Here is a 110,471-nt window from a genome sequence, read left to right as displayed (position 1 = left end):
CGGGCCGCCCAGTACTTGCGATAGCTGGTGAGCGGCTTGGCGGTGCGCGCGAAAAAGGAGACGTCGACGGGGGCGTTCATGTGGGAAGAAGCGGCAGGCAGGCCGCGGTGGCCCGGATTCGGGCAACCCGTGATTTTACGGGTTCGGGCTTCTGCCGTCGCCTCCAAGGCCATGGCGCGGGGTCGGGGAAGCGATGCAATTCGTTGTTTTTGTCAATCAATCGATTGACAATGGCAACCATGCTTGCCGAATCTCCCGCCCTGTCCGAGGTCGAGGCCGTCAAGGCCGTGCGCCAGTTCAACCGCTTCTACACCCGCCGCATCGGCGCGCTCGATCCCTACCTGGGCAGCGAGATGTCACTGACCGACGTGCGCGTGCTCTACGAACTGGCGCACCGCGAGCAGGCGGTGGCGAGCGAGATCGCGAAGCACTTGGGCCTGGACGGCGGCTATCTGAGCCGCATCCTGCGCCGCTTCGAGGGCGCGGGCTGGCTCGCGCGCGAGACGCACCCGCGCGATGCGCGCCAGAGCCTGCTGCGCCTGACCGAGGCCGGCCATGCTGCCTTCGCGCCGCTGCAGCAGAAGTCGCGCGATGAGGCGAGCGCCTTGCTTGCCCCGCTTTCGGGACCGCAGCGGCGTCAGCTGATCGATGCCATGCACACCGTGCAGGCACTGATCGAACCCGAAGCCCGTCCACCGGCCAAGCCGCGCACCGCCGTGCTGCGCGATCCGCAGCCGGGCGATATCGGCTGGGTGGTGCAGCACCATGGCGAGCTCTATGCGCGCGAGTACGGCTGGAACAGCGAGTTCGAAGCCCTGGTGGCCGAGATCGCCGGCGAGTTCCTGCGCAAGTTCCAGCCCGAGTGGGAGCACTGCTGGATCGCCGAACTGGACGGCGAGCGCGTGGGTGCCGTGTTCCTGGTGCGCAAGTCCGCCACCGTGGCGCAGCTGCGCCTGCTGATCCTGACGCCGCAGGCGCGCGGCCTGGGCCTGGGCGCGCGGCTGACCGACGAATGCATCGCCTTCGCACGCCGCAAGGGCTACAGGAAGATGGTGCTGTGGACCAACAGCTGCCTGCTGGTCGCGCGCGGGATCTACGCGGCGCGCGGCTTCAAGCTGGTGAAGTCCGAGCCCTACGAGGGCTTCGGCCAGCAACTCGTCGGCGAGACCTGGGCGTTGAAGCTATAGGCCCTACTGCATGAACCAGCCATGGCTCACCACCAGCGATTGCCCGGTGAGCGCATTGGTCGGAAAGGCTGCGAACAGCAGCGCGACGCGCGCCACGTCGTCGGTGGTGGTGAACTCGCCGTCCACCGTCTCCTTGAGCATCACGTTCTTGATCACCTGCTCTTCGGTGATGCCCAGGGTCTTGGCCTGCTCCGGGATCTGCTTCTCGACCAGCGGCGTACGCACGAAGCCGGGGCAGATCACGTTGGCGCGCACCCCGTGCTTCGCGCCCTCCTTGGCCACCGTCTTGGCCAGGCCGATGAGCCCGTGCTTGGCCGTGACATAGGGCGCCTTGAGCAGCGAGGCCTCTTTCGAATGCACCGAGCCCATGTAGATCACGCTGCCGCCGCGGCCCTGTGCGTACATGTGCTTGAGGCAGGCCTTGGTCGTGAGAAAGGCGCCGTCGAGATGGATGGCCAGCATCTTCTTCCAGTCGGCGAAGCTGAACTCCTCGACGGGGTGGACGATCTGGATGCCGGCATTGCTGATCAGGATGTCGATGCCTCCGAAGGCCTTCGCAGCCTCCTCGACCGCGGCATCGACCTGTTCTTCGCTGGTGACGTCGACGCCGACGCCCAGCGCCTGCGCACCGCGCTCCTCGAGCTCGGCGGCGGTGGCGTCGGCCGCCTGCTTGTTGAGGTCGGCGATCACGACCTTGGCACCTTCCTGCGCGAACAATTGGGCGATTTCCTTGCCGATGCCGCTGGCCGAACCGGTGATGAAGGCGACCTTGTCCTTGAGTTGCATGGGGATGTCCTTTGGATGACGGGTGGGTGAACGATGGCGCGCCCAGGCGGCGCGCCGCTGAAGGAGGGTGGCTCGGGAATCTTGGGCCAGGCTGACCTTCATCGGCCCCGAGCTTCTCACTGCGGCGCCGCCTGGATGGCCGGCATCCGCATCGGATGGCGGACACGCGGCTGGTGAGGTTCGGCGAGGTCGAAGGTGGTGACGCCGTTGACCTGCGCGGCGGCGCGCAGCAGTTCCGGATGCTCGAACGTGTTGCGGATGTCGCGCAGCCCGGCGTCCCAATGCTCGTCGACCGAGGCGCGCGAGAACTCGTAGTCCTTGGTGTCGAGCTCGTAGGGCTTGTCGCGGTAGATCAGGTGCACGATCTCGATGGGCTGGTGCGTCAGCTGCGCGCACACCGCAGCCACGCTGGCATCCTTGCGCAGCGAGGCCGGCAGCTTGGCGATCAGGTCGGCCACCGCCTGCTGCAGGTTCATGTTCGAGGCCAGCGCGTCGGTGTTCATGCGGGTGCGGCTCGAGTAGGTGATGTCCTTCTGCCGCTCCAGGGTCTCGGCGAGCGTGCGCGGCATGTTGCCGCGGGCGCTGAACAAGTCCACCTGCAGCACCAGCAGCGATTCGGTGCGCGGATGGGTGTCGAGCACGTACTGCAGCGGCGTGTTCGAGACGATGCCGCCGTCCCAGTAGTCCTCGCCGTCGATATGCACCGGCGCGAAGCCGGGCGGCAAGGCGCCGCTGGCCATGATGTGCTCGGGGCCGATGCGCTGCTTGGTGTTGTCGAAGTACACGGAGTTGCCGCTGCGCACATTGACCGCGCCGACGCTCAGGCGGGTTTCGCAGCGGTTGATGAGATCGAAGTCCACGAGGCGCTCGAGCGTGGACTTGAGCGGTGAGTTGTCGTAATAGCTCAGCACCGGGGCTGCGCCGCCGAGCAGCAGCGCGGGGTTGCGCCGCGGCGTGAAGAAGCCCGGTACGCCGAACAGCGCCGCCGAGTTCGCGCTCCACTGGTTGAAAAGCGCGCGGTCGCCCCAGCCCGGCGGCAGCCGCTGCGCCGGGCCTGACGACACCAGGTCCCAGAACTCGCGCAGGCGTGCGATGCGCATGTCGGGCGGATTGCCGGCGATCAGGGCGGCATTGATCGCCCCGATCGACACGCCGGCCACCCAGTCGAGCGCCTTGTGCTGCTCGTACACACCCGCGTACACGCCGCCCTGGTAAGCGCCCAGCGCACCGCCGCCTTGAAACACCAAGGCCTTCTTGGCAGTGGTGATGTCGACGCGGCGGATGGAAGTGGAACCGTTGGGCTTTTTTCTGGGTGTGATGCTGGGCATGGGGCGATTTGACACCATGCAGCCACCTTGAAGTTCCGGCAAGCGGACACCGGACGCAGAGAACGCGAGCGCCCTTCGCGTACGGAGTTCCGTTTTCTAAAGGACTACATCTTCGGCAACAACTGTCCCCGGATCTCGCCGTCCGGATTGGCCGCGGTATGAACGTTGGCGTACCAGCGCCCGGCCATCAGGTCGGCGGCCTGCGCCGCGGTCAGCGTGGCCTGGCCCTCGATCGGGCTCGCGGGGTTCGCGAAGGGGAGCGCCACGCCTGCGTTCGCGCCGGCAGCTGCCGGGCCGTGGAAATGGGCGGCCGTGGCCGGCCCGCTCAGGCCGGTATAGACGATCTTGTACTTCAGGACATTGGTGCTCTTGTCGAGCCAGGCCTCGGCCAGGCCGCTGCCGCGCGTCATGTTGGGCGGCACCTCGCTGGCTGCGTTCATGCTGCCGCTGAAGCTCGCCGTGTTGGACCTCGACATCATCCCACAACCAGCGAGGGCAGCGGTCGCCACGCCGGTCACGAGGGCGGCGCGCAAGAGGGTGGCAGTTCGATTCATGAGCGGATCTCCGTAGTTGCGGGAAACGAACAGCATAGACAGCACGGCGCGCCGCGCGTGTCGGCCACGAGCCCGTTTTTGCGCGGCGGGCGGTGGCATCATCCGGCGCATGACGACTGCTCCCCTGCCCTCCTCCCACGAGATCGCTGCCTTCTGGCGCGACGCCGGTCCCGCCCGCTGGTTCGCGAAGGACGACGCCTTCGATGCCGAGTTCAAGTCGCGCTTCGAGGCCGCGCACCACGCCGCTGCAGCCTGCCGGCTCGACGGCTGGGCGCGCGAGGCCGAGGGCGCGCTCGCCTTGCTGGTGCTGCTGGACCAGTTCCCGCGCAACGCCTGGCGCGGCAGCGCCCACATGTTCGCGACCGACGGCAAGGCACGCGCGATCGCGCACGCAGCCATCGAGGCCGGGTTCGACAGGCAGGTCGACGATGCGCTACGGCCCTTCTTCTACCTGCCGTTCATGCATTCCGAATCGATGGCCGACCAGGAGCGCTCCGTCGCACTGAATGCCGCACTCGATGCCAACACGCAGCGCTACGCCGCGCTGCACCGGGACATCATCGCGCGCTTCGGCCGCTTCCCCCATCGCAATCCCATGCTGGGACGCGAGACCACGCCGGAGGAACAGACCTTCCTGGACCAGGGCGGCTTCGCCGGCTAGCGCGTGGGCGACGAGGGCGCGCCGGGCCGCTCGACGTGCCGCAGCGACCCGTACTTGTGCGCATACACCCATGTGAACTCCGCGCCCAGCAGGAAGATCTGCGCCGAGTAGTAGACCCACACCAGCACCACCACCAGCGAGCCCGCGGCGCCATAGCCCGAAGCCACGCTGCTCTTGCCGATGTACAACCCGATCAGGTGCTTGCCGATGGTGAACAGCAGCGCCGTGACCGCCGCGCCCACCCACACGTCGCGCCACTGCACACGCACGCGGGGCATGATCTTGTAGATCATCGCGAAGCCCACGGTGACCATGACGAAGCTGAAGAGGAAGTTGACGCCCTGCGCCAGCGCGGCCCAGCCGCCGAAGACCGGTGCCCACCACTTGCCCAGCGCCGCCAGTGCCGCGCTCACCACCAGCGACACCATCAGCAGGAAGCCGAGTGCCATGATCATGCTGAAGGACAGCAGCCGCACACGCAGCAGGTTCAGCCAGCTCCTGCCATCCTTGCGCGCCGGCGCGCGCCAGATGCGGTCCAGCGCATCCTGCAACTCGCCGAACACCGTGGTCGCACCGACCAGCAGCAGCGCGACGCCGATCACCGTCGCGACGATGCCCTCCTTCGGCTTGTTCAGTGACTCCAGCATGCCTTGCACCGCCCGCGCGCCCTGCTCGCCCATCAGCCCCGAGAGCTGGATCATGATCTCGCCACGCGCCGCCTCCTCGCCGAAGACCAGGCCCGCCACGGAGATGACGATGAGCAGCAGGGGCGCCACCGAGAACACGGTGTAGTAGGCCAGCGCAGCGCCCATGCTCTGGGCATAGTCCGCCTTCCACGACAGGACGGCCTGCCTGAAGAGTTCGAAGAGCGCGCGGAACTGCATGCCCGCCAGTGTCGCAGCATGGGCGCGGCTGCGCGTCGGCGCCCTGCCCGCGCAGCGGCCGGACCGTGCTGCGAACATAATCTCGGGCGATGCATCCGGCCTCCACCATCGCGGCGCCCTCCGAGCGTCCGCAGCCCCACTCCGTTCGCGACCTGTTCTTTTCCTTCACCTGGCTGGCGCTGCAGGGCTTCGGCGGCGTGCTCGCCATCGTGCAGCGCGAAATGGTCGAGAAGAAGCGCTGGCTGACGGCCGACGAGTTCCTCGAGGACTGGGCGGTGGCCCAGGTGCTGCCGGGGCCGAACGTGATCAATCTCGCCCTGATGATCGGCGACCGCCACTTCGGCCTGCGCGGCGCGATCGCCGCCGTCGCCGGCATGCTGACCGTGCCGCTGGGCGTGATCCTGGTGCTGGCGCTGCTGTACGCCCAGTTCGCCGCCAACCCGCAGGTCGCCGGCGCCCTGCGCGGCATGGGCGCGGTGGCCGGCGGGCTGATCGCGGCGACCGGCATCAAGTTGATCCCCGCGCTGCGCCGGCACCCGCTGGGCTTCGGCGTCTGCCTGGGCATCGTGGCTCTGGTCTTCGTCTCGATCGCCTTCGTGCGCATTCCGCTGGGCTGGGTGCTGCTGGTCGTCGGCGGCATGGCCTGCGTGTGGACCTGGAAGAGGCTCCAGGCATGACCATCGCCATGCACTGGCAGGACTGGCTGGCGCTCTTCGCCCAGTACCTGCTGCTCTCGATGCTTTCCATCAGCGGCGCCATCACCACCGTGCCCGACATGCACCGCTACCTGGTCGACCAGCACGGCTGGCTCACCGACGCGCAGTTCAGCTCCTCGGTCGCGATCGCCCAGGCGGCACCGGGCCCCAATGTGCTCTTCGTCGCGCTGATGGGATGGAACGTCGGCATCAACGCAGGCGGCGGCATCGGCGCCGGCCCGCAGGCCTGGGCCCTCGGCCTGTTGGGGCTGGCCGTCACCATGGTCGGCATCATGCTGCCGAGCACCACACTGACCTATTTCGCGACGCGCTGGGGCCATCGCAACCGCGAGCGGCGCGGGGTGCGCGCCTTCAAGCAGGGCATGGCGCCGGTGGTCGTGGGGCTGCTGGTCGCCACCGGCTGGGTGCTGGCCGCCGGTAACCATGACACCAACGCGCCTGCCTGGCACATCTGGCTGCTGACGGGTGCGACGGCGTTTATCGTGTGGCGCACCCGCCTCCACCTGCTCTGGCTGCTGGGTGCCGGCGCCCTGCTGGGCGCCTTCGGCTTCGTCTGAAATCCTGGAAAGCACCATGCAACTTCGCCCCCTCGGCCGCTCCGGCCTCAAGGTCTCGCCGCTGGCGTTCGGCGGCAACGTCTTCGGCTGGACGGTGGACGAGAAGCTCTCGTTCCGCCTGCTCGACGCCTGGCTCGACGCCGGCTTCAACTTCGTCGACACCGCCGACGTCTACTCCAGCTGGGTGCCGGGCCACAGCGGCGGCGAATCGGAAACGATCATCGGCAAATGGCTGCGCCAGAGCGGCAAGCGCCACCACGTGGTGCTGGCGACCAAGGTCGGCAAGCCGATGGGCGACGACAGGAAGGGCCTCTCGCCGGCTTACATCCGCCAGGCCGTCGACGCCTCGCTCAAGCGCCTGCAGACGGACCACATCGACCTTTACCAGTCGCACGACGACGACGCCGACACGCCGCTGGCCGACACGCTCGGTGCCTTCGCCGAGCTGATCCAGGCCGGCAAGGTGCGCGCGATCGGTGCTTCGAACTACAGCGCGCCGCGGCTCGCCGAGGCGCTGGACGTGGCCGAGCGCCAGGGTCTTCCGCGGTACGAAAGCCTGCAGCCGCTCTACAACCTCTACGACCGCGCGGTGTTCGAGGAGGCGCTGGAACCGCTGTGCCTCGAACGCGGCGTCGGCGTGATCAACTTCTATGCGCTGGCGGCCGGCTTCCTGACCGGCAAGTACCGCAGCGAGGCCGACGCCGCCAAGAGCGCGCGCGGCGCCAACACGACGAAGAAGTACCTGAACCCGCGCGGCCTGCGCATCCTGGCCGCGCTCGACGAGGTCGCGAAGACGCGGGGCGCGACGCCGGGCCAGGTGGCGATCGCATGGCAGATCGCCCGCCCCGCGATCACGGCGCCGATCGCCAGTGCCACCTCCATCGCGCAGCTCGATGAGCTGGCGGCCGCCGCGCAGCTCTCGCTCGACGCCGAGGCGATCGCATTCCTCGATGAAGCCAGCGCCGAGCGCGCACAGCAACGGTAGATGCCCGCCGACACGCGCTGACGGCCGCCGCCGCCTCGATGGCGCGCAGGCACACGGAGACTGGCTCGATCTTCACTTCGGAGAGAAAAACCATGTCTTTCGCGCTCTACATGATCGGCTTCCTGCTCTTCCTGGCCGGCCTGGCCTGGGGGGCCTCGGTCATCGGCATTCCGACGCTCTACATCGGGATCGGCGCCCTGATCCTGCTGGGCATCGGCATCTTCAGCGCCGTCGGGCGCACGCGCAGCAAAGACCCTTCCTAGTCGATCGATCTTCATGCGCCGGGCCTCTTGAAATCATCGGGGCCCGCTCCTAATTCCTCCCCGGGAAGCGCCGGAGGCGTCTCCGACGCTCCGTCTGGTTCAACCTTATGGAGGTTTTCGCCATGTATCGATCCTTGTTTCCACGCGACCTGTTCGCCGAGGTGGATCGCCTGCAACGCGAAATGCAGCAGGCCTTCGATCTGTCTCCGAGCATCCGGGGTCTCGGCCGGGGCGGTTTTCCGGCGCTGAACGTCGGCGGCACGCCGCAAACGGTCGAGATCTATGCGTTTGCACCCGGCCTCGATCCCGCCACCCTGGATGTGCAACTCGACCGCGGCCTGCTGACCTTGGCCGGCGAGCGCACATCGGCGCTGCCGTCCCAGGGCGATTCGAAGTCCACCGTGCACATCAATGAGCGCTTCGCGGGCAAGTTCCGGCGATTGCTGACCCTGCCCGAGGACGCCGATCCGGAAGCGATCAAGGCGGACTACCGCGATGGCATCCTCCACATCACGGTCCAGCGGCGTGCATCCGCGCAGCCCCGCCGCATCACGATCCAATGAAAGGAGCAGCGACATGAACGACATCGATACTGTGCGCCCGAACACTCCCTCGACCGCCGCTCGCAAGGACAAGGCGGGCTACGGCGAAGCGGCGCTGACGCCGCCCGTCGACGTGGTGGAGGACAGCACCGGCATCACCCTGTATGCCGATCTTCCCGGCGTTTCGAAGGACAAGCTCCATCTGCAAGTCGAGTCCGACACGCTCACCATCGATGCGGAGTCGGACCTGAACGTGCCGGAGGCGCTGCAGTCGAGCCACACGGAGGTCGGCCTCGCGCGCTTCCACCGCGTCTTCACCTTGAGCAAGGAGCTCGACACCGAGAAGGTCTCGGCCGAGTTGGCGGCGGGCGTGTTGACCCTGCGCATCCCCAAGGTGGCCCAGGCGCAGCCGCGGCGCATCGACGTCAAGGTGAGCTGACCGCGCACTGCTGCCCCTCCGCGCGCCGCGGCCACCCGGAGGGGCGCTCCGGCCCACGGGGCGTTAAGCTGTCGCATGGGGCGAAGCGGCTCGCGCGCGAAGTGACCGCGGCCCCTGTGGCAAGTGACCGCAACCCCTGTGGCACCTGACCCGAGAAGAACCGGAGTGAGGAAAAAATGAAAGAAGACGGCGAGGTCAAGCGCTTCGTCTACGAAGCCTGGGACATCAGCATCTGCCTGGAAGCGCTGGCTTTCGAAGGGCAGGCCTCGGGCCACGCGGACCTGTGGCGCGACGGGGAGCACAAGTGCCGCGTCGCCCTGACCGGCCGCTTCGAGGACGCCGCCAGCGCTTGCGATGCGCTGGAGCGCAAGGCGATGGCGTGGGTCGACGAGTGGAAGGCGCGCGATCACTCCGGCGAGACCGGCTTTGCCAGCCTCTGATCAGCCGGTGCTGCGCTGCCGCATCGCCTCGTAGAGGCACACTCCGCTCGCCACGGAGACGTTGAGGCTCTCCACCGCGCCGGCCATCGGGATGCGCACCAGCTCGTCGCAGGTCTTGCGCGTGAGCTGGCGCATGCCCTCCCCTTCGGCGCCCAGCACCAGTGCGAGCGGCCGCCGCAGGTCGCTCTGGTAGAGCGTCCCGGGCGCATCGTCGCTGGTGCCCACGCACCAGATGTTGCGCTCCTTGAGCTCGTTCATCGTGCGCGCCAGATTGGTCACCATGAAGTACGGCACCGTCTCGGCCGCGCCGCTCGCCACCTTGGCCACGGTCGCGTTGATGCCGGCGGCATGGTCCTTGGGCGCCACCACCGCATGTGCGCCCGCGCCATCGGCCACCCGCAGGCAGGCGCCGAGGTTGTGAGGGTCGGTCACACCGTCGAGCACCAGCAGCAGCGGCACCGTGCCGGCGGCCTCGAGGCCTTCGAGCAGCTCGTCGAGCGAACGGGTCTGCGCGATCGGCTGCACCCGCGCAGCCACGCCCTGGTGGCCGTGGCTGCCGCTGAGCTTGGCGAGGCGCAGGCCATCGGCCTCGATCAGGCGCACGCCGGCCTCCTGCGCACGGGTGACGAACTGCCGCATGCGGGCATCGCGCCGGCTGGCGTCGAACAGCACCTCGATCACCGATTGCGGCGCGGTCTTGATGCGCACGCCCACGGCATGGAAGCCGAAGATCACTTTGGGGGAAGACATGGCGGGATTATCGAGCCCGCCTCCAAGCGGTCCGGCTCAGACGCCCTGGTCGTCGAAGCCCACGCGCCCGGCCTCGATCGTGATGCGCCGCTCGCACTGCGCGGCGATGCCGCGGTCGTGCGTCACGAGGACGAGGGTGGTGCCCAGTTCGCGGTTGAGATCGAACATCAGCCGCATCACCTGCTCGCCGGTGGCGAAGTCCAGGCTGCCCGTCGGCTCATCGGCCAGCAAGAGCGCAGGCTGGACCACGAAGGCGCGGGCCAGTGCCACCCGCTGCTGCTCGCCGCCGGACAGCACCTTGGGATAGTGGTTCAGGCGCTGGCCGAGGCCGACGCGGCCGAGCATCTCGGTCGCGGCCTTGCGCGCGTCGCGGCGGTCGGCCAACTCGAGCGGCAGCATCACGTTTTCGAGGGCGCTCAGGTTGCCCAGCAGCTGGAAGCTCTGGAACACGAAGCCGACCTTGCGCGCCCTGAGCGCGGCACGCTCGTCCTCGTCGATGGCGAACAGGTCCTCGCCGGCGAGCTTGACGGTGCCGCTGGTCGGCGTGTCCAGCCCCGCGACGATCGACAGCAGCGTGCTCTTGCCCGAGCCCGAGGCGCCGACGATGGCGGCCGTTTCGCGCTCGCCCAGCGTGAAGTCGATGTCCTGCAGAATGTCCAGCGTGCCGGCGGAGTCGGTGACCGACTTGAAGACGTGTTCGACGGCGACAATGGCTGCAGGTGGGATCGAGGACATTGAAAAGGTTTGCGCGTGGTGGATCGACGTCACTTTATCTTGGCCGGCGCCCTGGCCGGTTCCGCGGGGCATTGGCGCGTTGCCCGGGCCCAGCCCGGCGGCGGCAAGCCGGTGATCCTGGTCGTCGGCGACTCGCTGTCCGCCGAGTACGGCCTCAAGCGCGGCGAGGGCTGGGTACCGCTGATGGAAAAGCGCCTGGCCGAGCAGAAGATCGCAGCCACGGTGATCAACGCCAGCATCAGCGGCGACACCACGGCGGGCGGCCGCGCTCGGCTGGCGGGCCTGCTGGCGCAGCACAAGCCGACGCACGTGGTGCTCGAACTGGGCGCCAACGACGCCCTGCGCGGCCTCTCGCTGGCGGGCACCGAGGACAACCTCATGCAGATGACCAAGGCCGCCCAGGCGGCGGGCGCCCAGGTGCTGATCGTCGGCATCCAGGTCCCGCCCAACTACGGCAGCGACTACACGCGGCGCTTCGAGGCCATCTTCGGCAAGGTGGCCGGCGCCACCAAGGCGGCGCTGGTGCCCTTCCTGCTCAAGGGCATTGCGGACGGCGCCGACGCGGCAACGCTGTTCCAGCGCGACCGCATCCATCCGACCGCCGCCGCCCAGCCGCGCATGCTCGACAACGTGTGGCCGACGCTGCGAAAGCTGCTTCCGGCCAAGTGAGAGGAAAGACGCAAAAAAAGCCGCTGCAGGCCTCGCCGGCGGCGGCTTTTTTTCAGTGATGGGTGTAGCGAGACGTGTCGCAGCGGCTCAGCCGTCCTTCGTCGGCAGTTCGGGCACGGTGGGCGGATCGCGCTCCAGCGAGGCGACATCGGTCTCGGGGTCTCCCGGCGCGAGGCCTTCGCTGCTGGGGTTCAGCTTGCGAGCGGCTTTTTCGCGTGCCTTGTCTTCCTTCTTCTTCTTCTTGGCCAACTCCTTCTGACGTTTCTCGTAGCCGTAGTTCGGTGTTGCCACGTTCACTCCTTCCTGAAAGGCAGTCCCGGTGACTGCGCGTGCTTGACTGTACGCGATAAAGGGGGCGGTTCAGAGTGCCGCGAGGGCTTGTTCGAGGTCGGCCCGCAGGTCCTCCGCGTCCTCCAGCCCGATCGAGAAGCGCACCAGCGTGCCCTTGTGAGGCCAGTGCGAAACCTCCGGGTCGCGCATCAGGCCGATGTCGTAGGGCACGACCAGGCTGATCGGCCCGCCCCAGGAGTAGCCGAGCCGGAACAGCGTCAGGCTGTCGCAGAAACGGTCGACCTGCGCGGCGCTGTAGCGGCCGTCGAACACCACGGAGAACAGGCCCGCCGCCAGGTCGGTGGCGCCGCACAGCCGCAGCCAGTTCGCGTGGCCCGGCGCGCCCTCCAGCGCGGGATGCAGCACCTGCGCGATCTCCGGCCGATCGGACAGCCAGCGGGCCAGCTCGCGGGCGCTGCGGTCGTGCGCCTCGTAGCGCAGCGCGATGCTGGGCAGCGAGCGCAGAAGCGCTTCCACGTCGCCGACGCCGGTGCCGAAGCCCATGCGCATGTGGCTGAGCTTCAGGGCCCGGTGCAGCCGCTCGTCGCGCGTGATGACGCTGCCCATCAGCACGTCGCCGCCGCCGCTCGGGTACTTGGTGAGCGCCTGGATCGAGATGTCGACGCCCTGCCCGCTGCCATTGAAGTCGAAGGGGGCGAAGGCGAGGCCGGCGCCCCAGGTGTTGTCCAGCGCCGCGAGCACGCCGCGCGCTCGGCAGGCCGCCGCCAACGCGGGCAGATCCGGGAACTCCATCGTGACGGAGCCGGCGGCCTCCATCCACACCAGCCGGGTTCGCTCCGAGATCTTGGCCGCGAGGTCGGCCGGGTTCATCGGGTCGTAGAGCCGATGCGTGATGCCGAAATGGGCCAGCTCGCCGGTGCACAGCGCCTTGTTCGGGCCGTAGGCGTTATCGGGGAGCAGCACCTCGTCGCCGGTCTTGAGGAAGGCGAAGGCCACCAGCGCGATCGCAGCCAGGCCGCTGGGCGCGAGCAGGCATTCGGTGCCGCCTTCCAGCGTCGCCAGCCGCTCCTCGAGCGTGAAGGTGGTGGGCGTGCCGTGCAGGCCGTAGGTGTAGCCGGCCTTCGTCTTCCAGTCGCGCGCGCGCATGGCCGCGACGTCGGCGAAGAAAACGGTGGAGGCCTTGTAGATGCCCGGCTGTGGCGCGGCGAAGTTCGCGGGGGGCGTGTAGGGGTGGTGGATCAGGTCGGTAATGGGCTTGCGCATGCCGCCATGCTAGTCCACTGCCCCGTGCCGGTCGACGCCACGGAAGCGGCGCCCGATGCAGCGTCGCTGCACCGAGCTGCTCGAGCAGCAGCGCTCAGACCGACCACTTCTGGATCAGCTTCTCCGCGCCGAGCGAGTCGTAGCTTTCGAAGGGCTGGTGAATCCAGGGATTGGTGGCCAGGTACTCGACCGAGTAGTCGGGCGTGAAGGTCGACAGCGCCTTGGTCCAGATCACGGCGCTGCGCAGCTCGGTGATCGGTTGGTAGTTGCTCTTGAGCATTTCCACCACCGCGTGCAGGGTATGGCCGGAGTCGGCCAGATCGTCGACCAGCAGCACCCGGCCTGCGATCTCGCCCTTGGGCGTGGTGATGTAGCGCGCGATGTCCAGGTGGCCCTGGATCGTGCCGGCGTCGGCGCGGTAGGAGCTGGTGGACATGATGGCCAGCGGCTTGGCGAAGATGCGCGACAGCACGTCACCCGGCCGCATGCCGCCGCGCGCGAGGCACAGGATGGTGTCGAACTGCCAGCCCGACTGGTGCACCTTGATCGCGAGCTTCTCGATCAGGTTGTGGTACTCGTCGTAGCTCACGTACAGGTGTTTGCCGTCTTCGGTCAGCATGGAAGGCCTTCTAGTCGTGGGGGTCGGTGGCTCAATCTGCCAGGTACGGGTGCCGCATCATGATCGTGTGATCGCGGTCCGGGCTGGTGGAAACCATGTGGATCGGCACGCCAGTGACCTGCTCGATGCGCTGCAGGTAGAGCCTCGCATTGACCGGCAGCTTGTCGTACTGGGTGATGCCCACGGTGCTCTCGCTCCAACCCTCCAGCTTCTCGTAGACGGGGGTGCAGCGCTCGATCTCGTCGGCGCCCATCGGCAGGATGTCGGTGTACTCGCCGTCGAGCTCGTAGCCGGTGCACAGCTGCAGCTCCTTCAGGCCGTCCAGCACGTCGAGCTTGGTGATGCACAGGCCGGAGAGCCCGTTGACCTGCGCCGAGCGCTTGAGCAATGCGGCGTCGAACCAGCCGCAGCGGCGGCTGCGGCCGGTGGTCACGCCCTTCTCGGCACCCACCGTGCTCAGGTGGTAGCCGACGGTGCCAGGCTTGTCCCAGTCGAGCTCGGTCGGGAACGGCCCGCCGCCGACGCGCGTGCAGTAGGCCTTGGTGATGCCGAGCACGTAGTGCAGCAGGCTCGGACCGACGCCCGCGCCGGCCGCGGCATTGCCCGCCACGCAGTTGCTGGAGGTCACGTAGGGGTAGGTGCCGTGGTCGATGTCGAGCAGCGTGCCTTGCGCGCCCTCGAACAGCAGGTTGGCGCCCGCACGGTGGGCATCGTTGAGCTCGCGCGAGACGTCGGCCATCATCGGCTTGAGCAGTTCCGCATGGCGCATCGCCTCGTCGTAGACCGCCTGGAACTCGATGGCGGAGGCGCCCAGCATCTGCGTCAGCACATGGTTGTGCAACTCGAGCAGCACCCGCAGCTTGGCAGCGAAGCGATCCGGGTACTTGAGGTCCTGCACGCGCAGCGCGCGGCGCGCGATCTTGTCTTCGTAGGCGGGACCGATGCCGCGGCCGGTGGTGCCGATCTTCTCGACGCCGCCCTTCTCGCGGAAGTTCTCGCGCGCGATGTCCAGCGCGGCGTGGAAAGGAAGGATCAGCGGACAGGCCTCGCTGATGCGCAGGCGCGAACGTACCTCGACGCCGGCCTTCTCCAGCCCCTCGATCTCCTCGAAGAGCTTGGCCGCCGACAGCACGACGCCGTTGCCGATGTAGCACTTGACCCCGGGCCGCATGATGCCGCTCGGGATGAGGTGCAGCGCGGTCTTCACGCCGTTGATGACCAGCGTGTGGCCCGCGTTGTGGCCGCCCTGGAAGCGGACCACGCCCTGCGCGCTTTCGGTCAGCCAGTCGACCAGTTTGCCCTTGCCCTCGTCGCCCCATTGGGTGCCGACGACGACCACGTTTCGTCCGGTGGTGATGCTCATGATTTCTTACTCTCGCTCTTGATTTACTCAGCACGCTCTCGCGCGATCCGCAACCTGAATTGCGCAAGGCCTGGGGGAGTACGCCATGTCAGATGCTTTGGACTTTCCACTGCCCGGCCTGCTCGATCAGCTCGCGGTCGCAGTGGAACTCATCGATCTCGCTCTCGTGGCCGGGCAGCACGCAGACCACGGTCTCGCCCTGGCCGCGCAGCGCCGCGATGGTCTGGGCCAGGCCGCGGGCGTCGCTCCACGGCGCGCGGATCGCGGCGCGCAGGGGCCGCGCCGGCAGCACGCCCACCAGCTCGCGCACGTCGAGGCTGAAGCCGACGGCAGGGCGGTTGCGGCCGAACACCGCGCCCACCTCGTCGTAGCGGCCGCCGCGCACCAGCGCATCGCTGGCGCCTTCCGTGTAGATGCCGAAGCGCATGCCGCTGTAGTACGCATAGCCGCGCAGGTCGGCCAGGTCGAAGCTCACGCGGGCGCCATCGAGCTTCTGGGCCAGGTGCTTCAGGTCCGCGAGTGCCTGGCGCATGCCGGCCGAGTCGGGCAGGACCTTGGCCGCCTCGTCGAGCACCGCGGCATCGCCATAGAGATGCACCAGCGCGAGCAGGCCCTCGCGCGCGGCGGCGGGAAAGCCGGCTGTGATCGCGCCGAGGCCGCTCGCGTCCTTGGCGGCCAGGGCGGCATGCACGCGCGCGATGGTCGCCGCGTCGACCGGCACGCCGGCGAACAGCGCGCGCACGATGCGCGCATCGGCCAGGTCGACGATGACGGGGTGGTGCACCCCGGCCGCGCGCAGGCAGTCGAGCGCGAGAAGCAGCACCTCGGTATCGGCCTCCAGGCCCGCGTGACCGTAGATCTCGGCGCCGAACTGCAAGGGCTCGCGGGTTGCGTGCGGGCGATCGGGGCGGGTGTGGAGCACCGGGCCGCAATAGCAGAGGCGGGCCACGCCGCGGCGGTTGAGCAGGTGGGCGTCGATCCGGGCGACCTGAGGCGTGGTGTCGGCACGCAGCCCCATGCTGCGCCCGGAGAGCTGGTCGACCAGCTTGAACGTCTGCAGGTCCAGCGCCTCGCCGGTGCCGGACAGCAGGGACTCCAGGTGCTCCAGCAGCGGCGGCATCACCAGCTCGCAACCATAGCCACGGGCGGTATCGAGCAGCTGGCGTCGAAGTTCTTCGATGTGACGCGCCTCGGAGGGCAGCACATCGGCAATGTGATCCGGGAGGACCCAGGCGGACATGGGGATCGGGGGCGTGGTTAAACCCGGATTCTACCGGGCCATCGCGGCCCGCCATCCCGTGCGCAAACCAGCTTCAGGCCAGCAGCCAGAGCAGGAAGAGCCCCAGCAGGATGCTGCACAGGCCGAAGAAGCGCAGCTGCCCGTCGCGCAGTTGCATCAGCTGGCCGAAGCCGCGCCGCCAGCCACCGGGCGAAACGAAGGGCAGGATGCCTTCGATCACGAGAACGAGCGCCAGCGCGCTCCAGAAGTTTTCTGCGCTCACGCTCGAATGCTGCGCTTAGCGGCGCCCCGCTGCCGCCGCCCCGCCGGAGCTCTGCATCGCACGGAAGAAGTCCGACGAGGGGTCCAGCACCATCACGTCGCTCTTCTTGTTGAAGCTCTGCTTGTAAGCATCGAGGCTGCGGTAGAACTGCGCGAACTGCGGATCGCGGCCGAAGGCCTCGGCATAGGCCGCTGCTGCGCGCGCGTCGCCCTCACCCTTGATCTTCTGGGCGTCGCGGTAGGCATTGGCCACGGTCACCTCGCGCTGGCGGTCGGCGTCGGCGCGGATCTTCTCGCCCTCGGCGAAGCCGGTGGATCGCAGCTCGTTGGCCACGCGCTTGCGCTCGGCCTCCATCCGTCGATAGACCGATTCGGTGATCGCCTCGACGTAGTCGACGCGTGTGACCCGCACGTCGATGACGTCGATGCCCCAGGGCTTGGCGCCTTTCACCACCGACAGCATCTCGCGCTGCACATCGCTCATGAGGGCCTCGCGCCGCGTCGAGATCAACTCGCGCACGGTGCGCTTGTTGACGTTCTCCTGGAAGGCGTTGCGCACCACGCGGTTGAGCTGCACGGCGCCCGCGTTCTCGTCGAGGCCCACGTTGCGGATGTATTCCGAGGGATTGGTGATGCGCCAGCGCACGTACCAGTCGACCACCACGCGCTGCTTCTCGGCCGTCAGCATGGGCTCGGGGTCGAGACTGGACAGCGTGAGCAGGCGCTTGTCGATGTACGACACGTTCTGGAAAGGCGGCGGGAGCTTGAAGTTCAGGCCCGGCTCGGTGATCACCTCCTTGATCTGCCCGAGGGCGTAGACCACGCCGAACTGGCGCTGGTCGACGACGAAGAGGGTGGAGCTCAGCAGCGCGAGCGCCACCAGGACCGACGAAACGATGAAGCCTAGTCTGTTCATTGTTGTGTTGCTCCTCAGCGCACGTCGCGGTCGCGCGAGCGCCCGTCGCGCGCACGCGAGTCGTTGGGCGGGACGACCGGGATCACCGACGACTGCGGCGGTGCGGTACCGGCCACGTTCGGGCTGGCGCCGTCTGCAGGCGCGCCGGCGGCGCCGGGGCCGGCCGCCTGGATCAGCTTGTCGAGCGGCAAGTAGAGCAAGTTCGAGCCCTGCTTGGAATCGACCAGCACCTTGGTGGTGTTGGTGTAGATCTGCTGCATGGCGTCGGTGTACATGCGGTCGCGCGTGACCTGCGGCGCGCGCTGGTACTCGGCCAACACCGCGCTGAAGCGCTGCGCGTCGCCCTGGGCCTGCGCGATGATGCGGGCCTTGTAGGCCTCCGACTCCTCCTTCAGGCGCGACGCCGTACCGGTGGCGCGCGGCACCACGTCGTTGGCGTAGGCCTGCGCCTCGTTCTTGGTGCGCTCGCGTTCCTGGCCGGCCTTGAGGACGTCGTCGAAGGCGGCCTGCACCTGCTCCGGCGGACGCAATCCGCCCTGCTGCAGGTTGATGTTCACAATCTCGATGCCGACCTTGTACCGGTCCAGGATGTTCTGCATCAGAGTACGCACGCGCGGCGCGATCTGGTCGCGTTCCTCGGCGAGCGCGGCGTCCATCTTCATCTTGCCGACCACTTCGCGCACGGCCGTCTCGGCGACCTGCACCACCGCATCGGTCGGCGTCTTGCTCTCGTACAGGTATGCGCGTGCGTCGCTCAGGCGGTACTGCACGGCGAACTTGATCTCGACGATGTTCTCGTCTTCCGTGAGCATGGCCGAGTCGCGCAGGCCGGTGGAGCGCACGATCGAGTCGCGGCCCACGTCCATCGAGCGGATCTGCGTCACGACCACGATCTCGTGGCGCTGGATCGGGTACGGCAGGCGCCAGTTGAAACCCGCCCCCACGGTCGCCTTGTAGCGGCCGAACTGCGTGATCACGGCCTGCTGGCCTTCGTTGACGATGAAGAAGCCGGTGCCGAGCCAGATCAGCACGGCGACCGCCGCCACCAGGCCCAGCCCGACGCCTGCGTTCTTCATGTCGGGCTTCATGCCGTTGCCGCCATTGCCGCCGTTCGGGCGGCCGCCGTTGCCGCGGCCGCCGAACAGGCCGCCCAGCTTGCGATTGAAGTCGCGCCAGAGCTCGTCGAGATCGGGCGGGCCCTGGTTCGGCCCCTGGCCGCGGGGGCGGTTGTTGTTGCCGGAAGATCCGGAGTCGTCTTCGGGACGGTTGGCGTTGGGACGGTCGCCGTTCGAGGAAGGCTCGTCGCCCCGGCCCCAACGCCCGTCATTCAGGTTGAACATGCCCTGAAACCGTCTCCACACTGGCTTTGCATTCATTCGATCTGTTCTCTGGTCAGTGAGGCGATTGTGCCAATCCGCCGGCGGCATCGTGCAATTCGGTGTCCGGCTCTGGGGTCATGGCCGCGGCCGCAGAAGGCGCGCGCCGCGCCAGCTCGGCCCGCAGCGCCGCCACGCCCTCGCCGCTGTGTGCACTCAGGAAGATGCGCGACACCTGCATGCCGTCGAGCTCGATCTCGTCGGTGGGCGAGAGCGGGCGCTGGGCGTCGTCGAGCGCGTCCAGCTTGTTGAAGACCAGGAGTTGCGGCACGTTGTCGGCGCCGATCTCGCGGAGCACCGACTGCACCTCGGCCATCTGCTCGGGATGGTGCGGATTGGAGGCGTCCACCACGTGCAGCAGCAGGTCGGCATCGACCGCCTCCTGCAGGGTGGCCTTGAAGGCATCGATCAGGCCATGCGGCAGCTCGCGAATGAAGCCCACGGTGTCGGAGATCGACACCTTGCGCGCCGCGTCGCCCAGGTACAGATGCCGCGTGGTGGTGTCGAGCGTGGCGAACAGCTGGTCGGCCGCATAGGCGCGCGCCTTCACCAGCGCATTGAACAGCGAGGACTTGCCGGCGTTGGTGTAGCCGACCAGCGAGATGTTGAAGGTGTCGCGCCGCTCGCGCTGGCGCCGCTGGGTGCCGCGCTGGCGCTGCACCTTGGCGAGCCGTTCGCGCGTGCGCCGGATGGCATCGCCGATCATGCGGCGGTCGAGCTCGATCTGCGTCTCGCCCGGGCCGCCGCGCGTGCCGATGCCGCCGCGCTGGCGCTCCAGGTGGGACCAGCGCCGCACCAGGTGGGTGCTGAGGTATTGCAGCCGCGCCAATTCGACCTGCAACTTGCCCTCGTGGGAACGCGCACGCTGGGCGAAGATCTCGAGGATCAGGAAGGTGCGGTCGTACACCGCCACTCCGAGCTGGCGCTCGAGATTGCGTTGCTGCGCCGGGCTGAGCGCCTGGTCGAAGATCACCTCGCCGGCGCCGTGCAACTCGGCCAGCTCGCGGATCTCGTCGGCCTTGCCGCTGCCGACGAACAGCGCCGCATCGGGCGCCCGCCGCTTGGCGATCAGGCGCGCGACCGGCTCGAGGCCTGCGGTCTGCGCGAGCAGGCCGAGTTCCTCCAGTTCGCCGTCGAAATGGGGCAGCCCGAAATCGACACCGACGAGAACGACGGCACCGTCTTTCCGGGAATTCAGTTCAGACAAGCGGAATCAATGGGAAAAAGCGCGGCGGGCGAGCCGCCGCGCTCCGTGCACTCAGGCAGCAGCGTCGTCGCTCTCGTTGGCCGAGAAGTTGACGGCCCGTCCCGGCACGATGGTGGAGATGGCGTGTTTGTAGACCATCTGGGTCACCGTATTGCGAAGCAACACGACGTACTGATCGAAAGACTCGATCTGCCCTTGCAGCTTGATGCCGTTGACCAAATAGATCGAAACCGGCACGTGCTCTCGACGCAAGGTATTCAGAAAGGGGTCTTGTAGGAGTTGCCCTTTATTGCTCACGATATTCTCCGTGTTCAAGAGTAGTTGTTGGACCGGTCACCTTAACACAGCGCTTCCGCACTGCAGCACGAAACCTCCATGGCCCGCAAAAAATAACGGCACTCGCGCGCCGGAACTTCGAACGCCAGCGGCACTCGCCGCCGGGCGTGCCCCGAACTGCGGCGTGCAGTGCGCCGACGGTGGACACTCAGCCTTCCTTGTCGGCGTAAGGATTGTGCGAAGTCTTGAACTCGATGCGCAAGGGCGTGCCGACCAGGTCGAACTCCTTGCGGAAGCGCCCCTCCAGAAAACGCCGGTAGGCCTCGGTGACGTGTTCCAGCGAATTGCCGTGGATGACGATCACCGGAGGGTTCATGCCACCCTGGTGCGCATAGCGCAACTTGGGGCGGAACATGCCTGACTTCTTGGGCGTCTGGAACTGCACGGCCTCCAGCAGCAGGCGCGTGAGGACCGGCGTCGACATCTTGCGGGTGGCCGATTTGTGGGCCTGGGCGATGGCCTGCCACAGTGGACCCAGACCCTGTCGCCGAGTGGCCGAAATGAAGTGCAGCGAGGCGAACTTCAGAAAGGCCAGCCGGGTCTCGATCTGGCGCTGGATCTGCTCGCGCTGATAGCTGTCGACCGCGTCCCACTTGTTGATCGCGATCACCACCGCGCGGCCGCTTTCCAGGATGTACCCGGCGATGTGGGCGTCCTGGTCGGTGACGCCGAGGGTGGCGTCGATCAGGAGCAGTACCACGTTGGCCGACTCGATGGCCTGCAGTGTCTTGACGACCGAGAACTTCTCGATGGCCTCGAACACTTTGCCCTTGCGTCGCAGGCCGGCCGTGTCGATGAGCTCGAAGCGCTGGCCGTTGCGCTCGAAGGGCACCGAGATCGCGTCGCGCGTGGTGCCGGGCAGGTCGAAGGCCACCAGCCGCTCCTCGCCGAGCCAGGTGTTGATGAGGGTCGACTTGCCCGCATTGGGCCGGCCTGCGACCGCCAGCTTGATCGGTTTGTTGACGTCGTCTTCCTGGTCCTCGTCGTCCGGCTCGGGCAACGCCAGCGGCTCGAGCGCGAGTTCGACCAGGCTGCGGATGCCCTGCCCGTGCGCCGCCGAGACGCCATGCACCTCGCCGAAGCCCAGTTCGTAGAACTCCGCCAGCCGCGCGGTGTCCTTCATGCCCTCGGCCTTGTTGGCCGCCAGCACGCAGGGCTTGCCGAGGCGGCGCAGTTCGTTGGCGATGTCGTGGTCCTGCGCCGAGAGTCCTTCGCGCGCATCGACCACGAAGATCACCACGTCGGCTTCGGCCACCGCCTGACGCGTCTGCTTGGCCATCTCCTTGAAGATGCCGCTGCCCGCGTCGGGTTCGAAGCCGCCGGTGTCGATGACGATGAACTCGTGCGGGCCCTGGCGGCCGTTGCCGTAATGGCGGTCGCGCGTGAGGCCGGCAAAGTCGGCGACGATGGCGTCGCGGGTCTGGGTCAGGCGGTTGAACAGCGTCGACTTGCCGACGTTGGGGCGCCCGACCAGCGCGATCACGGGTTTCATGGTCGAACGCTCGCCTTCACTGCCTATTCGGGCCGATAGCCGAAGACGCCGCCGTTGCGGGTCACGACGACGACGGTGTTGCCCGACAGCACGGGCGCCGCGGCGATGGCCGAGCCGTCCGGCGTCAGCCGGTTGAGCGGCGCGCCGTCCTCGCGCGAGATCACGTGCACGAGACCCGTGCTGTCGCCGATGATCAGCGAGCGCCCGACCGCCAGCGGCGCGGTCAGGGAGCGGTACTTGAATCGATCGATCTGCCAGGCGCGCTCGCCGTCGTTGCGGCGCCAGGCCACCACGTTGCCGTTCTCCTCGGTGCCGTAGACGAAGCGGTCATCGCCGGCGATGCCCTCGGCGCCATTGGCCGGCTTGCTCCAGAGCAGCGTGCCGCGCAAGGTGTCGACGCAGCCCACGCTCGCGTAATAGGCGCGCGCGCAGACGGAATCTCCCACGCGGCTCACGCTGCCGGTCAGGTCGACCAGGCGCTCCACGTCGTTGGTGCCGCGCGGCGCGGCGATCGGCGCTTCCCAGCGCGAGGTGCCGTTGGCCGGGTTGATGCCGACCAGGCGCCCGCCGACGCCGGTCACCAGCGTGTCGCCGACAGCGATCAGCACGCCGGGGCGCTTCAGCACCAGGTTTTCGGCGGTGCGCTGCTGCGACCACAGGCGGCGGCCGGTCTGGCCGTCCCAGGCGCTGGTGGTGCGGTCCGCGGTCTGCACGAAGACACGGCGGCCTGCCACCAGCGGCGCGGTGTACGACTGGGCTGGCAGCCGCTGCCGCCATAGCACCTTGCCGCCCTGCAGTGCGACGAGTTCGTTGCCCGCGGTGATGACGGCCACCAGCGAGCCGTCGCTGCCCGCGCCGGCCGCCAGCGGCGCGCCGACGCTGGCGCGCCACGACTCCTGGCCCGAGCGGGCGTCGATCATGACCACGGTGCCGTCGGTGGCGGCAACCGTCACCAGGTCGCCGCTGACATCGGTGGTGAGCGGGAAATCCACCTTCGGGATGCGGATGTTCCAGGCTTGCCGCACGCCGAGCACCGCTTGGTTGGGCGGCAGCTCCGCCGGCTTGGGCTTGGCCGTGCCGGAGCAGGCCGCGAGCGCGGCGACGACGAGCGCGGCAGCCCCGGCGCGCAGGAGGGAGGCGGGAAGCATCGAACGCTGGCTGAAATTCATGGTGTGGTCTTGGCGGAAGATGCGGTGCCGGCCGGGGCCAGGGTCTTGGGGTCGACGCCGACCGCGTTGAGCTTGATCTCGACCAGGCGGCGGTACTCGTTGCCCGGCAGGAAAGCGGACCAGGCCTTGCGGTACTCGGCCTTGGCCTCTTCGCGCTTGCCCTGGGTCATGTAGACATCGCCCTTGCGGTCGGCCGCCAGCGCCTCGAATTCCTTGGGCATGCTGACCGAGAGCTGCTTGATCGCCTCGTCGTAGGACTTGGCCTCCAGCAGTTCGCCCGCCAGGCGCAGCCGGGCGACGGCCTGGTAGCCGGGGTCCTCCCCCTTCTCCGCCACCCAGGCCAGCGCGGCGCGCGCGGCTTCGGCATTGCCCTTCTCGTGCAGCACGCGAGCGGCCAGCAGGCCGCCCTGCTGGGCATAGGCGGTGCCGGCGAACTTGCTCTTCATGTCAGCCAGAGCGCGCTCGACGCGCGCCGTATCGCCGGCCTGCGCGCCGCGTTCGAGCTCATCGTAGAGCGCCGAGGCGCGTGCCGCCTGCTCGCGCTGCCAGTACTGCCATCCGGTCCAGCCCAGAAAGGCGCCGGCCGCCAGCACCACGACCCAGGTGATCAGCGTGCCGTAGGTGTTCCAGAAATGCTTGAGCTGGTCGAGCTGTTCCTGTTCTTCGAGATCGAGATGCGTGGCCATGCGGTGTCAGTTGTTGGGAGCCGGGGATTGTAGGGTCGAGGCCCAGGCCAGATCGGCCAGCGGGCGGGCGACCTGGGCCCCGGTGCCGTCGCGCAGCGCCTTCACCGTGAGCTCGCCGCGCGCCAGTTCGTCGGCGCCGAAGATCAGCGCATAGGTCGCGCCGCTGCTGTCGGCTTTCTTGAACTGGGACTTGAAGCTCCCCATGCCGTCGGCGGTAGCGCCGTGCATCTGCACCCGCACGCCGGCCTCGCGCAGCTGTTGGAGCGTGCGCAACGCGACCGGCATCGCGGCCGTATCCGGCACCACCGCATAGGCGTCCGGCGCGGGCATGGGAATGGCCGTGCCCTGCTCCTTCAGCAACTCGAGCACCCGCTCCACGCCAATGGCCCAGCCCACCGCCGGCGCGGGCTTGCCGCCGAGTTGCTCGAACAGGCCGTCATAGCGCCCGCCGGCGCACACGGTGCCCTGCGAGCCGAGTCGGTCGGTCACGAACTCGAAGACGCTGAGGTTGTAGTAGTCGAGGCCGCGCACCAGGCGCGGATTGACGGTGTAGGCAATGCCATTGGCATCGAGGATGGCCTTCAGCCCCTCGAAATGCGCGAGCGACTCGGCGCCGAGAAAATCGATCAGCTTCGGCGCGGCTTCCACCATCGCTTTCATGGCCGGGTTCTTGGTGTCGAGAATGCGCAGCGGATTGCTGTGCAGGCGGCGCCTGGCGTCCTCGTCGAGCTGGTGGGCATGCGCCTCGAAGTGAGCGACCAGCTGGGCCCGGTGCTGCGCGCGCTCGGCCGGCTGGCCCAGGCTGTTGATCTCCAGGCGCACGTCCGTCAGCCCGATAGCCTTCCACAGCGCGCTGGCGAGCAGGACCAGCTCCGCATCGACGTCCGGCCCGGCGAAGCCCAGCGCCTCGACGTCGATCTGATGGAACTGGCGGAAGCGCCCTCGCTGCGGCTTCTCGCGCCGAAACATCGGGCCGATGGCCCACAGGCGCTTGCCGCCGTCGTAAAGCATGTTGTGCTCGATCGCGGCGCGCACGATGCCGGCGGTGTTCTCCGGGCGCAGCGTCAGGTGGTCGTTGTCGCCGTACTTGTCCGAACGGTCGTGAAAGGAGTACATCTCCTTCTCGACGATGTCCGTCACCTCGCCGATGCCGCGCACGAACAGGGCCGTGTGCTCCAGGATCGGCGTGCGGATGTTGCGGTAGGCGTAGCGCGACATCAGCTCGCGCACAGTGGCTTCGAGCCATTCCCAGCGCGCCGATTCCGGCGGCAAGGTGTCGTTCATGCCTTTGACGGCATTGAGTTTGTCGGTCATTCGGGTTGCAGATTTTTTTTGAAGTCGGACTTCAGGAGGTCCGGTTTTTCATTCATGCCTTGCCAAAGCGCCTCTCGACGTAGTCCTCGACCAGCTGATGGAACTCGGCGGCGATGTTCTCGCCACGCAGCGTCAGCGCTTTTTCGCCATCGACGAAGACGGGCGCGGCCGGTGCCTCGCCGGTGCCGGGCAGGCTGATGCCGATGTCGGCATGCTTGCTCTCGCCGGGGCCGTTGACGATGCAGCCCATCACGGCCACCTTCATCGTCTCGACGCCCGGGTACCGGCTGCGCCAGACCGGCATCTGCAGGCGCAGGTAGTCGTCGATCTGCTTGGCCAGTTCCTGGAAGGTGGTGCTGGTGGTGCGCCCGCAGCCGGGGCAGGCGGTGACGCTCGGCACGAACACGCGCAGGCCGAGGGCTTGCAGGATCTCGTTGGCGATCACCACTTCCTGCGTGCGCGATTCGCCGGGTTGCGGCGTGAGCGAGACGCGGATGGTGTCGCCGATGCCTTCCTGCAGCAGGATCGACAGCGCGGTGGCCGAGGCCACCGTGCCCTTGGTGCCCATGCCGGCTTCGGTCAGGCCCAGGTGCAGCGCATAGTCGCAGCGCTTGGCCAGCTCGCGGTAGACCGAGATCAAATCCTGCACGCCGCTCACCTTGCAGCTCAGGATGATCTGGCTGCCCGCCATGCCCATCGATTCGGCCAGCTGCGCCGAGCCGATGGCCGAGCTGACCAGCGCCTCGTACATCACCTGCTTCGCGTCCCACGGCTCGGTGCGGCGGCTGTTCACATCCATCAGGCTGGCCAGCAGCTCCTGGTCGAGGCTGCCCCAGTTCACGCCGATGCGCACCGGCTTGTTCCAGCGCATGGCGGCATCGATCATCTGGCCGAACTGGCGGTCGCGCTTGTCGCCCTTGCCCACGTTGCCGGGATTGATGCGGTACTTGCTCAGCGCCTCGGCACAGGCCGGGAAGTCGGTCAGCAGGCGGTGGCCGTTGTAGTGAAAGTCGCCGATCAGCGGCACGTCGACGCCCATTCGGTCGAGTTGCTCGCGGATGTAGGGTACCTGCGCCGCGGCCTCGGGCGTGTTGACGGTGATGCGCACCATCTCGGAGCCGGCCTGCGCCAACTCCTTGACCTGGATCGCGGTGCCGATCGCATCCACCGTATCCGTATTGGTCATCGACTGAACACGCACGGGCGCGTCGCCGCCGACGGTGACGATGCGGGGGCCCCAGCTCACGCTGGCCTGGCGAGAGCGGCGAGCGCGTGGCGCAGCCGATTCGATGGGCAGGCAGCTGCCGGGCATCGCCAGATCTTCACTCATAAGGCAACCTCCTGGACCCCGGCTGCGGTGCGAGCCCCCTTCGGAGCGGCCGGGCGGCACTCATGGCTTCACCTCGAACCGGGCCACGCCGCCGCCGCGCGTCACCGGCTTCAGGTCGAAGGCCTTGCCACGCACCTGTACGTCCACGCCCGAGGCGCGGCCGATGACCACGGACAGGGGCAAGGCGCCGCTGAGCCCCACGGTCTCGCCGGCCTGCACCGTGCGCCGCAGCAGGGACTTGCCGGCGGCGTCGTTCACCGTGACCCACGAGTCCTGGCGCGCGACGAAGACGATCTGGTCCGCGCCAGTGGCAGCCGGCGCCTGGATCGCCGGCGTCGCCGCAGCGGGTGCCGGCACTGCCGGCGCAGAGTCCGCTGCCGGTGGCGCCACAGGCTCGGACGCCTCGACGACGCCGTCAGCCTGGGCCGGATTTGCCGGCGCCTGTGCCGCGGGCGAGGACGCCTCGCTCTTCTCGGCAGGGCGCGTGATCTGCGAGATCGCCTCGCCCAGCCGGTCGAAGATCGACGAGGGCAGCCAGAACAGCACCGCCGCGCCGACCAGCAGCAGGGCCACGACCATCAGCAGCGCGCGCGAAGGCAGGCCGCTGGGTCCGTTGCCGGCGCGCACCTGCGAAGGCAGTGCCTTGCTCATGGTGCGGTCGGCCTGCGCCAGCCCCGCGGGCTGCGCACCGGGCAGCTTGGCCAGCACCGGCGCGGGATCGATGCGCAGCGCGCGGCACACGCTGGCGGCGAGCGCACGCGCGAACACCGGATCGGGCAAGGCTTCGATGTCGTCGGACTCCAGCGCCGCCAGCTTCTGCGGCGTCACCTTGAGCGCGGCGGCCACCATGTCGAGGTGCAGGCCGTGCGCCTCGCGCGCCTGGCGCAGCATGTCCCCGGCGCTCATGTGGGTGCTGTCGCCGGCTATCAGGGGTACAGCAGCCGAGGCCCCGAATTCGCTCGCCTTTTCAATCATTGAAGTTTCCGCGCTCATAGGCCGCAGCCTCGCGCGATTGCGGGAAGCGCCGCTGCAGCTGGCCGGCGAGCTGTGTGACCGCATCGCGGTTGTTGAGCCGGCGTTCGACCTTGATGCCCAGCCACAGCGTCTCGGCGCTGGCCGCGGGCCCGTTGTTGATGCGGCGGATGTAGAACTGCGCACGCGACCAGTCCTCGCGCTGCGCCAGCAGCGAAGCGAGGTTGTAGCCGATCACCGGGTTGCCGGCATCGATCTCGTAGGCCTGTGTCAGGCTGCGCTCGGCGTCGGCACGCTGGCCGGCGCGCATCTGGCACACGCCCTGCGTCATCAGCGTCTTGGCGCGGTCGCCGTAGGTGGCAATGGCCAGGGCTGCGGAAAACTGCTGCTGCGCATCGCCGAAGCGGTTCTGCTGGCACAGCAGCCAGCCGTAGTTGTGCAGCGTGTTGGGGTCGCGCGGGTTCAGCGCGATCGCGCGGCGGAAGCTGTCCTCGGCCAGGCCGGCATCGTCCAGGCGCATGTAGACCAGGCCGCGCAGGTTGTAGGCGTCGGCGAAGTTGGGATCGGCGGCCAGCGCCTGCTTGATCTCGTCCAGCGCGACGGTGGGCTGCCCCTGCTCGAAGTAGCCGACGGCGAGCTCGATGCGCAGGCGGGCGCGCTTGCGGGCATTGCCTTCGTCCGAGTCCGTCATGATGCCGGCCGCGTTGCCGGCGGTGCTGGGCACGCCGGCATCCTTGGTGGCGCAGCCGGCGAGCACGACTGCCGCCGCGACGCCGAAGAGCGCTTGCATCATCCGCTGCTGCGCGGTCGAAGGGGCCTTGATCATCGGTTCATTGCTCCTGGGCAGTGGAGATCTTCTTGCGCGCCGGGTGCAGGACCACGGTGCGCCGCTGCGCCATGCGCTGGGCGGCGTTGGTCCGGTCTTTCACGTCGCCGGCCAGCTGCCCGCAGGCCGCGTCGATGTCATCGCCGCGGGTCTTGCGCACCGTGGTCACGATGCCCGCGTCGCTCAGCAGCTTGGCGAATGCGAGCACGCGCGGCTGCGGCGAGCGCAGCAGGCCGGAGGCCGGAAAGGGGTTGAAAGGGATCAGGTTGAATTTGCAGGAGACGCCCTGCGACCGCACCAGCTCGATCAGCTGGCGCGCATGCGCGGGCTGGTCGTTGACGCCGTCGAGCATGCAGTACTCGAAGGTGATGAAGTCCCGCGGCGCATGCGCCAGGTAGCGCTTGCAGGCGTCCAGCAGTTCGGCCAGCGGGTATTTGCGATTGAGCGGCACCAGGTCGTCACGCAGCGCATCGTTGGGCGCATGCAGCGACACCGCCAGCGCCACCGGGCAATCGGCGCCGAGCCGGTCGATCATGGGCACCACGCCGGAAGTCGAGACCGTCACCCGCCGGCGCGACAAGCCGTAGGCGTTGTCGTCGAGCATGGTGCGCAGGGCCGGCACCAGCGCCGCATAGTTTTGCAGCGGCTCGCCCATGCCCATCATCACCACGTTGGAGATCACGCGTTCGTCGCGTTTCAGGTGCTTGCGCAGGAAGTGCTCGGCAAACCAAAGCTGGGCCACGATCTCGCCCGTGCCGAGGTTGCGGCTGAAGCCCTGGTGGCCGGTGGAGCAGAAGCGGCAGCCGACGGCGCAGCCGGCCTGCGAAGACACGCACAGCGTGCCGCGGTCGTCCTCGGGGATGAACACGGCCTCGACAGCATTGCCTTCGCCGACATCGAACAGCCACTTGATGGTGCCGTCGGCCGATTCCTGCTGGGTGACGACCGGCAGGGCTTCGACACGTGCGCTGCCCGCGAGCTTCTCGCGCAGCGACTTCGCGAGATCGGTCATCTCGGCGAAGTCGCTCGCGCCCCGTTGATGGATCCAGCGGAACAGCTGCGTGGCGCGGAAGCGCTTCTCGCCGAGCTTTTCGCAGAACGCGGCCAGCCCCTCGAGGTCGAAGTCGAGCAGGTTGGCCGTGGTCATTGCGCGCGGGAAGGCTCCGCCTCAGCGGGCCTTGAGCTCGGGGAAGAAGAAGGCGATTTCGACCTTCGCGGTTTCGGCAGCGTCCGAGCCATGGACGGCATTGGCGTCGATGCTGTCCGCGAAGTCGGCGCGGATGGTGCCCGGAGCTGCCTTCTTCGGGTCGGTGGCGCCCATCAGGTCGCGGTTCTTGGCGATGGCGTCCTCTCCCTCGAGGGCCTGCACGAACACGGGGCCGGAGATCATGAAGCTGACCAGATCCTTGAAGAAGGGGCGCTCCTTGTGCACGGCGTAGAACTGCTCGGCGTCGGCCTGCGACAGCTGTACCAGCTTGGCGGCCACGATCTTGAGGCCGGCGGCTTCGAAGCGGGAGACGATCTTGCCGATGACGTTCTTCGCGACGGCGTCGGGCTTGATGATGGAGAGGGTGCGTTCGATGGCCATTGAAGTGCTTTCTTGAGTGCTTGGATTTCGATGAGTTCCGTCAAGCCGCAGCGGCAGGCTGCGCTCCCTTGACAAAGCCTCTGATTTTAACCGGCGCGGCCATCACCGCCCGTGACGGGCGGGTGAAAGGGCCACGGCCGATCGTGCGATCAGCGGCCGCGGCGGCGACCGCCGCCCTGCCCGCCGAAGTTGCCGCCGGAGGGACCGCCCGAAGGCCCGCCTCCGCCGCGGCGCGGGCCCGATCGCTGCTCCTTGCGTTGGCGCGAGAAGCTGTCGGCGCCGATGTAGCCCAGCGAGGTCTTCATCGGATCGGGCTGGCTGTTGCCGCCACCCGGGGCCCGGTCATCGCGCTTGCCGCCCTGGCGATTGCGGCGTGCCTGGCCCTGCCCCTGCGGCGCGCCGCCGTTGCCGCCGCGACCGCGGGCGTTGGGCCCGCTGGTCAGCGGATTCGGGATCGGCGGCTCCCGGCTCTCGGACTGCGCACCGCCGCCATTGCGGTTGCCGCGGCGCTTGCGATTTCGGTTGCTGCGGCCGCCGCCTTCCTGGCCCCTGCCCTTCGGTCCGGGACCGGGGCTCGGGCCGCGGCCGGGACGTTCCGAACCCAGCGCCTGGAACAGCGCGCGGATGTCGCGCTCGTCCAGTTCCATCCAGGCGCCGCGCTTGAGGCCGCGCGGCAGCACCATGGCGCCATAGCGGATGCGGATCAGGCGGCTGACCGCGTGGCCCACCGATTCGAACAGGCGGCGCACCTCGCGGTTGCGGCCCTCGGAGATCGTGACGCGGTACCAGCAGTTCGAGCCCTCGCCGCCGCCGTCCTCGATGGTGCCGAAGTGCGCCATGCCATCGTCGAGGCGCACGCCTTCGAGCAGGCGCTGCTTCTCGTCGTTGCTCAGCGCACCCAGCACCCGGACCGCGTACTCGCGTTCGAGGCCGAAGCGCGGATGCATCAGTTGGTTGGCCAGCTCGCCCGAGCTGGTAAACAGCAGCAGGCCCTCGGTGTTGAGGTCGAGGCGCCCCACCGACTGCCACTTGCCTTGCGGCAGGCGCGGCAGCTTGCGGAACACGGTGGGACGGTTCTGCGGATCGTCGTGCGTCACGACCTCGCCGACCGGCTTGTGGTAGGCGATCACGCGCGCCGGCGGCGGCGCGATGCGGTAGCGGATCGGCTTGCCGTTGAGCTTGACCTGGTCGCCGAACTGAATGCGCTGGCCGATGTGGGCCGGCTCGTTGTTGACCGAAATGCGGCCCTGGAGGATCAACTGCTCCATCTCCAGCCGCGAGCCCAGCCCCGCCTGCGCCAGCACCTTGTGGAGCTTGGGCGAGTCGGCTTCGGGCAGCAGCACGCGCTTGAGCGGCGGCACTTCGGGGCTGTCCTCGTCGGCGTCGAACTGGCCGGAGACGACGTCGACGAAGCGGATCGGCTCGGGCGGCGGCGCATTGCGCTGCTCGCGCTCGGCGGCGCGGCGCGCACGGTCGAGGTCGTCCTCCTCCTCGTCGGGCTCTTCCTCTTCGTCCTCTTCGTCCTGCTCGTCCTGTTCACCCTCTTGGACTCGGGTGGTCTCGCGGGGCGCCACCGGCTCCCGGACCTCGGCCGGCTCGACCGGAACAGGGGCTTCGATCACTTCGGCGGCCGGGGTCATAACCGGCGCGGCCGGCGCTTCGACCTCCTCGACGGCGGTCTCGGCTGCCGGATCGGCCGGCTTGCGGCGGCGCGGCCGGCGCTTGCGCGGCGCCTCGCCCGCTGCTTCGGCGGCGGGATGTGCACCGTCTTCGCTGGGCTGCGCGGGGACGGCCGGCGCCTCTTCTTCGGACACGGGTCCGGCCGGCAGCATTGCTGCGTCTTCAGGATCGGATGGGCTCATGGTCGGGTTCCGGAACGGACGGCGGGGGTGTCTTCCTCGTCCGCCTCGAGGTCGGGCTCGGGCGTGAACGAGGGCTGGAGCTCGGGCTGGTGGCCGGCGGCCACGAAGGTCGCGGCGGCGCCGGGTTCGGCTTCGAGAGGCACTTCGGGTGGATGGGGATCAGCCTGGGTGTGGGATTCGGCCGGAGATACGCCCGCGTCTGCGGGCTCGGCAGTGGACCTCGCGGAAGAGTCGAGCGGGACCGCCTGAACTTCTTCCACGGCCGGGGCCTGCTCGAGACCGGCCTCGTCCTCCGGGCTGGCGGGACCCGCCTCGACCACCGGCTCGTCGATCGGCAAGCCAGGCTGCCGGTCGGCGGCCTGCGCCAGGGCGCCGACCAGTCCGGCCTGCTGGGCAGGCGTTTCGATGACCGGCAACTGGTCGAGCGATTCCAGGCCGAGATCATCGAGAAACTGGCGCGTGGTCGCATAGAGCGCCGGCCGGCCCACGGTCTCGCGGTGGCCGATGACCTCGACCCAGTTGCGGTCTTCGAGCTGCTTCAGGATCAGCGAGTTGATGGTGACGCCGCGGATGTCTTCCATGTCGCCGCGGGTGACCGGCTGGCGGTAGGCGATGATGGCGAGTGTCTCGAGCGCGGCGCGCGTGTAGCGAGGCGGCTTTTCAGGGTGCAGGCGATCGAGGTGGTCGCGCAGCTCGGGGCGGCTCTGGAAGCGCCAGCCGGTGGCCACGCTCACGAGCTCCAGGCCGCGCTGCGACCAGTCTTCCTGCAGTTCGTGCAACAGCGACTTGATCGTGTCGGCGCCCAGCTCGTCGTCGAACAGCACGCGCAGTTCGCGCACCGGCAAGGGCTGCGTCGAACAGATCAAGGCGGTTTCGAGAATGCGCTTGGCATCCGCCGTATTCATGGTTCGCGGTATCCGGGAAAAGGCGCCTTGAAGACGCTTGTTTTTCAGAAGGATGGAAGAAGGCGCTGCCGGCACTCGGGCGATGGACAGCGAGGCCGGCATCGGGTCGCCGGCGCGGCCCTCGGGGCCGTCAGGCGCGATTGTAATCCAGCCCCCAGGCCTGCATAGCCTGCACCAGATCGGGAGGCGGCGCAGCCAGGAACTCCATGGGCGCGCCGGTGACGGGGTGGACGAAGGCGAGCCTGAAGGCATGCAGGGCCTGCCGCTCCAGGCCGGCTGCAGCGGCGCCGCCGTAGAGCGCATCGCCCACCAGGGGATGGCCGATGGACGCCATGTGCACGCGGATCTGGTGGGTGCGTCCCGTCTCCAGCGTGCAGCGCACCGCGCAGCCCAGGTCGTTGCTGTCCAGCGCCTCGATCAGCGTGCGTGCAGGCTTGCCCGGGTGCCGCTCGAGGTCGACCACCGCCATGCGCAGCCGGTTGCGTGGGTCGCGCCCGATCGCAGCATCCACATGGCGTGTGGGGGCGCCCTGCCAGTCGCGGTGCGCGAGCGCGAGGTACTGGCGCTTGATGTCGCGGGCCGCGATCAGCGCCACCAGCGCATCCATCGCGGCACGGCTGCGCGCCACCACCATCAGGCCGCTGGTGTCGCGATCCAGCCGGTGCACGATGCCCGCGCGCGGCAGCAGCGCGGCCCGCGGATCCAGCGCGAGCAAACCGTTGAGGAGCGTGCCGCTCCAGTGGCCCGGCGCCGGGTGGACCACCAGACCGGCCGGCTTGTCGATGACGCGCAGGTGTTCGTCCTCGTGCAGCACCGTGATCGGCATGCGCTCGGGCTTGAAGGCCTGGCTCTGCGGCGTGGGCCGCAGCTCGATGGCGCCGATCTCGCCGGCATGGACGGTGGTGGCGGCCTTGGTCACGACCCGCTGCTGGAGCGCGACCGCGCCGGCCTCGATCAGCTGCTGCAGGTAGCTGCGCGAGAACTCGGGCACCAGCGCGGCCAGCGCCCGGTCCAGGCGCTGGCCGTGCTGCGCCTCATGGATCAGGAAGCTGCGGGTCTCGCTGGGCTCGGAAGGCTCGGCGGCCTCGTCGTGCTCGGCCCCCTCCGGAAGCTCGCCAAAAGGGTCGGCCGATATAATTGAGGGCACTGTTTTCACGAAAGCCTGATTGATGCGTCGCGCCAAATTATCGGTTGTCCCCGCCTGGCTGGCCTTGTGCTCGGCCGCATGGCTGGTGGCCGGCTGCTCGTCGACCTCTGTCGACAAGACCGCGAACTGGAGTCCCAACCGCATCTATTCCGAAGCCAAGGAAGAAGCAGACTCCGGCGCCTACGACAAGGCCGTGCCCCTGTTCGAGAAGCTCGAGGGCCGCGCCGCCGGCACCCCGCTCGCCCAGCAGGCGCAGCTCGACAAGGCCTTTGCCCAATACAAGTCCGGCGAAAAGCCGGCCGCCATCGCGACCCTCGACCGCTTCATGAAGCTGCACCCGGCCAGCCCGGCGATGGACTACGCGATCTACCTCAAGGGCGTGATCAATTTCAACGACGACCTCGGGATGTTCGGCTGGCTGACGCGGCAGGACCTGTCGGAGCGCGACCAGAAGGCGGCCAAGGAATCCTTCGAGGCCTTCAAGGAGCTGGTCACCCGTTTCCCCGAGTCGCGCTACACGCCCGATGCGCGCCAGCGCATGAACTACATCGTCAACTCGCTGGCCCAGTACGAGGTGCACGTGGCGCGCTACTACTACACGCGCGGCGCCTACCTGGCGGCCATCAACCGAGCGCAGCTCGCACTGGCGGACTACCGCGAGGTGCCGGCGCTGGAAGAGGCGCTGTACATCATGGTCCAGTCCTACGATGCGCTCGGCATGACGGACCTGCGTGACGACGCGAAGCGCGTGCTGACCACCAACTATCCGCAGAGCGAGTACCTGTCGCGCGGCTTCCGCGGCAAGGACGACCCCTGGTGGAAGCTCTGGTAGCGAAGCGATAAAAAGGCCCGATCCGGGCCTTTTTATCTTTTCAGCGCGTGAGTTCGATCAGCGCGGCTTCGAAGGCGCCCTCGTCCTCCAGCCGCCGCATCGGCGGCAAGGCGGCCAGCAGCCGGCGTCCGTAGCCCATGGTGGCGAGCCGGGTATCGCAGATGGCCAGCACGCCGCGATCGGTCTCGCGGCGGATCAGCCGGCCGGCGCCCTGCTTGAGGGCCACCGCCGCCTCCGGCAGCGAGTATTCGCCGAAGGCGCTGCGGCCCTGCGATTCGAGCCGCTGCGAACGCGCCTCGACCAGCGGATCGTTGGGCGGCGGAAAGGGCAGCTTGTCGATCACTACGAGCTGCAGGGCATCGCCGGGCGCATCGAAGCCTTCCCAGAACGAGGCCGAGGCCACCAGCACACAGCCCGCGCGGCCATGGCCGGCGCCCTCGCGGAAACGCTCCATCAGAACCCGCTTGGGCAGTTCGCCCTGCACCAGCACCTCGGACCTGCGTGCCGCTTCCATGGGCTCGAAGTGCTGGCGGATGGCATCGCCGATGGTGCGCAGCGCGCGCAGCGTGGTCGTCAGCACCAGCGTGCGTCCGCCCAGGATGGCGGCGCCCTGCGCGGCGAGCCGCGCCACCCGCACGCTGTGCGCCGGGTCGTTGGGCTTGGGAAAGTCACGCGGGACGTAGAGCGCCGCCTGGCGCGCGTAGTCGAAGGGGCTGTTGACGCGCAGCACCTCGGCATCCTCGAGGCCGCAGGGTTCGGTGAACCAGCGCAGCTTCGGGTCATCCCCCAGGGTGGCCGAGGTGAAGACCCAGGCACGCCCTTGCTCCTGCGCGTCGCCCTGGCCTCTCTTGAGCACCCGCGTGCGCACGGCTTCCGCGATGTCGAGGGGCGATTCGACCAGCCGCAGCTGCGTGCCCACGTCCACCCAGCGCACCGACTCCGGCGCGCAGGGCCTGGCGAAGCGCGCTGCGCGCTCGGCCAGCTGTTCGGCGCGCTCATGCAGCCGCACGAAGTCGGGCGAGAGCTCGCTCACCGTGTCCAGCCCGCTTGCAGCTTCCGCGCAGGCGTGCTTCAGGGCATCGAGCGCTTCCTGCCAGGCATCAGCCGGCACGCCTTCCGGTGCCGGGCCGGCCCAGCGCAGCTTCGCCCCCGGCCATTGCTTGCCGACGGCCAGCCGCAGTTCCCTGGCGGCACGCTCGGTCGCTGCGACCAGCTGTTGCCAATCGACCAGGCCGCGCGCGTGCTGCAGCCCGGCCGCAAGCATGTCGCGTGCGAAGTCCAGCGCCTGCCCGCTCCCCAGCTGCACGCCGAGGAACTGCACGCCGGTCTCGTTGAGCTGGTGGGCCTCGTCGAACACGACCACGCGCACGCTCGGCAGCAGTTCCGCCATGCCCGATTCGCGCACAGCCAGGTCGGCGAAGAACAGGTGGTGGTTGATCACGACGATGTCGGCCGCCATCGCCTCGCGGCGGGCCTGGTTCACATGGCAGGGCTTGAACTGCGGGCACTGGACGCCGAGGCAGTTCTCGCGGGTGGAGGTCACCAGCGGGATCAGCGGCGAGCGCTCGTCCAGCCCCGGCAGCTCGGCGAGGTCGCCGGTGCGCGTGGCCTTGGACCACTGCTCGATCTTGGCCAGCGTGCGCAGGCTGCTGCGCTCCGGCAGCGACGCGTCGTGGCGCGCCTGGTCGAGGCGGTGCAGGCACAGGTAGCTGGCGCGGCCCTTGAGCAGCGCCGTGCGCAGGGGCAGGCCGAGGGCCTCGACCAGGCGCGGCAGGTCGCGGCCGAAGAGCTGGTCCTGCAGCGCCTTGGTGGCGGTCGACAGCAGCACCCGCTCTCCGCTCAAGAGGGCCGGCACCAGGTAAGAGAAGGTCTTGCCGACGCCGGTGCCGGCCTCCACCACCAGCACGCCGCCGTGGTCGATGGCACGGGCCACGGCGAGCGCCATCTGGGTCTGGCCCTCGCGTTCGCGGAACTGCTCGGCGGCCTGCGAGAGCACGCCGTCCTGGGCGAAGGCGGCGCCGACCTCGGCGCCCAGGTGGCCGGCTTCCCGCCGCGCCGGCCGGGATTCCGCGGACGCCGCGTCCGCCTCGAAGTCCTCGGGCCAATCGACGATCGACATCAGGCAGGCTCTTGCGGGTCGAGCAGGCACTCCAGCCGCACGATGCGGTCGCGCAAGGCCAGGCGCATCTTCTTCAGCCGGCGCAGCAGCAGATCGTCGCGCGGCTCGACGGTCTCGGCCAGTCGGTCGATGGCGGCATCCAGGTCGGCATGCTCGATGCGCAATTCGATCAGCTGGCGGGAGAAGGAATGGAGATTGGAGTCCAAGGGAATGATGCGAAGACGTGACGGAGTGCTCTCAGCCTTCGCTCAGGTTGACTCGATAATGTACGTCCTCGTTCCACTCGCCAGACCTCGCATGAAGGACTCCGTCGCTGCAGCCGCGCCCCAGACGCGAGGCTTTCGACTCGCCGCCGCCACCGGCCTCCACAAGGGGGACCGCCCGTACCAGCAAGACCAGGTCCTGGTGATGAACCACCCGCGCGCGGCGGGCTGCGTGCTCGGCGTGATCGCCGACGGCATGGGCGGGCGCAGCGGCGGGCGCAAGGCTTCGGACCAGGTGCTGATGACGGCGCGCCAGCTCTTCGCGCGCTACAAGCCGGGACGCGACGAGTCGGTGCATGTGCTGCGGCAGTTGCTCGAAGAGGCCAACACGGTCATCAAGCTCACCGCGCTGTCCAGCGAACAGGAGCCGCACAGCACGATCGCCGCCTTCCTCATGAACCCCGGGGGCGACTGCGCCTGGATCCATGCGGGCGACTCCCGCATCTACCACTTCCGGCGCGGGCAGCTGATCAAGCGCACCAAGGACCATTCCTATGTGCAGGCGCTGGTGGATCGCGGGGAGATCAGCGAGGCGGAGGCCAACCTGCACCCGCAAAGCAACATCCTGCTCGGCTGCCTGGGCATGAAGTCCACCCCCCCGCCGGTCGACATCCACCTCGTCCCCAACATGGAGCCCGGCGATCTGCTGATGGCCTGCAGCGACGGGCTCTGGCATTACTTCACACCGGAGGAGATGGGCCGGGTGCTGGCCGAGCAGACGCCGCGCGTCGCCGCGGAGCTCCTGGTGTCGGAAGCGCGCCGGCGGGCCCGTGGGACCGGCGACAACATCTCGCTGGCCATCCTCAAGCTGGGCGATCTGCCCGAGCCCGAAGCGCTGGAAGACGAATAGGACGCCGACCGGCCGCTCAGGGCGGCGTGGGCAGCGGCGCCGAGCGCGGCTTGGTGTTCTGGGCGTTGCGCCGTTCGCGGTCGAGGCGATGCTTTTCCGCCTGCTCGAGCTTGCGTTCGTAGGCCTCGCGATTGGTGGGCCCCTCGGCACGCCGGCTCGCGGCCTTGGCCTGCTCCTCCGCATGGGCCTGCTGCTTCTGTTCGAACTGGCGCTGCTTCTCGGCGGCCTCCGAGGCCAGGCGGGCGCGATCCCCGGCATGGTCGGCGGCGCGCTGCTCGCGCTCCTGCTGCGACTTCAGCGACTTCTCCTGCTCCGCCGCGGTGTCCTGCGGGCGCGGGCTGGATTTTTTTTCCTCGAGCCGATCGAGCGCGGCCGCGCCGCGGCGCTTGCGCTCGATGTCGTTCATCGCCGCCTCCTGATGCTGGATGTTCTCGGTGGCGGTGCGGCGGCGGCGGCGGCTGTCTTGCAGGCAGCCCTCGACCGCGAACTTCTGGTAGCAGGCCGCCTGCTCGGTGGCGAAGCGTTCCTCGACCTCCTTGCGCTCCTGCGCCAGGCGGGCGCGCTCGGCCTCGAAGTCCATGGCGCCGGTGGTGGCAGTACTCTGCGCCCACAGCGGCGCGGCGCCGAGGCCGATCAACAGGGATAGAAGCAGTTTCTTCATGTGAGGCGGGTGTCGACCACGCGACGCTCCAGGGCGAGGAACTCCGCCGACTGCATCTCGTTGAGCCTGGATACGGTGCGCGGGAATTCGTGGGCCAGGGGACCTTCGGTGTACAGGGCCTCCGGGGGCACCTCGGCCGACATGATGAGTTTCACGCGCCGATCGTAGAACACGTCGACCAGCCATGTGAAACGGCGTGCTTCAGACGCCATGCGAACCGGCATGTGCGGCACGTCGGACAACAACACGGTGTGGAACTGGCTCGCGATCTCGAGGTAGTCGTTCTGCGAACGCGGGCCGCCGCAGAGGGTCTTGAAATCGAACCACACCACGCCCCCGGCCTTGCGCCGCGCGTGAATCTCGCGCGCCTCGATGTGCAGCACCGGGTTCTCGTCGGCGCTCTCGGCGAGCCGCTCGAAGGCGTGGCGCATCTCCTTGTCCGCGGCCGCGCCATTGGGCGTGAGGTAGAGCTTGACCTGTTCCAGCGTGCGGCGGCGGTAGTCGGTGCCGTTGTCGACGTTGACCACCTCCAGGCGCTGCTTCAGCAGCTCGATGGCCGGCAGGATGCGATCGCGGTGCAAGCCGCCCGGATAGAGATCGTCCGGCCGGAAGTTCGAGGTGGTGATGAATCCCACGTCGTTGTCGAACAGCGCGATCAGCAAGCGGTGCAGGATCATCGCATCGGTGATGTCGGCGACATGGAACTCGTCGAAGCAGATCAGCTTGTAGCGCTTGGCGATCCGTCGACCGAGCTCCTCCAGCGGGTTGACCGTCCCCTGCAGCTCGGCCAGCTCGCGGTGCACCTCCCGCATGAACTCGTGGAAGTGCAGCCGCGTCTTGCGCCGCAGGGGCACGGCGTTGAAGAAGCAATCCATCAGGAAGCTCTTGCCGCGCCCCACCCCGCCGTACATGTAGACGCCGCGCGGGATCTCGGGCCGGTTGATCAGCTTCTTGAGCGCATTGGAGCGCTGCGACTTGTACGCCGCCCACTCGTTGGCGCAGCGGTCGAGCGCCTCCACGGCGCGCCGCTGCGCGGGGTCGCTCTGGAACCCCCGCGCAGCCAGCTCGGCTTCGTAGGCTTGCTTGACGCTCAAGGGCTCAGAAGTTCAGCGTGCGCTTGTCGACGGCGAGCGCCGCTTCCTTCGTCGCCTCCGAGAGCGAAGGATGCGCGTGGCAGATGCGCGCGATGTCCTCGGCGCTGGCCTTGAACTCCATCGCGACCACGGCCTCGGAGATCAGCTCGCTGGCCATCGGTCCGACGATGTGCACGCCGAGGATCTCGTCCGTCGCCGCATCGGCCAGGAACTTGACCAGGCCCGTCGTGTCGCCCAGCGCGCGGGCACGCCCGTTGGCCAGGAAGGGAAAGGTGCCGGCCTTGTAGGCGCGGCCCTCGGCCTTGAGCTGCTGCTCGGTCTGGCCCACCCAGGCGATCTCGGGCGAGGTGTAGATCACCCACGGAACGGTGTTGAAGTTCACGTGGCCATGCTGGCCGGCGATCCGCTCGGCCACCGCCACACCCTCTTCCTCGGCCTTGTGCGCCAGCATCGGGCCGCGCACCACGTCGCCGATCGCCCAGACGTTGGGCAGGCTGGTCTTGCACTCGTCGTCGACCACGATGGCGCCGCGTTCGTCGAGCTTGAGGCCCACGGCCTCGGGATTCAGGCCCACGGTGTTGGGCACGCGGCCGATGGAGACGATCAGCTTGTCGACTTCCAGCGTCTGCGCCTCGCCCTTGGCATTGGTCCAGGCGACGGAAACGCCCTTCTTGCCGGACTTGACCTCGCCGACCTTGACGCCGAGCTCGATCTTCAGGCCTTGCTTGACGAAGGCCTTGTGCGCCTCCTTGGCGATCTGCTCGTCCACCGCGCCCAGGAAGGTCGGCAGCGCTTCGAGGACCGTGACTTCGGAACCCAGCCGGCGCCAGACCGAACCCATCTCGAGGCCGATCACACCGGAGCCGATCAGGCCCAGCTTCTTCGGCACGCCGGGGATGCGCAGCGCGCCGTCGTTCGACAGGATGTTCTCCTCGTCGAAGGCGGCGCCCGGCAGCGCGCGCGGGTTGGAACCGGTGGCCACGATGATGTGCTTGCCCTCGATCGTTTCCTCGGCGGCGCCCGTCACCTTGATCTCGTAGCCCGCGCCGCCGGCCTTCGCGAAGGAGCCTCGGCCATGGAAGAACGCAACCTTGTTCTTCTTGAACAGGTAGGTGATGCCGTCGTTGTTCTGCTTCACCACCGCGTCCTTGCGGCCCAGCATCTTGTCGATGTCGAGGCCCAGGCCTTCGACCTTGATGCCATGGTCGGCAAAGTGCTTGCCGGCATGCTCGAAATGCTCCGAGGACTGCAGCAGTGCCTTCGAGGGAATGCAGCCGATGTTGGTGCAGGTGCCGCCCAGCGCGGGGCCGCCCTTGCCGTTCTTCCACTCGTCGATGCAGGCGACGTTGAAGCCGAGCTGCGCCGCGCGGATGGCCGCGACGTAGCCGCCGGGGCCGCCACCGATGACGATGACGTCGAATTGCTTGTTGGACATCCGTGCTCCTCAGATGTCGAACAAGAGGCGAGCCGGATCTTCCAGCGCTTCCTTCATGGCGACCAGCCCCAGCACGGCCTCGCGGCCGTCGATGATGCGGTGGTCATAGGACATGGCGAGGTAATTCATCGGCCGCACCACGACCTGGCCGTTCTCGACCACGGCACGGTCCTTGGTCGCATGCACGCCGAGGATGGCCGACTGCGGCGGGTTGATGATGGGCGTCGACAGCATCGAGCCGAACACGCCGCCGTTGGAGATGGAGAAGGTGCCGCCGGTCATCTCCTCGATACCCAGCTTGCCGTCGCGTGCCTTCTGGCCGTACTCGGCGATCTTCTTCTCGATGTCGGCGAAGCTCATCTGGTCGGCATTGCGCAGGATCGGCACCACCAGCCCGCGCGGCGAACCGACGGCGATGCCGATGTCGAAATAGCCGTGGTAGACCACGTCGTTGCCGTCCACCGAGGCGTTGAGCACCGGGTACTTCTTGAGCGCATGCACCGCGGCTTTCACGAAGAAGCTCATGAAGCCGATCTTGACGCCGTGCTCCTTCTCGAACTTTTCCTGGAAGCGCTTGCGCATCTCCATGACGGGCGCCATGTTGACCTCGTTGAAGGTGGTCAGGATGGCGTTGGTCGATTGCGACTGCAGCAGGCGCTCGGCGATGCGGGCGCGCAGGCGGCTCATCGGCACGCGTTCTTCCGGGCGCTCGCCGAGGTCCGGCGCGCTCGCGGGGGACGCCACTTGCGGCAGCGCCGTCTTGGGCGCGCCCGTGGGAATGGCCACCGGCGCAGCGACCTTGGCGGTCGCGCCGCCCGCGACCGCGGCCAGCACGTCGCCCTTGGTGACTCGGCCGTCCTTGCCGGAGCCGCTCACGTCGCCTGTCGTCAGCTTGTTGTCGGCCAGCAGCTTGGCGGCGGCCGGCATCGCGACGTCGGACTTGGCACCGCCGGCGGCAGCGGCAGCGGCAGCAGGCGCCGCTGCCTGCGCCGGTGCAGCAGCAGGCGCGGCAGGGGCGGCCGCCGCTGCGGCGACGCTGGCCTTGGCGTCGGTGTTGATCTTGGCGATGACCTGGTCGGCCACCACCGTCGCGCCGTCGCCGGCGACGATTTCGGCCAGCACGCCGGCGGAAGGCGCGGGCACCTCCAGCACGACCTTGTCGGTCTCGATCTCGATCAGGATTTCATCGACGGCGACCGCTTCGCCGGGCTTCTTCTTCCATTGGAGCATCGTGGCCTCGGCCACGGACTCGGACAACTGGGGGACTTTGACTTCAACGATGGACATTTTGGAATGTGCTCCGCTTCGTGTTTCTTGAGTGGGGTTGTTTTACTTGGTGAGCACGAAGCCCTTGAGCTTGGCGAAGGCGCCGTCGACCAGTGCCTTCTGCTGTTCCTGGTGCAGGTGCGAGTAGCCGACGGCGGGCGACGCCGAGGCGGCGCGGCCCGAGTAGCCGAGTTTCTGGCCTTCCTGCAGGTTCTCGTGGATGTTGTGCTGCACGAAGAACCAGGCGCCCTGGTTCTGCGGCTCGTCCTGGCACCACACCACGTCGACGAGGTTCGGGTACTTCCTGAGCTCGGCGCTGAAGGCCTTGTGCGGGAAGGGGTAGAGCTGCTCGACGCGGATCACCGCCACGTCGTCGCTGCCCTTCTCCTCGCGCTTCTTCGCCAAGTCGTAGTAGACCTTGCCCGAGCAGGCGATCACGCGCTTGACCTTGTCGGCCTTGAGCTCCTTGTTGTCGGGAATGACGGTCTGGAAGCTGCCCTTGGTGAACTCGGCGAGCGGCGAGGTCGCGTCCTTGTTTCGCAGCAGCGACTTGGGCGTCATGATGACCAGCGGCTTGCGCAGGTTGCGCACCATCTGCCGGCGCAGCACGTGGAAGATCTGGCTCGCCGTGGTGGGCTGCACGACCTGCATGTTGGCGTCGGCGGACAGCTGCATGAAGCGCTCCAGGCGCGCCGAGCTGTGCTCGGGGCCCTGCCCTTCGTAGCCGTGCGGCAGCATCAGCGTGATGCCGTTGACGCGGCCCCACTTCACCTCGCCCGAGGCGATGAACTGGTCGATGACGACCTGCGCGCCGTTGGCGAAGTCGCCGAACTGCGCCTCCCAGATCACCAGCGTGTTCGGGTCGTTGGAGGCGTACCCGTATTCGAAGGCCAGCACCGCTTCTTCCGAGAGGATGGAGTCGATGACGACGAAGGGTGCCTGGTTGTCGGCGACGTTCTGCAGCGGCACATAAGTGCCTTCGTCGAACTTCTCGCGGTTCTGGTCGTGCAGCACGGCATGGCGGTGCGTGAAGGTCCCGCGGCCGCTGTCCTCGCCGGAGAGGCGCACCGGGTAGCCGCTGGCCACCAGCGAGGCGAAGGCCATGTGCTCGCCCATGCCCCAGTCGACGTTGATCTCGCCGCGGCCCATGGCGGCGCGGTCGTCCAGCACCTTCTTGACCAGCGGATGGACCGTGAAGTTCTCCGGCGCCTTGGTGAGGCGCTCGGCCAGCCGCTTCCATTCGGCGGTCGGGATGGCGGTATCGCCGGCGTCGGTCCACTTCTTGTTGAGGAAGGGACTCCAGTCGACCGCGTACTTGCTCTTGAAGTTCGTGAGCACCGGGTTGGTGGTGTTCTTGCCGGCGTCGAAGGCGGCGCGCTGCGCCTTCACCAGGTCGTCGCCGAGCGTGTCGCCCAGGCCCTGGGCGGCGAGCCGGTCGGCGTAGAGCTTGCGCGTGCCGGGGTGGGCAGCGATCTTCTTGTACATCAGCGGCTGTGTGAGCGAGGGGGTGTCCTGCTCGTTGTGGCCCAGCTTGCGGAAGCAGACGATGTCGACCACCACATCCTTCTGGAACTCCATGCGGAAATCCAGGGCCAGCTGCGTGGCCAGCACCACGGCTTCCGGGTCGTCGCCGTTCACGTGCAGCACCGGCGAATCGATCATCTTGACGATGTCGGTGCAGTACAGCGTCGAGCGGCTGTCACGCGGGTCGCTGGTGGTGAAGCCGATCTGGTTGTTGATCACGATGTGCACCGTGCCGCCGGTGGAGTAGCCGCGGGTCTCGGCCAGCGCCAGCGTTTCCATCACCACGCCCTGCCCTGCGAAGGCAGCGTCGCCATGCACGATCACCGGCAGCACCTGCTTGCCGAGCGGGTCGGCGCGGCGGTCCATGCGCGCACGCACCGAGCCTTCGACCACCGGGTTCACGATCTCGAGGTGCGAGGGGTTGAAGGCCAGGCTGAGGTGCACCGGACCGCCGGGCGTCGACACGTCGGAGCTGAAGCCCTGGTGGTACTTGACGTCGCCGCTGGGCAGCTCTTCGGGCGCCGTGTGGTCGAACTCGGCGAACAGATCGGCCGGCATCTTGCCCAGCGAGTTGACCAGCACGTTCAGCCGGCCGCGGTGGGCCATGCCGATCACGATTTCCTGCACGCCCTTGGTGCCGGCCTGGTTGATCAACTCGTCCATCGAGACGATGAAGCTCTCGCCGCCTTCGAGCGAGAAGCGCTTCTGGCCGACGTACTTGGTATGGAGGAAGCGCTCGAGGCCTTCGGCCGCCGTCAAGCGCTCGAGGATGCGCTTCTTCTGCTCCGTGCTCAGCTTGGGATTGGTCCGGGCGCTCTCGAGCTTCTGCTGCCACCAGCGCTTCTGCGACTGGTCGGTCATGTACATGTACTCGGCGCCGATGGTGGTGCAGTAGGTCTCGCGCAGCGCGTTGAGCAGGTCGCGCAGCGACATCGTGTCCTTGCCGAAGAAGGTGTTGCTCGTGTTGAACACCGTCTCGAGGTCGGCATCGGTGAAGCCGTAGAACGAAGGCTCCAGCTCGGGAATCGGGGGGCGCTCGGCGCGCTTGAGGGGATCGAGGTCGGCCCAGCGGGCGCCGACGTTGCGGTAGGCGGCGATCAGCTGCTGGACGGCGGTGCGCTGGCGGCCGAGCTCGGAAGCGGCGCCGCTGGCCTGCACCACCCGGGTCGTGCCCTGCTTCGCACGCTCGGCGAAGGCATTGATGACCGGCTGGTGCGCGACGTCGCGTGCGGTGCTGCCATCGGTGGCGGGCACGTTCTGCAACGCGTCGAAGTAGGAACGCCAGTTGTCGGGCACGCTGCCCGGGTTGGCGAGATAGTTTTCGTACATCTCTTCGACATAGGGCGCATTGCCGCCGAAGAGGTAGGTGTTGCCTTGGTAGGCGTGGTAGACGGACGCGGAGGACGTCGAATCGCTCATGTTGCGCTGACCTTCGCTTCCCTTGGGGAAGCATTAGCTGGTTTGAGAAACCTTCCGCGACACGGCTGAACCGATTGGCGGATGCGACTGTGGCTGGGGAAGGGCCGGAGTACCCAGGGATTGTGCCATGGCAACGATGTGGCGCCGGAAACCGGCCGTACAAGCCCTTTGGTGGGTGGCCTCTGTCAGTGGGGGACGACCGCCTTCCTGACCTGCTGGAGAGCGCCGGGGTCCTCGATGGTGGTCAGGTCCCCGGGGTCGCGCCCCTCGCACACCGCCTGGATTGCCCGGCGCAGCAGCTTGCCGCTGCGGGTCTTGGGCAGCGCGCTGACGAAGTGCACGCGCGCCGGCCGGGCCAGCGCGCCGAGCTGGTCGGCCACCTGCTTCATCACCTCCCCTTCGAGCGTCAGGGCCGCCTGGGCGTCGCCGAGCACGGCCCCGTCCTTCGGCACCACGAAAGCCGTGGCCACCTGGCCCTTGAGCGCATCGGCCACGCCGACCACCGCCACCTCGGCGACCTGGGCATGGCCGGAGATGCTTTCCTCGATCTCGCGCGTGCCGAGGCGATGGCCGGCCACGTTGATCACGTCGTCGGTGCGCCCCAGGATGTAGTAGTAGCCGTCCTTGTCGCGGATGCCCCAGTCGAAGGTGGAATACACCAGCTTGCCCGGCACGCTCTTCCAGTAGGTGTTGATGAAGCGCTCGTCGTCGCGCCACACGGTTTGCATGAAGCCCGGCGGCGTCGGGCTTTCGATCACGACCACGCCCTTCTCGTTGGCGCCGGTCAGCTCCTCGCCGGTGGACTCGTTCAGGATCTTGACCTTGTAGCCATACATCGGGATGCCGGGGCTGCCGAACCTGCTGTCGGTGCGCTCCACGCCGTTGGCCACCGTGAGGATGGGCCACCCCGACTCCGTCTGCCAGTAGTTGTCGATGATGGGCACGCCCAGTCCCTCGCTGATCCAGCGCGCCGTGGGCTCGTCCAGCGGCTCGCCCGCGAGGAACAGCGCACGCAGGCTCGACAGGTCGTACTTGCCGAGCAGCGCCGGGTCCTGCTTCTTGAGCACCCGCACCGCCGTCGGCGCGCTGAACATCGCGGTGACCTTGTACTTCTCGACCAGCCGCCACCAGATCCCGCCGTCGGGCTGCCGGTCGAGCCCCTGCGTGGGCAGCCCCTCGTACATGATCGTCGCCATGCCCGCGATCAGCGGCCCATAGACGATGTAGCTGTGCCCCACCACCCAGCCGATGTCGCTGGTCGAGAAGTAGGTCTCGCCGGGCCTGCCGTCGAAGATGTGCTTCATGCTGGCAGCCAGTGCCACCGCGTAGCCGCCCGTGTCGCGCTGCACGCCTTTGGGCCGGCCGGTGGTGCCGCTGGTGTAGATGGTGTAGCTGATATCGGTGGCATCGAGCCAGGTGCAGGGGACCTGGGCGTCGCGGTGCTGCTCGATCAGGGGGGCGGCGAGATGGTCGCGGCCTTCCTTCAGGTCCATGGGCGCCAGGCCACGGTCGAAGAGCAGCACCGCTTCGGGCTGGTGCGTCGAAAGACGCATCGCCTCGTCCAGCAGCGGCTTGTAGGCGATCACCTTGCCGCCGCGCGATCCCGCGTCGGCGCTGACGATGACCTTGGGCGTCGCATCCTCGATGCGCGAAGCCAGCGAGGCGCTTGCGAAGCCGCCGAACACCACGCAGTGGATCGCCCCCAGCCGTACGCAGGCGAGCATGGTGAAAGCGGCCTCGGGAATCATCGGCATGTAGATCAGCACGCGATCGCCCTTCCCCACCCCCAGCGCCATGAGCGTGGCGGCGACGCGCTGCACCTCGGCGTGCAGTTCCCTGAAGCTGTAGGTCTTCTCGGTGCCGGTCTCGGTGGAGACCGCAATGAGCGCCGCCTGATCGCCGCGGGCCGCCAGATGCCGATCGACCGCGTTGTGGCAGAGGTTGGTGGTGCCGCCCGCGAACCAGCGCACGAACGGAGCGCGGCTCGTGTCGAGGATCTGGCCGGGTGGCGTTTTCCACTCGATCAGCTCGGCCTGCTCGGCCCAGAACGATTCTGGCGCTTCGATGGAACGGCGATAGAACTCTGCGTAGCGGCTCATGGACTTGTCTCCTGCCGGGTTGCGGCTCTGGAATAGAACTGAATTCGTATTCTGAGCGAGCCGCTTGCGGGAAGCTGACAGCTTGCCCCGGGCGGCGCCGCGACCATGATCCACATCAATAGAGGCGCGATGACCGTCGCCCTCGGCTGCACGGCTGTCACAAATGCTGGCGCCGGCACGTCTTATGGACAAGGACAGCGCATGGGGCGAGCGTCCGGCCATCGGAAAAGGAAAATGCTATGAAGATCGTCGTCATCGGCGGCAGCGGGCTCATCGGATCGAAGCTGGTGCAAAAGCTTCGTCAAAAGGGACACGAGGTCGTCGCCGCCTCGCCATCGACTGGGGTCAATGCCCTCACCGGCGAGGGATTGGCCGAGGCACTGAGGGGCGCGCAAGTCGTCGTCGATGTCGCGAACTCGCCCTCGTTCGAGGACACCGCGGTGATGAACTTCTTCGAGACCTCGGGGCGAAACCTCATGGCCGCCGAGCAGGTCGCGGGTGTCGAGCACCACATCGCCCTGTCGGTCGTGGGGACCGAACGGCTCCTCGCGAGCGGCTACTTCCGCGCCAAGATGGCGCAGGAGAAGCTGATCGAGGCATCGCCCATCCCCTACACCATCGTGCGCGCGACGCAATTCTTCGAGTTCGTCGCCAGCATCGCGCAGTCCGGCACCGAAGGCGACACGGTACGGATGCCTCCCTCGCTGATCCAGCCGATGGCGTCCGAGGACGTCGCCCAGGCGCTGTCGGAGATTGCGCTGGAACCGCCCGTCGGCGGGAGGGTGGAGATCGCGGGGCCCGTGGCGCTGGGGATGGACAAGCTGATCGATCAGTTCCTGCGCGGCACCGGTGACACGCGCCGCGTGGTGACCGATCCGAAGGCACTCTACTTCGGCACACCGGTCGACGACCGGTCGCTCACGCCGGGCAAGAACCCGCGCCTGGGCACGACGAGCTTCGCGCAGTGGCTCGAAACCGCCGGAAAAAAGCAATAGAGCGCGAGGGCGATCACTCGCGCGACGCGAGCTGATCGCGCACGGCGGTGACGTGATCACCGACCTTCGAAATCGCATCGCGCAGCGTCGCCTCGTTGCATCGAAGCTGCATGCACCAATACTGCGCTTCCACGGGGTCGTCGATGTGAATGCGGCCAGGATCGAGTGGTTTGAAATGGCTCAGATCTTCGGACATGCGTCCTCCTCGGTCGGGATGGGCGGACCTTTATAGGCTTCGGCGAGCCGATCTGCAAGGCGGGGGCGCGTGGGCTGGCCCGATGTCTCCCAGCCAGTCGAGCTGCGAGCCATGCAATCGGATCAGCCGGCCTTGGCGCGGGCGGACTTCCTCTGGCCCTCGGCGCGCGGCGTCTCGGCGCCCGCCGCGGCGCTGCGGGCGTTCGCCCGGTCGAGCCAGAGCAAGGCATCGACATGCGCCATGAAGCGGTGCAGGTACTCCGGCGACAGCTCGCGCATCAGCATGAGTGCGCGATGCACGAGGTGGTGCGAGTTGAGCGGGCCGGCGTTCTCCGGCACCGCCGCGAGGGTTTGCGTGAGCCGCCGGTCAGCGCTGAGCCTGGACCAGGTACTGCGGAAGTAGCGGAGCGTCTTCAGTTCGTGCGAGGAAGAGGACAAGCCGGGCACGGGACCGCTCGCCGCCGCGCCTTCCCCTTGCGCCGACGCAGGCCGGCCGATGGCGTCCACGAGCTCCGCGAGCGGCCCGCGAGTGGCTTGGGCTTTCCGCGCCGCGTCGGGCAAGCCTTCCGCGCCGGAGGCCTGGCCGGAATCGTCCGCGGTGTACGCGGCCAGCAGTTCGAGCAGCTTGCCGTCCAGGATGCGCCGGGCTTCGCCGTGGTGGGCGGCAGCCCGCCTCGCCAGCGTTTCGATGAAATGGAAGCGCACGGGGTCGCGCCGATGATCGCCACGCGCGCGGCAGGTTTCGATCATCGCGGCGGGGTCCATGCGGCTCGCCATGGTCCCGGCGCCGGAGCCTGGCATCGCTGGGCTACTCACGGGGCTTCGTGTCCGTGCCGGACTGCCTCGGCGTGGGTGCCATTTCCACGCGGCGGTTCCGGGCGCGTCCCTCGGCATCGGCATTCGACGCCACCGCCTGCTCGGAACCGAAAGCCGCAGCGAAGACCGAGGACGATGGAATGCCCTCCTCGATCAAGGCGCGCGTCACCGTCAGCGCCCGCTGGGCGGAGAGCTCCCAGTTGTCGGCGAATCGGCGATTGCCGTCCCGCAGCTGCCGGTCGTCGGTGAAGCCGCTCACCATCAGCACTTCGTCGCGGGCCTGCAGGTAGCTGGCCAGCGGTGCGCTCAGGCTCCGCAGCAGCTGCCGCCCTTCGGGCTGCAGTTCCGCGGAGCTGGAAGCGAACAGCACGCTGCCGTTGATGCCGATGCGCCCGTTGCTGAGCGTCACCCGGCCAGCGGCCAGCGGGACGGCCAGGGCCTTCTCGAGGGCTTGCAGCCGCTGCGCCTGCGCCTCCCGCTTCTTGATCTCGGCCTGCAACTGCGTCGTGAGTTCCAGCTGCATGCCGATCGCAAACACGAGGATCAGCACGAAGGCTCCGAGCAGCCCCGACATCAGGTCGCCGAAGACCGCCCAGACCGGCACGCCCGGCTCGGGGCCGGCGTCGATGTCGTCCCGCATCACGCCTCGCTGCCGGCGGGTGCACGCTCGATGGCGAGCTGCTGCAGGTCTTCGACGATCTGCTTCTGCGACATGATGCTCAGGTCGATGACCTCCCTCGCCTGCGCGACGTAGTAGGCCAGCTGCTCGTCGCTGCGCGCGATGGATTTGCCGAGCGCGCCTTCGATGCGCTGCAGGTGGGCCACCAGCTTGTCGTTCGATTGGCTGAACAGCTGCACGGCGAAACCGAAGGCCTCCCCCAGGCTCGCCACTTCGACGGCACTGCCGGTGAGCTGGGCGGCGACTTCGGCCATCTTCCCGGCTTGCGCATCGACCTTCTCGGTGAAGCCCGTGCCGACGCGCTCCAGCAGGTCCGCCGATGCGCCGACCAGCGCGTCGATCGCCGAGCGCTGTTCGGCGGAGGCATGGTTCACGGCATCGAGCAGGGTGCCCAGTGTTTCCAGGATGCGGCTGCGTTCCTCCAGCATCGCGTTGTCACGCGCCATGCCTTCGGAGACCTTCTGGCGCAGCTCGGCGATCACCTCGGCCGCGGCGCGCGGCGCTTCGGCGGCGGCCTGCACGAGCTGGGCGATTTCGGCCATGGTGCTGCTCGCCTGCGCCTCGGTTCGGGCGGAGATGTTGCGGGCGGTCTCTTCGAGCGTCTTGCAGATCTCCTGCTGCCGGCTCTCGGCGCGCGCGCCGGCCTGCTGCCATTCCTCGCCGAGCGACGCGGCCGTCGCCTCCAGCGCCTGCGTCCAGGCCGTGAGCCGCTGCGCGTCGCGCGATGCGATCTCCGTCTGCAGCGTCGCATGCGCCTGGTCCACCGTGCGCAGCAGCGAAGCCGCGTGCTGCCCGAAGGTGGCCGCGACCGCCGTCAGGGCCTGGTGCGTATCGCCCGACAGCTTCTCGCTGGCGCGCTCGTGCTGAGCGAGCGCGCTGCCCCACATGGTCGACATGCCGCTGGCCGTGCTCTCCAACCGGGCGGAAACGCCGTCCACCAGCGACGCCGAACGCTGCTCGAAGGTCTGGGCGAAGTGGTCGAGCGTGCTGCGCAGATCCTGCGACAGCGCCTCGCTCTCGCGCCGATGCCCGGCGAGCGCGTCCTGCCAGAGCGCCGCCACCGTGGCGGTGGTGGACTCGAAGCGGCTGGACAGCCCGTCCAGTTGCCGCTGCACGCTGTGCTCGATGGTGCCGTGCAGCGAAGCCGCCTCGCGCGCGATCCCGGCCATCGCGGCCTCGACGACTGGCTGGAAGGTCGCGCCCGCGATGCGGGCGCTTTCGGTCAGGCTCTCGTTGAGCGATCGGCCCACGGACGAAGCCAGGTCCGCGTAGGCCGCCTCGGCCTGGCTGTGGAAGCGGTCCTGGCCGGAGACCAGGCGCTCGTTCAAGGCGTGGCTTTGCCGTTCCATCATGGCCATCATGGCCTGCAGGCGATCCACCAGCTGGGGCATGCCCTCGACCTGCTGCTGCAGCAGCCTGAAGGACTCGTCGCGCTGATGGGCCCGCGACCAGGGCCGCAAAGTGGTGGCGATCCGCGTGTCGAGCATCTGCCCGGCCTGCACGCGCTCGCGCCGGCACAAGGCGGAGGCAAGGCCCAGCATCGCGGACGCGGCCACGCCGGCCACCGAGGTGCCGAAGGCCAGGCCCAGGCCCTTCACCGGGGCGGACAGGGAAGCGCGGATGGCCTGCAGGTCGCTCGCGCTTTCGAGTGCCACCCCGGTGCCGTTCAGCGTGACCACCATGCCGAGGAAGGTTCCGAGCATGCCCAGCAGGACCAGGAGCCCCGCGAGGTACGGCGTCAGGGCCGGCCCTGGCAGGCCGACGCGCTCGCCCTCGATGCGCAGGCGCACCGCGTTGCGCAGGGAAGGATGCAGTTGTTCGAGCCACTGGCCCAGGCTGGCCGGAGCATCGGGCAGGTCCGTCACGGCCCCTTGCAACGTGGAGGTGGCCTGGTGGAAGCGATGCAGTTCCAGCGCACCGACCAGGTAGAAGGCGCCGACGAGCACGGTGATCGCCAGCGCCAGCGGGTTGGCACCGATGTAACCCGCGGCGACCCAGCACACGGCGGCCAGGCCCACGAGGAAAACGAAGGGGTGAAGTGATCTGTTCATGAGCTCTTGCGAAGGGCTTCGAGCAGCCCTTCGACAGGTTCGAATCGAATATCCAGTTCGGCGAGCAGCACGCTTTGCATGTCCTTGCGGAACACGTCCTGCCACGCCATCTGCGGCGCCCCGCCCTCGGGCTCGTCCGGCGTTGCCTGGTGGGCTTGCCGCAGGCGCACGAAATGCTTCTCGAGCGGTCCGGGCACGGTCGACAGCAGGCTGCGCTCCTGCGCGCCCAGGGCCTGCTCCATCACGGCGTCGACGGCGGCGAGCTGTGCCATCGCCGGCGATCGGGCCGCCAGGCTCGCGCGCAGGCGCTCGCGCAGGGGGCCGAGGGCCATCTCCATCGTCTGCTGCCTCGCGAGGTAGTGCCGGCGGTACGGGGAGAAGCCGGCGGCCGTGTCCGTGCGTTCCTTCTCGGCGGCGAGAGCGCCGTCATCGGCGATGGCCTTCGCCAGGACGCCGCGCAGGCGGAGGCATTCGCCTTCCTCGCCGCCCTGGACGGCGCGAACGCTGGCCGGCACTGCTGCCGGGCCGCAGTTCAAGACCGCAGACAAGGAGATCGCGTCGGTCCAGCCGAGCCATTGGCTCAGTCGATCCGCGAAGGCATGCCGGGGTTCGGCAACGTCGATGTCGGCCAATCGGGCGAGCAAGCGAGTGAGCGCCGAGCCGGTGAAAGCTGTGCGCCGTGAAACTTGCGCCATACCGCCGGGTGAAAAACCTGGCAGTCTACACCGCTCGATCGCCGTGGCCGGCCGAGGACCGCGCCGCCTGCATGACGGCGTCCCAGAAGCGCTCTGCGGCCCTGGGGAGCTGTCCGGACGTGCGGAACAGGCGGATCTCCAGGTCCACATTCCATCGGCCCTCCCCGGCCGGCAGGAGCGTGCCTTGCGCCAGCTCGGCCTGGATCAGGCTGGCAGGCAGCCACGCGATGCCGCGGCCTTCGAGCGCCATGGTCTTGAGCACCGTGGCCAGGTGCGCGGTGAGCACCACCTGGGTCGCCAGCTCGTCGAGCCTGGCGCCGAGCACGCTGCGCATGATCCGGCCAAGACCGGATTCGGTGCTGTAGGCCAACAAGGGAACGCGCACCGATGCCGTGCCGCGCAGGGAATGAGCCGGCCCGCCGCGCTCGCCCGGTGCGCAGACCGGCATCAGCACGTCGGCGCCGACCACGCAGGAGGGAAAGCCGCCGGCCTCCAGCCGTCCGGGCGCCTGGGCATGCCCATGGCACAGCAGGAACTGCGTGCGGCCCTGCAGCATCAGCGCCTCGCATTGCTGCATCACGTCGGACACCAGTTGCATCGGACCCACCGGAGCCCCCGATTCCAGCCCGCGCAGCCACGCCGGCATGAAGGTCAGCGACAGGGCGTGCGTCGCGGCGATGCGCAGCGTGGCGGAACTCGCATCGGCGACGGCGCGCGCCTCGTCGGGCAGGCGCGCCACCCGTGCCAGCAGCTCCTGCGCGAGGGCGCGGAACCATTCGCCAGGCTCGGTGAGCGTCGCCGGATGGCTGGTGCGATCGATCAGCACGACGCCCAGCCACTCCTCCAGCGCGCGGATGCGCCGGCTGAAGGCGGGCTGGGTCATGTGCCGCTCCTCGGCGGCGCGGGAGAAATTGCCCGTCGCGGCCAGCGCGAGGAAGTCTTCGAGCCACAAGAAATTCATCGGCGGTGCTTTGGAGGCATACAAGAAGAGAAAACGGGCATTGGCCTTTGCCGCGCTGCGGGACGACCATTGCCTCCAGGAATTTTCAACCCAGGAGACATCATGCCGACCATCCAGAACTACCGCGGGATCATTCCCGCCATCGCCTGCCCCTTCACGCGTGACTTCCGCATCGACGAGGCCGAGCTGCGGCGCCACGCGTCCTGGCTGGCCGGGCAACCCGGCGTGGTGGCGGTGATGACCAACGGCCACACGGGCGAGGTGTTCTCGCTGACGGCGAAGGAGCGTGCCGAGGTCACCCGCATCGTCGCGAGCGAGCTCGAGGGCCGGCTGCCGGTGATCTCCTCGATCGTCTGCGAAGGCCTCCTGGAAGCCAAGGAGCACGCCAGCATGGCGCGCGACGCCGGCGCCCGCGCGCTCGACGTGATGCCGCCGCACCACTGGCTGCGCTTCGGCTTCCGCGCCGCGCATGTCACCGACTATTTCGAGGCGATCTCCGAAGCGGGCCTGGACCTGGTGGCGCACGTGTACCCGGCCTGGACCCGGGCCGCCTACTCGTCCGCGACTTTGGCCGAACTGGCGAAGCTGCCCTACGTGCAGGCCTTCAAGGTCGGCCAGCGGGACATGAACAAGTACGCCAGCGACATCAAGGCCATCCGCGAGGCAGACCCCTCCAAGTCGATCCTGACCTGCCACGACGAGTACCTGCTGGCCACCATGGTGCAGGGCGTGGACGGTGCGCTGGTCGGCTTCGCGACCTTCATCCCCAGCCTCATCAACGACCTCTGGGAGGCGGTGAAGGCCGGCGACCTGAAGAAGGCGATGAAGGTGCAGGCCCTGATCACGCCGCTGAAGGATGCGGTGTACGGCGGCGGCGAGCCGACGGGCGAAGCCCATGCGCGCATGAAGGCCGGGATGTACCTGGCCGGCGTGATCAAGGACCCGACGGCGCGCCCGCCGACCGAAGCGCCGAGCGAGGCCGAGATGCAGGCCTTGCGCGCGGCCCTCGACAACGCAGGCCTGCTGCAGCGCTGAGGACGACCGCCATGCAACGCAGAACCTTCGCGCGCTGCGCGCTCTCCGCCCTGCTGCTCGGCCTGGCCGGCGCCGCCGGTGCCCAGGCCTGGCCGTCCAAGCCCATCACGATGATCATTCCTTTCCCGCCCGGGGGCACGCTCGACACCGTCGGCCGCATGCTGGCGCAGAAGCTCGGCGAGCAGCTGGGCCAGAGCGTGGTGGTCGACAACCGCGCGGGCGCCGGGGGCGCCATCGGCTCCGCGGCCGTGGCCCGCGCGGCACCGGACGGCTACACGCTGCTGTTCAGCCCCTCGACATTCACGACCACGCCGATGGTGGTCAAGTCGACACCTTATGACGTCAACAAGGACTTCCAGCCGGTCGCGCTGGTGGCGAAGGCGCCGCTGTCGATCGCGGTCAACAAGAACCTGCCGGTGAACGACCTCCAGGGGTTGATCGCGCATGCGAAGGCCCACCCCGGCAAGCTCACGTTCGCCATCGGCTCCTCGGCCTCGGCGGGGCACCTGTCGACCGAGCTGCTCAAGCGCGCGAGCGGCATCGACTACCTGGTCGTGCCGTACAAGGGCTCGGGGCCCGCCTACCAGGACCTGATCGGCGGACAGATCGACGGCTTCGTCGATCCGGTGCTGGGCTCGGCGCAGTACGCGAAGAGCGGCATGCTGAAGGTGCTCGCCGTGACCTCGAAGTCGCGCATCCCGAACATGCCCAACACGCCGACCGTCGGCGAGACGCTGCCGGGCTACGAGTTCTACAGCTGGTACGGCCTGTGGGCGCCCGCGAAGATGCCGCAGGAGATCGCGCAGCGCCTGAATGCCGAGGTCAACAAGGCGCTGAACGCCCCCGACATCAAGGACAAGCTCACCGTCCAGGGCCTGCTGCTGACGCCGGGCAGCATCGCCGACTTCGCCGCCTTCCAGAAAGAAGACATGGCGCGCTCGGCCAAGATCATTTCGGAGGCGAGCATCCGTGCCGAATAGTCCGCACGTCCTGGTGACCGGGACCAGCTCCGGCATCGGCCTGGCGATCGCGCAGGCCTTGCTGGCGGGCGGCTGGCGGGTCACGGGCTTCGATCGATCGGCGCCGGCGATCGCCGAGCCTGCGTTCACGGCCGTCGAGGTCGACCTCGCAGATGCCGCAGCGACCGACGCGGCGGCACGGCAAGCGGCCGGCGTCACGGCCTTCGTCCACGCGGCCGGGGTGCTGCGCGTCGGCGCCCTGGGCAGCCTGGACCTGTCCGAGGGCGAGCTGATGTGGCGCCTGCACGTCGACGCCGCCACGCGCATCGCCAACGCGCTGCTGCCGGTCATGGCCGCCGCGGGCCATGGCCGCGTCGTCCTCGTCGGCAGCCGCGTGGCGCAGGGCAAGGCCGGCCGCAGCCAGTACGCCGCCTCGAAGGCCGCGCTGGTGGCGCTCGCGCGCAGCTGGGCCGCTGAAACGGCCGCGCGCGGAGTGACCGTCAACGTCGTCTCGCCGGCGGCGACACAGACGGCGATGACCTCCGACCCTTCGCGCGCCGCGGAAGCGCCGGTGCTGCCGCCGATCGGCCGGCTCATCCGGCCGGACGAGATCGCCGCGCTGGTCGCGTTCCTCCTCTCCCCGCAGGCCGGCGCCATCACCGGCCAGGAGATCCAGATCTGCGGCGGCTCCTCGCTGCCGCGCTAACCCTGCATTCACACCGAGTTCCACCATGAAGATCGTCGACATCAAGGAAGAGACCAAGCCCATCAAGTCCAACATCCGCAACGCCTACATCGACTTCTCGAAGATGACCCTGAGCCTCGTGGCCGTGGTCACCGACGTGATCCGCGACGGCAAGCCGGTGGTGGGCTACGGCTTCAATTCGAACGGCCGCTACGGCCAGGGCTCGCTGATCCGCGAGCGCTTCCGGCCGCGCGTGCTGGAAGCCGATCCGGCCTCGCTGGTCGACGACCAGCGCGACAACCTCGATCCCCACAAGATCTGGGCCACGATGATGACCAACGAGAAGCCCGGCGGGCACGGCGAGCGCTCGGTCGCGGTCGGCACCATCGACATGGCGGTCTGGGACGCCGTGGCCAAGATCGAGCAGAAGCCGCTCTACCAGTTGCTGGCCGAGCGCTACGGCAGCGGCAAGCCCGACCGCAAGGTCTTCGTCTACGCCGCCGGCGGCTACTACTGGCCGGGCCAGGGGCTGGAGGGCCTGGAGCGCGAGATGCGCAGCTACCTGGACCGCGGCTACTCGGTGGTCAAGAAAAAGATCGGCGGCGCCTCGCTCGCCGAGGACTGCCGGCGCATCGAGGCAGTGCTCAGGCTGCTGGGGCCGGGACAGAAGCTGGCGGTGGATGCCAATGGCCGCTTCGACCTCAAGACCGCGGTCGAGTACGCGAAGGCGCTGTCGGCCTACGACCTGTTCTGGTACGAGGAGGCGGGCGATCCGCTGGACTACGCGCTGCAGGCCGAGCTCGCCCGGCATTACGAGGGCCCCATGGCCACGGGCGAGAACCTGTTCTCGATGCAGGACGCGCGCAACCTGATCCGCTATGGCGGCATGCGGCCGGACCGCGACTACCTGCAGTTCGACTGCGCGCTCAGCTACGGCCTCGTCGAGTACCTGCGCACGCTGGACATGCTCAAGGAGAACGGCTGGTCGCCCTCGCGCTGCGTGCCGCACGGCGGCCACCAGATGTCGCTCGCGATCGCGGCCGGGCTGGGCCTGGGGGGCAACGAGTCCTACCCCGACCTGTTCCAGCCCTATGGCGGCTTTCCGGACGGTGTCCGGGTCGACAACGGCTACGTGGTGCTGCCCGAGCTGCCGGGCATCGGCTTCGAGGGCAAGGCGGACCTCTATGCGGAGATGAAGCGGCTGGCCTCCTGAAGAAGGTGCGGGCCAACCGCAAGGGCCATCGATCGGCTTCGGCAGACCGTTCGGCCGGCGTCGAATTTGGATGACACCGCTGGGGCAGGGATGAGCGCATCGTCAGGGCTCCGTTCACTCGCGCGAGGTGATGCCATGCCCAAGCATCGTGGATCCGGACAAGCGCTGCGCCGCATCGGGGCGCAGGTGGCGATGGTGCTCGGGGTCGTGGCCCTGCAGCCGGCCGTGGCCGAACCCATCTTCAAGTGCGGCAAGGCCTACACCAACGTGCCGGCCGATGCCGGACCCGGCAAGGCGCGCTCCGGCGACTGCGTGCTGGTCGAGCCCGGCGGCCGGGCCAGGGGAAAGAACGAGAACATCTCGCTCGACGGATCGAATCAGATCACCGTGCCGGTCGGCCAGGACGGTCGCTTCTGGATTCGCGGCACGGTCAACGGCTTCCCGGTTCAGTTCGTGATCGACCGCACGGCGACGGTCAGCGCCGGCGTCGCCGTGAGCGAGGACTTCGCAGCCCGGGCGAACCTGATCGGCGGTACGCCGGCTTACATCCAGACAACCACGGGCGCCGGCACGGATGCGCGCCGCATCGAGCGGGTGCCCATGACCTTCGGGCCGTTCCGGATCCAGCAGGCGACGGTGGTGGTGGGCCCGCTGGGCGGCAAGTCGCGACGGACGCGGTGCTCGGCCCGGAACTGCTCTCGCTCTTCGACGTCACGGCCAACGACCGCGAGCTGACCATCGTCGGCAAGTAGCGGCGGCGATGGACGGCCCGCTCAGCCGCCGGCGATGCGGCTCACCAGCGCCTTGGTGAAGGCCGCTGTCCCGGCGCTGCCGCCCAGGTCGCCGGTGCGCACCTTGTCGATGTTGAGCGTCTCGTCGATGGCCTTGCGCAGGCGCGTGGCCAGCGCCGGCAGCTGGCAATGGTCGAGCATCAATGCGGCCGCCAGCAGCAGCGCCGTGGGATTCGCGATGCCCTTGCCGGCGATGTCCGGCGCCGAGCCGTGCACCGCCTCGAAGATGGCTGCACGCGCGCCGATGTTGGCGCCCGGCGCCATGCCCAGGCCGCCAACCAGCCCGGCGACCAGGTCGGACAGGATGTCGCCGAAGAGATTGGTCGTGACCAGCATGTCGAACTGCCAGGGATTGAGCACCAGTTTCATCGCGCAGGCGTCGATGATGACCGTGTCGAGCTCGAACTTGCCCTTGTACTCGCGCTCGTAGAGCTCGAGCCCCGTCTCCAGGAAGATGCCGGTCAGCGCCTTCATGATGTTCGCCTTGTGCACGAGCGTGACCTTCTTGCGGCCGGTCGCGACGGCGGTGTCGAAAGCGAATTCGAGTACGCGCCGGCTGCCCTGGCGCGTGTTGATGCCGGTGGCCATCGCCACCGCGTGCGGATCGCCGCCGATGGGCACGTAGTGCTCGTGGCCGATGTAGAGGCCCTCGAGGTTTTCGCGGACCACCACCAGGTCGATGTTGTCGAAGCGGCCGCCCGGGATGATGGTGCGCGCCGGGCGCAGGTTGGCATAGAGCTCGAACTCCTCGCGCAAGCGGACGTTCGACGAGCGATAACCGCCGCCGGAGGGCGTTTCCAGAGGCCCCTTCAACGCGAGGTGCGTGCGGTGGATGCTCTGCAGCGTCGCTGCCGGCAAGGGGTCGCCCGCCTGCTGCACACCGGCCAGGCCGGCCACCTGGCGATCCCATTCGAAGGGCGCGCCCAGGGCGTCGAGGGCGGCGAGCGTGGCGTCGACGATCTCGGGTCCGATGCCGTCCCCGGCGATCAGTGTTGCGGGAATGGCAGCGGACATGGGGGGCTCCAGGGTGTTGAAAAGCGCTCGATTTCGTGGCGCGGACCGGGCGATTATCGGCGGACAATCCAGGCCCTTCCCTCCTCGAACGTGCCGCCGCAAACACCATGACCCGACTTGACGACCCTCTTCACGATGCCGAGATCGGCTCCCGCGACAGCACGCTCGACACCACCCGCATCGACGACGTGCGCATCGGCGCCGTCCGCCCCTTGATCACGCCTGCGCTGCTGCAGGAGCGCGTTCCGGTGCGCGACGACACGCTCGCGCTGGTCGAGGCCAGCCGCGCCGCGATCGCCGACGTGCTGCACGGCCGCGACGACCGGCTGGTGGTGGTGGTCGGGCCCTGCTCGATCCACGACCACGAGCAGGCGCTCGAATACGGGCAGCGGCTCAAGGCCGTGGCCGACGAGCTGCACGAGGACCTGCTGATCGTGATGCGCACCTACTTCGAGAAGCCGCGCACCACCGTCGGCTGGAAGGGCTACATCAACGACCCGCATCTGGACGGCAGCTTCGCGATCAACGAAGGACTGGAGCGCGCGCGGCGCCTGCTGCTGGCGCTGACGACGATGGGCCTGCCGACCGGCACCGAATTCCTCGACCTGCTGAGCCCGCAGTTCATCGCCGACCTGATCGCCTGGGGCGCCATCGGCGCACGGACGACGGAGAGCCAGAGCCACCGCCAGCTGGCCTCGGGGCTGAGTTGCCCGGTGGGCTTCAAGAACGGCACCGACGGCAGCATCAAGGTCGCGGCCGACGCCATCCTCGCCGCGCGGGCGCCGCACGCCTTCATGGGCATGACCAAGATGGGCATGGCCGCGATCTTCGAGACCCGCGGCAACGACGACTGCCATGTCATCCTTCGCGGGGGCAAGACGCCCAACTACGCGGCCGCGGACGTGGCCGCGACCTGCGAGGCGCTGCGCGCGCTGGGTCTGCGCGAGCAGGTGATGATCGATGTCTCCCACGGCAACAGCAGCAAGCAGCATCGGCGGCAGATCGACGTCGCCGACGACGTGGCCGGGCAGATCGCCGCCGGCGAGCGGCGCATCGCCGGGGTGATGATCGAGAGCCACCTGGAGGAAGGCCGGCAGGACCTGGTGCCGGGCGTGCCGCTGAAGCACGGCATCTCGGTCACCGATGCGTGCATCGGCTTTGCGCAGACAGTGCCGGTGCTGCAGGGCCTGGCCGCGGCGGTGCGGGCGCGGCGGCGGGTCTAGCGAATCAGCGCCAGCACGTCCTTGAAGCGCGGGTGTTCCGCGCTGCGCAGCCATTCGAAGCCGACCATCTCGGTGGTCACCAGCTCCGCGCCCGCGCCGGCCAGCCGATCGAAGGCGGCATCGCGATTGCGCTCGGTGCGGGAGCTGCAGGCATCGGTCACCACCCAGACTTCGAATTCTTCCTCGAGCAGGTCCAGGGCCGTTTGCAGCAGGCAGACGTGGGCCTCGCAGCCGGCGATGACGATCGTGTTGCGCGCTTCGGCGGGCTGCTGCGCCTTCTGCAGATGCCTCGGCAGGCTGCGCGCATTGCCCTGGGGCGCCTTGGGCGGCGCGCGCAGCCAGTCGGCCAGGCCTTCTTCCACGGCGCTGAATTGCATCTTGGACAGGGTGCGCTGACAAAGCGCACGCAGTTCGGAAACGTTCTCGCCGAGCTTCGAAGGGTTCTCCTCGGTGCCGAAGACCGGAACCTCCAGCAGGCGCGCCATCTGGCCCAGTCGCACGGCATTCGCGAGCACGGCCTGGGCCTCGAAGATGGCGGGCATGAGCCGCTGCTGGTAGTCGACCAGGACCAGTTGGGATTGCGAGGCGTCGAGCAGCATGGGGAGCGGGTCTTTCGGGGAGGCGGGGAGATGGGGGCAAGCCTTCGACCCTACCACCGAACCGATCGGCCAGATCGCGTTCGCTGGGTTCGATTCAATCCGGCCGCAGGCGGATCAGCTTGCCGTCCGACTCGTCGGTCAGCACGTAGAGCAGCCCATCCGGCCCCTGCTTGACGTCGCGGATGCGAGCCCGGCCCTCCTCCAGCAAGCGGTGCTCCGCCACGACCTTGCCGTCGCGCAGCTCGATGCGGTCGAGGTAGCCGAACTTCAGGGAGCCCACGAACAGGTTGCCCTTCCAGGCCGCACCGTAGCGGTCGCTGGTGAGAAATGCCATGCCCGAGGGGGCGATCGAAGGCACCCAGTAATGCAGCGGCTGCTCCATGCCCTCCTTGCGCGTGAGGCCCTCGCCGATCTTGCCGCCGCCGTAGTTCTCGCCGTAGGTGATCACCGGCCAGCCGTAGTTGTGTCCGGCCTGCGGGATGTTGATCTCGTCGCCGCCCTGCGGGCCGTGCTCGTGCATCCACAGCTTGCCATCGGGCGCCAGCGTCGCGCCCTGGCTGTTGCGGTGCCCGTAGCTCCAGATCTCGGGCAATGCGCCAGGCCGGCCGACGAAGGGGTTGTCCGCGGGCGCGGTGCCGTCCTTGGCGATGCGCACCAGCTTGCCCAGGTGGTTGTCGAGCTTCTGGGCATCCTCCTTGCGGCTGAAGCGCTCGCCCAGCGTCAGGAACAGGGTGCCGTCCCGGGCCTCGACGATGCGGCAGCCGAAGTGGTTGCGGCTGACCACCTTGGGACGTTGGCTGAAGATGATCCGCAGGTTTTCGAGGCGGCTGCCATCGGCGGAAAGCTGCGCGCGCGCCAGCGCGGTGCCGTTGGCGGGACCGCCCGCCTCGGGCTGGGAAAAACAGAAGTAGAGGGTGCGGTTCTTCTCGAAGTCCGAATCCGCCAGCACATCCAGCAGGCCGCCCTGACCACCAGCCGCCACCGGCGGAACTCCGGCCAGGGGCGCACCCAGGCTGCCGTCGGCGCTCACCAGCCGCATGCGGCCGGCCTTCTCGGTGACAAGGAAGCGGCCGTCGGGAAGAAAGGCCACCCCCCAAGGATTTTCAAGGCCCGAAGTGACCACCTCCGGCCGCGGGGCCGCGGCGACGATGCTCGAAGCAGCCAGAACGCCAAGAAACAGAAGCGCGTTGCGCGAGGACGGTGAATGCATGGCAATCCTTTTGGAACACGCTGCTAGAAAAAATTCGTACAACGGTCGCGAGTCATTTCAAAACTTTTGGATTACAGAGTTGCAGAAACTTATTGCCCATAACTTGAACTTTACAATTTAAGCAATTCGCGCCCTTGAAAAGATCAAGCGCGACAACGAGTTACATGCATAATCGCCACTTCGCGCGAAATTGACACCGGTTTTTGTCGTCCATATCCTACGCGCCATGCGATTTTTCCTCCTGCCCGCCTGCCTCCTGTTTGCCTTCGCCGCCCACGCGGCGCCGCAGCTGGACGGCCCGGAAGACACTCCGACATCCGACAAGGGCCTGCTCAGCCAGTTCCACCAGGTTCGCCAGACGGTGGTGGCTCGCACCTCCGATCTCGTCGTCACCGCCATCGGCTTCCTGGGCGTGCCCTACAAGCATGGCGGCAACACGGCGGAAACCGGCTTCGACTGCAGCGGCTTCGTCCGCGCGATGTACAACCAGACCGTGGGCCACCTGCTTCCGCGCCGCGCCGAGGAGCAGGCCGCCGCCACCCAGAAGATCGATCGCAGCGAGCTCAAGCCGGGGGACCTGGTTTTCTTCAATACCATGCGGCGGGCCTTCAGCCATGTCGGCATCTATGTCGGCGATGGCAAGTTCATCCACGCGCCGCGAACCGGCGCCGAGGTCCGGGTCGAGGACATGAATGGCAGCTACTGGCAGCGGCGCTTCAACGGCGCCCGACGTGTGCTGTCTGCCCAGGACGACGGCAAGAGCATCTCGGGCGAATAAGCGCAGCGCACGCCTTCCAACAAAAAACCCGCCGCGGCGGGTTTTTTGCTGGAAGCGCGGTCGTCGGTCAGCTGCGCTTGACCGGCGGAAGGTCCGTGCAACTGCCGTGCGCGGCCTCGGCGGCCAGGCCGATGCTCTCGCCCAGCGTCGGGTGCGGGTGAATGGTCTTGCCGATGTCGATCGCGTCGGCGCCCATCTCGATCGCCAGCGCGATCTCCCCGATCATGTCGCCCGCGTGCGTGCCCACGATGCCGCCGCCGACGATACGGTGCGACTCCTTGTCGAACAGCAGCTTGGTAAAGCCTTCGTCGCGGCCATTGGCGATCGCCCGGCCCGATGCTGTCCAGGGGAACAAACCCTTCTCGATTTTCACGCCCTCGGCCTTGGCCTGGTCTTCAGTCAGGCCGACCCAGGCCACCTCGGGATCGGTGTAGGCGACGCTCGGAATCACGCGGGCATTGAAGGCCGCTCGCGCGAGCTCGTTGTCGCCCTTCTGCTCGCCGGCAATGACTTCGGCCGCGACGTGCGCCTCATGCACCGCCTTGTGCTCCAGCATGGGCTGGCCCACGATGTCGCCGACGGCGAAGATGTGCGGCACGTTGGTGCGCATCTGGATATCGACCGGAATGAAGCCGCGGTCGCTGACGGCCACGCCGGCCTTCTCGGCGCCGATCTTCTTGCCGTTGGGACTGCGGCCGACGGCCTGCAGCACCAGGTCGTACAGCTGCGGCTCCTTCGGCGCCTGCTCGCCTTCAAACATCACGCGAATGCCATCCTTCGTGGCCTCGGCGCCCACCGTCTTGGTCTTGAGCATGATGTTGTCGAAACGCGGCGCGTTGAGCTTCTGCCAGACCTTGACCAGGTCGCGGTCGGCGCCGGTCATCAGCCCGTCGAGCATCTCGACCACGTCAAGCCGCGCGCCCAGCGTGGAGTACACCGAGCCCATCTCGAGGCCGATGATGCCGCCGCCCAGGATCAGCATGCGCTTGGGCTCGACGCCCAGTTCCAGTGCGCCGGTGGAGTCGACGACGCGCGGGTCCTTCGGCATGAAGGGCAGGTGCACGGCCTGCGAGCCGGCCGCAATGATGCAGTGACGGAACTTGACTGTCTTTGCACTGCCGGTCGCGTCCTTGCCGTCGCCAGAGGTTTCCTGCACCTTGACGTGGTACGCATCGACGAACTCGCCGATGCCGCGCACGGTGGTCACCTTGCGCATCTTCGCCATCGCGGCAAGGCCCCCGGTGAGCTTGCCCACCACCTTGTTCTTGCGCGCCAGCAGCTTGCTGCGGTCGATCACCGGGTCGTTGTAGGCGACGCCGAAGTCGGCGAAATGCTTGACCTCGTCGATCACTGCCGCGACGTGCAGCAGCGCCTTGGACGGAATGCAGCCGACGTTGAGGCAGACGCCGCCCAGGGTGGCATAGCGCTCCACCAGCACGACCTTGAGGCCCAGGTCCGCGGCACGAAAGGCGGCGGAGTAGCCGCCTGGGCCGGCGCCCAGCACCAGCAGGTCGCACTCGAGATCGACGCCGCCCGTATAGCTCGAGGCGGCGGCAGGCGCCGGCGGGGGAGGCGCAGCAGGCTTGGGCGCGGACGCAGCCGGCGCTGGCGCAGCGGGCGCGGGCGCCGGTGCAGCCGCGCCGGTCTCGGCGGCATCCACCGTCAGCACGACCGAGCCTTCGCTCACCTTGTCGCCGACCTTCACCGCCACCGACTTCACGACGCCGGCATGCGAGGACGGGATCTCCATCGAGGCCTTGTCGGACTCGACCGTGATCAGCGACTGTTCGACCTTGATGGTGTCGCCCGCCTTGACGAGCACCTCGATGACCGCGACCTCGGAGAAGTCGCCGATGTCCGGAACCTTGACTTGCACTTCGCTCATGGTCGGCACCTCAGAGAAGGACACGGCGGAAGTCCGCGAGGACCTGACCGAGGTAGGCGTTGAAGCGCGCGGCGGAGGCGCCGTCGATCACGCGGTGGTCGTACGAGAGCGACAGCGGCAGTGTCAGCCGCGGCACGAACTGCTTGCCGTCCCAGACGGGCTTCATCGCGCTCTTCGAGAGCCCGAGGATCGCGACCTCCGGCGCGTTGATGATCGGCGTGAAATGCGTACCGCCGATGCCGCCCAGCGAGCTGATCGAGAAGCAGCCGCCGGTCATGTCGGCCGCGCCCAGCTTGCCGTCGCGGGCCTTCTTCGCCAGCTCGCCCATCTCCTGGCTGATCTGCAGCACGCCCTTCTTGTCGGCGTCGCGCAGCACCGGCACCACCAGGCCGTTCGGCGTGTCGGCGGCGAAGCCGACGTGGTAGTACTGCTTGTAGACGAGCTGGTCGCCGTCCATGCTGGTGTTGAACTCGGGGAACTTCTTCAGGGCCGAGACCACGGCCTTGATCACGAAGGCCAGCATGGTCACCTTGACGCCGGACTTCTCGTTCTCCTTGTTGGTGGAGACGCGGAAGGCTTCGAGCTCGGTGATGTCGGCCTCGTCGTTGTTGGTGACGTGGGGGATCATCACCCAGTTGCGGTGCAGGTTGGCGCCGCTGATCTTCTTGATGCGCGACAGGTCCTTGCGCTCGACGGGGCCGAACTTGGTGAAGTCGACCTTGGGCCAGGGCAGCAGGCCCAGCGCTTCACCGCCGCCGCCTGCCGGCGCCTTGGCGGCGGCGGCCTTGGTGCTGGTCGCGCCGCTCATCACCGCGCGGGTGAAGTTCTGCACGTCCTCCTGCGTGATGCGGCCCTTTTGCCCGCTGCCCTTGACCTCCTCGAGCGGCACGCCGAGCTCGCGCGCGAACTTGCGCACCGAGGGCGAGGCATGAGGGAGATTGCCGGAAGGCGCCACGGTCGGATCGTGCGCGGGCGCAGCTGCCGGCGCGGGCGCCGAGGCCTGCGCCGCCGAAGCTGCCGCAGCCGGTGCACCCGCCGGTGCCGCGGCCGGTGCCGATGCCGCGGCCGGTGCCGCTGCAGGTGCTGCAGCCGCAGCGCCGCCCGCGGAACCTTCGAGGATCGCGACCAGGTCACCGACGTTGACCTTGTCGCCGACCTTGACCTTGAGCTCCTTCAGCACGCCGGCCGCCGAAGAAGGGATCTCCATCGAGGCCTTGTCCGACTCGACCGTGATGAGCGACTGCTCTTCCTTGATGGCGTCGCCCGGTTTCACCAGCACCTCGATGACGGCGACGTCCTTGAAGTCGCCGATATCGGGCACCTTGACCTCGACCGGCCCCGTGGCGGCGGGCGGGGCCGCAACGGGCGCCGCTGCAGGTGCAGCGGCCGCAGGCGCCGGTGCCGCAGCGGCCGGCGCGGTTGCGGGCGCAGGCGCGGCAGCCGCGCCCTCGCCTTCCAGCACCAGCACGACCGAGCCTTCGCTGACCTTGCTGCCGACGCCGACCTTGAGTTCCTTCACCACGCCGGCAGCGCTCGACGGGATTTCCATCGAGGCCTTGTCCGATTCCACCGTGATCAGCGACTGCTCGGCCTTCACCGTGTCGCCGACTTTCACCAGCACTTCGATCACCGCGACTTCGTCGAAATCGCCGATGTCCGGCACCTTCACTTCCACTGTAGCCATGTCGTCTCTCCCGCCCTAGAGGCGCAGTTGGTTGTTGATGTTGTTCAGGCGTAGAGCGGATTGATCTTGTCGACGTTGATGCCGTACTTCTTGATCGCTTCCGCCACCTTCGCGGCAGGCATCGCGCCATCGTCGGCCAGCGCCTTGAGCGCTGCCACCACGATGTAGTGGCGATTCACCTCGAAGTGCTCGCGCAGCTTGCTGCGGAAGTCGCTGCGGCCGAAGCCGTCGGTGCCCAGCACGCGGTAGCTCCGGCCCTTCGGGATGAAGGGACGGATCTGCTCGGCGTAGGCCTTCATGTAGTCGGTCGAGGCGACGACCGGGCCGGTCGTCTTGGACAGCTGCTCGGCCACGAAGGACACGCGCGGCGCCTCGGTCGGGTGCAGCAGGTTCCAGCGGTCGGCCTCCTGGCCGTCGCGCGTCAGCTCGTTGAAGCTCGGGCAGCTCCACACCGACGCGGCGACGCCCCAGTCCTGCTCGAGCAGCTCCTGGGCCGCGACACTCTCGCGCAGGATGGTGCCACTGCCCAGCAGCTGCACCGCCGGCGCTTCCTTGCCCTTGGCAGCCTTGACCGAGGGCGCCTGCCTGCACAGGTACATGCCCTTGATGATCTGCTCCTCGGTGCCGGGCTGCAGGCCGGGCATCGCGTAGTTCTCGTTGAGCAGGGTCAGGTAGTAGTAGACGTTGTCCTGCTTCTCCACCATTCGCTTCAGGCCGTGGTGCAGGATCACGCCGACCTCGTGCGCGAAGGTCGGGTCGTAGCTCACGCAGTTCGGGATGGTGTTGGCCAGGATGTGGCTGTGGCCGTCCTCGTGCTGCAGGCCCTCGCCGTTGAGCGTGGTGCGCCCGGAGGTGCCGCCCAGCAGGAAGCCGCGCGCCTGCATGTCGCCGGCGGCCCAGGCCAGGTCGCCGATGCGCTGGAAGCCGAACATCGAGTAGTACACGTAGAACGGCACCATGATGCGGTTGTTGGTGCTGTACGACGTCGCCGCCGCGATCCAGCTCGCCATGCCGCCGGCCTCGTTGATGCCTTCCTGCAGGATCTGGCCGCTCTTGTCTTCCTTGTAGTACATGACCTGGTCCTTGTCGACCGGGGTGTACTGCTGGCCATCGGGGTTGTAGATGCCGACCTGGCGGAACAGGCCTTCCATGCCGAAGGTGCGGGCCTCGTCGACCAGGATCGGCACCACGCGCGGGCCCAGCGCCTTGTCGCGCAGCAGCTGCGTGAGGAAGCGCACGTACGCCTGCGTGGTCGAGATCTCGCGGCCCTCGGCCGTGGGCTCCAGCACCGCCTTGAAGGCGTCGAGCGCAGGCACGGTGAAGCTCTCGTCCGCCTTGACGCGGCGGTGCGGCAGGTAGCCGCCCAGCGCCTTGCGGCGCTCGTGCAGGTACTTCATTTCCGGCGTGTCGTCGGCCGGCTTGTAGAAGGGCAGGTCAGCGAGCTGGCTGTCGGGGATCGGGATGTTGAAGCGGTCGCGGAAGGCCTTGATGTCCTCTTCGCCGAGCTTCTTGGTCTGGTGCACCGTGTTCTTGCCTTCGCCGATCTTGCCCATGCCGAAGCCCTTGACGGTCTTGATCAGGAGCACCGTCGGCTGCCCGGTGTGGTTGACGGCCGCATGAAAGGCCGCATAGACCTTCTGGGAATCGTGACCGCCGCGCCGCAGGCTCCAGATGTCCGCGTCACTCATCTTGGAGACCAGCTCCAGCGTGCGCGGGTCGCGGCCGAAGAAATGCTTGCGCACATAGGCGCCGTCGTTGGCCTTGAACGACTGGTAGTCGCCGTCGTTCGTCTCCATCATGACCTTGCGCAGCGCCCCGTCCTTGTCGCGCGCCAGCAGCGGATCCCAGTTGCTGCCCCACAGCAGCTTGATCACATTCCAGCCGGAGCCGCGGAACTCGCCCTCCAGCTCCTGGATGATCTTGCCGTTGCCGCGCACGGGGCCGTCCAGTCGCTGCAGATTGCAGTTGATCACGAAGATCAGGTTGTCCAGGCGCTCGCGCGCGGCCAGGCCGATGGCGCCGAGCGACTCGACCTCGTCCATTTCGCCGTCACCGCAGAACACCCAGACCTTGCGGTTCTCGGTATTGGCGATGCCCCGCGCATGCAGGTACTTGAGAAAGCGCGCCTGGTAAATCGCCATCAGGGGGCCCAGGCCCATCGAGACGGTGGGGAACTGCCAGAACTGGGGCATCAGCTTCGGATGGGGGTAGCTCGACAGGCCCTTGCCGTCGACCTCCTGGCGGAAATTGAGCAGCTGCTCCTCGCTCAGGCGGCCTTCGAGGTAGGCCCGCGCATAGATGCCGGGCGAGACATGGCCCTGGATGTAGAGGCAGTCGCCGCCATGGTTCTCGCTTTCGGCATGCCAGAAGTGGTTGAAGCCGGCGCCGAACATGTTGGCGAGCGATGCGAAGGAGCCGATGTGGCCGCCCAGGTCTCCCCCCTCGGGCGGATGGTGGCGATTGGCCTTCACCACCATGGCCATGGCGTTCCAGCGCATGTAGGCGCGCAGGCGCTCCTCGATCTCCAGGTTGCCGGGGCAGCGCTCTTCCTGGTCCGGCTCGATCGTGTTGACGTAGGCGGTGTTGGCTGAAAAGGGCTTGTCGATGCTGTTCTGGCGCGCGTGTTCCAGCAGCTGTTCGAGCAGGAAGTGCGCGCGGTCCGCCCCCTCGCTCTGAATCACGGCGGACAGGGCGTCCATCCACTCGCGGGTTTCCTGGGCGTCCGTGTCGTTCGCAGCGGAACCGAATCGGTTCTCGGGAATTGCCGACATGCTTGTCTCCTTTTTTGAGGGGGTGTGGCTGGGTAATTTAGTGCCGGATCCGGCAGCGCGCGGAGTTTCTCACAGAATTTTCGTAATTTCAAATGGTGCGTGTGGTTTTCTTAATGTGAAATTATCAGGCTTTCGTCGATGCAGGAATGAACCTCTCGTCCTCTTTCCCAGTCATGTCACTGGCCCCTCACCACATTCCCGTGGAAGGGCCTTCCCCTACACTCGCTCGATGCCCTTTTCCTCCCCGATCGCGGTGGCGCGCAACGCCGTCAGCGCGTCGCCGCTGTCCTGGTGGCGGCGCTGGTGGCGCCGGCAAACGCCGATGCTGCAGGACGCGGTGGCGATGCTGGCCCCGCTGGCGGCGGTGCTGCTGTTCCTGGCAGCCATCGTCGCCGCCTTCTGGTACCTGCGCGCGGAAGAGGTCGAGCGCGAGCAGGAGTCGGTGAAGCGCGACGTCGAGTACGCGCAGCAGCGCGTGCGCCTGCGGCTGCTGGAGCGCCAGGAGCAGCTGATGCGCCTGGCGCGAGACGCCTCCAATCGCGAGATCGACGCGACCGAGTTCTCGAGCCGTGCCGAGTCGTTGGTCAGCCAGTTCCCCGAGCTGCAGGCCATCAGCTGGATCGACGACCGTCGCCGTTTCAAGGCCGGCTACGCCGCTCCCAGCGTGCACCCGGCTCAGCAGCATGCGGTGGGCGAAGTGCTGCGTCCCGGCGACATCGAAAGCAACTACGCGCTGGCGCGCGAGCTGCGCCAGCCGGTGTTCTCGCAGCCCGTGGCGGGCGGCGACCCGACGACGATGCTGCAGTTGCACGTTCCCTTCTTCGACCAGGGTCTGTTCGCGGGCGAGGTTCTGGGCGAGTTCTCGATCGACGGCATCCTGCGCTACGGCATGCCCTCCGAAGTGTCGGCGCGCTATGCGGTGTCGCTGCTCGACGCCAAGGGCGGCCTGATCGCCGGCAACACGGTCGCCAGCCCGCGTGAGGCCGAGACCCGCCTGCTGCCCTGGACCGAACCGACCAACGAGTACGAGGTCCCGGTGTCGCCGGTGGGCAACGCGCTGATCCTGCGGGCGCAGGCCTACCGCACCTCGCAGGGCGTTGTCGGCAACGGGCTGTTCTGGCTGGTCGGCGCGCTCAGCGTGCTCACGAGCTGGATGCTGATCGGCACCTGGCGGCACACGCGGCGGCGGCTGCAGGCCCAGCAGGCACTGGTCGCCGAGACCAACTTCCGGCGCGCGATGGAGAACTCCATGCTCACCGGCATGCGCGTGCTCGATCTCGAGGGCCGCATCACCTACGTCAACGCCGCCTTCTGCGCGATGACCGGCTGGGACGAGAGCGAGTTGGTTGGCCAGACGCCGCCCTTCCCCTACTGGCTGGAATCCGACCGCGAGATCATGAACGAGCGGCTCGAGGAAGAGCTGCACGGCCGCGCCCTGCCCGGCGGCTTCCAGGTGCGGGTCAAGCGCAAGAATGGCAGCGTGTTCAACGCCCGACTCTATGTCTCGCCACTGATCGACGCGCGCGGCCACCAGACCGGCTGGATGACCTCGATGACCGACATCACCGAGCCGACCCGTATCCGCGAACAGCTCTCGGCCTCCTATGAGCGCTTCACCACCGTGCTCGAAGCGCTGGACGCCTCGGTGTCGGTCGCGCCGCTCGGCAGCGAGGAACTGCTGTTCGCCAACAAGCTGTACCGGCTCTGGTTCGGCTCCGATACCGTGGGCCACCTCGGCATGGTGGCGCAGGCGGGCGTCCCCGCCGCGCATGCGCACGATGACGCGCTGGACGACGTCGACCCTTTCGCCGGCCTGCCGATCGACCAGTTGACCACCGCCCAGCCGGCCAACAACGAAATCTTCGTGCCCGAGCTGGGCAAATGGCTGGAGGTGCGCTCGCGCTACCTGACCTGGGTCGACGGTCGCCTGGCGCAACTGGTGATCGCGACGGACATCACACCGCGCCGCATGGCCGAGGACCTGTCGGCCGCCCAGGCCGATCGCGCCCAGGCTGCCAGCCGGCTCATCACGATGGGCGAGATGGCTTCCAGCGTGGCCCACGAACTCAATCAGCCCCTCACCGCGATCACTAACTACTGCAACGGGATGATGTCTCGCATCCGCGGCCAGCAGATCGATTCGGATGCCCTGCTCGCGGCGCTGGACAAGACGTCCAAGCAGGCGCAGCGGGCGGGCCAGATCATTCAGCGCATCCGCTCCTTCGTGAAGCGCAGCGAGCCGAACCGCACGCCGGCCGAGGTCGCGACCATGGTGAGCGAGGCGGTAGAGCTCGCCGGCATCGAGCTGAGGCGGCGCAACGTGCGCCTCAACCACTACGTCGCGGCGCGGCTGCCGGTGGTGCGGGTCGATCCGATCCTCATCGAGCAGGTGATGGTCAACCTGCTCAAGAACGCGGCGGAGTCGATCGACCTCGCCGACCGGCCGCTGGCACGGCGCAGCGTGGAGCTGCGCGTGCTGCCCAAGGTCATCGACGGCCAGAACGCCATCGAGTTCTCGGTGCAGGACACCGGCATGGGCCTGGCGCCGGAAGTCATGGACCGGCTCTACGAGGCCTTCTTCTCCACCAAGCCCGAGGGCATGGGGATCGGGCTCAACCTCTGCCGCACGATCGTCGAGTCGCACCGGGGCCGGATGCGAGCGGAGAACATCTACAATGGCCCGGAGGTGGTCGGATGCCGATTTTCCTTCTGGATTCCGGTGTTCGACGCTATTGATTCCGTAGCAAGCAACGAGGCGAAAGTACCTGCATGAGTTTGATTCCGAAGAAGGGCACGGTCTATGTCGTCGATGACGACGAAGCAGTCCGCGATTCGTTGCAATGGCTGCTCGAAGGCAAGGACTACCGGGTTCGCTGCTTCGATTCGGCCGAGTCCTTCCTCTCGCGCTACGACCCGCGCGAAGTCGCCTGTTTGATCGTCGACATCCGCATGGGTGGCATGTCGGGCATCGAGCTTCAAGACCGCCTGATCGAGCGCCGATCGCCGCTTCCCATCGTCGTCATCACCGGCCACGGCGACGTCCCGATGGCCGTCGACAGCATGAAGAAGGGTGCGATGGACTTCATCCAGAAGCCCTTCAACGACGAAGCCCTGGTGGCGCTGGTCGAGCGCATGCTCGAGCACGCACGCGGCGCCTTCGCACAGCACCAGCAGTCGGCCAGCCGCGACGCCCTGTTGTCCAAGCTGACCGGGCGCGAGGCCCAGGTGCTCGAGCGCATCGTCGCCGGCCGCCTCAACAAGCAGATCGCCGACGACCTGGGCATCAGCATCAAGACGGTGGAGGCGCACCGCGCCAACATCATGGAAAAGCTCAATGCCAACACGGTGGCCGACCTGCTCAAGATCGCCCTCGGACAAGCGGCCCCGGCCAAGGGCTGACGGCCATCGCGGCCATAGCCACAATCAAATCCGACGCCTGCGCAAGCGGGCGTTTTTACTTGGAGAATCGAAAACGATGACAGCTCAACTGATCGACGGCAATGCACTGGCAGCGCGCACCCGGGCCGATGTCGCGCGCCGCGTACAGGCACTCAAGGCGCGCGGCATCACGCCGGGGCTCGCCGTGATCCTGGTGGGCGAAGATCCTGCCAGCCAGGTCTACGTGCGGCACAAGGTCAAGGACAGCGAAGAGGCCGGCCTGCATTCCGTGCTGGAGCGCCACCCGGCCACGCTGCCCGAGGCCGAACTGCTGGCGCGCATCGATGCGCTCAACAAGGACCCGGCCATCCACGGCATCCTGGTGCAATTGCCACTGCCCAGGCACATCGACTCGGCCCGCGTTCTCGAGGCAATCTCGCCCGCCAAAGACGTGGACGGCTTCCATGTCGCCAGCGCCGGGGCGCTGATGACGGGCCAGCCCGGCTTCTGGCCCTGCACGCCCTACGGCTGCATGAAGATGCTGGAATCCATTGGCTACGAGCTGCGCGGCAAGCACGCGGTGGTGATCGGCCGCAGCAACATCGTCGGCAAGCCGATGGCCATGATGCTGCTGGCCAAGAGCGCCACCGTGACCATCTGCCACAGCGCCACGCACGATCTCGCCGCCTTCACGCGCCAGGCAGACGTGGTGGTCGCCGCGGTCGGCAAGCGCAATGTGCTCACGGCCGACATGGTCAAGCCGGGCGCCGTGATCATCGACGTGGGCATGAACCGCAACGACGAGGGCAAGCTCTGCGGCGACGTCGACTTCGAGGCCGTGCGCGAGGTGGCGGGCTGGATCACGCCGGTCCCCGGCGGCGTGGGCCCCATGACCCGCGCAATGCTGCTCGTCAACACCCTGGAAGCGGCCGAACGCTCTTGAACCTTCCGGCCCGACCGCCAACTGCCTCAGACCATGACCAATCCGCTCCTCGATTTCCACGATCTCCCGCTGTTCGATCAGATCAAGCCAGAGCATGTCGCCCCCGCGGTGGATGTGCTGCTGGCCGATGCCGAGGCGGCGCTGCAGACCGTCACTGCGCCCGAGTTCCCGTCCGACTGGAACGCGATCGCCAAGGTGCTGGATGTCGCCTCGGAGCGCTTCAGCCGCGCCTGGGGTGCCGTGGGCCACCTCAACGCCGTGGCCGACACGCCCGAGCTGCGCGCGGCCTACAACGAAGCCATGCCACGCGTCACCGCCTTCTGGACGCGCCTGGGCTCCGACGAGCGGCTGTACGCCAAGTACAAGGCGATCGATCCTGCGACGCTGAACACGGAACAGCGCCAGGCGCATCGCAACGCGGTGCGCAATTTCGTGCTCGGCGGTGCCGAGCTGCAGGGTGACGCCAAGAAGCGCTTCGCCGAGATCCAGGAACGGCAGGCCGAGCTGAGCCAGAAGTTCAGCGAAAACGCGTTGGACGCCACCGATGCCTTCTCCTACTACGCGCAGCTCGGCGAGCTCGACGGCTTGCCCGAGGACGTGATCAGCGCCGCACGCGCCGCGGCCGAGGCCGAGGGCAAGCAGGGCTACAAGCTGACGCTGAAGATGCCCTCGTACTTGCCCGTCATGCAGTTCGCAAGAAGCAGTGCGCTGCGCGAGAAGCTCTACCGCGCCTACGTCACGCGCGCCAGCGAGTTCGGCGATCCGGCACTGGACAACACGGAGCTGATCCGCGAGATCCTCGCGCTGCGCCAGGAGGAGGCGAAGCTCCTGGGCTATCCGAATTTCGGCGAACTCTCCATCGTGCCCAAGATGGCCGAGTCGGCCGACCAGGTGATCCGCTTCCTGCGCGACCTGGCAGCCAAGGCACGGCCCTTCGGCGAACGCGACCTGGCGGACCTGCGGGTCTTCGCGTCGCAGCAACTGGCCATCGACGACCCGCAGCCCTGGGACTGGAGCTACATCGGCGAAAAGCTCAAGGAGGCGCGCTACGCTTTCAGCGAGCAGGAGGTCAAGCAGTACTTCCCGGCGCCGAAGGTGATGGCAGGCCTTTTCAAGATCGTGGAGACGCTGTTTGAAGTGTCGATCCGCCGCGACAGCGCGCCGGTGTGGCACCCCAGCGTCGAGTTCTACCGCATCGAGCGTGGCGGTCAGAAGGTCGGCCAGTTCTACCTCGATCCCTCGGCCCGCGCCGCCAAGCGTGGTGGCGCCTGGATGGACGACGTGCGCGCCCGCTGGTTGCGCCCCGACTCCGGCACGCTGCAGACGCCGGTCGCGCAGTTGGTCTGCAATTTCGCCGAAGGCGTGGACGGCAAGCCGCCCCTGCTCACGCACGACGACGTGACGACGCTGTTCCACGAGTTCGGCCACGGGCTGCATCACATGCTCACCCAGGTGAACGAGCGCGACGTCTCGGGCATCAGCGGCGTGGAATGGGATGCCGTCGAACTGCCGAGCCAGTTCATGGAGAACTTCTGCTGGGAGTGGGAGGTGCTCGCGCACATGACCGCGCACGTCGACACCGGCGAGCCGCTGCCGCGCGCGCTGTTCGACAAGATGATCGCGGCCAAGAACTTCCAGAGCGGGCTGCAGACGCTGCGCCAGATCGAGTTCTCGCTCTTCGACATGCTGCTGCACACCGAGCACGACGCCGCCACCGCCCGGCCCGGCGACGTGATGGCCCTGCTCGACAAGGTGCGCGCCGAAGTCGCGGTGATGCCCTCGCCGCCCTTCAGCCGCACGCCCAATACCTTCAGCCATATCTTTTCGGGCGGCTATGCGGCCGGCTATTACAGCTACAAGTGGGCCGAGGTGCTGAGCGCCGACGCCTATGCGGCCTTCGAGGAGACGGCCGGCGCCAATGGCGAGCCCAGCATCGAGACCGGCCGCCGCTACCGCCAGGCCATTCTCGAGGCAGGCGGCAGCCGCACCGCGATGGAATCCTTCAAGGCCTTCCGCGGCCGCGAACCGCAGCTCGACGCCCTGCTGCGCCACCAGGGAATGACCGAGCCGCAGCCGGCCTGACCTGGCCTTCCGCCCACCGGGCCTGAGATACTCCGCGGCGTCGGATCACGAAAGCCATCGATGAAGTTTCACCCACGCCTCTCGGGCCCCGCCCTCCTGTTGCTGCTCGCCGCCGGCGCCGCCCTGGCGCAGCCGGTCTATCGCCATGTCGACAAGAACGGCAAGGTCAGCTTCTCCGATCAGCCGCCGGCCGCAGATGCCCAGCCGGCGGCGCCTCGCGGCAGCGCTTCGGCTGGCGCCGGCCCAACCCTCCCCTACGAATTGCGGCAGGTGGCGCAGCGCTACCCGGTGACGATCTACACCGGCGACGAATGCGGCCCTTGCGGCGCCGGCCGCTCGCTGCTCGTGACCCGCGGTATTCCGTTCGAGGAACGAACCGTCAAGAGCAATGAGGATGTCGAAGCGCTGCAACGCTTGAGCGGCCAGGCCTCGCTGCCATTGTTGTCCATCGGCTCACAGCAATTGAGGGGCTTCTCGGACGCGGAATGGTCGCAATACCTCGATGCGGCCGGCTATCCCAAGAGCGCCCAGCTGCCGGCGGGCTATCGTAATCCGCCTGCGCAGCCGCTGGTCGCCGTGCAGGCGGCGCCTGCAGCGCCTGCCAGGCCTGTCGCCGCACCCGCACCGGCGCCAGCGCCAGCGCCGGCCACTGCCAACGGGCCGACGCCGAGCAACCCGGCGGGCATCAAGTTCTGAGCTCCGCTCAATCGAAGCGCAGCGTCTGCACGCCGGAGGGCGTGCCCAGAAGGCACAGATTGGCGCGCTGATGCGCGAAGACGCCGACGGTCACCACGCCGGGCCACTGATTCACTTCCGACTCGAAGCCCAGCGGGTCGGTGATCCGCAGACCCGTCACGTCGATGATGTGCTGACCGTTGTCGGTGACCAGGGCCGCGCCGTCTTTCTCGCGCACCTGGGCCATGCCGCCGAGCCGGGCGAACTGCCGTATCACGCGGCGAGCGGCCATCGGGATCACCTCCACCGGCAGCGGGAAGGCGCCGAGGGTGTTCACGCGCTTGGAAGCGTCGGCGATGCAGATGAAGCGCCGGGACTGCGCTGCAACGATCTTCTCGCGTGTCAGCGCAGCGCCGCCGCCCTTGATCATGTAGCCGCGGCCATCGATTTCGTCGGCGCCATCGATGTAGACGGCGAGCTCCTCCACCTCGTTGCTGTCGAACACCGGAATGCCCAGCGCCCGCAGGCGCTCGGTCGATGCCACCGAGCTGGAAACCGCGCCGCGGATGTCATCCTTGATGGTGGCGAGGGCATCGATGAACTTGTTGACGGTCGAGCCAGTGCCGACGCCGACGATGTCTCCCTTCGCCACGTGGGCGATGGCGGCGCGGCCGACCTGAACCTTCTGCTCTTCCTGGGACAGCGCCGGAACGGGAGGGGGGGAATTCATCGGGGACAATCCTTGGGCTGACGAAGCCCGCAATTATCCGATGTCCCTGCTGCTGCCCTCCTCGCTTTACACGCTAGCCCGACCTTTCCTCTTCGGTTTCGACCCCGAGCACGCCCACGAGCTGACCCTCGATGCATTGGCGCGCACGCAGAACACGCCGCTCGCCTGCGCTTATGCCGCGCCCCGGGTCGACGACCGGCTGACGCTGGCCGGCCTTCGCTTTCCGAACCGGATCGGGTTGGCCGCCGGGCTGGACAAGAATGCCCGCTGCATCGACGCCTTCGCCGCCATGGGCTTCGGTTTCGTCGAGGTCGGTACGGTCACGCCCAAGGCGCAGCCGGGCAATCCCAAGCCCCGCATGTTCAGGTTGCCGCAGCGCAATGCCCTCATCAACCGGTTGGGCTTCAACAACGACGGCCTGGACGCTTTCCTGGCCAACGTGCAGCGCGCGCGCTTCAGGCGCCACGCCGGCAAGGCGCCCATGCTGCTGGGACTCAACATCGGCAAGAACGCTGCGACGCCGATCGAGCAGGCCGTGGATGACTACCTGGTCGGGCTCGATGGCGTGTACGCCCATGCCGACTACGTGACGATCAACATCTCCAGCCCCAACACTGCCAACCTGCGCTCGCTGCAAAGCGACCAGGCTCTGGACGCGCTGCTCGGCGCGGTCGCGGACAAACGCGAGGCGCTGGCGCAGCGCCACGGCAAGCGCGTGCCGCTGTTCGTGAAGATCGCGCCGGACCTGGAAGCAGCGCAGGTGCAGGTGATCGCCGCCACGCTGCGCCGCCACGGCATGGATGGCGTGGTCGCCACCAACACCACGTTGTCGCGCGATGCAGTCGCCGGCCTGCCGCATGCGGAGGAAGCCGGCGGCCTTTCGGGTGCGCCGGTGCGAGAGGCGAGCAATCGCGTCATTGGCCAGCTGCGGTCGGCGCTGGGTCCAGACTTCCCGATCATCGGGGTCGGCGGCGTGCTGAGCGGAGCCGACGCCGAGGCCAAGATAGAAGCCGGTGCCGACCTGGTGCAGATCTACACCGGTCTCATCTACAAGGGACCGGCCCTGGTGCGCGAAGCCGCGCAGGCGCTGCGCCGTCGCGGACGCTGAGCAGGCAGACCGCTCAGCGCATTCGCCACAGCACGGGAACGATCACCGCCGCCCAGCGCAGCAGGCGGCGCGGACCGATCACTGCGGCGGCAGCCGCCGCGACGGCACCGGTCGCGATGGGATGCTCACGTGCGATCCGCAGCGCGGCGGCGCTGGCGGTCTCGTCGGCAGCCGCTTGCTCCGCGACTTTCGGCGACGCCGCCTGGAGGGTCGCGATGCGCTCACGCTGACGCGCGATGCGCGCGAGCAACTCCTCGCGGGTGCGTGGCCGGGGCTCGCGCGACGACTCTTCCTCGTCGCCCAGATCGAAGCGCGCCTGCAACCATTCCCAGTCCCGCTCGAACTCCCGGCGCGCGGGCTCGAAGGCGCCCGACGCGCGCCGCAAGGTGTTCATCAGGGCTACGACGGCGACCACCCAGAGCACGATCCACACCACCGCCACCGACCAGGCGGCGGCGACGCGATGGGGCGTGTCCCAGAAATGCACGACGACCGCCACGGACAGCAGCGCCACGGTGACGGTGGTGAGCCCGATGACCGCGACCACCAGGGCCAGCAGCAGCCGCAGCCGCTGTCGTTCATCTTCCCAGGCCAGCTTCAGCAGTTGAACACGGTCTTCGGCCGCCAGGGCTCCCTCGCCGAGCGCGATGCGCAGCCGGCGCAAGCGCGCATCCAGCCCGAGCAGGGACAGCAGCCTCATGCGCGCCACCTCGGGCGCAGGCCGGACCGCTCGCGCTCAGCGGCGGCCAAGCAGCAAACCCACCAGCACGCCCACCGCCAGGGCGGCCCCGGCGATCTGCCATGGCTCGTCATGCGCGTAGGCGTTGGCCGTGTTGGCTGCCTCGCGCGCCTTCTTGGCCGCGAGCTTGCTCTTCTCGGCGGCGAGTTCGCGCGCGATCGCCAGTTTGCTGTCGATACGCTGACGCAAGGCCTTGATGTGGGGCAAGGTGTCGAGTTCCTTGCTGGCGAGCACGCCGCGGACGTCGCTGGCGATGTCTTCCGCCACGGCGTTGGCCGCCGCTTCGAGGTTTGAGGATGCAGTCATTGAAATCTTCCCTCCGGGATTCCCACCGGCACCGCGCCGGCGACTTCACGCCGGACTGCGGCGTGGCATCCCATGGTACATGCCTGAATGGGCCAGAAGTCCGCGCGGCGGAAGTCGTCGGAGCGAAACACGCGAAAAACCTAGTTCAGCAAAGCCGCGACATGGCGTCCGATGGCGAGGCTGCTGGTGAGCCCCGGCGACTCGATGCCGAACAGGTTGACCAGGCCCGGAACGCCGTGCGCCGCGGGCCCTTGGATCATGAAATCGCGGGCCGGCTCACCACGGCCGGAGATTTTCGGCCGGATGCCGGCATAGCCCGGAATGAGCGCGCCATCGGGCAGGTCCGGCCAGTACCTGCGCACTTCGGCGTAGAAGCCCTCGCCGCGCCGGGGATCGACCATCAGATCGTCGGGCGAATCGACCCATTCGACGTCCGGGCCGAACTTGGCCTGGCCGCCGAGGTCGAGTGTCAGATGCACGCCCAGCCCGGCGGCTTCGGGCACCGGATAGATCAGGCGGCTGAAGGGTGCGCGGCCTGTCAGCGTGAAGTAGTTGCCCTTGGCGAAATGAGCCGGCGGGACCGCGCTTGGCGGCAGGCCTTCGAAGCGCCGCGCCAGCGCGGGTGCGCCCAGGCCGGCGGCGTTGACGACGCTGCGGCATCTGAGCGCGGTGCCGTCCTCCGCGACGAGAACGATGGCACTGTCCGCGCATTGCGCACGCGCCACCGGAGACTTCAGCGCCAGCATGCCGCCCGCGCTCTCCAGGTCGCCTTGCAGGCTCAGCATCAGCGCATGGCTGTCGACGATGCCGGTGCTCGGCGAATGCAGGGCGGCCACGCATTCGAGTTGCGGTTCCATCGCCCGCGCCTGTTCGCGCGTGATAAGGACCAGGTCGCGGACGCGGTTGGCCGCGGCCTTGGCGGCAATCACGTCCAGCTCCGGCACCTGTGCCGGCGTCGTGGCCACGATCAACTTGCCGCAGTGGCGATGCGGGAGGCTGCGCTGCTCCAGGTATTCGTAGAGCAACCGCTTGCCCTCGACACACAAGAGCGCCTTCAGCGAGCCTTCGGGGTAGTAGATGCCGGCGTGGATCACCTCGCTGTTGCGCGAACTGGTGCCGGTGCCGATGGCGCCCTCGGCTTCCAGCACGATGACCTCGCGGCCCGCGAGCGCAAGCGCCCGGGCGACGGCCAGCCCCACCACACCGGCGCCGATGACGGCGCAATCAAATTCGTCCATGCCGCGAGCTTAGCCCGCTCGCGGGGGTCACTTCGGCTGGGAGGAGAAGGGCTTCTCCGGATCGGAAGGCTCGGGTGGCGTCGCGGGGCCCTCATCGGGCTCCACCGGCAGCTCCGGCACGTCGGGCGGGTCGGAGGTGATGGGCGTCGGAAGATCGGGGCTGGTGGCCATGACCGCTTCTCCTTTCAGTGGCGCAAAACCGCAGTTTGCGTCCGCACGGGCCGACAATGCCAGCAGGAAGGAAAAGGAAGGAAGTTGGTGGGCGGTGGAGGCTTCGAACCTCCGACCCCAGCAGTGTGAATGCTGTGCTCTACCCCTGAGCTAACCGCCCCTCCCGGCGCGACGACGGCAGGTGCGCATCGCGTCGGTTGGAATTTCAGCGCCGCTTGGCGCGAAGCCTGCGATTATGCCACAGCATTTTCGGCCACCTGGCGAAAGATGGTCCTGCCGTTGCTCGTCTTGTCGAGCTGCAGCAGCAGTTCCTCGTGCGCAGCCAGCTCGTAGTCCGCGGCAGTCAGCACGGGCAGGACGAAACTGCGCAGATCGACCGCCACCACCGCGCCGCCCAGCACCGGTTCGTTGGCTGCAATGTCGATCAGCAACGCGTCCTGGCCGCGCGTCAGGTTGATGTAGACATCGGCGAGCAGCTGCGCGTCCAGCTTCGCGCCGTGAAAGGTGCGGTTCGAGCGGTCGACGCCGAAGCGGTCGCACAACGCGTCGAGCGAATTGCGCTTGCCCGGGTACACCGTCTTCGCGAGCGCCAGGGTGTCGGTGATATCGCCCACGAAGCTGCGCAGCGGCTGCAGGCCGGCGAGCTCGAATTCCTTGTTGAGGAAGCCGACGTCGAAGGCCGCGTTGTGGATGATCAGCTCGGCATCGCGCAGGTACTCGACGATGTCGTTCGCCAGCGTCGCGAACTTCGGTTTGTCGCGCAAGAAGTCGGTCGTCAGCCCGTGCACCTTGAGCGCGTCCTCGTGGCTCTCGCGCTCCGGATTGAAGTAGATGTGCAGGTCGTTGCCGGTGAGCTTGCGATTGAACAACTCCACGCATCCCAGCTCGATGATGCGGTCGCCGTTCTCGGCCGAAAGGCCCGTGGTTTCGGTGTCGAGGACGATCTGGCGACTCATCAGTGGTTTTCTTTGGCGTGGTTGATCGAGTACTTGGGGATCTCGACCGTCAGGTCGGTCTGCGCCAGTATCGCCTGGCAGCTGAGGCGCGACTGCGGCTCGAGGCCCCAGGCGCGGTCGAGCAGGTCTTCCTCGCCCTCCTCGGCCTCGTTGAGCGATTCGATGCCCTTGCGCACGATCACGTGGCAGGTGGTGCAGGCGCAGCTCATCTCGCAGGCGTGCTCGATTTCGATGTGGTTCTCGAGCAGCGCCTCGCAGATCGAGGTGCCGGCGGGTGCGCTGATCTCTGCGCCCTCTGGGCAGTACTCGGCGTGGGGAAGGATCTTGATCGTGGGCATTGAGGCTTCTAGAGAGATTCGATCTGCCGGCCGGAGAGAGCGCGTGCAATGCCCGCATTCATGCGCTCTGCGGCAAAGGCTTCTGTGCCGTCGGCCAGGGCCTGGGTCGCGGCTTCGATGGCGGCAGCGTCGTCGCCCGATCGCGCGGCCTGCAGCGCACGCACCAGCGCCTCGATTGCTTCGCGTTCCCCGGCGTCGAGCAGATCGCCATCGGCGTCGAGCGCGGTCCGTGTCGCCAGCACCATGCGGTCGGCGTCCACACGCGCCTCGACCAGCGCACGCGCCTGCATGTCCTGCTGCGCTGTGGAGAAGCTGTCCCGCAGCATCCTGGCGATCTGGTCGTCCGACAGGCCGTAAGAAGGCTTGACCGTCACGCTCGCCTCGACGCCGCTACCCTGCTCCTTGGCGCTCACGCTGAGCAGGCCGTCGGCGTCGACGGTGAAGGTGACCCGGATGCGGGCCGCGCCTGCAACCATCGGCGGAATGCCGCGCAGCTCGAAACGCGCGAGGCTGCGGCAATCGGCGACCAGGTCGCGCTCGCCCTGCACCACGTGCAGCGCCAGCGCGGTCTGGCCGTCCTGGTAGGTCGTGAAGTCCTGCGCCATCGCGGTCGGGATGGTCTGGTTGCGCGGCACGATGCGCTCGACGAGACCGCCCATGGTCTCGATGCCGAGCGAGAGCGGGATCACATCGAGCAGCAGCAGGTCGTCCGTGCCGCCGTTGCCGGCCAGCTGGTTCGCCTGGATCGCGGCGCCCAGCGCGACGACCTCGTCGGGGTTCAGGTTGATCAGGGGGTCGCGGCCGAAGAACTCGGCCACGGCGCGCCGGATCTGCGGCATGCGCGTCGCGCCACCGACGAGCACGATGCCCTGCAGCTCGGCCGGCTGCAGGCGGGCGTCGCGCAGTGCCTTGCGCACCGCGGCGATGGTTCGCGCGGTCAGGTCGGCGGTCGCGGCTTCGAACTGCGCACGCGAAATGTTCAGCTGTAGCGCACCGCCGGTCATGGCGGCCGCGAAGTTGGCGGTGTCGGCGTCGGACAACGCTTCCTTGGCGGTGCGCGCCGCAACGAGCAACGCGGCTTTGTCCGCATCGCCGCGGGCCTCGAAGCCGGTCTGCGCGAGTGCGAACTCCGCCAATGCGTGGTCGTAGTCATCCCCGCCGAGCGCCGAGTCACCGCCGGTGGCGATGACCTCGAACACGCCTTGCGTCAAGCGCAGGATCGAGATGTCGAAGGTGCCGCCGCCCAGGTCGTAGACCGCATAGACGCCCTCGCTGGCGTTGTCCAGTCCGTAGGCAATGGCGGCCGCCGTCGGCTCGCTGATCAGGCGAAGCACATTCAGTCCGGCGAGCCGGGCCGCATCTTTGGTCGCCTGGCGCTGGCCCTCGTCGAAGTAGGCCGGCACGGTGATCACGGCGCCGTAGAGCTCGTCATCGAAGGTGTCCTCGGCGCGGTAGCGCAGCGTCGCGAGGATCTCGGCACTCACCTCCACCGGCGACTTGACGCCGGCTGCTGTCTGCACCTGGACCATGCCCGCATCGCCGCCCAGGCGATAGGCCAGCGCTTCGCGGTTGGCCACGTCGTGCAGGCCGCGCCCCATCAGTCGCTTGACCGAGGTGATGACGTTGGACGGATCGGCCGCGCGCGCCGCCAGCGCATCGAAGCCGATCTGACGGCGATCCGGGCCGAGGTAGCGCACGGCCGAGGGCAGCAGGACGCGCCCTTCGGCATCGGGCAGGCACTCGGCCACGCCGTTGCGCACGGCTGCCACCAGCGAATGCGTGGTGCCGAGGTCGATGCCTACCGCGATGCGACGCTGATGCGGGTCGGGCGCCTGGCCGGGTTCTGAAATCTGCAGCAATGCCATGGCGCTATTGTCCCCACGCTTCGAACTTGGCCTCGATGTCTTCGGCAAAGCGCTCGATGAACATGAGGGCTCTCACCTGCCTGGCAGCGCCGTCGTAATCGCCATTCTTGTCGATCAGCCATTCCAGCGAGGACAGCGCGCGGGCGCGGCCCGCCTCGACCTCCGCGCGCAGTTTGTCGAACGCGGCGGCATCCCGTGCTTCGTCGAGCTCCTCCCGCCATTCCATCTGCTGCATCAGGAAATCGGGCGGCATTGCCGTGTTCTTTTCGGCGTCGATGGGATGGCCGTTCAGCCCGCAAAGATAACTCGCGCGCTTGATCGGGTCCTTCAGCCGTTGGTAGGCTTCGTTGATGCGCACCGACCACTGCATGGCAATGCGCTGTGCCGCGGCGCCCTGGGCCGCGAAGCGGTCGGGGTGCGCTTCGCGCTGCAGGTCCTTCCAGCGCGCGTCGAGTGCAGCGCGGTCCTGGGCAAAGCTTGCCGGCACGGCGAAGAGCTCGAAATCGGTGTCGTTCAGGTTCATGGCGTCAAAAAGCCGCCAGCCCATGACCGGGTGGTGGCGGCTTGGACGGGAAGCCGTTGGAAGGTCAGATGCGGAAACTTTCGCCGCACCCGCAGCGATCACGCTCGTTCGGATTGTTGAACTTGAAGCCCTCGTTGAGCCCCTCGCGCACGAAATCCAGCTGCGTGCCGTCGATGTAAGCGAGGCTCTTGGGATCGACCAGCACTTTTACGCCGTGGTCTTCGAAGATCACGTCCTCGGGCGCCATTTCGTCCACGTACTCGAGCTTGTAGGCCAGGCCCGAGCAACCGGTGGTCTTCACGCCCAGCCGCACGCCCAGCCCCTTGCCCCGCTTGCCGAGGTAGCGGGTGACGTGGCGCGCGGCAGCTTCGGTCAGGGTCACGGCCATGTCAGTGGGTGGCTTCCGTCGTGGCCGCGGCCGCGCCGTGCTTGGCCTTGTAGTCGTTCACGGCGGCCTTGATCGCGTCTTCCGCAAGAATCGAACAATGGATCTTGACCGGGGGCAGCGCCAGCTCCTCGGCGATCTGCGCATTCTTCAGCGCGGCCGCTTGCTCGAGCGTCTTGCCCTTGACCCATTCGGTGACCAGCGACGACGAAGCGATCGCCGAGCCGCAGCCGTAGGTCTTGAAGCGCGCGTCCTCGATCACGCCGGTCTCGGGGTTGACCTTGATCTGCAGCTTCATGACGTCGCCGCAGGCAGGCGCGCCCACCATGCCGGTGCCCACGGAGTCGTCGCCCTTCTCGAAGGAGCCGACGTTACGGGGGTTTTCATAGTGGTCAATGACCTTGGATGAATAAGCCATGGGGTACCTCTCAGTCTTTGTTCAATGCGCCGACCACTGGATCGTGCTGATATCGATGCCGTCCTGGAACATTTCCCACAACGGGCTCAGTTCGCGGAGCTTGGCAACGTTGTGCTTGATGGTCGCGACCGCGTAGTCGATCTCTTCCTCGGTCGTGAAGCGGCCGATGGTCATGCGCAGGCTGCTGTGGGCGAGTTCGTCGCTGCGGCCGAGCGCGCGCAGCACATAGCTGGGCTCCAGGCTGGCCGAGGTGCAGGCGGAGCCGCTGGACACGGCGATGCCCTTGATGCCCATGATCAGCGACTCGCCCTCGACATAGTTGAAGCTCATATTGAGGTTGTGCGGCACGCGGTGCTCGAGATCGCCGTTGATGAAGACCTGCTCGACGTCTTTCAGGCCGTCGAGCAGGCGCTGCTGCAGGGCGCGCGCCTTGGCAATGTCCTGCTTCATCTCGAGCCTGGCAATGCGGAAGGCTTCGCCCATCCCGACGATCTGGTGCGTGGGCAGGGTGCCGGAGCGCATGCCGCGCTCGTGGCCGCCGCCGTGCATCTGGGCTTCCAGCCGCACGCGCGGCTTGCGGCGCACGTACAGGGCACCGATGCCCTTGGGGCCATACGTTTTATGCGAAGCCAGGCTCATGAGGTCGATGGGAAGCGTCTTGACGTCGATCTCGACCTTGCCGGTGGCCTGTGCCGCGTCGACGTGGAAGATCACGCCCTTCTCACGGCAGATGGTTCCCAGCGCCACGACGTCCTGGATCACGCCGATCTCGTTGTTCACGAACATCACGCTGGCGAGGATGGTGTCAGGCCGAATCGCGGCCTTGAAGGCCTCCAGGTCGAGCAGGCCGTTTTCCTGCACGTCCATGTAGGTCACCTCGAAGCCCTGGCGCTCGAGTTCGCGCATGGTGTCGAGCACCGCCTTGTGCTCGGTCTTGACCGTGATCAGGTGTTTGCCCTTCCCCTTGTAGAACTGCGCCGCGCCCTTGAGCGCGAGGTTGTTCGACTCGGTGGCGCCCGAGGTCCAGACGATCTCGCGCGGATCGGCCCCGATCAGCTCCGCCACCTCGGCGCGCGCCTTCTCGACCGCCTCTTCGGCTTCCCAACCCCAGGCGTGGCTGCGTGACGCCGGGTTGCCGAAATGCTCGCGCAACCAGGGAATCATCGCGTCGACCACGCGTGGGTCGACCGGCGTCGTGGCGCCGTAGTCGAGGTAGATGGGGAAATGGGGCGTGACATCCATGGCTGGCTCGGGCTGGCGTGGGGTTGACGTTGTCTGGGGGCTATTCGATGCGGCGCCGTGGCGCCGCCGGATCAGGACTTGGCGAAGGCATTGCCGAGGGCGAAAACCGAATTGGGCGCGTTGACCCGGATCGGCTTCACCACCGGCTGGCTCGAGATCGCCCGCTTGACCGCCGGCTTGTTCTCGATCTGCACGCCCTTGGCGATCTGGTCGTCCACCAGCTTCTGCAAGGTGACGGAATCCAGGAACTCGACCATGCGCTGGTTCAGGGAGGCCCAGAGCTCGTGGGTCATGCAACGGCCGGCTTCACCCAGGCAGTTTTCCTTCCCGCCGCACTGGGTTGCATCGATGGGCTCGTCGACGGAAACAATGATGTCGGCCACGGTGATCTCTGATGCCTTTCGACCCAGCGAATAACCGCCCCCGGGGCCGCGCGTCGACTCGACCAGTTCGTGGCGGCGAAGCTTGCCGAACAGCTGCTCGAGGTACGACAGGGAAATCTGCTGCCGCTGGCTGATGGCGGCCAGCGTGACCGGACCGGAGTTCTGGCGCAGGGCCAGGTCGATCATGGCTGTGACCGCAAAACGGCCTTTGGTAGTGAGACGCATCGCAAGCTCCTTTGAGTGCTTACCGTTTAAAAGACACCTCGGCGTTGTGGGCTTTGGTGACGCCGTCTCCGCCCTTTCCGACCCGCTTCCGCTGGTATCCCATCGGTAGGAGCCGGTCCTTCATCGCGAAGTTCTTTTTTCCTGACTATTTCGCTCAAGTATAACAGAAGGCCCTCCGGCCTGCTCGGGTAAACCCGATTGCAAGCCGCAAGGGCCCCTGGCGGTCCGCTGTTTTCCGACTCACACGGGTGCGATGTTGTCCTTGCCGGGGGCGCCGAAGGCCTGCTCGCGCAGCAGCGCGAGCTGGTCGCGCACCCGGGCAGCCTTCTCGAATTCGAGATTGCGCGCGTGCTCGAGCATGAGCTTTTCCAGCCGCTTGATCTCCCGGGCCATGTCCTTTTCGGACATGTCCTCGACCTTGGCGCGCTCGAGCTCGCGCTTGGCGGCCTCTTTGCCGCTTTTCTCGCTGTAGACGCCATCGATGAGGTCGCGCACCTGCTTGACGATGCTGCGCGGCGTGATGCCATGGGCTTGGTTGTAGGCGATCTGCCGCGCCCGCCGCCGCTCGGTCTCGCCGATGGCCTTTTTCATCGATTCGGTCATGCGATCGGCATAGAGGATGGCCTTGCCGTTCATGTTGCGGGCCGCGCGGCCGATGGTCTGGATCAACGAGCGTTCGGCGCGCAGAAAACCTTCCTTGTCGGCGTCGAGAATCGCGACCAGCGAGACCTCTGGAATGTCCAGCCCCTCCCGCAGCAGATTGATGCCGACCAGCACGTCGAAGGTCCCGAGGCGCAGATCGCGCAGGATCTCCACCCGCTCCACCGTGTCGATGTCACTGTGCAGATACCGCACCTTGACGCCGTTGTCGCCCAGGTAATCGGTCAGCTGCTCGGCCATGCGCTTGGTCAGCGTGGTGATCAGGACGCGCTCGTTCTTCTCGACGCGCAGGCGGATCTCCTGCAGCACGTCGTCCACCTGGTGGGTGGCGGGCCGGACCTCGACTTCGGGATCGATCAGCCCGGTCGGCCGCACCAGTTGCTCGACCACGTTGCCGGCATGGTCCACCTCGTACTGCGCCGGAGTGGCGGACACGAAGATGCATTGCCGCATGCGGGACTCGAACTCATCGAACTTGAGCGGGCGGTTGTCCAGCGCCGACGGCAGGCGAAAGCCGTACTCGACCAGCGTGGTCTTGCGCGCCCGGTCGCCGTTGTACATGCCGCCAAGCTGGCCGATCATCTGATGGCTCTCGTCGAGGAACATCAGCGCATCCTTGGGCAGGTAGTCCGTCAGCGTGGCCGGCGGGTCGCCCGGCGCGGCGCCAGACAGGTGGCGCGTGTAGTTCTCGATGCCCTTGCAATGGCCGATCTCGGCCAGCATCTCGAGGTCGAAGCGGGTGCGCTGCTCGAGGCGCTGGGCCTCCACCAGCTTGCCCGCGCCCACCAGCTCCTTGAGCCGCTGGTCGAGCTCGATCTTGATGGTCTCCACGGCGGTCAGCACCTTGTCGCGCGGCGTCACGTAGTGGCTGGAGGGGTAGACCGTGAAGCGGGGGATCTTCTGCCGAATGCGCCCGGTCAGCGGATCGAAAAGCTGCAGCGTCTCGATCTCGTCGTCGAAGAGCTCGATGCGGATGGCCAACTCGCTGTGCTCGGCCGGAAATACATCGATGGTGTCGCCCCGCACCCGGAAGGTACCGCGCGCGAAATCCTGCTCGTTGCGCGTGTACTGCATGCGGATCAGTCGCGAAATCACGTCGCGCTGCCCGATCTTGTCGCCGATGCGCATGATGAAGCGCATCTGCGTGTAGTCCTCGGGCGTCCCGATGCCGTAGATCGCGCTCACGGTGGCGACGATCACCGTGTCGCGCCGCTCCAGTACGCTCTTCGTGGCCGACAGGCGCATCTGCTCGATGTGCTCGTTGATCGAGCTGTCCTTTTCGATGAACAGGTCGCGCTGCGGCACGTACGCCTCGGGCTGGTAGTAGTCGTAGTAGCTCACGAAGTACTCGACGGCATTCTTCGGGAAGAACTCGCGGAACTCGCTGTAGAGCTGCGCCGCCAGCGTCTTGTTGGGCGCAAAGACGATGGCCGGACGGCCCAGCCGGGCGATCACGTTGGCCATGGTGAAGGTCTTGCCGGAGCCGGTCACGCCCAGCAGCGTCTGGTAGACCTCGCCGTCGCGCACGCCCTCGACCAAGCCCTCGATCGCGCCGGGCTGATCGCCCGCAGGCGGGTAAGGCTGGTAGAGCTCGAAGGGCGAATCCGGAAAGTGGATGAATTCCCCCTGCTTGACGGGGCCGACGGGCTCGGCTCCTGGCCGATCCGGAATGACTTCGGTAATTTCAGGCATGGCGTCCAGGGGAGGTGCGGCTCGACCGGTAAAATTCAAGCGAACTCGTGAGGCTAACCGACCCGCGAGCCAAGGCGCAAACCCGGATGCAGCCGGGGGCGAATCGCATCACCCAAAGGACTTCTCTCCATGTCAATGTTCACCGCCGTCGAGATGGCGCCGCGCGACCCGATCCTGGGCCTCAACGAGCAATTCGCCGCCGACAGCAACCCCAACAAGGTCAACCTCGGCGTCGGGGTCTACTACGACGACAACGGCAAGCTCCCGCTGCTGCGCTGCGTGCAGGCGGTCGAGCAGGACATGATCAAGGCGCCCAAGGCGCGCGGCTACCTGCCCATCGACGGCATCGCCGCCTACGACGAAGCGGTGAAGGGCCTTGTTTTCGGCGCTGGCAGCGAGCCCGTCAAGTCCGGCCGGATCGCCACCATCCAGGGAATCGGCGGCACCGGCGGCCTGAAGGTCGGCGCCGACTTCCTCAAGAAGCTCGATCCGAACGCCAAAGTCCTGATCAGCAACCCGAGCTGGGAAAACCACCGCGCGCTCTTCACCAGCGCCGGTTTCGTCGTCGAGGAGTACCCGTACTACGACGCCGCAAAGCGCGGCATCGACTTCGACGGCATGCTGAGCGCGCTGAACGCAGCCCCTGCCGGCACCATCGTCGTGCTGCACGCCTGCTGCCACAACCCGACCGGCTACGACATCCGCGCCGACCAGTGGGACCAGGTGGTCGCCGTCGTCAAGGAGAAAAAGCTGGTCGCCTTCCTCGACATGGCCTACCAGGGCTTCGGTTACGGCATCCAGGAAGATGGCGCCGCCATCGGCAAGTTCGTTGCCGCCGGCCTGAACTTCTTCGTCTCGACCTCCTTCTCCAAGAGCTTCAGCCTCTACGGGGAGCGCGTCGGCGCGCTGTCGGTGCTGTGCGAGAGCAAGGAAGAAGCCGGACGCGTACTGAGCCAGCTCAAGATCGCAATCCGCACCAACTACAGCAATCCGCCCACGCACGGCGGCGCCGTGGTCGCGACCGTGCTGGGCACGCCCGAGCTGCGCACGCTGTGGGAAAAGGAGCTCGGCGAAATGCGCGACCGCATCAAGCTGATGCGGCACAAGCTGGTCGATGGGCTGGCCGCCGCCGGCGTGAAGCGGGACATGCGCTTCATCACCGACCAGATCGGCATGTTCAGCTATTCCGGCCTGAGCAAGGATCAGATGGTGCGCCTGCGCCAGGAATTCGGGGTCTATGGCACCGATACCGGCCGCATGTGCGTGGCCGCCCTGAATAGCAAGAACATCGACTACGTCTGCCAAAGCATCGCGAAGGTCATCTGACGCCTGGCTGACAGGCGGCAGCGTTCATTCATTTTGAGCGTTCCGCCTACATCCGATCCGAGGCTGCTGATATATTGCATCGCACAACATCACAGCAGACCCTCGATGCTTTACCACCTCTACGAAGCCCAACGCTCCCTCATGGAGCCGTTTGCCGACTTCGCGCAAGCTGCTTCCAAGCTCTATGCCCAAGGGGGCGTTTTCGGCCGGGCCCCCTTGGCGCAGCGCGTGGCTGCCGGCTATGACCTGCTCTACCGGCTCGGCAAGGACTACGAAAAGCCGGAATTCGACATCAAGACGGTGAACGTCGACAACGACGACGTGGTCATCCAGGAGGTCGTCGAGATTGAAAAGCCCTTCTGCCAGCTGCGCCGCTTCAAGCGCTTCACCGACGATCCGCACACTTTGCAGACCCTCAAGGGCCAGCCCGTGGTGCTCATCGTGGCCCCCTTGTCGGGCCACTACGCCACGCTGCTGCGCGACACGGTGCGCACCATGCTGCAAGACCACAAGGTCTACATCACCGACTGGATCAACGCCCGCCTCGTGCCGTTATCCGAAGGCGAGTTCCGTCTCGACGGCTACGTCAACTACATCCAGGAATTCATCCGCCATCTGCAGGCAGAGTACGGCAACTGCCATGTGATCAGCGTCTGTCAGCCTACGGTGCCCGTTCTGGCGGCGGTGTCGCTGATGGCCAGCCGCGGCGAGAAAGTGCCGCTCTCGCTGACCATGATGGGCGGGCCCATCGATGCCCGCAAATCGCCCACCGCAGTCAACAACCTGGCGATGAACAAGAGCTACGAGTGGTTCGAGAACAACGTGATCTACCGCGTTCCGCAGGGCTTTCCGGGCGCTGGCCGGCGCGTCTACCCGGGTTTCCTGCAGCACACCGGCTTTGTCGCGATGAACCCGGACCGCCACGCCAGCAGCCACTACGACTACTTCAAGGACCTGATCAAGGGGGACGACGCGAGCGCCGAGGCGCACCGCAAGTTCTATGACGAGTACAACGCCGTGCTCGACATGGATGCGGACTACTACCTGGACACCATCCGCACCGTGTTCCAGGACTTCGATCTCGTCAACGGCACCTGGAAAGTGAAGGCCCCCGATGGCACGCCAGAGCTCGTGCGCCCCCAGGACATCCATTCGACCGGCGTGCTCACCGTCGAAGGCGAGTTGGACGACATCTCGGGCGCCGGCCAGACGCGCGCCGCCCACGAGCTTTGCACCGGCGTCCCGCCAGCTCACCAGCGGCATTACGAGGTCAAGGGCGCCGGGCACTACGGGATCTTCAGCGGACGCCGCTGGCGCGACAAGGTGTACCCGGAGGTGAAGGCCTTCATCGCGGCGCACGACAAGCCGCAGAAGCGCGCCGGCCGGCCGATCGTCTCGGCGGAGGACACGATCAAGGCCGCCGCCGCAGCCAAGTCCACGGCCGTCGCACGCAAATCGACGCCGGCGCGCCGCACGCGCGGCGCCGCGCGCTAGCGCGGGGGCTCTCCGTGAGCGCGCTGGCCCGGCGCATCCTCGACGCGCTGCCGCAGACGCAGTGCACGCGCTGCGGCTATCCCGATTGCAGCGCCTACGCCCAGGCCATCGCCGCCGGCGAGGCCGGCATCCACCAGTGCCCGCCGGGCGGCGCCGAGGGCGTGGCGCGGCTGTCGCGGCTGACCGGACAACCCGCGCGCCCCATCGACCCACAGTTCGGAACCGAAGGTCCGCGTACGATGGCGGTGATCGACGAGGCCTGGTGCATCGGCTGCACGCTATGCCTCGACGCCTGCCCGACCGACGCGATCCTGGGCATCCACAAACGCATGCACACCGTCATCGAGACCCACTGCACCGGGTGTGAGCTCTGCATCCCGGTGTGCCCGGTGGACTGCATCTCGCTCGAAGCGGCCACGCCGGGCAAGAGCGGCTGGCAGGCCTGGTCGCAGCCGCAGGCCGACGCGGCACGCAGCCGATACGAGGCGCATCGCCGGCGCCACGACAAGGACGAGCCGCAGGCGACGGAGCCGACCGAAACCGCCGCACCGGATCGCAAACGCGCCATCGTCGAAGCGGCACTGGCGCGAGCGCGTGCCGCCGCAGCGTCACGAAACGATCCCAAGGCACGCCCATGACGCTCGATACGCTGCTCCTCTACCTGGTCGCCTCCGTTGCGCTGGCGATCACCCCCGGCCCGACCATGCTGCTTGCGATGTCCAACGGCATCGCAGGCGGCATGCGCGCGGCGGCCTGGGGCATCGCGGGTGCTTCGCTGGGGGCCGCCTTCCTGATCGCGGTGGTGGCGCTGGGGCTGGGCTCCCTGCTGGCAGCCTCCGAAGGGCTGTTCAACGCCATCCGCGCGGCGGGCGTTGCCTACCTGGTTTGGCTGGGCATCAAGATGTGGCGAAGCCAGCCGATCGACCTACGCGCCGCGCTCGCCGCGTCGCCGGCCGACGTGCTGCGTCCTCGCACCGCCTTCCTGCGCAGCCTCACGGTGGCACTTTCCAACCCGAAGACCCTGCTCTTCTTCGCAGCCTTCCTGCCGCAGTTCGTCACATCGACGACCCCGCAGCTTCCCCAGTACGTGTTGCTCGGCGCCGTCTTCATCGGCATCGATACCTGCGTCATGCTCGGGTACGCCGCCGCCGGCACACAAGCCGTGCGCTGGCTCTCGCGGCGCAGCCTGCGCATGATCAACCGCGGATGCGCCGCCGGCATGTGGCTGCTGGCGGCCACTCTGGCCGTCTGGCGCCGCCCCGGCGCCTGAAAGCGCTCGGCTTCTCAGCCCGCGGCCAGCGCTGCGAAGGCCTTCACCACTTCCGGCGGCGCCTGCACCAGCTCGATCAGCACGCCCTCGCCTGCGATCGGGAACTCCTCGCTGCCCCTGGGATGCAGGAAGCAGATATCGAAGCCGGCCGCGCCCTGGCGGATGCCGCCGGGCGCGAAACGCACCCCCTGCGCCGTGAGCCAGCCGACCGCGGCGGGAAGATCGTCGATCCACAGTCCCACATGATTGAGCGGGGTCGCATGAACGGCCGGCTTCTTGTCCGGGTCCAGCGGCTGCATCAGGTCGACCTCGACCTTGAAGGGACCACTGCCGATCGCGCAGATGTCCTCGTCGACGTTCTCGCGTTCACTGCGGAAGGTGCCGGTTATCTCCAGCCCGAGCATGTCGACCCACAGCTTGCGAAGCCGGGTCTTGTCCGGACCGCCGATCGCGATCTGCTGGACGCCGAGCACCTGGAAGGGACGATGTTGCGGCGAGTTCATGCGACGGGCTCCTTCATGCGAACTCCAGGATCACCTGGTCTACGGCCAGCGACTCGCCCTTGGCGGCCGAGATGCTGCCCACCACGCCGTCCTGCGTGGCGAAGAGCACGTTCTCCATCTTCATCGCCTCGATGACCGCGAGCTTCTCCCCCGCCTGCACCTGCTGGCCCGGTTGCACCGAGACCTCGACCAGCAGCCCGGGCATCGGCGACATGAGGTACTTGCTCAGATCAGGCGGCGCCTTGTACGGCATGAGCTTCAGCATCCTCGAGCCCCGCGGCGAGAGCACCATCGCCTCGATCTGCTTGCCGTTGTGCGCGATGCGTAACGCCAACGGGTTCTTGCCGACGCCGCGCTCGAGCTGCGCGGTGAAGCCGCGGCCATTGACGCTGCCCTCCACGCGCACGCTGCCCAGCGGCGCGTGGGTCTCGATCTTGTAGGTATTGCCGCCCACCGTCACCGCGCTCGAGCCGGACGGGCCCTGGTAGTCGGTGACCGTCACCGGCAGGTGTGCGTGCTGCCCGTTCGCGTCGAGCACGACCACCACGAACTGCTCGCCCACCTTCACGGCATGCCCTTCCAGCTGGCCGCTGATGCGCGAGGCGCGCGCCCGGTAGCGGCGATGCATGCAGGCTGCCAGCGCGACCAGGAAGTCGGGATCGTCGTGCGGCACGTCCTCCGCACGGAAGCCCTTGCCATAGTGCTCGGCAATGAAGCCGGTGTTGAAGGCGCCGCTCACGAAGCTGGGATGCGCCAGCAGCGCGGCCTGGAAGGGGATGTTGCTGCTGATGCCGCGGATCACGAACCCGTTGAGCGCCTCCCGCATCAGCGCGATCGCATGCGCGCGGTCGCGCCCGTGCACGATCAGCTTGGCAATCATCGAGTCGTAGAACATCGGGATCTCGCCGCCGTCGTAGACGCCGGTGTCCACCCGAACCCCGCCGAAAGCGCGTCCGCCGCCCTCCCCCGCCCGCGGGAGAGCGGTTGCGGACGAAGGCACGTCCGCCGCGAACATCGTCTCCTTGGGCGGCTGGAAGCGCACCAGCCGGCCGGTGGACGGCAGAAAGTTCCGAAACGGGTCCTCCGCGTTGATGCGGCACTCGATGGCCCAGCCTTCGCGCTTCACATCCTGCTGCGCGAGCGGCAGCTTCTCGCCGGCGGCGACCCGAATCATGAGCTCGACCAGATCGAGGCCCGTGATCGCCTCGGTCACCGGATGCTCCACCTGCAACCGGGTGTTCATCTCCAGGAAGTAGAAGCTCTGGTCCTTGCCGACCACGAACTCCACCGTACCGGCGCTCTGGTAGTCGACGGCCTTGGCGAGCGCCACCGCCTGCTCGCCCATGGCCTTGCGCGTCGCCTCGCTGATGAAGGGCGAAGGTGCCTCCTCGATCACCTTCTGATGGCGGCGCTGGATCGAGCATTCGCGCTCGTTCAGATAGATCACGTTGCCGTGCGCATCGCCCAGCACCTGGATCTCGATGTGGCGCGGCTCCTCGACGAACTTCTCGATGAACACGCGGTCGTCGCCGAAGCTGTTGCGCGCCTCGTTGCGGCAGGAGGTGAAGCCGTCGAAGGCGTCCTTGTCGTTGTAGGCCACGCGCAAGCCCTTGCCGCCGCCGCCGGCCGAGGCTTTGATCATCACGGGGTAGCCCACCTCGCGCGCGATCTCGACGGCCCGCTCGGCCGTTGCGATGGCGTCGTTCCAGCCCGGAATGGTGTTGACCCTGGCCTCGTTCGCCAGCTTCTTCGAGGCGATCTTGTCACCCATGGCCGCGATCGAATGGTGCTTGGGGCCGATGAAGACGATGCCCTCCTCCTCCACCTTCTTTGCGAAACCCTCGTTCTCGGACAGAAAGCCGTAGCCGGGGTGGACCGCCTCGGCGCCCGTCTTCTTGCAGGCGGCGATGATGCGATCGCCCTGCAGATAGCTCTCGCGGCTGGGCGACGCGCCGATGTGGACGGCCTCGTCGGCCAGCTCGACGTGGCGGGCTTCCTTGTCGGCATCGGAATAGACGGCGACCGTCCGGATGCCCATCTTCTTCGCCGTCTTGATCACGCGGCAGGCGATCTCTCCGCGATTCGCGATCAGGATTTTCTTGAACATGTCTTGTCTCCCGGCCTCACAGGGGAATGTTCCCGTGCTTGCGCCACGGATTGTCGAGCTTCTTCTCGCGCAGCATCACCAGGCTGCGGCAGATGCGCTTGCGTGTCTCGCTGGGCAGAATCACGTCGTCGATGTAGCCGCGCGTTCCGGCCACATAGGGATTGGCGAAGCGCGCCTTGTACTCGGCCTCGCGCGCCGCCAGCTTCTCGGGATCGTTCTTGTCCTCTCGGAAGATGATCTCCACCGCGCCCTTGGCCCCCATCACCGCGATCTCGGCGCGCGGCCAGGCGAGGTTGACGTCGCCGCGCAGGTGCTTGGAGGCCATCACGTCGTAGGCGCCGCCATAGGCCTTGCGCGTGATCACCGTGATCTTCGGCACCGTGCACTCGGCGTAGGCGTAGAGCAGCTTGGCGCCGTGCTTGATGATGCCGCCGTATTCCTGGCTCGTGCCGGGCATGAAGCCGGGCACGTCGACAAAGGTGACGACGGGGATGTTGAAGGCGTCGCAGAAGCGCACGAAGCGCGCCGCCTTGATCGACGACTTGATGTCGAGGCAGCCTGCCAGCACCAGCGGCTGGTTGGCCACGATGCCCACGCTCTGCCCGTCGAAGCGTGCGAAGCCGATCACGATGTTCTTCGCGTAGTCGGGCTGCAGCTCGAAGAACTCGCCGTCGTCGACCACCTTCGCGATCGCCTCCTTCATGTCGTAGGGCTTGTTCGCGTTGTCGGGCACCAGGGTGTCGAGCGACGCGTCGGCGCGGTCCGCCGGGTCGCCGCTGGGCCGCATGGGCGCCTTCTCGCGATTGTTGAGGGGCAGGTAGTTGTAGAGGCGGCGCAGCATCATCAGCGCCTCGACGTCGTTCTCGAAGGCCATGTCGGCCACGCCGCTCTTGGTGGTGTGCGTCGTGGCGCCGCCGAGTTCTTCGGCCGTCACGTCCTCGTGCGTCACCGTCTTCACCACCTCGGGGCCGGTGACGAACATGTAGGAGCTGTCGCGCACCATGAAGATGAAGTCCGTCATGGCCGGCGAGTAGACGGCGCCGCCGGCACAGGGCCCCATGATCATGCTGATCTGCGGCACCACGCCGGACGCCATGACGTTGCGCTGGAACACCTCGGCATAACCGCCGAGCGAGGCCACGCCTTCCTGGATGCGCGCGCCGCCCGAATCATTCAGGCCGATCACGGGCGCGCCGACCTTCATCGCCTGGTCCATCACCTTGCAGATCTTCTCGGCATGGGCTTCGCTCAGGGCGCCGCCGAAGACAGTGAAGTCCTGGCTGAAGACGAATGCCAGGCGGCCGTTGATCATGCCGTAGCCCGTGACCACGCCGTCCCCCGGGATCTTGTTCTCGGACATGCCGAAGTCGCTGGAACGGTGCTCGACGAACATGTCCCATTCCTCGAAGGTGTTGTCGTCGAGCAGGAGCTCGATGCGCTCGCGTGCCGTCAGCTTGCCCTTGGCGTGCTGCGCATCGATGCGCTTCTGCCCGCCGCCCAGGCGCGCCTGGGCGCGCCGTCTTTCGAGTTGCTCGAGAATTTCTTTCATGGGGCCTGTTCCGGGAGTGGTGTGGTGTCGGTGTTTTCGTGGGGGGGCCGGGCCTGTCCGGCCTGCGCGGAGAGCAGGTTGCGTGCCGCGGTCGAGGCCGGCAGCGTGCCGGCCGCCACCTGCGCCACGGCCCGCGGCAGCAGCTCCCGCACGCTCGGATGCTGGCGGAAGGCCTGCTTGAGGCCCGCGTCGATGCGTTCCCACATCCACGCGAGCGCCTGTTTCTCGCGGCGCGCGGCCAGCTTGCCGCTGGCGGCTTGCATGTTCCTGAATTGCGTCACGGCCTGCCAGAAGGCATCGATGCCGGTGCCCTGAAGGGCGCTGGACTGCATTACCCGGGGCTGCCACTGGCGCTGCGCGGTTTCGGCACCATGCACGACATGCGAATGCGCCGGATTGCCGTGGTGCCCGAAGAGGCGCATTGCCGAGGTGATCTGGGCCTGCGCGCGCGTCGCCGCGTCGGGGTCGATGTCGGCCTTGTTGATGACCACCAGGTCGGCCAGCTCCATCACGCCCTTCTTGATCGCCTGCAGGTCGTCGCCGGCATTGGGCAGCTGCAGCAGCACGAACATGTCGGTCATGCCCGAGACCGCGGTCTCGCTCTGGCCGACGCCCACGGTCTCGACGATCACGATGTCGTAGCCGGCGGCCTCGCACACCAGCATGGCCTCGCGCGTCTTCTCGGCCACGCCGCCGAGCGTGCCGCTCGAGGGGCTCGGACGGATGTAGGCCCGCTCGTGCACCGAAAGCTTTTCCATGCGCGTCTTGTCGCCGAGGATCGAGCCGCCGGAGACGGTCGACGAAGGGTCGATGGTGAGCACCGCCACGCGATGGCCGCGGTCGATCAGGTACAAGCCCAGGGTCTCGATGAAGGTGGACTTGCCGACGCCGGGCACCCCCGAGATGCCGAGGCGGAACGATCGGCCGGTACGCGGCAGCAGTGCCGTCAGCAGCTCGTCGGCCTGAGCGCGGTGATCGGCCCGCGTTGATTCGAGCAGCGTGATGGCCTTGGCGATGGCGCGGCGCTGCCGGGGCCCCTCGGCCTCGGCCAGCGCGTCAACCATCGCCTTGCTTCGAGCCACGTCCGGCATGCTCAAGCCGCGACCGCCGCACGAATCTGCTCCAGCACATCCTTGGCGCTGGCCGGAATCGGCGTGCCCGGCCCGTAGATGCCCTTCACGCCGGCCTCGTACAGGAACTCGTAGTCCTGCCGCGGAATCACGCCGCCGACGAAGACGATGATGTCGTCCGCGCCCTGCTTCTTCAGTTCCTCGATGATGGCCGGCACCAGCGTCTTGTGGCCTGCCGCCAGGGTGCTGACACCGACCGCGTGCACGTCGTTCTCGATCGCCTGACGCGCGCATTCTTCGGGCGTCTGGAACAGCGGGCCCATGTCGACATCGAAGCCCAGGTCGGCAAAGGCGGTGGCGACGACCTTGGCGCCGCGGTCGTGGCCATCCTGGCCGAGCTTGGAGATCATGACGCGCGGACGGCGGCCCTGCTCCTCGGCAAAGGCGGCGATCTCGTTCTGCAGCGCCTCCCAGCCCTCGGCCGAATCGTAGGCGGCGGCGTAGACGCCGGTCACCTTCTGGGTGTCGGCGCGGTGGCGGCCGTAGACTTTTTCCAGCGCATCGCTGATCTCGCCCACTGTCGCGCGCAGCCGCACGGCCTCCACGCTCAACGCCAGCAGGTTGCCCTCGCCGCTTTCGGCGGCCGCCGTCAGCGCATCGAGCGCTGCCCGCACCTTGACGCCATCACGCTTCTCGCGCACCGACTTCAGCCGCGCGATCTGGCTGTCCCGCACCTTGACGTTGTCGATCTGCAGGATGTCGTGCGTGTCTTCGGATTCGAGCTTGTACTTGTTGACGCCCACGATCACGTCCTGCCCCGAATCGATGCGCGCCTGCTTGTCGGCAGCGGCGGCCTCGATCTTGAGCTTGGCCCAGCCGCTGTCCACGGCCTTGGTCATCCCGCCCATGGCCTCGACCTCTTCGATGATGGCCCAGGCGGCGTCCGCCATGTCCTGCGTGAGCTTTTCCATCATGTAGCTGCCCGCCCACGGATCGATCACGTTCGTGATGTGGGTCTCTTCCTGGATGATGAGCTGCGTGTTGCGCGCGATCCGCGCGCTGAACTCGGTAGGCAGCGCGATCGCCTCGTCCAACGCGTTCGTGTGCAGGCTCTGCGTGCCGCCGAAGACGGCAGCCATGGCCTCGATGGTGGTGCGCACCACGTTGTTGTAGGGGTCCTGCTCGGTCAGGCTCCAGCCGGAGGTCTGGCAGTGGGTGCGCAGCATCAGGCTCTTGGGGTTCTTGGGGTTGAACGCCTTCATGATCCGGCACCACAGGAGGCGCGCCGCCCGCATCTTGGCGACTTCCAGATAGAAGTTCATGCCGATGGCCCAGAAGAAGCTCAGCCGGCCGGCGAAGCCGTCGACGTCGAGCCCCTTGGCCAGCGCCGTCTTCACGTATTCCTTGCCGTCCGCCAGCGTGAAGGCCAGCTCCAGCGCCTGGTTGGCGCCCGCCTCCTGCATGTGATAGCCGCTGATCGAGATGGAGTTGAACTTCGGCATCTTCTCGGCGGTGTACGCAATGATGTCGCCGATGATCCGCATCGAGGGCTCGGGCGGAAAGATGTAGGTGTTGCGGACCATGAACTCCTTGAGGATGTCGTTCTGGATGGTCCCAGAGAGCTGATCCTGCGCAACGCCCTGCTCCTCGGCCGCGACGATGTAGCCGGCCAGCACCGGCAGCACCGCGCCGTTCATCGTCATGGAGACACTGACCTTGTCCAGCGGGATCCGGTCGAACAGGATCTTCATGTCCTCCACGCTGTCGATGGCCACGCCGGCCTTGCCGACGTCGCCAGTCACGCGCGGATGGTCGCTGTCGTAGCCGCGGTGCGTGGCCAGGTCGAAGGCCACGCTCACGCCCTGACCGCCGGCAGCCAGCGCCTTGCGGTAGAAGGCGTTCGATTCCTCGGCGGTGGAGAAGCCCGCGTACTGCCGGATGGTCCAGGGACGCACCGCGTACATCGTGGCCTGGGGGCCGCGCAGGTAGGGCTCGAAGCCGGGCAGCGTGTCGGTGTACTTCAGGCCCTGGAGATCGGCTGCCGTGTAGAGCGGCTTGACCGTGATGCCGTCGGGCGTGAGCCAGTTCAGTGCCTGCAGGTCCCCGCCCGGGGCAGACTTGGCCGCGGCCTTGGCCCAGGCTTCGAGGGTGGCAGTTTGGAAGGTCGGTTCGGATTTGCTGCTCATGGCGCCGGCTTGGAGTGTGAGGGGAGTGTCCGCGCAGGCGCGTGACAGTTCAATGCGAGTCTAACCCATCTGTAATTATTAATTCAAACGCCGCGGCTTGGGGTACATTTCGCGCATGTCCGCCCTCACCCTGACCCCGCGCGCCCTCTACGAAGAGGTGGCGGAGCTGCTGCGCCAGCGCATCTTCAACCGTGAGCTCGAACCCGGCAGCTGGATCGACGAGCTCAAGCTGGCGGAGGAGTACGGGATCAGCCGCACGCCCCTGCGCGAGGCGCTCAAGGTGTTGGCAGCCGAGGGTCTGGTGACGATGAAGGTGCGGCGCGGCGCCTATGTGACCGAGGTGTCCGAGAAGGATCTGGCGGACGTCTACCACCTGCTGAGCCTGCTCGAGAGCGACGCGGTCGGCGTGGTGGCCGAACGGGCCTCCGCCGCGCAGCTGGTGGAGCTGGAAGCCTTGCATGCCGAGCTCGAAGCGGCCGGGGCGCCGGGCAAGGTGGACCGCGCGCATTTCTTCGCCATCAACGAGCGCTTCCACATGCGCATCCTGGCGATGGCCGACAACCGATGGCGCGATCAGATGGTGGCCGACCTGCGCAAGGTGATGAAGCTCAACCGGCACAACTCGCTGCTCAAGGCGGGGCGCATCGCGGAGTCGCTCGCGGAGCACCGCGCGATCATGGCCGCGATCAAGTCACGGGACCGGGCCAGCGCCATGGCGCGCATGCAGGAGCACTTCCGCAGCGGCCTGGAAGCGGCGAACTGAATCCGCTCGATCGGTAGGTATGCGTTGCCGAGCCTGTTCAGGCAGCCAGTGCCGCCGGCTCGTGTGCGAGGGCCATCACCTCATGCGGCGCCAGCGCCTTGAGGCGGTGGTCGCTCCAGACCTGACGCCAGCGGCGCGCACCCGCGAGCCCGTTGCGCAGGCCCAGCATGTGGCGCGCGATGTTCGACCACGGCGTGCCGTGCTCGGTGGCCTCGCGGGCCATGTAGTCGCACATCCTGCGCTCGACCTCCTCGCGTGTCAGCGTGGACGGCGGCTCCCGGTAGAAGACCTCGTCCCATTGCGCCAGCCACCACGGGTTGTGGTACGCCTCGCGGCCGATCATCACGCCGTCCAGTAGCCGCAGGTGCGCCTGCATCTGTGCGTTGTCGCTGAAACCGCCGTTGATCGAAATGACGAGCTCGGGAAAGTCATGCTTCAGGCGGTGCACCAGCTCGTAGCGCAGCGGCGGCACTTCGCGGTTCTGCTTGGGCGACAGCCCCTTCAGCCAGGCGTTGCGCGCATGCACGATGAAGGTCCGGCAGCCGGCTTCGCTCACGGTGCCGACGAAGTCGCGCACGAATTCGTAGGACTCGGTCTTGTCGATGCCGATGCGATGCTTGACCGTGACCGGCACGCTCACCACGTCGACCATGGCCTTGACGCAATCGGCCACCAGTTGCGGCTCGTTCATCAGGCAGGCACCGAAGGCGCCGCGCTGCACGCGCTCGCTGGGGCAGCCGCAGTTGAGGTTGATCTCGCCGTAGCCCCAGTCCTCACCCAGCTTCGCGCAATGCGCCAGCTCGGCCGCCTCGCTGCCGCCCAATTGCAGAGCGACCGGATGCTCATCGGGGTCGAAGCGCAGATGGCGCGGGACGTCGCCGTGGATGAGCGCTCCGGTGGTCACCATCTCGGTGTAGAGCAAGGCGCGGCGCGTCAGCAGCCGGTGGAAGTAGCGGCAGTGGCGGTCCGTCCAATCCATCATGGGCGCGACCGAAATGATCTTTTCTTTGTCGTTCAGCAAACCGGCATCACCGTCGGGCGTTGGCAGCCCCGTAGTTTCTCACGCAGGCGTCGGGTCAAAAAAAAGAGCTCGCCGAAGCGAGCTCAATGATTGCCTTTGCAGCAATCCCCCAGAGAAACCATGTACGTAGTTTGCGCCGATTCCGCCAGGGCGCGCGTGAAGAAATAGACGGAACGCTGACCAGAAGCTGATGCTTTGTGACGGCGATGGCAGATCGCACGCTTTTTTCGCGGCCCGGCCCCTGGCGGCCCCCCACCCAGCCTGTCATCCGCACCCCGGCGCGCGATTCCTCACCGATCGCAGACTTCGCCGCAGCCGCGTAACATGCCTTGGCAGCGGCCGTCGTGCGGCCGCCTCACCCACTCTCCGCCCGTGCCCCTCGCCGATTTCCATCCTGCCGTCAGTGGCTGGTTCAGCCGCAGCTTTCCCGCCCCCACCGAGGCGCAGAAGGCCGCCTGGCCGGCCATTCGCGCCGGGCGCCACACGCTGGTGGCAGCCCCGACCGGATCGGGCAAGACGCTGACCGCTTTCCTCGCCGCACTGGACGGGCTGGTGCGCCAGGGCCTCGCGCCCGGCGGCCTCCCCGACCAGACCACCGTGGTGTACGTGTCGCCGCTCAAGGCACTGTCCAACGACATCCGCCTGAACCTCGAAGCACCGCTGGCGGGCATCCGTGCCGAGCTGGCGAGGCTGGGCCTGCCGGACGTGCAGATCCGCAGCACCGTGCGCACCGGCGACACGCCCTCCAGGGACCGTCAGCAGAACCTGCGCCAGCCGCCGCACATCCTCGTGACCACGCCCGAGTCGCTTTACGTGCTGCTGGGATCGGCCTCGGGCCGGGGCATGCTGTCCACGGTGCGTACGGTGATCGTCGACGAGATCCATGCGATCGCTGCCGGCAAACGCGGCAGTCATCTGGCGCTTTCGCTGGAGCGGCTGCAGTCACTGTGCGAACGGCCCCTCACGCGCATCGGTCTGTCGGCCACGCAGAAACCGGTCGATGAGGTCGCGCGCTTCCTGGTGGGCGCGGGCCACGTGCACGACGGTGTGGCCGACTGCGAGATCGTGGACATCGGCTACCGCAAGGAACGCGACCTCGCCCTCGAGCTGCCGCCGCAGCCGCTGGGCGCGGTGATGACCCACGAGCAATGGGACCAGGTGTATGCGCGCGTGGCTGAGCTGGTGCTGCTGCATCGCACCACGCTGGTCTTCGTCAATACGCGCCGCATGGCCGAACGCGCCGCGCGGCATCTGGGCGAGCGCCTCGGCAAGGAAGCGGTGGCCGCGCACCACGGCAGCCTCGCGAAGGAGGCCCGCCTCGACGCCGAGCAGCGCCTCAAGCGCGGCGAACTCCAGGTTCTGGTTGCGACCGCCTCGCTGGAGCTGGGCCTGGACATCGGCGACGTCGACCTGGTATGCCAGCTGGGCTCGCCGCGCTCCATCGCCACCTTCCTGCAGCGCGCCGGGCGCTCGGGCCACGCGGTGGGCGGCACGCCCAAGGCGCGCCTGTTTCCGCAGTCGCGCGACGAACTCGTCGAGTGCGCGGCGCTCCTGGACTGCATCCGCCGCGGCGAGCTCGATGCGCTTCACGTGCCGCAGGCCCCGCTCGACGTGCTCGCGCAGCAGATCGTGGCCGAGACCGCCTGCCGCGAATGGGACGAGGACGCGCTCTTTGCGCTGGTGCGCCGCGCCTGGCCCTACGCGCAAGTCGCGCGTGAACGGTACGACGCCGTGGTGCGCATGCTGACCGAGGGCTTCGCCACCCGCAACGGCCCCCGCGCCGGCTATGTGCACAAGGACGCGGTGCACCATCGGCTGCGCGAGCGGCGCGGCGCCCGCCTCACGGCCCTCACCTCCGGAGGGACCATCCCCGAGAGCGGCGACTACAGCGTGGTGCTCGAGCCGCAGGCGCACCAGATCGGCACCGTCAACGAGGACTTCGCGGTCGAGAGCCTGGCCGGCGACGTGTTCCAGCTCGGCAACACCAGCTACCGCATCCTGCGCATCGAGCCTGGCCGCGTGCGCGTGGAGGACGCCCAGGGCGCCGCGCCCAACATCCCCTTCTGGCTGGGCGAGGCGCCGGGACGCAGCGAGGAGCTGTCCTTCGGCGTCTCGCGCCTGCGCGAAGCGCTCGGGGAACGCATCGCCGCGCAGGGTGCCGACGATGCCGTTCGCTGGCTGCAAGGGACCATCGCGCTGTCTGCGGATGGCGCACGCCAACTCGTCGACCATCTCGCGCGCACCCTCGCCGTGCTGGGCGTGCTGCCGACGCAGCAGCGGATCGTCTTCGAGCGCTTCTTCGACGAATCGGGCGGCATGCAGCTGGTCATCCATTCGCCCTTTGGCAGCCGGCTCAACCGCGCCTGGGGCTTGGCGCTGCGCAAGCGCTTCTGCCGCAAGTTCAACTTCGAGCTCCAGGCGGCGGCGACCGAGGATGCGATCGTGCTGTCGCTGTCGACCAGCCACAGCTTCGCGCTCGACGAGGTGGCGCGCTACCTGCATTCCGCCACCGCGCTGGACGTGCTGGTGCAGGCCCTGCTGGACGCGCCGCTGTTCGGCGTCCGATGGCGCTGGAACGCGACCACCGCGCTGGCGCTGCCGCGCTTCGTCGGCGGCCGCAAGGTGCCGCCGCAGTTACAGCGCATGAAGTCCGAGGACCTGCTCGCCAGCGTGTTCCCCGATCAGGTCGCCTGCGCAGAAAACCTGGCCGGCGAGCGCGAGATCCCCGACCATCCGCTGGTCGCGCAGACGCTGGACGACTGCCTGCACGAGGCCATGGACGCCGAAGGCTGGCTGCGCCTGCTGCGCCGCATGGAGGTGGGCGAAGTGCAGGTGAGCGCGTGCGACCTGCCGGCGCCTTCGCCGCTCGCGGCCGAGGTGCTGAACGCGCGGCCCTACGCGTACCTCGACGACGCGCCGCTGGAAGAGCGGCGCACGCAGGCCGTGCAGAGCCGGCGCTACACCGACGCACAGAGCGCGGACGATCTGGGCCGCCTCGACCCGGATGCGATCGAGAGCGTGCGGGTGGAGGCCTGGCCGCGCCCGCGCCACGCGGACGAGATGCACGAAGCCCTGAACGGCCTGGCCGCGCTCACCGACGAAGAGGTCGCTCGCGAGACCGGCTGGAAGGCCTGGCTCGCAGAGCTCGCAGATGCCGGGCGCGCGACCCGGCTCCTGCCGGCGGACGGCACGGGCGCGGGCCTCTGGGTGGCGGCCGAACGGCTGTCGCTGGCACGCGTGCTCTATTCCTCTGCCAGTCTGCAACCTGCCATCGAGCCTCCCGCCGAGTACGCGCAGGGCCCGTCCACGCGCGACGAGGCACTGCGCGAGCTGCTGCAATCCCGCCTCGGCGGATTGGGGCCGGTCTCCACACGCGTGCTGGCGCAGCAGCTTCGGCTGCCCGAGGCCAAGCTCGAGACGGCCTTGCTCGGCCTGCAGAGCGAAGGGGTCCTTCTGCAGGGGCGCTTCACGCCCGGCACCGCGGAGCCCGAATGGTGCGAACGCCACCTGCTGGCGCGCATCCACCGCTACACGCTCAAGCGCCTGCGACGCGAGATCGAGCCGCTCGAGCCGCGCGACTTCGCGCGCTTCCTCTTCGAATGGCAGCACGTGAGCGCGGCCGCCCGAGTCAGCGGCCCCGAAGCGCTGGCCGGCGTGCTGGCCCAGCTCGAAGGCTACGAGGCGCCGGCCGCGCTCTGGGAGGCCGAGCTGCTGCCGGCGCGCGTCAACGACTACGCGAGCGCCTGGCTCGACGACCTCTGCACCGCTGGCCGCGTGATGTGGACGCGGCTGCGTCCCAGCGCGCTCGAGAGCCGGGCCGGCCGCGCCGGCAGCTCGCTGCGCGCCACCCCGATCCTGCTGCTGCCGCGCCGCAGCGCCGCGCTGTGGACCCAGCTCGCGCCCGTGCCGGCCGACGATGCGACGCTGGGTTCGCGCGCCCGCCGCGTGGCGGCTTGGCTGGGCGAGCACGGCGCCTCCTTCTTCGACGAGATCGCGGACGGCGCCCGCCTGCTGGGCACCGAGCTTGAGGACGCGCTGTCCGAGCTGGTGGCGCGTGGCCGCGTTCGCTGCGACAGCTATGCGGGCCTGCGGGCCCTGCTGGTCCCCGCTTCGAAGCGCTCGCCATCCCATTCATCCCATCGGCGCCGGCGAGGGGCCCTGTTCGGTATCGAGGACGCGGGGCGATGGTCGCTGGCGCGGCCCTCCCTGTCGGGGAGCGAGAACGCCGCTTCGGACGCCGTCGAGCAGGTCGCGCGCGTGCTGCTGCGGCGCTACGGCGTGATGTGCTGGCACCTGATCGAGCGCGAGGCCGCGTGGCTGCCACCGTGGCGCGAGCTGGTGCGCACCTATAGACGGCTGGAAGCCCGCGGCGAAATCCGCGGCGGCCGCTTCATCGCCGGCCTGTCGGGCGAGCAGTTCGCGCTGCCGGAGGCCATCGGGCAGATGCGCAGCGTGCGCCGGCAGCTTCCGGACGCGAGCCTGGTTTGTCTCTCGGCCGCCGACCCCGCCAACCTGCTGGGCAGCGTGTTGGCGGGCAACCGGGTCCCCCGCGTACCCGGCGCGCGCGTGCTCTATCAGGGCGGTGTGCCGATCGCGACCAGCGTCGCCGGCGATATCCGGTTCCTCTCGGAGCTCGACTCGGCGCAGGAACAGCAAGCGCGCAAGGCACTGACCCTGGATCCGGCGTGGCGCTCGATCTCTGCGCCCACTCAGGCCATGGGCCGCTGAGGTCCGGGCCGCAGCGCAGCCTTCATCGCGGTGCTCCGAGCGGCGCCGACAGCGGTCACGCTCAGTTGATCGCGGCGCATTCCTACACGTGTGGCTTCGAGCCGCACCAATGCTCCGCATTCTCGGCAAATACGGAGGATCCCCCAGATGACCAGCGACGTGGCATGTTCACCGGATGCATGCTGCAGTTTGCGCGTGCTCGTCGTGGAAGACGACCCCGAGGTTCTGGAGGCGTCTCTCGAAGCACTCGAGTTGCTGGGCCACTGGGCGACGGGCGTCCGCAGCGCCGAAGGCGCGCTAGATCGCTTTCTCGAAGGCGCCTTCGATGTGCTGATGGCCGACATCGGGCTGCCTGCCCTCTCCGGTCTGGAGCTCGCGGGCAAACTCCAGGCCCGCTGCGGATTGCCGATCATCTTCGCTACCGCGAGCCAGATGCCCGACAGGCCAATGCCGGGTTCCGTGTGGCTGTCCAAGCCCTTCAGCCTCGATCAGCTGGCTGATGCCTTGCGCCAGGTCGCGCAGTTTCGCAGGACTGCGCCAACATCCATGCCAACGCCTGCGCCGCTCGCGCAGCTGCAAGCTCAGCCCACCTGGCAGCGCGCGTAGGCGAGCGTCAGGTAGTCGGCCTGCCTGCGAAGACTTTCGAGCTGCTGGAGCGTGTCGCCGCTGGCCGGATCCTTCGGATCGAGACGCAGCTCACCGTCGGGCATCAAAATGAAATGGGTCTTGCCGGCAGGACCGCCGCGCGCGTCCGGCGCGCTGACGTAGCCGCAGGCCGTGCCGGTCTTCTTGTAGTACACGACACCGGAGAAACTCGCGCGCGCGGGTTCGGGCAATCGGCTCTTCACGCGTGCCTCGACTTGCCAGACCGGCCAGTAGAACCACCAGCCGCCGAGGCAGGCGGCGAAGACCATGACGCTGACCAGCAGGCAGAGGATGACTCTCATGGCGTGTCCTTGTCGTCGGGTTGCACGAACTGCATCGCGAACCGGCCCAGGGGGGTCAGCTCGGTCACCGTTGCCGTCCCCTTGCGCCCTGCAGGCGCCGAGAACGAGACCTTGACCCACCCGCCGTCCTTCAGGATCCGCAAAGCCTCGATGTCCTCCACGGAGGTGAAGATCATCGGAAGCGGTCCCTTGGCCACCAGCTGGAGCACCCTATAGGACAAGAGCGCCTCCGATGGCCCGGCATGAAGTCGGCTGAGGCTTCGTCTCGGGACGTGAATGCATGTAGCCAATTGTAATTACATGTAGTACTTACAGGCTACTGTATATGTGCCGCAATTCACAAAAAAGGGTGAGGCGCGTCGGAGCCTGCAGCGTTCCTTCTCCAGCGAAAGGAGCCTCGAGTCGAAAACGGGAAGAAGTTGCAGAAAGCGACCGGCGTTGAGCCACCCCAGCCGCGCCACGACCGCCGGCCTGCTGTAGCCTTTCGTTTCGCAGCTTCGCGAGCGTCGATACCCAGGTCTCGCAGAGCTCGCGAAATGGAGGCAAACATGCATGACTTGCCGACGCCGATCGACGCCCGTACATCGTTCGAGCGGTGGACGAAGCTGTCGGACGCCTTCGAGCTACATCTCTCCCGCATGAGGCAGGGCGACGAAAAGGCGCGAGCGGAGGCGATCCGCCTGGCGCGCGAGCTCGATGCGCTGACTCGCCTCATCGGCTGCGAACTTAACGACGCGCAGCGGCGCCACGGCACCTGACAATGTCCCCCGGCCATGCCGGCCGGATTGTTTCCGTCACGAAAACGCCGCGATTCCCAAAGCTCAGGGTTTTCACCTAGTTTCGAGCGCAAACTTCATCCCACAGAGCAGCCGTCGCTGTTCTGAGTGAACAGGGCACCGAGCGAGGTGGCCGTCCCATCGGACGACGACCCCACCCAAGACCGGTTCGAAAAATCATCAAGTCATTGCAAGGAACTGAAATGAAGACCTCGAAGATCATCGCTGCCGCCGCTCTCTCGCTTCTCGCCGCGGTCGGCGCCCAAGCAGAAACCTACGAAGGCGTGCATGCGCCCGTGTCGGCCAACAGCCGCAGCGACGTGGGCGCCCAGGCCATCGTTGCCGCGCACAGTGAGAACCCCTACGCCGAGGCCGTCTCTTCGCGCGTCGCACCTGCCCTCGTCGCCTCCACCGACCGTGCCAGCGTGCGCAACGAGGCCGTCGCCGCCGCTCGCAGCGCCAATCCCTATGCCGATGGGTATGGCCAGGGCGTTGCCTCGGTGCAGGCCAGCACGGTCGACCGTGCTGCGGTGCGCGCCGAAGCTCGCGCTGCTGCTCGCGGCCAGCAACTCGCGCTGTAAGCAACACGCGCGTCGCGCAGAGCCGGGATCGTGCGAAATGCATGGTCCCGGCTTTTTCTCTTTTGCAGCAACGCGACGTCCGGCTCGAGAATTGGATTCCTCCGCGCTCGGAGCGCGGCACAATCTCGTTCAGCATGACGCAGCAACTGCCCCACCCCGACGACCTGAGCGATGCGGAACTGGCCGAACAGGCCCATGCCTGGAGGCGCCTGGCGCTGCGCGGCGACCGCAGTGCGCGGGCGCCCGCGCACGCGTACGAGACTGCCCTGCGAGAACGCGTGCGCGCTTCGATGGCGGCCGAGCTGATCGCCAGCGCCTCCGCTGCCGCGCCCGAACCCAAGCGCCCCTGGTGGCGCCGCTGGTGGCCCCTCTCGGCGGAGCAGCGCGTCACCTCCTGAGCTGGTGGGCGCCGCGTCAGCGGCTCAATTGCGCGGACCGCTTTTGCCGAACAGCTTCCGCATGGCCGCGACGCCGGCCACGAGCGCGTTGGCGTAACTCGCCTGCGGATCGCTTGCGGCCTCCAGCGGCAGGTAAGGAAGCGCATCCTCCATCGCGCAATCGATGCCTTCCATCAATACCCAGTAGAACTCGCCTTCTTCGAGCTCGTGCACGGTCAACGCGATATTTCGCAAT

The 110,471-nt window shown here is 67.8% G+C and carries 108 protein-coding genes and 1 tRNA gene (1 of these 109 cut by a window edge); 36 read left to right on the top strand and 73 right to left on the bottom strand.

The window, feature by feature from the left end; all coding sequences use genetic code 11:
- Window positions 1-80 carry the 5' portion of a YgiQ family radical SAM protein gene (locus tag J2739_RS04925; protein ID WP_309899142.1) on the bottom strand. Its footprint begins 2,320 nt before the window's first position, so 80 of the gene's 2,400 nt are visible here — the first part of the coding sequence; the start codon lies at window positions 78-80; its stop codon lies beyond the left edge, outside the window.
- A gap of 150 nt (window positions 81-230) precedes the next feature.
- Here J2739_RS04925 and J2739_RS04920 point away from each other — a divergent pair, with 150 nt between their 5' ends.
- On the top strand, window positions 231-1,187 hold the full coding sequence (locus tag J2739_RS04920; RefSeq protein ID WP_309899140.1) for a bifunctional helix-turn-helix transcriptional regulator/GNAT family N-acetyltransferase: 957 nt from the start codon (window positions 231-233) through the stop codon (window positions 1,185-1,187).
- A 3-nt stretch (window positions 1,188-1,190) separates the two neighbouring features.
- Here J2739_RS04920 and J2739_RS04915 read toward each other — a convergent pair whose 3' ends face one another.
- The 3 genes from J2739_RS04915 to J2739_RS04905 form a co-directional block, all read right to left on the bottom strand.
- Window positions 1,191-1,973, bottom strand: a complete 783-nt coding sequence (locus tag J2739_RS04915; protein ID WP_309899138.1) for a 3-hydroxybutyrate dehydrogenase — start codon at window positions 1,971-1,973, stop codon at window positions 1,191-1,193.
- Window positions 1,974-2,089: 116 nt separating this feature from the next.
- Window positions 2,090-3,301, bottom strand: a complete 1,212-nt coding sequence (locus tag J2739_RS04910) for a patatin-like phospholipase family protein (protein WP_309899136.1) — start codon at window positions 3,299-3,301, stop codon at window positions 2,090-2,092.
- A 104-nt stretch (window positions 3,302-3,405) separates the two neighbouring features.
- Window positions 3,406-3,855: a CHRD domain-containing protein gene (locus tag J2739_RS04905; RefSeq protein ID WP_309899135.1), complete on the bottom strand. Its 450-nt coding sequence runs from the start codon at window positions 3,853-3,855 to the stop codon at window positions 3,406-3,408.
- A 109-nt stretch (window positions 3,856-3,964) separates the two neighbouring features.
- Between J2739_RS04905 and J2739_RS04900 the strand changes: the two genes are divergently transcribed.
- On the top strand, window positions 3,965-4,516 hold the full coding sequence (locus J2739_RS04900) for a DUF924 family protein (protein ID WP_309899132.1): 552 nt from the start codon (window positions 3,965-3,967) through the stop codon (window positions 4,514-4,516).
- On the opposite strand, the gene J2739_RS04895 is transcribed toward J2739_RS04900, so the two are convergent.
- Window positions 4,513-5,400: a YihY/virulence factor BrkB family protein gene (locus J2739_RS04895; protein ID WP_309899935.1), complete on the bottom strand. Its 888-nt coding sequence runs from the start codon at window positions 5,398-5,400 to the stop codon at window positions 4,513-4,515. The genes J2739_RS04900 and J2739_RS04895 overlap by 4 nt on opposite strands.
- 89 nt (window positions 5,401-5,489) lie before the next feature.
- On the opposite strand from J2739_RS04895, the gene J2739_RS04890 reads away from it, so the two are divergent.
- The 7 genes from J2739_RS04890 to J2739_RS04860 all read left to right on the top strand — a co-directional run bounded on the left by J2739_RS04890 (window position 5,490) and on the right by J2739_RS04860 (window position 9,342).
- Window positions 5,490-6,077, top strand: coding sequence for a chromate transporter (locus J2739_RS04890; RefSeq protein WP_309899131.1), 588 nt, complete (start codon window positions 5,490-5,492; stop codon window positions 6,075-6,077).
- Complete coding sequence (locus tag J2739_RS04885; RefSeq protein WP_309899129.1) at window positions 6,074-6,673, top strand: chromate transporter; 600 nt, start codon at window positions 6,074-6,076, stop codon at window positions 6,671-6,673. Before J2739_RS04890 ends, J2739_RS04885 begins: the two co-directional genes overlap by 4 nt.
- 16 nt (window positions 6,674-6,689) lie before the next feature.
- Window positions 6,690-7,658: an aldo/keto reductase gene (locus J2739_RS04880; protein ID WP_309899127.1), complete on the top strand. Its 969-nt coding sequence runs from the start codon at window positions 6,690-6,692 to the stop codon at window positions 7,656-7,658.
- Between the two features lie 92 nt (window positions 7,659-7,750).
- Window positions 7,751-7,921 carry a hypothetical protein gene (locus J2739_RS04875; protein WP_181360598.1) on the top strand — a complete coding sequence of 57 codons (171 nt, stop codon included), beginning with the start codon at window positions 7,751-7,753 and terminating at the stop codon, window positions 7,919-7,921.
- Between the two features lie 122 nt (window positions 7,922-8,043).
- Window positions 8,044-8,484, top strand: coding sequence for an Hsp20/alpha crystallin family protein (locus J2739_RS04870; protein ID WP_309899933.1), 441 nt, complete (start codon window positions 8,044-8,046; stop codon window positions 8,482-8,484).
- 13 nt (window positions 8,485-8,497) lie between these two features.
- Complete coding sequence (locus J2739_RS04865; protein ID WP_405053826.1) at window positions 8,498-8,902, top strand: Hsp20/alpha crystallin family protein; 405 nt, start codon at window positions 8,498-8,500, stop codon at window positions 8,900-8,902.
- 176 nt (window positions 8,903-9,078) lie between these two features.
- Window positions 9,079-9,342, top strand: a complete 264-nt coding sequence (locus tag J2739_RS04860) for a hypothetical protein (protein WP_309899125.1) — start codon at window positions 9,079-9,081, stop codon at window positions 9,340-9,342.
- Here the strand turns inward: J2739_RS04860 and rlmB are convergent, their stop codons facing one another.
- On the bottom strand, window positions 9,343-10,092 hold the full coding sequence (rlmB, locus tag J2739_RS04855; protein WP_309899123.1) for a 23S rRNA (guanosine(2251)-2'-O)-methyltransferase RlmB: 750 nt from the start codon (window positions 10,090-10,092) through the stop codon (window positions 9,343-9,345). It abuts the gene before it with no gap.
- Between the two features lie 36 nt (window positions 10,093-10,128).
- On the bottom strand, window positions 10,129-10,827 hold the full coding sequence (locus J2739_RS04850; RefSeq protein ID WP_309899121.1) for an ABC transporter ATP-binding protein: 699 nt from the start codon (window positions 10,825-10,827) through the stop codon (window positions 10,129-10,131).
- An 18-nt stretch (window positions 10,828-10,845) separates the two neighbouring features.
- Between J2739_RS04850 and J2739_RS04845 the strand changes: the two genes are divergently transcribed.
- Window positions 10,846-11,496: an arylesterase gene (locus tag J2739_RS04845; RefSeq protein ID WP_405053825.1), complete on the top strand. Its 651-nt coding sequence runs from the start codon at window positions 10,846-10,848 to the stop codon at window positions 11,494-11,496.
- A gap of 87 nt (window positions 11,497-11,583) precedes the next feature.
- Here J2739_RS04845 and J2739_RS04840 read toward each other — a convergent pair whose 3' ends face one another.
- The 22 genes from J2739_RS04840 to J2739_RS04735 all read right to left on the bottom strand — a co-directional run bounded on the left by J2739_RS04840 (window position 11,584) and on the right by J2739_RS04735 (window position 33,659).
- Complete coding sequence (locus tag J2739_RS04840; RefSeq protein ID WP_309899119.1) at window positions 11,584-11,787, bottom strand: hypothetical protein; 204 nt, start codon at window positions 11,785-11,787, stop codon at window positions 11,584-11,586.
- A gap of 69 nt (window positions 11,788-11,856) precedes the next feature.
- Window positions 11,857-13,050, bottom strand: a complete 1,194-nt coding sequence (locus J2739_RS04835) for a cystathionine beta-lyase (protein ID WP_309899117.1) — start codon at window positions 13,048-13,050, stop codon at window positions 11,857-11,859.
- Window positions 13,051-13,144: 94 nt separating this feature from the next.
- A complete protein-coding gene (locus J2739_RS04830) occupies window positions 13,145-13,669 on the bottom strand; it encodes a phosphoribosyltransferase (protein WP_309899115.1) in 525 nt (174 codons plus the stop codon).
- Between the two features lie 31 nt (window positions 13,670-13,700).
- Window positions 13,701-15,032 (bottom strand): adenylosuccinate synthase, encoded by a 1,332-nt coding sequence (locus J2739_RS04825; protein WP_309899113.1) that lies wholly within the window; start codon window positions 15,030-15,032, stop codon window positions 13,701-13,703.
- 88 nt (window positions 15,033-15,120) lie between these two features.
- Window positions 15,121-16,272 carry an ATP phosphoribosyltransferase regulatory subunit gene (locus J2739_RS04820; RefSeq protein ID WP_309899111.1) on the bottom strand — a complete coding sequence of 384 codons (1,152 nt, stop codon included), beginning with the start codon at window positions 16,270-16,272 and terminating at the stop codon, window positions 15,121-15,123.
- Window positions 16,273-16,345: 73 nt separating this feature from the next.
- Window positions 16,346-16,534 (bottom strand): DUF2065 domain-containing protein, encoded by a 189-nt coding sequence (locus J2739_RS04815; RefSeq protein ID WP_309899109.1) that lies wholly within the window; start codon window positions 16,532-16,534, stop codon window positions 16,346-16,348.
- Between the two features lie 15 nt (window positions 16,535-16,549).
- Window positions 16,550-17,449 (bottom strand): protease modulator HflC, encoded by a 900-nt coding sequence (gene hflC, locus J2739_RS04810; RefSeq protein WP_309899107.1) that lies wholly within the window; start codon window positions 17,447-17,449, stop codon window positions 16,550-16,552.
- 14 nt (window positions 17,450-17,463) lie between these two features.
- Entirely contained in the window at window positions 17,464-18,789 is a 1,326-nt protein-coding gene (hflK, locus tag J2739_RS04805; RefSeq protein WP_309899105.1) for an FtsH protease activity modulator HflK, read from the bottom strand.
- A gap of 52 nt (window positions 18,790-18,841) precedes the next feature.
- Window positions 18,842-20,032, bottom strand: coding sequence for a GTPase HflX (gene hflX, locus J2739_RS04800; protein WP_309899103.1), 1,191 nt, complete (start codon window positions 20,030-20,032; stop codon window positions 18,842-18,844).
- Between the two features lie 51 nt (window positions 20,033-20,083).
- Window positions 20,084-20,329: an RNA chaperone Hfq gene (hfq, locus tag J2739_RS04795; protein WP_093378535.1), complete on the bottom strand. Its 246-nt coding sequence runs from the start codon at window positions 20,327-20,329 to the stop codon at window positions 20,084-20,086.
- 187 nt (window positions 20,330-20,516) lie between these two features.
- Window positions 20,517-21,860 (bottom strand): ribosome biogenesis GTPase Der, encoded by a 1,344-nt coding sequence (gene der, locus J2739_RS04790; RefSeq protein ID WP_309899101.1) that lies wholly within the window; start codon window positions 21,858-21,860, stop codon window positions 20,517-20,519.
- A 23-nt stretch (window positions 21,861-21,883) separates the two neighbouring features.
- Complete coding sequence (gene bamB / locus J2739_RS04785; RefSeq protein ID WP_309899100.1) at window positions 21,884-23,029, bottom strand: outer membrane protein assembly factor BamB; 1,146 nt, start codon at window positions 23,027-23,029, stop codon at window positions 21,884-21,886.
- Complete coding sequence (locus J2739_RS04780; RefSeq protein WP_309899097.1) at window positions 23,026-23,715, bottom strand: YfgM family protein; 690 nt, start codon at window positions 23,713-23,715, stop codon at window positions 23,026-23,028. The genes bamB and J2739_RS04780 overlap by 4 nt, the downstream gene beginning before the upstream one ends.
- Before the next feature lie 6 nt (window positions 23,716-23,721).
- Window positions 23,722-25,029, bottom strand: a complete 1,308-nt coding sequence (hisS, locus tag J2739_RS04775) for a histidine--tRNA ligase (protein ID WP_309899095.1) — start codon at window positions 25,027-25,029, stop codon at window positions 23,722-23,724.
- A gap of 52 nt (window positions 25,030-25,081) precedes the next feature.
- Entirely contained in the window at window positions 25,082-26,341 is a 1,260-nt protein-coding gene (ispG, locus tag J2739_RS04770; RefSeq protein ID WP_405053840.1) for a flavodoxin-dependent (E)-4-hydroxy-3-methylbut-2-enyl-diphosphate synthase, read from the bottom strand.
- A 78-nt stretch (window positions 26,342-26,419) separates the two neighbouring features.
- Window positions 26,420-27,265, bottom strand: coding sequence for a helix-turn-helix domain-containing protein (locus J2739_RS04765; protein ID WP_309899091.1), 846 nt, complete (start codon window positions 27,263-27,265; stop codon window positions 26,420-26,422).
- A gap of 61 nt (window positions 27,266-27,326) precedes the next feature.
- Complete coding sequence (gene pilW / locus J2739_RS04760; RefSeq protein WP_309899089.1) at window positions 27,327-28,157, bottom strand: type IV pilus biogenesis/stability protein PilW; 831 nt, start codon at window positions 28,155-28,157, stop codon at window positions 27,327-27,329.
- Window positions 28,158-28,161: 4 nt separating this feature from the next.
- Complete coding sequence (gene rlmN, locus J2739_RS04755; protein WP_309899087.1) at window positions 28,162-29,304, bottom strand: dual-specificity RNA methyltransferase RlmN; 1,143 nt, start codon at window positions 29,302-29,304, stop codon at window positions 28,162-28,164.
- Between the two features lie 21 nt (window positions 29,305-29,325).
- Entirely contained in the window at window positions 29,326-29,745 is a 420-nt protein-coding gene (gene ndk / locus J2739_RS04750) for a nucleoside-diphosphate kinase (protein ID WP_309899086.1), read from the bottom strand.
- A gap of 149 nt (window positions 29,746-29,894) precedes the next feature.
- The gene (locus J2739_RS04745) at window positions 29,895-31,607 is read right to left on the bottom strand and encodes a pseudouridine synthase (protein WP_309899084.1); all 1,713 of its coding nucleotides are present in this window, start codon (window positions 31,605-31,607) and stop codon (window positions 29,895-29,897) included.
- Window positions 31,604-32,512, bottom strand: a complete 909-nt coding sequence (scpB, locus tag J2739_RS04740) for an SMC-Scp complex subunit ScpB (protein WP_309899082.1) — start codon at window positions 32,510-32,512, stop codon at window positions 31,604-31,606. The genes J2739_RS04745 and scpB overlap by 4 nt, the downstream gene beginning before the upstream one ends.
- A 130-nt stretch (window positions 32,513-32,642) precedes the next feature.
- Window positions 32,643-33,659, bottom strand: a complete 1,017-nt coding sequence (locus J2739_RS04735; RefSeq protein WP_405053839.1) for an RluA family pseudouridine synthase — start codon at window positions 33,657-33,659, stop codon at window positions 32,643-32,645.
- A 22-nt stretch (window positions 33,660-33,681) separates the two neighbouring features.
- Between J2739_RS04735 and J2739_RS04730 the strand changes: the two genes are divergently transcribed.
- Window positions 33,682-34,491 carry an outer membrane protein assembly factor BamD gene (locus J2739_RS04730; RefSeq protein WP_309899078.1) on the top strand — a complete coding sequence of 270 codons (810 nt, stop codon included), beginning with the start codon at window positions 33,682-33,684 and terminating at the stop codon, window positions 34,489-34,491.
- A gap of 40 nt (window positions 34,492-34,531) precedes the next feature.
- Here the strand turns inward: J2739_RS04730 and J2739_RS04725 are convergent, their stop codons facing one another.
- Both J2739_RS04725 and J2739_RS04720 read right to left on the bottom strand, forming a co-directional pair.
- Window positions 34,532-36,610: a DNA repair helicase YoaA gene (locus J2739_RS04725; RefSeq protein ID WP_309899075.1), complete on the bottom strand. Its 2,079-nt coding sequence runs from the start codon at window positions 36,608-36,610 to the stop codon at window positions 34,532-34,534.
- Window positions 36,610-36,816, bottom strand: coding sequence for a YdcH family protein (locus J2739_RS04720; RefSeq protein WP_309899073.1), 207 nt, complete (start codon window positions 36,814-36,816; stop codon window positions 36,610-36,612). Before J2739_RS04720 ends, J2739_RS04725 begins: the two co-directional genes overlap by 1 nt.
- A gap of 91 nt (window positions 36,817-36,907) precedes the next feature.
- Here J2739_RS04720 and J2739_RS04715 point away from each other — a divergent pair, with 91 nt between their 5' ends.
- Window positions 36,908-37,723 carry a PP2C family protein-serine/threonine phosphatase gene (locus J2739_RS04715; protein WP_309899071.1) on the top strand — a complete coding sequence of 272 codons (816 nt, stop codon included), beginning with the start codon at window positions 36,908-36,910 and terminating at the stop codon, window positions 37,721-37,723.
- 16 nt (window positions 37,724-37,739) lie between these two features.
- Here J2739_RS04715 and J2739_RS04710 read toward each other — a convergent pair whose 3' ends face one another.
- The 6 genes from J2739_RS04710 to J2739_RS04685 form a co-directional block, all read right to left on the bottom strand.
- The gene (locus J2739_RS04710; RefSeq protein WP_309899068.1) at window positions 37,740-38,384 is read right to left on the bottom strand and encodes a hypothetical protein; all 645 of its coding nucleotides are present in this window, start codon (window positions 38,382-38,384) and stop codon (window positions 37,740-37,742) included.
- Window positions 38,381-39,478 (bottom strand): cell division protein ZapE, encoded by a 1,098-nt coding sequence (gene zapE / locus J2739_RS04705; protein WP_309899066.1) that lies wholly within the window; start codon window positions 39,476-39,478, stop codon window positions 38,381-38,383. Before zapE ends, J2739_RS04710 begins: the two co-directional genes overlap by 4 nt.
- 4 nt (window positions 39,479-39,482) lie before the next feature.
- A complete protein-coding gene (gene lpdA / locus J2739_RS04700) occupies window positions 39,483-40,913 on the bottom strand; it encodes a dihydrolipoyl dehydrogenase (protein ID WP_309899064.1) in 1,431 nt (476 codons plus the stop codon).
- 9 nt (window positions 40,914-40,922) lie between these two features.
- Window positions 40,923-42,200, bottom strand: a complete 1,278-nt coding sequence (gene odhB / locus J2739_RS04695; RefSeq protein WP_309899062.1) for a 2-oxoglutarate dehydrogenase complex dihydrolipoyllysine-residue succinyltransferase — start codon at window positions 42,198-42,200, stop codon at window positions 40,923-40,925.
- A 42-nt stretch (window positions 42,201-42,242) separates the two neighbouring features.
- Window positions 42,243-45,122, bottom strand: a complete 2,880-nt coding sequence (locus J2739_RS04690; protein ID WP_309899060.1) for a 2-oxoglutarate dehydrogenase E1 component — start codon at window positions 45,120-45,122, stop codon at window positions 42,243-42,245.
- A 185-nt stretch (window positions 45,123-45,307) separates the two neighbouring features.
- Window positions 45,308-47,221 carry a propionate--CoA ligase gene (locus tag J2739_RS04685; RefSeq protein WP_309899058.1) on the bottom strand — a complete coding sequence of 638 codons (1,914 nt, stop codon included), beginning with the start codon at window positions 47,219-47,221 and terminating at the stop codon, window positions 45,308-45,310.
- A 239-nt stretch (window positions 47,222-47,460) separates the two neighbouring features.
- On the opposite strand from J2739_RS04685, the gene J2739_RS04680 reads away from it, so the two are divergent.
- Window positions 47,461-48,216: an SDR family oxidoreductase gene (locus J2739_RS04680; RefSeq protein WP_309899056.1), complete on the top strand. Its 756-nt coding sequence runs from the start codon at window positions 47,461-47,463 to the stop codon at window positions 48,214-48,216.
- 13 nt (window positions 48,217-48,229) lie between these two features.
- Here the strand turns inward: J2739_RS04680 and J2739_RS04675 are convergent, their stop codons facing one another.
- The 6 genes from J2739_RS04675 to J2739_RS04650 all read right to left on the bottom strand — a co-directional run bounded on the left by J2739_RS04675 (window position 48,230) and on the right by J2739_RS04650 (window position 53,613).
- Window positions 48,230-48,412: a DUF3606 domain-containing protein gene (locus J2739_RS04675; protein WP_309899055.1), complete on the bottom strand. Its 183-nt coding sequence runs from the start codon at window positions 48,410-48,412 to the stop codon at window positions 48,230-48,232.
- Window positions 48,413-48,534: 122 nt separating this feature from the next.
- Window positions 48,535-49,176 (bottom strand): DUF2894 domain-containing protein, encoded by a 642-nt coding sequence (locus J2739_RS04670; RefSeq protein ID WP_309899053.1) that lies wholly within the window; start codon window positions 49,174-49,176, stop codon window positions 48,535-48,537.
- 43 nt (window positions 49,177-49,219) lie between these two features.
- Window positions 49,220-49,867: an OmpA family protein gene (locus J2739_RS04665; RefSeq protein ID WP_309899051.1), complete on the bottom strand. Its 648-nt coding sequence runs from the start codon at window positions 49,865-49,867 to the stop codon at window positions 49,220-49,222.
- Window positions 49,867-51,957 carry a DUF802 domain-containing protein gene (locus J2739_RS04660; protein ID WP_309899048.1) on the bottom strand — a complete coding sequence of 697 codons (2,091 nt, stop codon included), beginning with the start codon at window positions 51,955-51,957 and terminating at the stop codon, window positions 49,867-49,869. Before J2739_RS04660 ends, J2739_RS04665 begins: the two co-directional genes overlap by 1 nt.
- A complete protein-coding gene (locus J2739_RS04655) occupies window positions 51,954-52,652 on the bottom strand; it encodes a DUF3348 domain-containing protein (protein WP_309899046.1) in 699 nt (232 codons plus the stop codon). The genes J2739_RS04660 and J2739_RS04655 overlap by 4 nt, the downstream gene beginning before the upstream one ends.
- A 25-nt stretch (window positions 52,653-52,677) precedes the next feature.
- Window positions 52,678-53,613 carry a LysR family transcriptional regulator gene (locus J2739_RS04650; protein WP_309899044.1) on the bottom strand — a complete coding sequence of 312 codons (936 nt, stop codon included), beginning with the start codon at window positions 53,611-53,613 and terminating at the stop codon, window positions 52,678-52,680.
- 102 nt (window positions 53,614-53,715) lie between these two features.
- Between J2739_RS04650 and J2739_RS04645 the strand changes: the two genes are divergently transcribed.
- The 5 genes from J2739_RS04645 to J2739_RS04625 all read left to right on the top strand — a co-directional run bounded on the left by J2739_RS04645 (window position 53,716) and on the right by J2739_RS04625 (window position 58,240).
- The gene (locus J2739_RS04645) at window positions 53,716-54,648 is read left to right on the top strand and encodes a dihydrodipicolinate synthase family protein (protein WP_309899042.1); all 933 of its coding nucleotides are present in this window, start codon (window positions 53,716-53,718) and stop codon (window positions 54,646-54,648) included.
- Window positions 54,649-54,659: 11 nt separating this feature from the next.
- Window positions 54,660-55,628 (top strand): Bug family tripartite tricarboxylate transporter substrate binding protein, encoded by a 969-nt coding sequence (locus J2739_RS04640; protein WP_309899040.1) that lies wholly within the window; start codon window positions 54,660-54,662, stop codon window positions 55,626-55,628.
- On the top strand, window positions 55,618-56,313 hold the full coding sequence (locus J2739_RS04635) for an SDR family NAD(P)-dependent oxidoreductase (RefSeq protein WP_309899038.1): 696 nt from the start codon (window positions 55,618-55,620) through the stop codon (window positions 56,311-56,313). Before J2739_RS04640 ends, J2739_RS04635 begins: the two co-directional genes overlap by 11 nt.
- Before the next feature lie 25 nt (window positions 56,314-56,338).
- The gene (locus tag J2739_RS04630; protein WP_309899036.1) at window positions 56,339-57,505 is read left to right on the top strand and encodes a mandelate racemase/muconate lactonizing enzyme family protein; all 1,167 of its coding nucleotides are present in this window, start codon (window positions 56,339-56,341) and stop codon (window positions 57,503-57,505) included.
- A 135-nt stretch (window positions 57,506-57,640) separates the two neighbouring features.
- Window positions 57,641-58,240 (top strand): aspartyl protease family protein, encoded by a 600-nt coding sequence (locus J2739_RS04625; RefSeq protein ID WP_309899034.1) that lies wholly within the window; start codon window positions 57,641-57,643, stop codon window positions 58,238-58,240.
- 38 nt (window positions 58,241-58,278) lie between these two features.
- Here J2739_RS04625 and J2739_RS04620 read toward each other — a convergent pair whose 3' ends face one another.
- Window positions 58,279-59,310, bottom strand: coding sequence for an isocitrate/isopropylmalate dehydrogenase family protein (locus tag J2739_RS04620; protein ID WP_309899032.1), 1,032 nt, complete (start codon window positions 59,308-59,310; stop codon window positions 58,279-58,281).
- Window positions 59,311-59,417: 107 nt separating this feature from the next.
- Here J2739_RS04620 and J2739_RS04615 point away from each other — a divergent pair, with 107 nt between their 5' ends.
- The gene (locus tag J2739_RS04615; RefSeq protein WP_309899030.1) at window positions 59,418-60,533 is read left to right on the top strand and encodes a 3-deoxy-7-phosphoheptulonate synthase; all 1,116 of its coding nucleotides are present in this window, start codon (window positions 59,418-59,420) and stop codon (window positions 60,531-60,533) included.
- Here J2739_RS04615 and J2739_RS04610 read toward each other — a convergent pair.
- On the bottom strand, window positions 60,530-61,132 hold the full coding sequence (locus J2739_RS04610; protein ID WP_309899028.1) for an isochorismatase family protein: 603 nt from the start codon (window positions 61,130-61,132) through the stop codon (window positions 60,530-60,532). The genes J2739_RS04615 and J2739_RS04610 overlap by 4 nt on opposite strands.
- Window positions 61,133-61,226: 94 nt before the next feature.
- Window positions 61,227-62,342 carry a PQQ-dependent sugar dehydrogenase gene (locus J2739_RS04605; protein ID WP_309899026.1) on the bottom strand — a complete coding sequence of 372 codons (1,116 nt, stop codon included), beginning with the start codon at window positions 62,340-62,342 and terminating at the stop codon, window positions 61,227-61,229.
- A 226-nt stretch (window positions 62,343-62,568) separates the two neighbouring features.
- On the opposite strand from J2739_RS04605, the gene J2739_RS04600 reads away from it, so the two are divergent.
- Window positions 62,569-63,120, top strand: coding sequence for a C40 family peptidase (locus tag J2739_RS04600; protein ID WP_309899024.1), 552 nt, complete (start codon window positions 62,569-62,571; stop codon window positions 63,118-63,120).
- A gap of 67 nt (window positions 63,121-63,187) precedes the next feature.
- Here J2739_RS04600 and lpdA (J2739_RS04595) read toward each other — a convergent pair whose 3' ends face one another.
- From lpdA (J2739_RS04595) to aceE, 3 genes are read right to left on the bottom strand one after another with little or no spacing between them, the layout of a single operon-like run.
- Complete coding sequence (gene lpdA / locus J2739_RS04595) at window positions 63,188-65,005, bottom strand: dihydrolipoyl dehydrogenase (RefSeq protein WP_309899022.1); 1,818 nt, start codon at window positions 65,003-65,005, stop codon at window positions 63,188-63,190.
- Between the two features lie 10 nt (window positions 65,006-65,015).
- On the bottom strand, window positions 65,016-66,689 hold the full coding sequence (aceF, locus tag J2739_RS04590; RefSeq protein WP_309899020.1) for a dihydrolipoyllysine-residue acetyltransferase: 1,674 nt from the start codon (window positions 66,687-66,689) through the stop codon (window positions 65,016-65,018).
- 44 nt (window positions 66,690-66,733) lie between these two features.
- Window positions 66,734-69,460, bottom strand: a complete 2,727-nt coding sequence (gene aceE / locus J2739_RS04585; RefSeq protein WP_309899018.1) for a pyruvate dehydrogenase (acetyl-transferring), homodimeric type — start codon at window positions 69,458-69,460, stop codon at window positions 66,734-66,736.
- Window positions 69,461-69,689: 229 nt separating this feature from the next.
- On the opposite strand from aceE, the gene J2739_RS04580 reads away from it, so the two are divergent.
- From J2739_RS04580 to J2739_RS04560, 5 genes are all read left to right on the top strand, one after another.
- Entirely contained in the window at window positions 69,690-72,233 is a 2,544-nt protein-coding gene (locus tag J2739_RS04580; protein ID WP_309899016.1) for a PAS domain-containing sensor histidine kinase, read from the top strand.
- On the top strand, window positions 72,230-72,859 hold the full coding sequence (locus tag J2739_RS04575) for a response regulator transcription factor (protein WP_309899014.1): 630 nt from the start codon (window positions 72,230-72,232) through the stop codon (window positions 72,857-72,859). Before J2739_RS04580 ends, J2739_RS04575 begins: the two co-directional genes overlap by 4 nt.
- 76 nt (window positions 72,860-72,935) lie before the next feature.
- A complete protein-coding gene (folD, locus tag J2739_RS04570; RefSeq protein ID WP_309899012.1) occupies window positions 72,936-73,781 on the top strand; it encodes a bifunctional methylenetetrahydrofolate dehydrogenase/methenyltetrahydrofolate cyclohydrolase FolD in 846 nt (281 codons plus the stop codon).
- 33 nt (window positions 73,782-73,814) lie between these two features.
- Window positions 73,815-75,863, top strand: coding sequence for a M3 family metallopeptidase (locus J2739_RS04565; protein ID WP_309899010.1), 2,049 nt, complete (start codon window positions 73,815-73,817; stop codon window positions 75,861-75,863).
- A 60-nt stretch (window positions 75,864-75,923) separates the two neighbouring features.
- Window positions 75,924-76,559, top strand: a complete 636-nt coding sequence (locus J2739_RS04560) for a glutaredoxin family protein (protein WP_309899008.1) — start codon at window positions 75,924-75,926, stop codon at window positions 76,557-76,559.
- Window positions 76,560-76,566: 7 nt separating this feature from the next.
- On the opposite strand, the gene rpiA is transcribed toward J2739_RS04560, so the two are convergent.
- On the bottom strand, window positions 76,567-77,268 hold the full coding sequence (rpiA, locus tag J2739_RS04555) for a ribose-5-phosphate isomerase RpiA (protein ID WP_309899006.1): 702 nt from the start codon (window positions 77,266-77,268) through the stop codon (window positions 76,567-76,569).
- Between the two features lie 40 nt (window positions 77,269-77,308).
- Between rpiA and J2739_RS04550 the strand changes: the two genes are divergently transcribed.
- Window positions 77,309-78,376: a quinone-dependent dihydroorotate dehydrogenase gene (locus J2739_RS04550; RefSeq protein ID WP_309899005.1), complete on the top strand. Its 1,068-nt coding sequence runs from the start codon at window positions 77,309-77,311 to the stop codon at window positions 78,374-78,376.
- A 13-nt stretch (window positions 78,377-78,389) separates the two neighbouring features.
- Here J2739_RS04550 and J2739_RS04545 read toward each other — a convergent pair whose 3' ends face one another.
- The 14 genes from J2739_RS04545 to uvrB all read right to left on the bottom strand — a co-directional run bounded on the left by J2739_RS04545 (window position 78,390) and on the right by uvrB (window position 89,517).
- Window positions 78,390-79,076 carry a phage holin family protein gene (locus J2739_RS04545; RefSeq protein WP_309899003.1) on the bottom strand — a complete coding sequence of 229 codons (687 nt, stop codon included), beginning with the start codon at window positions 79,074-79,076 and terminating at the stop codon, window positions 78,390-78,392.
- A 36-nt stretch (window positions 79,077-79,112) separates the two neighbouring features.
- Window positions 79,113-79,421, bottom strand: coding sequence for a glycine zipper domain-containing protein (locus J2739_RS04540; protein WP_309899001.1), 309 nt, complete (start codon window positions 79,419-79,421; stop codon window positions 79,113-79,115).
- Window positions 79,422-79,561: 140 nt separating this feature from the next.
- Entirely contained in the window at window positions 79,562-80,659 is a 1,098-nt protein-coding gene (locus J2739_RS04535) for an NAD(P)/FAD-dependent oxidoreductase (protein WP_309898999.1), read from the bottom strand.
- Between the two features lie 27 nt (window positions 80,660-80,686).
- Window positions 80,687-80,830, bottom strand: a complete 144-nt coding sequence (locus J2739_RS04530; protein WP_309898998.1) for a stereocilin — start codon at window positions 80,828-80,830, stop codon at window positions 80,687-80,689.
- Between the two features lie 85 nt (window positions 80,831-80,915).
- Window positions 80,916-80,990, bottom strand: a tRNA-Val gene (locus J2739_RS04525).
- Window positions 80,991-81,063: 73 nt separating this feature from the next.
- Entirely contained in the window at window positions 81,064-81,786 is a 723-nt protein-coding gene (dnaQ, locus tag J2739_RS04520) for a DNA polymerase III subunit epsilon (RefSeq protein WP_309898996.1), read from the bottom strand.
- On the bottom strand, window positions 81,786-82,124 hold the full coding sequence (fdx, locus tag J2739_RS04515) for an ISC system 2Fe-2S type ferredoxin (RefSeq protein ID WP_309898994.1): 339 nt from the start codon (window positions 82,122-82,124) through the stop codon (window positions 81,786-81,788). The genes dnaQ and fdx overlap by 1 nt, the downstream gene beginning before the upstream one ends.
- A gap of 8 nt (window positions 82,125-82,132) precedes the next feature.
- Complete coding sequence (hscA, locus tag J2739_RS04510; RefSeq protein ID WP_309898992.1) at window positions 82,133-83,989, bottom strand: Fe-S protein assembly chaperone HscA; 1,857 nt, start codon at window positions 83,987-83,989, stop codon at window positions 82,133-82,135.
- A 4-nt stretch (window positions 83,990-83,993) separates the two neighbouring features.
- Window positions 83,994-84,512 carry a Fe-S protein assembly co-chaperone HscB gene (gene hscB / locus J2739_RS04505; RefSeq protein ID WP_309899926.1) on the bottom strand — a complete coding sequence of 173 codons (519 nt, stop codon included), beginning with the start codon at window positions 84,510-84,512 and terminating at the stop codon, window positions 83,994-83,996.
- Between the two features lie 64 nt (window positions 84,513-84,576).
- Window positions 84,577-84,900 (bottom strand): iron-sulfur cluster assembly protein IscA, encoded by a 324-nt coding sequence (gene iscA, locus J2739_RS04500; RefSeq protein ID WP_309898990.1) that lies wholly within the window; start codon window positions 84,898-84,900, stop codon window positions 84,577-84,579.
- 1 nt (window position 84,901) lies between these two features.
- Entirely contained in the window at window positions 84,902-85,315 is a 414-nt protein-coding gene (gene iscU / locus J2739_RS04495) for a Fe-S cluster assembly scaffold IscU (RefSeq protein ID WP_309898988.1), read from the bottom strand.
- Window positions 85,316-85,336: 21 nt separating this feature from the next.
- Window positions 85,337-86,557: an IscS subfamily cysteine desulfurase gene (locus J2739_RS04490; protein WP_309898986.1), complete on the bottom strand. Its 1,221-nt coding sequence runs from the start codon at window positions 86,555-86,557 to the stop codon at window positions 85,337-85,339.
- Between the two features lie 71 nt (window positions 86,558-86,628).
- The gene (gene iscR, locus J2739_RS04485) at window positions 86,629-87,165 is read right to left on the bottom strand and encodes a Fe-S cluster assembly transcriptional regulator IscR (protein WP_086923478.1); all 537 of its coding nucleotides are present in this window, start codon (window positions 87,163-87,165) and stop codon (window positions 86,629-86,631) included.
- A 240-nt stretch (window positions 87,166-87,405) separates the two neighbouring features.
- The gene (gene uvrB / locus J2739_RS04480; protein ID WP_309898984.1) at window positions 87,406-89,517 is read right to left on the bottom strand and encodes an excinuclease ABC subunit UvrB; all 2,112 of its coding nucleotides are present in this window, start codon (window positions 89,515-89,517) and stop codon (window positions 87,406-87,408) included.
- A 129-nt stretch (window positions 89,518-89,646) separates the two neighbouring features.
- Here uvrB and J2739_RS04475 point away from each other — a divergent pair, with 129 nt between their 5' ends.
- The 4 genes from J2739_RS04475 to J2739_RS04460 all read left to right on the top strand — a co-directional run bounded on the left by J2739_RS04475 (window position 89,647) and on the right by J2739_RS04460 (window position 93,607).
- Window positions 89,647-90,843: an amino acid aminotransferase gene (locus J2739_RS04475; protein WP_309898982.1), complete on the top strand. Its 1,197-nt coding sequence runs from the start codon at window positions 89,647-89,649 to the stop codon at window positions 90,841-90,843.
- Window positions 90,844-90,948: 105 nt separating this feature from the next.
- Window positions 90,949-92,337, top strand: a complete 1,389-nt coding sequence (locus J2739_RS04470; RefSeq protein ID WP_309898980.1) for a polyhydroxyalkanoate depolymerase — start codon at window positions 90,949-90,951, stop codon at window positions 92,335-92,337.
- Between the two features lie 14 nt (window positions 92,338-92,351).
- A complete protein-coding gene (locus tag J2739_RS04465; protein ID WP_309898978.1) occupies window positions 92,352-92,975 on the top strand; it encodes an RnfABCDGE type electron transport complex subunit B in 624 nt (207 codons plus the stop codon).
- On the top strand, window positions 92,972-93,607 hold the full coding sequence (locus J2739_RS04460; protein ID WP_309898976.1) for a LysE family translocator: 636 nt from the start codon (window positions 92,972-92,974) through the stop codon (window positions 93,605-93,607). The genes J2739_RS04465 and J2739_RS04460 overlap by 4 nt, the downstream gene beginning before the upstream one ends.
- A gap of 14 nt (window positions 93,608-93,621) precedes the next feature.
- On the opposite strand, the gene J2739_RS04455 is transcribed toward J2739_RS04460, so the two are convergent.
- From J2739_RS04455 to scpA, 5 genes are read right to left on the bottom strand one after another with little or no spacing between them, the layout of a single operon-like run.
- Window positions 93,622-94,110: a VOC family protein gene (locus tag J2739_RS04455; RefSeq protein ID WP_309898975.1), complete on the bottom strand. Its 489-nt coding sequence runs from the start codon at window positions 94,108-94,110 to the stop codon at window positions 93,622-93,624.
- A gap of 13 nt (window positions 94,111-94,123) precedes the next feature.
- Window positions 94,124-96,217 (bottom strand): ATP-binding protein, encoded by a 2,094-nt coding sequence (locus J2739_RS04450; RefSeq protein ID WP_309898973.1) that lies wholly within the window; start codon window positions 96,215-96,217, stop codon window positions 94,124-94,126.
- Window positions 96,218-96,233: 16 nt separating this feature from the next.
- On the bottom strand, window positions 96,234-97,766 hold the full coding sequence (locus J2739_RS04445; RefSeq protein WP_309898970.1) for an acyl-CoA carboxylase subunit beta: 1,533 nt from the start codon (window positions 97,764-97,766) through the stop codon (window positions 96,234-96,236).
- On the bottom strand, window positions 97,763-98,857 hold the full coding sequence (gene meaB / locus J2739_RS04440) for a methylmalonyl Co-A mutase-associated GTPase MeaB (RefSeq protein WP_309899924.1): 1,095 nt from the start codon (window positions 98,855-98,857) through the stop codon (window positions 97,763-97,765). The genes J2739_RS04445 and meaB overlap by 4 nt, the downstream gene beginning before the upstream one ends.
- 2 nt (window positions 98,858-98,859) lie before the next feature.
- Entirely contained in the window at window positions 98,860-101,022 is a 2,163-nt protein-coding gene (gene scpA / locus J2739_RS04435; protein WP_309898968.1) for a methylmalonyl-CoA mutase, read from the bottom strand.
- Window positions 101,023-101,137: 115 nt separating this feature from the next.
- Between scpA and J2739_RS04430 the strand changes: the two genes are divergently transcribed.
- The gene (locus tag J2739_RS04430) at window positions 101,138-101,785 is read left to right on the top strand and encodes a GntR family transcriptional regulator (RefSeq protein ID WP_309898966.1); all 648 of its coding nucleotides are present in this window, start codon (window positions 101,138-101,140) and stop codon (window positions 101,783-101,785) included.
- A 37-nt stretch (window positions 101,786-101,822) separates the two neighbouring features.
- Here the strand turns inward: J2739_RS04430 and dusA are convergent, their stop codons facing one another.
- Window positions 101,823-102,806, bottom strand: a complete 984-nt coding sequence (gene dusA, locus J2739_RS04425) for a tRNA dihydrouridine(20/20a) synthase DusA (RefSeq protein WP_309898964.1) — start codon at window positions 102,804-102,806, stop codon at window positions 101,823-101,825.
- Between the two features lie 324 nt (window positions 102,807-103,130).
- Between dusA and J2739_RS04420 the strand changes: the two genes are divergently transcribed.
- Window positions 103,131-107,534, top strand: coding sequence for a DEAD/DEAH box helicase (locus J2739_RS04420; protein ID WP_405053823.1), 4,404 nt, complete (start codon window positions 103,131-103,133; stop codon window positions 107,532-107,534).
- Between the two features lie 147 nt (window positions 107,535-107,681).
- Window positions 107,682-108,140: a response regulator gene (locus tag J2739_RS04415; protein ID WP_309898961.1), complete on the top strand. Its 459-nt coding sequence runs from the start codon at window positions 107,682-107,684 to the stop codon at window positions 108,138-108,140.
- On the opposite strand, the gene J2739_RS04410 is transcribed toward J2739_RS04415, so the two are convergent.
- Window positions 108,116-108,481 carry a hypothetical protein gene (locus J2739_RS04410; protein ID WP_309898959.1) on the bottom strand — a complete coding sequence of 122 codons (366 nt, stop codon included), beginning with the start codon at window positions 108,479-108,481 and terminating at the stop codon, window positions 108,116-108,118. The two genes, J2739_RS04415 and J2739_RS04410, sit on opposite strands and share 25 nt — an antisense overlap.
- The gene (locus J2739_RS04405) at window positions 108,478-108,657 is read right to left on the bottom strand and encodes a hypothetical protein (RefSeq protein ID WP_309898957.1); all 180 of its coding nucleotides are present in this window, start codon (window positions 108,655-108,657) and stop codon (window positions 108,478-108,480) included. Before J2739_RS04405 ends, J2739_RS04410 begins: the two co-directional genes overlap by 4 nt.
- Window positions 108,658-109,017: 360 nt before the next feature.
- Between J2739_RS04405 and J2739_RS04400 the strand changes: the two genes are divergently transcribed.
- The 3 genes from J2739_RS04400 (at window position 109,018) to J2739_RS04390 (ending at window position 110,236) form a co-directional block, all read left to right on the top strand.
- Window positions 109,018-109,239: a hypothetical protein gene (locus J2739_RS04400; RefSeq protein WP_309898955.1), complete on the top strand. Its 222-nt coding sequence runs from the start codon at window positions 109,018-109,020 to the stop codon at window positions 109,237-109,239.
- A gap of 221 nt (window positions 109,240-109,460) precedes the next feature.
- The gene (locus J2739_RS04395; RefSeq protein WP_309898952.1) at window positions 109,461-109,838 is read left to right on the top strand and encodes a helicase SNF2; all 378 of its coding nucleotides are present in this window, start codon (window positions 109,461-109,463) and stop codon (window positions 109,836-109,838) included.
- A 134-nt stretch (window positions 109,839-109,972) separates the two neighbouring features.
- Window positions 109,973-110,236 (top strand): hypothetical protein, encoded by a 264-nt coding sequence (locus tag J2739_RS04390; RefSeq protein WP_309898950.1) that lies wholly within the window; start codon window positions 109,973-109,975, stop codon window positions 110,234-110,236.
- Window positions 110,237-110,260: 24 nt separating this feature from the next.
- On the opposite strand, the gene J2739_RS04385 is transcribed toward J2739_RS04390, so the two are convergent.
- Window positions 110,261-110,449, bottom strand: coding sequence for a hypothetical protein (locus tag J2739_RS04385; protein WP_309898948.1), 189 nt, complete (start codon window positions 110,447-110,449; stop codon window positions 110,261-110,263).
- Window positions 110,450-110,471 lie beyond the last annotated feature (22 nt).

Source organism: Variovorax soli, from assembly GCF_031454625.1.
In the GTDB taxonomy this organism is placed as follows: domain Bacteria; phylum Pseudomonadota; class Gammaproteobacteria; order Burkholderiales; family Burkholderiaceae_C; genus Variovorax; species Variovorax soli_A.
The sequence above is the reverse complement of the archived record's forward strand: the minus strand, read 5'-3'. Positions and strand labels throughout refer to the sequence as shown.

Excerpts from the sequence above, each read along its gene's own strand:
- J2739_RS04920 (WP_309899140.1), top strand. The coding sequence starts at position 231 with ATGGCAACCATGCTTGCCGAATCTCCCGCCCTGTCCGAGGTCGAGGCC.
- J2739_RS04915 (WP_309899138.1), bottom strand. The coding sequence starts at position 1,973 with ATGCAACTCAAGGACAAGGTCGCCTTCATCACCGGTTCGGCCAGCGGC.
- J2739_RS04910 (WP_309899136.1), bottom strand. The coding sequence starts at position 3,301 with ATGCCCAGCATCACACCCAGAAAAAAGCCCAACGGTTCCACTTCCATC.
- J2739_RS04905 (WP_309899135.1), bottom strand. The coding sequence starts at position 3,855 with ATGAATCGAACTGCCACCCTCTTGCGCGCCGCCCTCGTGACCGGCGTG.
- J2739_RS04900 (WP_309899132.1), top strand. The coding sequence starts at position 3,965 with ATGACGACTGCTCCCCTGCCCTCCTCCCACGAGATCGCTGCCTTCTGG.
- J2739_RS04895 (WP_309899935.1), bottom strand. The coding sequence starts at position 5,400 with ATGCAGTTCCGCGCGCTCTTCGAACTCTTCAGGCAGGCCGTCCTGTCG.
- J2739_RS04890 (WP_309899131.1), top strand. The coding sequence starts at position 5,490 with ATGCATCCGGCCTCCACCATCGCGGCGCCCTCCGAGCGTCCGCAGCCC.
- J2739_RS04885 (WP_309899129.1), top strand. The coding sequence starts at position 6,074 with ATGACCATCGCCATGCACTGGCAGGACTGGCTGGCGCTCTTCGCCCAG.
- J2739_RS04880 (WP_309899127.1), top strand. The coding sequence starts at position 6,690 with ATGCAACTTCGCCCCCTCGGCCGCTCCGGCCTCAAGGTCTCGCCGCTG.
- J2739_RS04875 (WP_181360598.1), top strand. The coding sequence starts at position 7,751 with ATGTCTTTCGCGCTCTACATGATCGGCTTCCTGCTCTTCCTGGCCGGC.
- J2739_RS04870 (WP_309899933.1), top strand. The coding sequence starts at position 8,044 with ATGTATCGATCCTTGTTTCCACGCGACCTGTTCGCCGAGGTGGATCGC.
- J2739_RS04865 (WP_405053826.1), top strand. The coding sequence starts at position 8,498 with ATGAACGACATCGATACTGTGCGCCCGAACACTCCCTCGACCGCCGCT.
- J2739_RS04860 (WP_309899125.1), top strand. The coding sequence starts at position 9,079 with ATGAAAGAAGACGGCGAGGTCAAGCGCTTCGTCTACGAAGCCTGGGAC.
- rlmB (WP_309899123.1), bottom strand. The coding sequence starts at position 10,092 with ATGTCTTCCCCCAAAGTGATCTTCGGCTTCCATGCCGTGGGCGTGCGC.
- J2739_RS04850 (WP_309899121.1), bottom strand. The coding sequence starts at position 10,827 with ATGTCCTCGATCCCACCTGCAGCCATTGTCGCCGTCGAACACGTCTTC.
- J2739_RS04835 (WP_309899117.1), bottom strand. The coding sequence starts at position 13,050 with ATGCGCAAGCCCATTACCGACCTGATCCACCACCCCTACACGCCCCCC.
- J2739_RS04830 (WP_309899115.1), bottom strand. The coding sequence starts at position 13,669 with ATGCTGACCGAAGACGGCAAACACCTGTACGTGAGCTACGACGAGTAC.
- J2739_RS04825 (WP_309899113.1), bottom strand. The coding sequence starts at position 15,032 with ATGAGCATCACCACCGGACGAAACGTGGTCGTCGTCGGCACCCAATGG.
- J2739_RS04820 (WP_309899111.1), bottom strand. The coding sequence starts at position 16,272 with ATGTCCGCCTGGGTCCTCCCGGATCACATTGCCGATGTGCTGCCCTCC.
- hflC (WP_309899107.1), bottom strand. The coding sequence starts at position 17,449 with ATGAACAGACTAGGCTTCATCGTTTCGTCGGTCCTGGTGGCGCTCGCG.
- hflK (WP_309899105.1), bottom strand. The coding sequence starts at position 18,789 with ATGTTCAACCTGAATGACGGGCGTTGGGGCCGGGGCGACGAGCCTTCC.
- der (WP_309899101.1), bottom strand. The coding sequence starts at position 21,860 with ATGAAACCCGTGATCGCGCTGGTCGGGCGCCCCAACGTCGGCAAGTCG.
- bamB (WP_309899100.1), bottom strand. The coding sequence starts at position 23,029 with ATGAATTTCAGCCAGCGTTCGATGCTTCCCGCCTCCCTCCTGCGCGCC.
- J2739_RS04780 (WP_309899097.1), bottom strand. The coding sequence starts at position 23,715 with ATGGCCACGCATCTCGATCTCGAAGAACAGGAACAGCTCGACCAGCTC.
- hisS (WP_309899095.1), bottom strand. The coding sequence starts at position 25,029 with ATGACCGACAAACTCAATGCCGTCAAAGGCATGAACGACACCTTGCCG.
- ispG (WP_405053840.1), bottom strand. The coding sequence starts at position 26,341 with ATGCCCGGCAGCTGCCTGCCCATCGAATCGGCTGCGCCACGCGCTCGC.
- J2739_RS04765 (WP_309899091.1), bottom strand. The coding sequence starts at position 27,265 with ATGAGCGCCGGGGACATGCTGCGCCAGGCGCGCGAGGCGCACGGCCTG.
- pilW (WP_309899089.1), bottom strand. The coding sequence starts at position 28,157 with ATGATCAAGGCCCCTTCGACCGCGCAGCAGCGGATGATGCAAGCGCTC.
- rlmN (WP_309899087.1), bottom strand. The coding sequence starts at position 29,304 with ATGACCACGGCCAACCTGCTCGACTTCGACCTCGAGGGGCTGGCCGCG.
- ndk (WP_309899086.1), bottom strand. The coding sequence starts at position 29,745 with ATGGCCATCGAACGCACCCTCTCCATCATCAAGCCCGACGCCGTCGCG.
- J2739_RS04745 (WP_309899084.1), bottom strand. The coding sequence starts at position 31,607 with ATGAGCCCATCCGATCCTGAAGACGCAGCAATGCTGCCGGCCGGACCC.
- scpB (WP_309899082.1), bottom strand. The coding sequence starts at position 32,512 with ATGAATACGGCGGATGCCAAGCGCATTCTCGAAACCGCCTTGATCTGT.
- J2739_RS04730 (WP_309899078.1), top strand. The coding sequence starts at position 33,682 with ATGCGTCGCGCCAAATTATCGGTTGTCCCCGCCTGGCTGGCCTTGTGC.
- J2739_RS04725 (WP_309899075.1), bottom strand. The coding sequence starts at position 36,610 with ATGTCGATCGTCGATTGGCCCGAGGACTTCGAGGCGGACGCGGCGTCC.
- J2739_RS04715 (WP_309899071.1), top strand. The coding sequence starts at position 36,908 with ATGAAGGACTCCGTCGCTGCAGCCGCGCCCCAGACGCGAGGCTTTCGA.
- J2739_RS04710 (WP_309899068.1), bottom strand. The coding sequence starts at position 38,384 with ATGAAGAAACTGCTTCTATCCCTGTTGATCGGCCTCGGCGCCGCGCCG.
- lpdA (WP_309899064.1), bottom strand. The coding sequence starts at position 40,913 with ATGTCCAACAAGCAATTCGACGTCATCGTCATCGGTGGCGGCCCCGGC.
- odhB (WP_309899062.1), bottom strand. The coding sequence starts at position 42,200 with ATGTCCATCGTTGAAGTCAAAGTCCCCCAGTTGTCCGAGTCCGTGGCC.
- J2739_RS04690 (WP_309899060.1), bottom strand. The coding sequence starts at position 45,122 with ATGAGCGATTCGACGTCCTCCGCGTCCGTCTACCACGCCTACCAAGGC.
- J2739_RS04685 (WP_309899058.1), bottom strand. The coding sequence starts at position 47,221 with ATGAGCCGCTACGCAGAGTTCTATCGCCGTTCCATCGAAGCGCCAGAA.
- J2739_RS04680 (WP_309899056.1), top strand. The coding sequence starts at position 47,461 with ATGAAGATCGTCGTCATCGGCGGCAGCGGGCTCATCGGATCGAAGCTG.
- J2739_RS04675 (WP_309899055.1), bottom strand. The coding sequence starts at position 48,412 with ATGTCCGAAGATCTGAGCCATTTCAAACCACTCGATCCTGGCCGCATT.
- J2739_RS04670 (WP_309899053.1), bottom strand. The coding sequence starts at position 49,176 with ATGGACCCCGCCGCGATGATCGAAACCTGCCGCGCGCGTGGCGATCAT.
- J2739_RS04665 (WP_309899051.1), bottom strand. The coding sequence starts at position 49,867 with ATGCGGGACGACATCGACGCCGGCCCCGAGCCGGGCGTGCCGGTCTGG.
- J2739_RS04660 (WP_309899048.1), bottom strand. The coding sequence starts at position 51,957 with ATGAACAGATCACTTCACCCCTTCGTTTTCCTCGTGGGCCTGGCCGCC.
- J2739_RS04655 (WP_309899046.1), bottom strand. The coding sequence starts at position 52,652 with ATGGCGCAAGTTTCACGGCGCACAGCTTTCACCGGCTCGGCGCTCACT.
- J2739_RS04650 (WP_309899044.1), bottom strand. The coding sequence starts at position 53,613 with ATGAATTTCTTGTGGCTCGAAGACTTCCTCGCGCTGGCCGCGACGGGC.
- J2739_RS04645 (WP_309899042.1), top strand. The coding sequence starts at position 53,716 with ATGCCGACCATCCAGAACTACCGCGGGATCATTCCCGCCATCGCCTGC.
- J2739_RS04640 (WP_309899040.1), top strand. The coding sequence starts at position 54,660 with ATGCAACGCAGAACCTTCGCGCGCTGCGCGCTCTCCGCCCTGCTGCTC.
- J2739_RS04630 (WP_309899036.1), top strand. The coding sequence starts at position 56,339 with ATGAAGATCGTCGACATCAAGGAAGAGACCAAGCCCATCAAGTCCAAC.
- J2739_RS04625 (WP_309899034.1), top strand. The coding sequence starts at position 57,641 with ATGCCCAAGCATCGTGGATCCGGACAAGCGCTGCGCCGCATCGGGGCG.
- J2739_RS04620 (WP_309899032.1), bottom strand. The coding sequence starts at position 59,310 with ATGTCCGCTGCCATTCCCGCAACACTGATCGCCGGGGACGGCATCGGA.
- J2739_RS04615 (WP_309899030.1), top strand. The coding sequence starts at position 59,418 with ATGACCCGACTTGACGACCCTCTTCACGATGCCGAGATCGGCTCCCGC.
- J2739_RS04610 (WP_309899028.1), bottom strand. The coding sequence starts at position 61,132 with ATGCTGCTCGACGCCTCGCAATCCCAACTGGTCCTGGTCGACTACCAG.
- J2739_RS04605 (WP_309899026.1), bottom strand. The coding sequence starts at position 62,342 with ATGCATTCACCGTCCTCGCGCAACGCGCTTCTGTTTCTTGGCGTTCTG.
- J2739_RS04600 (WP_309899024.1), top strand. The coding sequence starts at position 62,569 with ATGCGATTTTTCCTCCTGCCCGCCTGCCTCCTGTTTGCCTTCGCCGCC.
- lpdA (WP_309899022.1), bottom strand. The coding sequence starts at position 65,005 with ATGAGCGAAGTGCAAGTCAAGGTTCCGGACATCGGCGACTTCTCCGAG.
- aceF (WP_309899020.1), bottom strand. The coding sequence starts at position 66,689 with ATGGCTACAGTGGAAGTGAAGGTGCCGGACATCGGCGATTTCGACGAA.
- aceE (WP_309899018.1), bottom strand. The coding sequence starts at position 69,460 with ATGTCGGCAATTCCCGAGAACCGATTCGGTTCCGCTGCGAACGACACG.
- J2739_RS04580 (WP_309899016.1), top strand. The coding sequence starts at position 69,690 with ATGCCCTTTTCCTCCCCGATCGCGGTGGCGCGCAACGCCGTCAGCGCG.
- J2739_RS04575 (WP_309899014.1), top strand. The coding sequence starts at position 72,230 with ATGAGTTTGATTCCGAAGAAGGGCACGGTCTATGTCGTCGATGACGAC.
- folD (WP_309899012.1), top strand. The coding sequence starts at position 72,936 with ATGACAGCTCAACTGATCGACGGCAATGCACTGGCAGCGCGCACCCGG.
- J2739_RS04565 (WP_309899010.1), top strand. The coding sequence starts at position 73,815 with ATGACCAATCCGCTCCTCGATTTCCACGATCTCCCGCTGTTCGATCAG.
- J2739_RS04560 (WP_309899008.1), top strand. The coding sequence starts at position 75,924 with ATGAAGTTTCACCCACGCCTCTCGGGCCCCGCCCTCCTGTTGCTGCTC.
- rpiA (WP_309899006.1), bottom strand. The coding sequence starts at position 77,268 with ATGAATTCCCCCCCTCCCGTTCCGGCGCTGTCCCAGGAAGAGCAGAAG.
- J2739_RS04550 (WP_309899005.1), top strand. The coding sequence starts at position 77,309 with ATGTCCCTGCTGCTGCCCTCCTCGCTTTACACGCTAGCCCGACCTTTC.
- J2739_RS04545 (WP_309899003.1), bottom strand. The coding sequence starts at position 79,076 with ATGAGGCTGCTGTCCCTGCTCGGGCTGGATGCGCGCTTGCGCCGGCTG.
- J2739_RS04540 (WP_309899001.1), bottom strand. The coding sequence starts at position 79,421 with ATGACTGCATCCTCAAACCTCGAAGCGGCGGCCAACGCCGTGGCGGAA.
- J2739_RS04535 (WP_309898999.1), bottom strand. The coding sequence starts at position 80,659 with ATGGACGAATTTGATTGCGCCGTCATCGGCGCCGGTGTGGTGGGGCTG.
- J2739_RS04530 (WP_309898998.1), bottom strand. The coding sequence starts at position 80,830 with ATGGCCACCAGCCCCGATCTTCCGACGCCCATCACCTCCGACCCGCCC.
- dnaQ (WP_309898996.1), bottom strand. The coding sequence starts at position 81,786 with ATGAGTCGCCAGATCGTCCTCGACACCGAAACCACGGGCCTTTCGGCC.
- fdx (WP_309898994.1), bottom strand. The coding sequence starts at position 82,124 with ATGCCCACGATCAAGATCCTTCCCCACGCCGAGTACTGCCCAGAGGGC.
- hscA (WP_309898992.1), bottom strand. The coding sequence starts at position 83,989 with ATGGCATTGCTGCAGATTTCAGAACCCGGCCAGGCGCCCGACCCGCAT.
- hscB (WP_309899926.1), bottom strand. The coding sequence starts at position 84,512 with ATGAACCTGAACGACACCGATTTCGAGCTCTTCGCCGTGCCGGCAAGC.
- iscA (WP_309898990.1), bottom strand. The coding sequence starts at position 84,900 with ATGGCCGTGACCCTGACCGAAGCTGCCGCGCGCCACGTCACCCGCTAC.
- iscU (WP_309898988.1), bottom strand. The coding sequence starts at position 85,315 with ATGGCTTATTCATCCAAGGTCATTGACCACTATGAAAACCCCCGTAAC.
- J2739_RS04490 (WP_309898986.1), bottom strand. The coding sequence starts at position 86,557 with ATGGATGTCACGCCCCATTTCCCCATCTACCTCGACTACGGCGCCACG.
- iscR (WP_086923478.1), bottom strand. The coding sequence starts at position 87,165 with ATGCGTCTCACTACCAAAGGCCGTTTTGCGGTCACAGCCATGATCGAC.
- uvrB (WP_309898984.1), bottom strand. The coding sequence starts at position 89,517 with ATGCCTGAAATTACCGAAGTCATTCCGGATCGGCCAGGAGCCGAGCCC.
- J2739_RS04475 (WP_309898982.1), top strand. The coding sequence starts at position 89,647 with ATGTCAATGTTCACCGCCGTCGAGATGGCGCCGCGCGACCCGATCCTG.
- J2739_RS04470 (WP_309898980.1), top strand. The coding sequence starts at position 90,949 with ATGCTTTACCACCTCTACGAAGCCCAACGCTCCCTCATGGAGCCGTTT.
- J2739_RS04460 (WP_309898976.1), top strand. The coding sequence starts at position 92,972 with ATGACGCTCGATACGCTGCTCCTCTACCTGGTCGCCTCCGTTGCGCTG.
- J2739_RS04455 (WP_309898975.1), bottom strand. The coding sequence starts at position 94,110 with ATGAACTCGCCGCAACATCGTCCCTTCCAGGTGCTCGGCGTCCAGCAG.
- J2739_RS04450 (WP_309898973.1), bottom strand. The coding sequence starts at position 96,217 with ATGTTCAAGAAAATCCTGATCGCGAATCGCGGAGAGATCGCCTGCCGC.
- J2739_RS04445 (WP_309898970.1), bottom strand. The coding sequence starts at position 97,766 with ATGAAAGAAATTCTCGAGCAACTCGAAAGACGGCGCGCCCAGGCGCGC.
- meaB (WP_309899924.1), bottom strand. The coding sequence starts at position 98,857 with ATGCCGGACGTGGCTCGAAGCAAGGCGATGGTTGACGCGCTGGCCGAG.
- scpA (WP_309898968.1), bottom strand. The coding sequence starts at position 101,022 with ATGAGCAGCAAATCCGAACCGACCTTCCAAACTGCCACCCTCGAAGCC.
- J2739_RS04430 (WP_309898966.1), top strand. The coding sequence starts at position 101,138 with ATGTCCGCCCTCACCCTGACCCCGCGCGCCCTCTACGAAGAGGTGGCG.
- J2739_RS04420 (WP_405053823.1), top strand. The coding sequence starts at position 103,131 with ATGCCTTGGCAGCGGCCGTCGTGCGGCCGCCTCACCCACTCTCCGCCC.
- J2739_RS04415 (WP_309898961.1), top strand. The coding sequence starts at position 107,682 with ATGACCAGCGACGTGGCATGTTCACCGGATGCATGCTGCAGTTTGCGC.
- J2739_RS04410 (WP_309898959.1), bottom strand. The coding sequence starts at position 108,481 with ATGAGAGTCATCCTCTGCCTGCTGGTCAGCGTCATGGTCTTCGCCGCC.
- J2739_RS04405 (WP_309898957.1), bottom strand. The coding sequence starts at position 108,657 with ATGATCTTCACCTCCGTGGAGGACATCGAGGCTTTGCGGATCCTGAAG.
- J2739_RS04400 (WP_309898955.1), top strand. The coding sequence starts at position 109,018 with ATGGAGGCAAACATGCATGACTTGCCGACGCCGATCGACGCCCGTACA.
- J2739_RS04395 (WP_309898952.1), top strand. The coding sequence starts at position 109,461 with ATGAAGACCTCGAAGATCATCGCTGCCGCCGCTCTCTCGCTTCTCGCC.
- J2739_RS04390 (WP_309898950.1), top strand. The coding sequence starts at position 109,973 with ATGACGCAGCAACTGCCCCACCCCGACGACCTGAGCGATGCGGAACTG.